This is a genomic window from Bradyrhizobium sp. HKCCYLRH2015, from assembly GCF_051168215.1.
Lineage (GTDB): Bacteria > Pseudomonadota > Alphaproteobacteria > Rhizobiales > Xanthobacteraceae > Bradyrhizobium.
Window position 1 is genome coordinate 1 of record NZ_JBNPUO010000003.1, and the last position, 114540, is coordinate 114540.

Below are 114540 nucleotides of genomic sequence, written 5' to 3' on the forward strand. Positions count from 1 at the left end.
GCGGCCTCGGCGCTCGAGGGCCTGGCCACGCTGCGCTCCGGGCACAGCTTCGACATCGTCGTCACCGACATCGAGATGCCGGAGATGAACGGCTTCGAGTTCACCGAGGCGATCCGCGCCGACCAGAACCTGAACCAGATGCCGGTCATCGCGGTGTCGTCGCTGGTGTCGCCGGCGGCGATCGAGCGCGGCCGCCAGGCCGGGCTCTACGACTACATCGCCAAGTTCGACCGGCCCGGCCTGATCGCGGCGCTGAAGGAACAGATCGAGGAACGGGCCCGCGCCGAAGCCAACCGGCGGGCCGCGTGACAGCAAGCGGACAGGAGTAGCGTGCGATGAGCAGCAAGATCGAAACCACCGAGGGCGCCGCCGTCGAATACGTCACCGCGATGATCGGCGGCCAGCTGTTCGGCCTGCCGATCTCCCGGGTCCAGGACGTGTTCATGCCGGAACGGGTGACGCGGGTGCCGCTGTCATCGGCGGAGATCGCAGGCGTCCTGAACCTGCGCGGCCGCATCGTGACCGTCGTCGACATGCGGGCGCGGCTCGGCCTTGCCCGCGCCGAGGACGGCAAGCCGCCGATGGCGGTCGGCGTCGATCTGCGCGGCGAGTCCTATGGTCTCCTGATCGACCAGATCGGCGAGGTGCTGCGGCTGCCCGAGGAGGGCCGGGAGGAGAACCCCGTCAACCTCGACCCGCGCATGGCGAAATTCGCCGGCGGCGTGCACCGCCTCGACGGCCAGCTGATGGTCATTCTCGACGTCGATCGCGTGCTCGAACTCCTGCCGAAGGCAGCAATCGCCGCCTAGCCCGTCAACCGTCCCATAGGGGAGACAACAATGAAGAGCTGTCTGGTCGTGGATGACTCCAGCGTCGTGCGCAAGATCGCACGCCGTATCCTGGAGGAGCTGGGCTTTTCCGTCGTCGAGGCGGAGGATGGCGAGCGGGCGCTCGAGATCTGCACCAAGAGCCTGCCGGACGCCATTCTGCTCGACTGGAACATGCCCGTCATGGACGGTTATGATTTCCTCGGGCGCCTGCGCCGGCTGCCGGGCGGCGAAGGCCCGAAGGTGGTGTTCTGCACCACCGAGAATGACATCGATCACATCTCGCGCGCGCTCAACGCCGGCGCCAACGAATACATCATGAAGCCGTTCGACAAGGAAATCGTCGCCGCCAAATTCCAGGAAGTCGGTCTCATCCAGGCGCTGTCAGCCGAATCCGCCTGATCCCTTCGTCTGCCCAGAAGAGGCCGCCCGTGAACCAGCCCGATTATGAGTTCCTGCGCAAACTGCTTCGAGACAAATCGGGTCTCGATCTGTCTGCCGACAAGCAATATCTGATCGAGAGCCGCCTGCTTCCGCTCGCGCGCAAGGCCGGCCTGGCCAGCATCAGCGATCTCGTCCAGAAGCTGAAGGACGGGTCGAGCGCCTTGATCAGCCAGGTCGTCGAAGCGATGACGACCAACGAGACGTTCTTCTTCCGCGACAAGGTCCCGTTCGATCATTTTCGCGACGTGATCATGCCGGAGCTCCTCAAGGCGCGCGCCAACCGCAAGTCGATCCGGATCTGGTGCGCCGCTTGCTCGACCGGCCAGGAGCCGTATTCGCTGGCGATGTCGCTCAAGGAGATGGGATCTGCGCTCAGTGGATGGCGCATCGAGATCATCGCCACCGATCTCTCCCAGGAGGTGCTCGAGAAGTCCAAGGCGGGTCTCTACAGCCAGTTCGAGGTGCAGCGCGGGCTGCCGATCCAGCTTCTGGTCAAATATTTCAAGCAGGCGGGCGAACTCTGGCAGATCAATTCCGACGTGCGCGGCATGGTCCAGCATCGCCAGCTCAATCTGCTGCACGACTTCTCCCAGCTCGGCACGTTCGACGTCGTGTTCTGCCGCAACGTGCTGATCTATTTCGACCAGGACACCAAGATCAACATTTTCGGCCGGCTCGCCAAGTTGATGGAGCCGGACGGCTTCCTCGTTCTCGGCGCCGCGGAGACCGTCGTCGGCCTCACCGACGTGTTCAAGCCCCTTACGGACCGGCGTGGCCTGTATCGCCCGAGCGGGATCGTTTCCGCGGCGAAGGCGCCGGCTCCGGGAATGCCCAGGATCGCGGCCGCGGGCAACTAGATGTTTCGGCAGCCCAATAGAGCAGGACGCGAAGATGTCTGACGACAACAAAGGTACGGAGCGCGTCACCTTCAGCCGCGGCTACGATGTCTGCATCATGGGCATCGACGGGACCTGGCGCAGGGACTGCCAGCTCAACGCCATCTCGGACAACGACGCGGTGCTGACGGTCGAAGGATCGATCCAGGGATTGAACCTGAAGGAGTTCTTTCTGCTGCTGTCCTCGACGGGGCTCGCCTACCGCCGCTGCGAGCTGGTCCGGGTCAACGGCTCCGAGATGGACATCCAGTTCATCAAGGGAAAGAACAAGAAGAAACGTGGCAACGCCTCCGCCGGCCAGGAAGCGACCGTCAACTAGTTCGCCTTCCGGCGGCACGGCGCATTGCTCGCCCGCGGCTTGGGAAGCTTCCGCGCGCGGAGCGACGAAGAGACGCGCCAGCCCGGGTCCTGCGCAAGTCCTAAGACGGGTGGCGGTTTTTCGGAGAGCCGCTTTACGTCGCCGCAGGCTCGGACGTGTAAGACAATGACGTCGGTCAAATTTCCAGGGACGGCCAATGCCGGTCATGAGTTCGGAACTTGCATCCAGCCGGTCGGAGCGCGCCGATGATGGCGAGCGGCGCGCGCTGCAGCTCTTGGTCGTCGACGACGACGCCGCGCAGCGGACGCTGATCGCGCTGGCGGCCAAGCAGGCCGGCCACGCCGTGACGGTCGCGGCCACGTGCAGCGATGCGATCCGCGAGGTGCGCAACAAGCGCTTTGACTGCGTGACGCTCGATCTCATGCTCGAGGATGGCGACGGGACCGAGGTCCTCAAGGTCATCGCAGATACCCGCTTCGCCGGTTCCGTGATCGTGATCAGCGGCATGGACGCGGCCAAGCGAATTGAGGCCCGGCTGTTCGCGCGCTCGCTCGGAATCGACCTGCAGAGCCTGCCGAAGCCAGTCGATCTGGCGGCGCTGCGCATCTGCCTGGCCAATCTCGGCAAGACTGCGCTCGGCCTGCCCGTGGTTCACACCTGGGGCGGCGTCGCAGCCGAAAGTGTTGCCGCGAAGCATCGGTCCTGAGAGAGCCGCATCGGCGCAAGCCGCCGTCCGGAGTGCACAATCCTGTGCAACGTCCAAATCCCGCCGATCTCTGATCAAAACGAGGGCAAGGCCGGCTGACGCCTGTACGTCTTGTGTCAAATGCCGTGCAGATTTTCGTGGACAGAGAGCCGTGCACGCGTCTGGCGCCGAGCATGTCTGTTCGGCGTGGTGCACGTCGGCAACGCTGATGCGATCAGAGTTTGATGTCGATCATGATGCTATCGGCGTTGATGTGTTTTGCAGGGCAGCATGCTGCTCGAGACGACTGCCTTGAGATCGTGTCCAGATCGTGGTCTCGTGAAGGCGATCACCGATCTGCAGCTACTACTTGTGGGTTAGGATCATAAACCGTACAAATACGGGTGCCCAAAGCACCCGACGAGTATGGTATCATAAGACGCGCTTTCATTGTTTCTTCTCCTTTGCAAGAGCAATCGCCCATGGCCGAACAAACAACTTCCCGCGGTGAGATTTTTGTCGTCGATGACGACCCAGCCGTGCGCGACACCCTCTCGATGGTCTTGTCGGCAGGTGGGTATGAAGTGATCTGTTTTGCGGACGGCGCCGCGCTCCTGGCGGTGGCGCGGAGCAGGACACCGGCCTGCATCCTGCTCGATGTGCACATCCCCGGAAAGTCCGGTCTCGACATTCTCAGGGAATTGCACGGCGAGGACTATCCGGCTCCGATCTTCATGATCTCAGGCCAGGGCGACATCCCGATGGCCGTGAATGCGATCAAGAACGGGGCGCTCGACTTCATCGAGAAGCCGTTCCGCGGCAGTGAGATCGTGGCCCGTCTGAACGAGGCGATTGGCGCGTTCGCGCGGCGGCAGAAGGAGAATGCCTCGCCGAAGATCGGCTCGCTGCATTTCCCCGGCCGCGAGCCGCTGACGCGGCGCGAGCGCGAGGTCCTGGAACAGTTCACGGCGGGGGCCTCGAACAAGGAGGCGGGGCGCACGCTGGGCATCAGCCCGCGCACGATCGAGGATCACCGCGCCAACATCATGAAGAAGCTCGGCGCGCGCAACGCGGCCGATCTGATCCGCATCGTGATGACGGCGTCGCGCGCCAATTGAGCCGATGGCCGGGCCGCCCGCACGTGGCCGCGCTCTGGAGCAGCGGCAATCGCAGGCGCAGGCCGCGTCGGTCAGGCCGCATTGGTCAAGCCTCGCTTTTCAAGCCTCGGTCGCGGCGAGCGCCTTGCGGATCATCCTGGCCAGCTCGGATTTGCGGTACGGTTTCGGCAACAGAAGAATTCCTTCGTCGAGCCGGCCGTGATGCACCACGGCATTCTCGGTATAGCCGGAGGTGAACAGGACCCGCTGCGTGGGACGAAGCCGCTGGATCTCGGATGCGAGCTGGCGGCCGTTCATCGTCCCCGGCATGATGATGTCGGTGAAGAGTAGATCGAACGGCTCTCCGGCATTGGTGATAGCCAGCGCTTCGGCGGCATTGGCCGCCTCCAGCGTCGCGTAGCCCAGCGCATGGAGCTGGGCGAGAACGTAGCCGCGCACCAGCCGGTCGTCCTCCACCACCAGGATTGTCTCCTGGCCGCCCTGGATCGCCGGCGCGGCGCCCGATGGCTGCGTGATCGCTTCTTCGCTGCCCGGCGGCAGGTACATCCGGATCGTGGTGCCGTGGCCCTCTTCGCTGTAGATCCTGATGTGGCCGGCCGATTGCTTCACGAAGCCGTACACCATCGACAATCCGAGCCCCGTCCCCTTGCCCGGCCCCTTCGAGGTGAAGAACGGATTGAACACCTTGTCGATGATGGCGGCGGGAATGCCGCTGCCACTGTCGCTCACCGCGATCATCGCGTAGCGACCGGGCCGCACGTCGTCGTAAAGACTTGCGTAGTTCTCGTCGAGGTCGGCCCAGCCGGTCTCCAGGATGAGCTTGCCGCCATTCAGCATCGCGTCGCGGGCATTGAGCGCGAGGTTGATGACCGCCGTGGCGAGCTGGTTCGGATCGACATGCGCCACGCAGGTCTCATCCTGGAAGACGGACTCGATCTCGATCTGCTCTCCGAGCGTCGGCCGCAGCAGCTTGGCCGTGTCGATCATCAGCGTGTTGACGTCGACCTCGCGCGGCTGCAGCGGCTGCCGGCGCGCAAAGGCGAGCAGATGCTGGGTGAGATCGGCCCCGCGCGCGGCGGCCTCGTCGATCATCCTGGTGATCGCGGCGAGCTGCGGCTCCTTGGCCACGGCCGCGGCGAGAATCTCGATCGTGCCGGTGATCACGGTGAGGATGTTGTTGAAGTCGTGTGCGATGCCGCCGGTGAGCTGGCCGATCGCCTCCATCTTCTCGGACTGCCGGATCCGTTCCTCGGTCGCGATCTTGTCGGTGAGGTCGCGGAAGAAGCCGTTCAGCACGACACCGTTGCGGGTCTTCAGCGCGGTCACGCTGAGCTCGGCCTTGAACTCGCGGCCGTCACGCCGCTTCACCATGACCTCGCGTCGGCGGCCGCCCCCGAGCGCGCTCGCTTGTCCGGTCAGCAGGATACGGCCGAGCGCGGCGCGCAGCTCCTCGCCGACATCCCCGACCGTGATCACGTCGAAGACGTCCTTGCCGATGATCTCGGCGCGCGACCAGCCGAAGATCTTCTCGGCCTGGGAGTTCCAGTTGAGAATGGCGCCGTTGTCGTCGACCTGGACGAAGGCATCGAGCGCGGTCTCGACGATGTTGCGGGCGAGCTGCTCGCTCTCCCGCAGCGTCTCCTGCGCCAGCCGGCTCTCGGTCATGTCGCGGCCAATGAAGAAGTGGCGCTGCACCGGCTCCGACCAGTTCGAGGTCCAGGACAGCGTCACCACGCGGCCGTCCTTGTGGACGTAGCGGCAGTCGGAGGTGCGCGCCCGAAGGCCGAGGCGCGAGGCGCGGAGCTCCTCGCGTGCTTTGAGCAGATCGTCCGAGTGGATGAAATCCGCACCGCTGCGGCCGATCATCTCGGCCGGCGCATAGCCGAGAATCGCCTCCACGCTCGGTGAGACCTGAACCAGGATGCCATTGCGGTCGGTGATGAGGATCAGGTCCTGCGACGTCTCGAAGATGCGCCGCCGCTCCTCGGTCTGCTGGCGCAGCGCCAGCTCGGTCCGACGGCTCTCGGTGACGTCGCGTGCGATCTTGGAGGCGCCGATGATCTGGCCCGTCGGTGATTTGATCGGCGAGACGCTGAGCGAGACCTGGACCAGCTCACCGTCCTTGCGGATCCGCACCGTCTCGAAATGCTGGATCCGCTCGCCGCGCGCCACGCGCACGAGGAAGTCCTGGGCCTCGGGCATGCGCTCGGGCGGCACGAGGAAATCGGCAAGGCGGCCCACGGCCTCCTCGGCGGAGTAGCCCAGCATGGCCTCGGCTGCCGGATTCCAGGCGGTGATGGTGCCGTCCAGCGACAGCGTCACGATCGCGTCGTTCGACGATTCCACCGCGGCACTGTAGAGCCGTTCGCGGGCGGCGAAATGGTCGCGCGCCGCTTCGGTCAGGTAATGCTCCTGGACCTCGCGCTCGAGCTCGGCGGTCTTGGTGCGAACCTCGTCCAGCACGCGGGCGAAGGCGCGCGCCAGCACGCCGGTCTCGCCGACCGCCTCGAGCGGGATATTCACCGTCTCGCCGCGCCCCACGCCCTCGACGGCCTGGGTGAGCTGGTTGATCGGCCGCGTCAGCGAGCGCGCGACCACGAAGGCGAGCGCGGCCGCGCACAGCATTGCGATCAGGCCGACCTCGATCGCCGTCTTGCGGATGGCGAGGGCGGGCGCCATGAAGGCGGTGTTCGGGATCGTCTCGATCACCGCCACCCATTCCTGTCCCGCGAGCAGCGCCGGCGCGAAGGCGACGCCGCCGGGACGATCGGCCTCGTCGTGCAGGATCTGCGCGAAACCCTCGGCGCTGCCGGTTGCGCCTGCGAGCGTCGGAAAATCGTCCTGCCATCGCGTCGATCGGCCGCGTTTCGAGGCGAATTCCCGGTCTGATTCGGGATGGAAGAGATAGTCGCCGCGGGCGTTCACGACATAGAGCTGTGCGCCCGGGCGGGCCGCCGTGCGCAGATGCGCGAACACCGGGCGCATGTCGAGATCGACCATCAGGATCGCGAACGGCTTGCCGTCCGCCCCGAACACCGGCGTGCCGACGCACAGCATCGGCACGCCTGTCTTGGGGTCCGTCGTGTTGCCGTCGAGAATGATCGGCGACAGCCGGATGCCGCCGGGCGGCAGGCTCAGCGTCTCCTTGATGTAGTTGCGCTCGCCGCGCGTGATCAGCTCGTTCTCCGGAACGATCCGCACCGTGTTGCCCGGCCCGAGCCGGTCGACCCGGATCAGCTCGCGATAATCGTTCTCGATCCCGACCAGGCGGATCATCGCGTAGGTCTGCTTGGCCTGCAGCTCGGCGAAGTAGCGCGTTGCGACCCGCTCGCGCCACGACTGCGCCGGCAGCCCTTCGCGGGGATCGGGAGCCCCCGTCTTCAGTGTGCGTATCAATGTTGCCAGATTCGGCGAGGCGCGATAGCCGTTGATGTCGTTGCGGGCGCTGCCGACATAGTTTTCGAGCTCGGTCGCCATCAGGCGCGAATGCGACTCGATTCGATCGAGCGCGCGCGGCAACAGCGCCCGCTCGAGGCTGCGATAGCCGAGCCAGCCGACGGCGAACACCGCGATCGCGACCAGCAGGATCATCGCGATCGCCAGCCGCGTCGTCAGCGTGAGGCGCCCGCCGAACCGCGAAGCCTCGCTCGCGCGCTGCGCGCTGCTGAGCAGCAGCCCTTCGGTTCGGCTGTCAGGATTTCGGAACAGCATCTTGGCCTGGCCGGGGTCGAGTAGCCCGATCGCCTGCCGATGCCAGGCATTCGGAAACCATCGTCAGGAGGGCTGCCGGTTTGAACGGCTTGGGCAACGCGGAAACCGCTCCGAGCTTGGTGGCCATGGTAAGATAGTCGGGCTCAGACATCGAGGCCGGGGTGTGGGAACGTCCCGAGGTCATGATGATCGGAACACCCGGCGTGTGCCTGAGGATCATGCGCATCGCCTCCAGCCCGTCCATGCCCGGCATGAAGATGTCCAGGATCACCAGGTCAAAGCTCTCGCTCTTGAAGCGGACGAGCGCCTTCTGGCCGTCGCCGGCGATGCCGACGACGTGACCGGCCCGTTCGAGCACGCGCTGAATTGTCAGCTGCATGAGCGGATCGTCGTCCACGACCAGAATCTTCGCCACGCTCCGCATCTCCCGATTGGCTGGCAGCAAGACCAACGGTCAGTTGTAAGGTTTTGCCCAATTCGCGGCGCGCCGCAAGCGTTTCGCCGGACAAGTCACATGCAGGATGGGACGCGGGCAGACACCGCTGTTCCGGACGCGCCAATCGGGAGACAATCCGGGCGCCTTGCGTTGCGGGAGCGAGGCGTGTGCTCGAACGGCGTTCTTGCCTGCATTTGAGGCATTCGCGCCGTGGTTGTAAGGCTGGAACGCTTCACATTCGATTAATCTGGGTGATGGACGATTTGCCAGGGCTCCTGTTTTGCTCGTATCGGCGTGCCACTAGCCGCTGAGATAGTCCGGCCAGCGGCCCCGAATGGTCGCGAGGTCGCTCAGCGTGCCGGTCAGGTGCTCGCGCAGATGCGTCTGCGCGTCGTCCGGGCGGCCCGCGGCGATCGCGTCGACGATCTGCTTGTGGTGGCGCAGGATTGTCTGCGCCTTGCCGGGGGACGGCAGATGCAGCCGGCGCAGCCGGTCGATGTGACCGCTGCGGCTCCGCACCAGGGTCCACAGCTCGTGCTTGTCCGCGGCGGTGTAGAGCCGCTCATGGAATGCGTTGTCGACCACCGTGAATGACGCGAAGTCGCCGTCCCTGGCGAAGCGCCGCTGCTGGGCGATCAGCGCGTTCAGCTCGTCGATCGGGGCCGTCGCAGGCCGCAGCGCGAGCAGGCGCACGATCTCGAGCTCCAGCGCCTGGCGCAGGAACTGCGCCTGCTGCGCCCGACCAACATCGATGCGGCTGACCAGGGTCGCGTGCTGCGGGAACACGTCGACGAGGCCTTCTTCGGCGAGGCGCATCAGCGCGTCGCGGATCGGCGTCGAGCTGAGGCCGAACTCGGCCTGCAGCGCCGGCCGCGACAATGGTGCTCCCGGTGGCAGCGCCAGGGCGATGATCTGGTCGCGCAACCGCTCGAAGACCTGCGGTGCCGCGCGCCGGCTCGGATCGAGCCGTTCGGGCGGGAGAACCGCAGCAGGCGTCACAGGCAATGCCATGGGGTCGGACGTCCGGCTCGAATGTCGCAGGGGGAGAACAGCCCTTGTCAGAGATGCACTAATGCATTAGTGCATCTCCCCGCCGGCCGTCAAGAAGGAGCCGGCACGCGAGGAGGGATGTCCCATGTTCGAGAAGTTCGCGCGCTCGGCCGCACGAGCCGCCGGCCTGCTGGCCGCGCTGCTGGTCGCGCCGGCCTGGAATGACGCCGCGCAGGCCCAGCAGAAGACCGAAATCTCGCTGTCGCGCCAGCCCGGCATCTTCTACATGCCGAGTCACATCATCGAGAAGAACAAGCTGATCGAGAAGCATGCTGCCGCGCTCGGCGTGCCCGGCGTCACCACCAAATGGCTGACCTTCTCCGGCGGCGGCGCGCAGACCGATGCGCTGCTGTCCGGCAGCGTCGACATCCTCAACACCGGCACCGGCAATCTGCTGCTGCTGTGGGATCGCACCCGCGGTGGCGTGAAGGGCATCGTCGCGACCTCGGCGCAGCCGATGACCCTGATCAGCCGCGATCCCAACATCAAGTCGATCAAGGATTTTGGCCCCAGCGACAAGATCGCGGTGCCGACCGTGAAGGTCTCGACCCAAGCCATCGTGCTGCAGATCGCGGCCGCCGAGGCGTTCGGCGCCGATCAGTGGAACAAACTCGACGCCAACACCGTGCAGCTCGGTCACCCCGACGCCTATACGGCGCTATCGAATCCGCAGCACGAGGTGCACAATCATTTCTCGATCCCGCCCTACACGTTTCTCGAATTGAAGAACGTGCCCGGCGCGCATGTCGTGCTGAATTCGCCCGACGTGATGGGCGGGCCACTCAGCCAGGCGCAGTTCTTCACCACGACGAAGTTCGCCGACGCCAATCCGAAGATCATCCAGGCGGTGCGCGAGGCCACCAAGGAAGCGCAGGACCTGATCCGCAGCGACACCCGGACCGCGGTCGAGATCTACAAGGAGATCACCGGCGACAAGACCTCGGTCGAGGACCTGCTCGCCTGGCTCAAGGAGCCCGGCATGATGGAATGGAATCTGGAGCCGCAGGGCACGATGAAGTTCGCCGCCCATCTCGCCAAGATCGGCACCATCAAGACCCAGCCAAAGGCCTGGACCGACTATTATCTGCCGGTCGCGCATGATCTGAAGGGCAACTGATGTCCGCGCTGCTCGACGTCGATGGCGTCACCCTCCGCTACAAGACCTCCAGCGCGGTGATCACCGCGACGGAGCGGGTCGGCTTCTCCGTCGACCGCTCCGACCGCTTCGTGCTGCTGGGGCCGTCGGGATGCGGCAAGTCGACCTTGCTGAAGGCGGTCGGCGGCTACATCAAGCCGAGCGAAGGCCGGATGCGCATCAACGGCCGCGAGATCACCGGGCCCGGCGCCGACCGCATGATGATCTTCCAGGAGTTCGACCAGCTGCTGCCCTGGAAGACCGTGCTCGCCAACGTCATGTTTCCACTGCTGACGGCGCGACGCATGCCGCGCAAGGAGGCCGAGAGCCGCGCCCGCGCCTACATCGAAAAGGTCGGGCTGACGCGCGTCGTCGATGCCTATCCGCACACGCTGTCGGGCGGCATGAAGCAGCGCGTCGCAATTGCCAGGGGCATGGCGATGGAGCCGGACATCCTGCTGATGGACGAGCCGTTCGCGGCGCTCGATGCGCTGACGCGGCGGACCTGCCAGGACGAGCTGCTGCAGCTCTGGAATGAGACCAAGTTCACGGTGCTGTTCGTGACGCATTCGATCGCGGAGGCGATCAAGATCGGCAACCGCATCCTGCTGCTGTCGCCGCATCCCGGCCGGGTCAAGGCCGAGGTCATCGATGTCGACAAGGTCTCGGCCGAGGACGGCAGCGCGGCGCGCCTGGAGAAGCAGATCCATGATCTCTTGTTCTCCGAACCCGCAACGACGCATTGAGGACGGTGCCCATGGCTGAAGCCAAGATCATCCTGCGTGATACGTCGGCCGCGAGCGCTGCGCCTGCAGATGTCGCGCGCAAGCTCGGCGTGCTCGAGCTGCTGTGGAACGACGGCTTCGTGCGCAAGACCCTGATCATTGTCCTGCTCGCCGCGATCTGGCAGGCCTATGGCAGCTATCTCGACAATCCCCTGCTGTTCCCGACCTTCTCCGACACCATCGCGGCGCTGTGGGAGAAGGTCCGCGACGGCACCATTCTGATGCGCGTCTGGACCTCGCTGAAGGTGCTGTTCATGGGCTATGCCGCCGGCATCGTTCTCGCGGCGATCCTGACTGTGCTCGCGATCTCGACCCGCATCGGCACCGATTTCCTCGAGACGATCACGGCGATGTTCAATCCCTTGCCGGCGATCGCGCTGTTGCCGCTGGCCCTGATCTGGTTCGGGCTCGGCAGCGGCAGTCTCGTGTTCGTGCTGATCCATTCGGTGCTGTGGCCGGTCGCGCTCAACACCCATTCGGGCTTCAAGAGCGTGTCGAACACGCTGCGCATGGTCGGCCGCAACTACGGCCTCACCGGCTTCTCCTACGTGATCCGCATCCTGATCCCGGCGGCGTTCGGCGCCATCCTCACCGGCCTGAAGATCGGCTGGGCCTTTGCCTGGCGCACCCTGATTGCCGCGGAGCTGGTCTTCGGTGTCTCCTCTGGCCAGGGCGGCCTCGGCTGGTTCATCTTCGAGAACCGCAACCTGCTCGAAATCCCGGCGGTGTTCGCCGGCCTCCTGACCGTGATCCTGATCGGTCTCGTGGTCGAGAACCTGATCTTCCGGACCATCGAGCGCAAGACCGTGCTGACCTGGGGCACCCAATCATGACCGACCGCAAGCAACCCGATCAGCTGCGCAGCGCGCGCTGGTTCGCGCCCGACGATCTCCGCTCCTTCGGCCATCGCTCGCGCGTGATGCAGATGGGCTACGCCCAGGAGGAATGGAAGGGCCGTCCGGTCATCGCCATCGTCAACACCTGGTCCGACGCGCAGCCCTGTCACATGCACTTCAAGAGCCGCGTCGACGACGTCAAGCGCGGCGTGCTGATGGCCGGCGGCTTCCCGATCGAGCTGCCGGCGCTGTCGCTGTCGGAGTCGCTGTTGAAGCCGACCACGATGCTCTATCGCAACATGCTGGCGATGGATGTCGAGGAGCTCTTGCGCAGCCATCCCGTCGATGGCGTGGTACTGATGGGCGGCTGCGACAAGACCACGCCGGCGTTGCTGCTCGGCGCCACCAGCATGAACCTGCCGGCGATCTATCTTCCCGCGGGGCCGATGCTGCGCGGCAATTGGAAAGGCAAGACGCTCGGCTCCGGCTCCGACGCCTGGAAATACTGGGACGAGCGCCGCGCCGGCAAGCTGTCGGACGCCGACTGGAATGCGATGGAGGCGGGTATCGCCCGCAGCCACGGCACCTGCATGACCATGGGCACGGCGTCGACCATGACTGCGATCGCGGAAGCGATCGGCATGACCCTCCCAGGCGCCTCGTCGATCCCCGCCGCCGATGCCGAGCACATCCGGATGAGCTCGGAATGCGGCCGCCGCATCGTCGAGATGGTGTGGGAGGACCTGACGCCGTCGAAGATCCAGACCAAGGCCGCGTTCGAGAACGCGATCGCGGTGGCGATGGCAATGGGTTGCTCGACGAACGCCATCATCCATGTGATCGCGCAGGCGCGCCGCGCGGGTGCAGGCATTGGCCTCGATGATTTCGAGGCCGCGAGCCGCAAGGTGCCGGTGCTCGCCAATGTGCGGCCGAGCGGCGACACCTATCTGATGGAGGACTTCTACTACGCCGGCGGCTTGCCGGGGCTGATGAACCGGATGACGGAGCACCTCCATCTCGAATGCCTCACCGTCAACGGCCGTACGCTCGGTGACAACATCGCGGATGCCGGCGTCTACAACGACGACGTCATCCGTCCGCAGTCCAACCCGATCTACCGCGAGGGCGCACTCGCCGTGCTCAAGGGCAATCTTGCGCCGGACGGCTGCGTCATCAAGCCTTCGGCTTGCGAGTCACGCTTCCTCAAGCATACCGGCCCGGCGCTGGTGTTCGACGACTATCCGTCGATGAAGAAGGCGATCGACGATCCCGATCTCGATGTTACCGCTGATCATGTGCTGATCCTGCGCAATGCCGGGCCGCAGGGCGGCCCGGGCATGCCGGAATGGGGCATGCTGCCGATCCCGACCAAGCTGGTGAAGCAGGGCGTCCGCGACATGGTGCGCTTGTCGGACGCTCGCATGAGCGGCACCAGCTACGGCGCCTGCATCCTGCACGTATCGCCAGAGTCCTATATCGGCGGTCCCCTGGCGCTGGTGCGCAACGGCGATCTCATCACGCTCGACGTCGCCGCCCGCACCATCAATCTCGACGTTCCCGAGGACGAGCTGGCCCGCCGCCGCGCCGAATGGCAGCCGCCCACGCCGCGCTTCGAGCGCGGCTATGGCTGGATGTTCGCCCGCCACATCAGGCAGGCCAATGATGGCTGCGACTTCGACTTCCTGGAAACCGGCTTCGGCGCGCCGGTGGGCGAGCCGGCGATTTATTAGTTAGCGATTGTCGTTCCTAGGCAGGCGAAGCCTGAGTCTGGAACTTCGAGATTGGGATTCGAGCCATCACCGCAGCAAAGGTGCGCTCCCTCCCCCCTTGTGGGGGAGGGCTGGGGAGGGGGTAGCCCCAAGCGACACCATTGATGTGGACCCCCACCCCCAACCCCTCCCCGCAAGGGGGAGGGAGCGCAGCGAGCAAGACCAAGACATGACCAGACTCAGCACCGCCACCCGCAACAAGCTCAAGACCGTCTCGACCGCGACCGTCGCCACCGCGCTGTTCAAGCGCGGCCTGCGAATCCAGTGCATCCAGAACGTCCATCCGCTCAGTCCGGAGCAGCCGACCATGGTCGGCGAGGCCTTCACGCTGCGCTACATCCCGGCGCGCGAGGATCTCAACACCATCGAGGTGTTTCGCGACCACGGCCATCCGCAGCGCAAGGCCGTCGAGGATTGTCCGCCCGGCGCCGTGCTGGTGATGGACAGCCGCAAGGACGCGCGCGCTGCTTCGGCCGGCGCGATCCTGGTCAGCCGGCTGCAGCAGCGCGGCGTCGCCGGCGTCGTCACCGACGGCGGCTTCCGTGATGCCGCCGACATCGCGAGGCTCGGCATCCCCGCCTTCCACCAGCGCCCGAGCGCGCCGACCAATCTCACCTTGCATCATGCCATCGAGATCAATGGCCCGATCGCCTGCGGCGACGCCCCTGTGTTTCCCGGCGACGTCATCCTCGGCGATTCCGACGGCGTCATCGTCATCCCAGCCCATCTCGCCGACGAGATCGCGGACGAGACGTTCGAGATGACCGCGTTCGAGGATTTCGTTGCCGAGGAAGTTGCCAAGGGCCGCTCGATCCTCGGCCTCTATCCGGCAACCGACCCGCAGACGCCCGCCGACTTCGCGGCATGGCGCGCGAAGAACAACAGGTAGCCGCTCCAAATTCCGGTGTCGTCCCTGCGAACGCAGGGACGACACCGTTGTTGTGGCGCGAGCGTACCACAAAGCGCCGAAAATGCCCGCCCATCCAGCGAGAGCTGCAAGCCTGACATGCGGCTGAATCGCCACGTGCGCTGTTGACCGGGCGCTCCGCGCTGGTCACGGTGGCCGGCCCTCATAGCCGCTCCGTGCCCCATGCTCTCCATCGCCTCCCTCTGGATTCCCTTCACCCTGGTCGCCGCCGCCGGCCAGGTCGCGCGCAACGCGATGCAGCGGTCGCTGACGGCGAAGCTCGGCACCTGGGGTGCGACCAATATCCGCTTCCTGTTCGGCTTTCCGTTCTCGCTGGTGTTCCTGACCGTGGTGCTGCTGGCCACCGGCGACCATCTGCCATGGCCGCCTGCTGTGTTCTGGCCGTGGCTGCTGCTCGGCGCGCTCAGCCAGATCATCGCCACCGGGCTGATGCTGCTGGCGATGACCGATCGCTCGTTCGTCGTCACCACCGCCTATCTGAAGACCGAGGCGATCCAGACCGCGATCTTCGGCTTCATCTTCCTCGGTGATCCGCTCTCGCTGCCGAAGCTGGTCGCCATCCTGATCGCCACCATCGGCGTCGTTATCACCGCGCTGCGTCCCGGTGGCGAGAAGGGCTTCGCAGAGTTGAAGCCGACGGTGACCGGACTCGTCGCAGCCGCCGCGTTCGCCTTGTCGGCCGTCGGCTTCCGCGGTGCCATCATCACCGTCGACGGCGTCTCCTTCGTCACGGCGGCGTCCTACACGCTGGTCTGGGGCCTGTTCGTGCAGACGGCGCTCCTCACCGTCTATCTGCTGGCGCGCGCCCCCGGCATCCTGCGCGGGATCCTGTCGCTGTGGCGGCCGTCGATGATGGCCGGCTTCGTCGGCGCCTTCGCGTCGCAATTCTGGTTCCTGGCGTTTGCGCTGACCGCGGCCGCCAATGTCCGCACGCTGGCGCTGATCGAGGTGCTGTTCGCGCAAGGCGTGTCGTACTACTCGTTCAAGCAGCCGGTTTCGCTGCGCGAGATCGGCGGCATCGCGCTGATCGTCGCCGGGGTGGCGCTGCTGATCGCGGTGTAGTCAACCCTTGAGCGCGATCAGCACGGCACCGGCCGCGATCAGCGCGATGCCGATCCAGCCCTGGGGACTCGGTCGCTCGCCGAGAAACACGGCCCCGAACAAGGCGACCAGCACGACGCTGAGCTTGTCGATCGGCGCGACCAGCGTCGCCGGCCCGAGCTTCAGGGCGCGGAAATAGCACAGCCACGAGGCGCCGGTGCCGAGCGCCGACAGCGTCAGGAAGAGCCAGCTCTTCATCGAGATCGGGCCGGGGCTCGTCAGCTGGCCGGTCGCGAACAGGATCAGCGCCAGCGTCACCAGCACGATCGCGGTGCGGATCAGCGTGGCGAGATCGGAGTTGAGACCCTCGACGCCAACCTTGGCGAAGATGGCGGTGAGGGCCGCGAACAGAGCCGAGAGGAGGGCCCAGAGCTGCCAGGAGGAGGAGAGGGGGAACATCTCATCTCTCGGAGGAAGGTCGCAGTTGAGGTCGAGACATTTCAACCGTCATTGCTTCGCGGCGCTCGCAATGCCGGAAAGATTGCCGAGATCGTGCGCGCATCACGGCCGGCTGCCGCCGAGTGACGAGCCCCGCCGGTCAATTCCGGTCGTCGGGCAGCACCGGGATCGGCGCGACCTCGATGCCTTCCTCGATCAGTTCGCGGGCCTCGTCGAGCGAAGCCTCGCCATAGATCGGCCGGTGCTCGGTCTCGCCGTAATGCATCTTGCGCGCCTCCGTCGGGAAACGCTCGCCGACATCGTCGGCGTTCTTGACGATGTGGTCGCGCAGCTCCTTGAGCTTGGCGCGCAGCTCGCGCTCCTGCGCCATCATCAGCGACGTCGATCCGGGCGGAATGACCTCCTGGGCGGGCGTCGGTACCGGAGCAGGCGCGGCAGGCACGGGCGCCGCGTCGCGGCCCTTCTTGCTGACGATGCGCGGCGCCATGATGGCCTTCTCGATCTTGGTCGAGCCGCAGGCCGGGCATTCCACCAGCTTGCGCTTCACCTGCGAATCGTAGGCCGAGGAACTCTGGAACCAGCTTTCGAACGTGTGGTCACGCTCGCAGCGCAGCGCGTAGCGAATCATGCCGAGCCCCGCACCAGGTGCAGATAGTCCGGACCCGCGTTGGGGTCGGCGATGCCGAACCGGCGGCCGTGCTGCAGCGAAGGAATGGTCTGGCGCACGCTCTCGACCCGCGCGGGATCGATCCGCGCCATGATGACGCCGGGCTCGACGCCGCCCTCCGCGAGGATCTCGCCCCAGGGATCGATGATCAGCGAATGCCCGAAGGTCTCGCGCTTGTTCTCGTGCACGCCGCACTGGGCGGCGGCGAACACGAAGCAGCCGGTCTCGATGGCCCGGGCGCGCAGCAGAGTGTGCCAGTGCGCCTCGCCGGTCTTGCGGGTGAACGCTGAGGGCACGCTGATGAACGAGGCGCCGCTCTCGGCCAGCGCGCGATACAGCGCCGGGAAGCGCACGTCGTAGCAGATCGTCAGCCCCAGACGGCCCCAGGGCAGATCCGAGATCACGGCCGTCTCGCCCGGCTGATAATTGGCGGACTCGCGATAGCTCTCGCCGCCCGGCAGGTCGATGTCGAACATGTGGATCTTGTCGTAGCTCGCCAGCACGTTGCCGTCGGGCCCGATCAGGAACGAGCGGTTCACGGCCTTGTCTGCCGAGAAGCGCAGCGCCAGCGATCCGATGTGCAGATGGATGCCCAGCTCCTTCGCGAGCGCCTGATAGGCCTTGAGAGAGGGATCGTCCGCCTCGCTCTTGAGCTGCTCGAACAGCGCCGTCCGGTTGAGCTGCATCATGTTGCTCACTTCCGGCGTCTGGACGTACTCCGCGCCCTGCGCCACCGCTTCCCGGATCAGCCTTGTGCCCTGCTCGAGGCTCGGCTCGGGCAGGAGCGAGGTGCGCATCTGCACCATGGCGGCGGTAAAGCTGCGGTCGTTGCTCATGATGTCGCCTTGTCTCCCGCCAGCATGGCGTCGAGCCTGCCCTCGCGATCGAGCGCATAGAGATCGTCGCAGCCGCCGACATGGGTCTGGCCGATGAAGATCTGCGGAAAGGTCGAGCCCGGGCCGACACGATCATACATCTTCTGCCGAATCGTCGGATCCCTGCCCGCGTCATGCTCGGTAAAGGGAACGTTCTTGCGGGTCAGGAGCGATTTGGCGGCCGTGCAGTAGCCGCACCCCGGACGGGTATAGATTTCGATCGCAGCGGTCATGTCGCGCTCAGCTGTTTCGGAACGACAGATTATATGGGGGCGCGGGGAGCATCGACAACCCGGGCGAAGACCAGCACGCTGACCTCGGCCGCCTTGGCGCGCAGCAGAGCGCGGGCGCAGGCATCCACCGTCGCGCCGGTGGTCAGCACGTCGTCGACGATCACGATGCGGCGCCCCTGCACGTCATGCAGGCGGTCTGAAGATACCTGGAATGCGCCCTGCACATTGCTGGCGCGCTGGGCGCGCGACAAGCCGACCTGCTGCTCAGTCGCCCGCACCCGGCGCAGCGCATCGCCGTGCATTCGGACGCCGCTGGACCGGGCGATCACCCGCGCCAGCGCGCCGGACTGGTTGTAGCGGCGGCTGAACCCGCGCCGCCAGTGCAGCGGCACGGGCACCACGAGGTCGGCTTCGGCCAGCAGCTCACGGCCGGCGCGGGCCATCCAGCGTCCCACGATCGGCGCCAGATCGGTGCGATCCTGATATTTCAGCTGATGCACCAGGGTGCGGGCGACCTCGTCATAGCGCACCGCCGCGCGGGCGCGGGCATAGGCCGGCGGCGCCGCGATCGCCTCCATCGACAACAGCTCCGGACCGGGATCGTAGACGAAGGGGATGCCGAGCTTGGGGCAATAAGGCCGCTCGATGAACGACAGCTTGCCCCAGCAGGCGGCACAGACGCCCTCGCCGTCGACCGGCTCGCGACAGGCGATGCACAGTGTGGGGAGCGCGACGTCGAGTGCGAGCTTCGCGACATGCGCGAGACCGCCGTGCAGCGCGCCTACGGCTGTACGAAGTCGTCCGACGCTGATTGGAGCAAACGTCACGCCCATGTGTTGAGGCTAGCGTCGCAACCCGCGCCGCTCAAGCGGCGCATTGCCCGGCCACCAGGATCGGCGTAACCAGCCCCGATGACCCAGCCCGCGACAGCTCCCATTCTGTTCGACCGTCCCCTGCTTGCGCAGCGGCAGCGGCGGGCTGCGGGCGCGCCCGAGACGTTCCTGCTGGAGCGCGTCGCCGAGGACATCGCGGACCGCCTCGCCGCGGTGAACCGGTCGTTCGATGCGGCCGCCGATATCTGGACGCCCGGCGCCGGTTTGGCGCCACATCTCACAGGCGGTGTTGCGCAACTGGCCCATCTGGCGGCGCCCGCCACGGCGGATGAGACGCTGCCGCTGGCGCCGCAATCGCTCGATCTGGCGCTGTCGGCGCTGGCGTTCCAATTCGTCAATGACCTGCCCGGCCTGCTGGTGCAGGTTCGCCGGGCCTTGCGCCCAGATGGTCTGCTGCTTGCGGCGATGATCGGCGGCGATACGCTGACCGAGCTCCGGCAATCCTTCGCGGCCGCCGAGGCCGAATGCGAGGGCGGTGTGTCGCCGCGTGTCGTCCCGTTCGCCGATCTGCGCGATGTCGGCGGTCTGTTGCAGCGTGCCGGCTTTGCTCTGCCGGTCACCGACGTCGACCGGGTCGTGGTGCGCTATGCCAGTGCGTTCGGCCTGATGCAGGATCTCCGCCGCATGGGCGCGACCAACAGCCTGGTCGAGCGCCGCCGCACGCCACTGCGTCGTGCGACCTTGCTGCGGATGGCCGAAATCTATGCCGAGCGCTTCGCCGATCCCGACGGCCGCATCCGCGCCACCTTCGATATCGTCTGGCTGTCCGGCTGGGCTCCGCACGAAAGCCAGCAGAAGCCGCTGAAGCCGGGATCGGCGACCGCCAGCCTGGAAGCGGCGGTGAAGCGGAGCCAGGGAGCCGGTGATCGCGAGTAAGCAGACTCGTCATCGCCGGGCTTGACCCGGCGATCCATCCTCTTCGAGAGTCTTCGGAAGAGGATGGATGCGCGGATCAAGTCCGCGCATGACGAGTGAGGTTGGGCGCCGTCCCAGCTACATCAATAAATCGATCAGATGCGGCAGCAGCGGAATGTCCGCGGGCGGCATCGGATAGTCGCGCAGCTTGTTCGGCCGCACCCAGGCCAGCTGCTGGCCCTCGCGCGCGGTCACCAGGCCTTCCCAGCGCCGGCAGATGTAGAGCGGCATCAACAGATGGAACGTCTCATAGGCGTGGCTGGCAAAGGTCAGCGGCGCGAGGCAGGCCTCGCGCACGGTGATGCCGAGCTCCTCGTCGAGCTCGCGGATCAGGCTCGCTTCGGGGCGCTCACCCGGCTCGAGCTTGCCGCCGGGAAACTCCCAGAGTCCCGCGAGCGTCTTGCCGGGCGGCCGCTGCGCCAGCAGCACACGATTGTCGGCGTCGACGAGCGCGCAGGCGACGACGAGCGTGAGTTTCAGGTCGGGCATGATCCGATCGGTTGCGAGAGGGATGCGCCGGTCCGAGAACCAGGCACGCTGTTGAGGGAATTTTAACCTAGGCCGTTTCGCGCCCCGTTTCCACGGTTGAAATAAGCCAACCTTAATGGCCGGCCGCGTATTTTCACGGGTGAACGCCGTGGCCTCCTCATGGTTTGTTAGGCATCATTCATGCGAATTCTATCTAGCCTGCTCGGCCGCCTGCGCCGCGACGTCAGCGGCAACGTCGCAGTGACGTTCGCGATCGTCTGCGTTCCGCTGATCACCGCGGTCGGCTGCGGCGTCGACTACAGCCGCGCCAACCAGATGCGCGCCAAGCTGCAGGCGGCGGTCGACGCTGCCTCGGTCGGCGCAGTGTCCCGCACCGCGCCGGCCTTCATCGCCGCGGGCACGATGACCTCGGACGGCGTGATTGCCGCCGGCAATGACGACGCGGCAAAGATCTTCAACGGCAACATGTCCGGCACGTCGGGCTATACGCTGACCAGTCTGACGCCGGAGGTGAAGAAGGCCGGCTCGGTGCTGACCGCCACCGTGTCGTTCTCGGCCACCGTGCCGATGATGTTCATGAACATCGTCGGGTTCAAGACCATGACCCTGCAGGGCTCGTCGACGGCCAAGGCCTCGATGCCGCGATACATCGATTTCTACCTGCTGCTCGACAATTCGCCGTCGATGGGCGTGGCGGCGACGCCGGCGGACGTGACCAAGATGGTCAATGCGACCTCCGACAAATGCGCCTTCGCCTGCCACGACTACAACGACGCCAACAACTACTACAACCTCGCCAAGACGCTCAACGTCACCACCCGGATCGACGTGCTGCGCAACGCCACCCAGCAGCTGATGGACACGGCGCAGCAGACGCAGACCTATACGAACCAGTTCCGCATGGCGATCTATGATTTCGGCGCGGCGTCGAAGACGATCGGATTGCGGGCGCTGTTTTCGCTGTCGTCGAGCCTGTCCAGCGCCAAGAGCGCCGCCGGCAACATCGACCTGATGGGCGTCTACGGCAACAATGACGCCTACACCGCCGACAAGGATACGCCGTTCACCTCGGTATTCCCGGCCATCAACAACGAGATCGCGACGCCCGGCGACGGCACCACCGGCTCGCCGCTGAAATACCTGTTCTTCGTCTCCGACGGGGTCGCGGACGAGAGCAACGCGTCCTGCCTGAAGCCCAAGGCCAGCGGCAATCGCTGCCAGTCGCCGATCAATCCGGCGCTCTGCACCACGCTCAAGAACCGCGGCATCAAGATCGCGGTGCTCTACACCACCTACCTGCAGCTGCCGACCAACAGCTGGTACATGAGCTGGATCGATCCCTTCAACAAGGGGCCGTTCGGTCCGTCGCCGAACAGCGAGATCGCGCAGAAGATGCAGGCCTGCGCCTCGGATGGATTCTACTTCGAGGTGTCGCCGACCCAGGGCATCGCCGAGGCGATGAAGGCCCTGTTCCAGAAGGCGGTCGCCGACGCACGGATCGCGAGTTGATCAATTTGGCAGGAAGCACGCCGGCATTTGCGCGCTTCCTTGCCGCGGTCGGTTGCGGAATCAGGACCGGTAGTCGCCGTTGATCGCGACATACTCCTTGGTCAGGTCGCAGGTCAGCACACGGTCGCGGCCCTTGCCGAGGCCGAGCGCGACCTTGATCTGCACCTTCTGCGCCTTCATCGCCTCGGAGACTTCCGCCTCGTCATAGGACGGATCGCGCGCGCCCTTCGAGGCGACGCGGATGCCGTTGAACGAGATCGAGAGCTTGTCGCGGTCGGCCGGCTCGCCGGCCTTGCCGACCGCCATCACCACGCGGCCCCAATTGGCGTCCTCGCCGGCGATCGCGGTCTTCACCAGCGGCGAGTTGGCGATCGACATCGCGATCTTGCGCGCCGACGGCTTGCTCTTGGCGCCCTCGACGATGATCTCGACCAGCTTGCGGGCGCCCTCGCCGTCGCGCGCGACCTGCTCGGCGAGGTCGGCCAGCACGGCGTTGAACGCCTTGACGAACGCTTTGGCGCGCGGATCGCTGGCGCGGCTGATCTTCGGCGCGCCCTTCGCCGCGGCGGCGCCGGTGGCGAAGGCGAGCAGGGTGTCGGAGGTCGAGGTATCGCCGTCGATCGTCACCGCGTTGAAGGTGTCCTCGACGCCGGCCTTGAGCAGCGCCTGCAGTGCGGGGGCCGTGATCGGCGCATCAGTGAAGATGAACGACAGCATTGTCGCCATGTCTGGCGCGATCATGCCGGCGCCCTTGGCCATGCCGTTGATCGTCACCCTGGCCTTGCCGAGCTTCACGGTGGCGGTCGCCACCTTCGGGAAGGTGTCGGTGGTCATGATGGCGCGCGCCGCGCCCATCCAGTCCTCAGGCGCCGCGGTGCCGGCCAACCCTTCGAGCACGCCGTCGAATTTGGTCGCATCCAGCGGCTCGCCGATCACGCCGGTCGAGGCCAGGAAGATCTCGTCCTGCTTGCAGCCGACCGCCTTGGCGGCGATGGCCGCCGTCAGCGCCGTCGACTGCTTGCCGGTCTTGCCGGTGAAGGCGTTGGCGTTGCCGGAGTTCACCACCAGCGCGCGCGCCTTGCCGCCCTTCAGCTTGGCCCGGCACCATTCGACCGGCGCCGACGGGCATTTCGACAGCGTGAACACGCCGGCCACCGTGGTGCCGGGATCGAGCAGCGCCAGCAGCACGTCGGTGCGGTTCTTGTAGCGGATGCCGGCCGCCGCAGTCGCGAGCTTGACGCCGGCGAGCGCCGGCATGTCGGGGACATCGGTGGGGGCGAGCGGGGAGACGGCTGAGGACATCGGAGAGGCTTCCGGCAGGGATGAGCGGGAAGCGCTCTGTATCATCTCAGTCGGCGTTGTGGGAGTAGATGCGCTCCCAATACTCCGCTGTCATCCCCGCGAACGCGGGGATCCATAACCACAGGGCGTTGTTGTAAGGCTCGGTACTGGCCACGTGCCTGTTCCACAGATCACGCGGTAGGGGTCCCGGCGTTCGCCGGGACGACACCTTTTGTGACGCGACGGTGACGGCTCTCTTTTGAGATGGCGCCGTCGCGTCTCAAGCCAAGCGACGATGCCGCTTACTTCTTCGCCGGCTCGGCCGGCTTCGCATCGGCGGGCTTGGCGTCCGCCGGCTTGGCCGCGTCGGTCGCGGCCGGCTTGTCCAGACGCTCGATCTTGGCGGCCTCACGCAGCTTGCCGACGTAGTCGGCCTGCGCCTTGCGGGTGACGTAGGTCTCGATCTGGCCCTTGACCTGGTCGAACTCCGGCGGCTTGCGGCTGCGCTTTTCCTCCACCTTGATGACGTGCCAGCCGAACTGGGTCTTCACCGGATCGGAGATCTTGCCCGGCTCCAGCGAGAAGGCGACGTTGGCGAATTCCGGCACCATCTGCTCCTTGGTGAAGAAGCCGAGGTCGCCGCCGTCCGAGGCGCCGGGATCCTTGGACTTCTTCTTGGCGAGCTCGGCGAAATCGGCACCCTTGGCGAGCTCGGCCTTGACGGCCTTGGCCTCGTCCTCGGTCTCCACCAGAATGTGGCGGGCGTGGACCTCCTGTTCGCCGCCGATCTGCTTGGCGGCTTCCTCATAGACCTTCTTCATCGCGTCCGGCGTGGTCGCGGCCTTGCCCTCGGTGGCGAGCAGGCTGTCCATCAGCAGGCGGTTGCGGGTGAAGGCGAGGCGCTTCTTGAACTCCTCGGTGTCGGCGACCTTCTTGTCCTCGGCCGCCTTGGCGACCAGCTTCATGTCGATCAGGAACGACAGCACGTTCTCGTCCTTGGTCGCCGGATCCATCTGCGCGAGGCTCTGTCCGAGCTCCTCCTCGGCGAGCGTCACGTCGCTCTTGCGGATCTCGGCGCCGTTCACCTTGGCCAGCACCGGGTTGGCATCGTCGGCGGCGCGTGCGGGCGCGGCAAGCAGGGACAACGCGAGACTTCCGGCGAGAGCGGTGGCAAGGCCGAGGCGCAGGCCGGTTTTCGTAACCGGGAACGACGTGGTCATGGAAAATCCTTGTTGAGAAGAGGGGGCTCGAGGGGGAGGCCTCAGGGCGGCCGGGACACTCGCCCAATCGCCGGGCCTTGGCAACGCGAAAAGTCTGTCAATTTCGTGAAATCGGCGACATGTTGGCGGCGACGGCCCGCCGTCGGGCGCCGTTGACAACGTTCCCCCCCAGCCATATCTCTCCCCGGTCGCTTCAAGGGCGATAGCGCTTATTTTGCTGCGTTTTTGGCCGTTGAACCCTGGTTTGCCTGTCTCCCACTCATCTGGCGGACGCCGCCCGGCGCCGAAGGTCGAGGCTGGCGCGGGTGCTGCGGTGCATCACGTCGGGAACAGCAAACCCAAACCACGAGTTACGGCTGCTAAGCAGACCCCATAGAGGCAGGATTTCAGCAATGATCGGCGCGCTCGCCCGCAAGCTATTCGGCTCCGCCAACGACCGTCGCGTCAAGGGCTACCAGTCCCGTGTCAACGCCATCAACGCGCTGGAGCCGGAGCTCGCCAAGCTGACCGACGAGCAGCTCAAGGCGCGCACCGAGGAGTTCAAGACGCAGCTCGCCGACGGCAAGACCCTCGACGATATCCTGGTCCCGGCCTTCGCCACCGTCCGCGAGGCCTCCAAGCGCACCCTCGGCCAGCGCCATTTCGACGTCCAGCTGATCGGCGGCATGGTGCTGCACGAGGGCGACATCGCCGAGATGAAGACCGGCGAAGGCAAGACGCTGGTGGCGACACTGGCCGTCTACCTCAACGCGCTGGCCGGCAAGGGCGTCCACGTCGTGACGGTGAACGACTACCTCGCCCGCCGCGACGCCGGCTGGATGAGCCAGATCTACGGCTTCCTCGGCCTGACCACCGGCGTCATCGTGCACGGCCTCGACGATGCCGAGCGCAAGGCGGCCTATGCCTGCGACATCACCTACGGCACCAACAACGAATACGGCTTCGACTACCTGCGCGACAACATGAAGTACCGGCTGGAGGACATGGTCCAGCGCGGGCACTATTTCGCGATCGTCGACGAGGTGGACTCGATCCTGATCGACGAGGCGCGCACGCCGCTGATCATCTCCGGCCCGCTCGACGATCGCTCGGAGTTCTACAACACCATCGACACCTTCGTGCCGAAGCTCGACAAGACCGACTACGAGGTCGACGAGAAGCAGCGCACGGTGACGCTCACCGAAGCCGGCATGGAGAAGATCGAGACCCTGCTGCGCGACGCCGGCCAGCTTAAGGGCGACTCGCTCTACGACGTCGAGAACGTCTCCGTCGTCCATCACATCAACCAGGCGCTGCGCGCCCACACGCTGTTCACCCGCGACAAGGACTACATCGTCCGCGACGGCGAGGTCGTGATCATCGACGAATTCACCGGCCGCATGATGCCGGGCCGGCGCTATTCCGAAGGCCTGCACCAGGCGCTGGAAGCCAAGGAGCATCAGCCGGTTCAGCCCGAGAACCAGACGCTGGCCTCGATCACCTTCCAGAACTACTTCCGCATGTACGCCAAGCTCGCCGGCATGACCGGCACGGCCGCCACCGAGGCCGACGAGCTGTTCGACATCTACAAGCTCGAGGTGCTGGAGATCCCGACCAACCTGCCGGTCGCGCGTCTCGACGAGGATGACGAGGTCTATCGCACCCAGCAGGAGAAATACGCCGCGATCCTCGCCGAGATCGAGCGCGCGAATTCGCGCCTGCAGCCGGTGCTGGTCGGCACCGCCTCGATCGAGAAGTCCGAGGTGCTGGCCGCCTATCTCAAGCAGCACGGCTACAAGCAGATCGATTTCGGCAGCGAGCGCGCGCTCGACAAGCTCTATGCTGCGGCCCGCGCCGGCAAGCCGGCCAAGCTGTTCGCGGTGCTGAACGCGCGCTTCCACGAGCAGGAAGCCTATATCGTGGCGGAAGCCGGCGTGCCCGGCGCGATCACGATCGCGACCAACATGGCCGGCCGCGGCACCGACATCAAGCTCGGTGGCTCCTTGGAGATGCGCATCCAGCAGGAGACCGGTGGCATTACTGATGAGGCCGAGAAGGCCGCCAAGATCGAGCAGATCAAGGCCGACATCGCCCGCTTCCGCGAGATCGTGTTGAAGGCCGAGGAGACGGTCGAGATCGAGCCGGCCAAGGGCTCGAAGCCTGCCAAGACCGTGACCAAGCCGGGCGGCCTCTACATCATCGGTTCCGAGCGGCACGAATCCCGCCGCATCGACAACCAGTTGCGCGGCCGCTCAGGCCGTCAGGGCGACCCCGGCCGCTCCAAGTTCTTCCTGTCGCTGGAAGACGATCTGATGCGGATCTTCGGGTCCGACCGGCTCGACAGCATGCTGACCCGGCTCGGCCTGAAGGAAGGCGAGGCCATCATCCATCCCTGGATCAACAAGGCGCTGGAGAAGGCGCAGCAGAAGGTCGAGGCGCGCAACTTCGACATCCGCAAGAACCTCCTGAAGTTCGACAACGTCCAGAACGACCAGCGCAAGGTGATCTTCGACCAGCGCGTCGAGCTGATGCAGGACGAGAGCGTCGTCGAAACGATCACCGACATGCGCCATGCCTTCATCGACGATCTCGTCAGCAAGCACGTGCCCGAGCATGCCTATGCCGAGCAGTGGGATGTGGCCGGCCTGAAGGAGGAGCTGAAGCGCGTGCTCGACCTCGACCTGCCGGTCGACGAATGGGCGAAGGAAGAGGGCATCGCCGACGAGGAGCTGCTCAAGCGCATCGAGACCCACGCCGACGAGCGCATGGCCGCCAAGGTTGCGCAATGGGGCCCCGACGTGATGCGCTACGTCGAGAAGACGATCCTGCTGCAGACGCTCGACCATCTCTGGCGCGAGCACCTGGTGATGCTCGATCATCTGCGCCAGGTCATCGGCCTGCGCGGCTACGGCCAGCGCGATCCGTTGCAGGAGTACAAGTCGGAAGCCTTCACGCTGTTCGAGGCCATGATCGCGCATCTGCGCGAGGCCGTCACCGCGCAGCTGATGCGGGTCGAGATCGTGCCGCCGGAGGAGCAGCAGCAGGTGCTGCCGCCGATGCAGGCGCACCACGCGGATCCCAACACCGGCGAGGACGAGATGGCCTTCGCCAACGTGTCGCTCGTGCCGTCGTCAGGTGCAGCCCCGGTCCCGGCCGAAGCGCGCAACCCGAACGACCCCGCCACCTGGGGCAAGATCGGCCGCAACGAGGATTGCCCGTGCGGCTCGGGCAAGAAGTACAAGCACTGCCACGGAAAGTACGCGTAGGCGCGGGTCTGCGCGCGGCAGTCTCTCCATTGTCGTTGCGAGCGAAGCGAAGCAATCCAGAGTCCCGCCCGCGACTCTGGATTGCTTCGCAGCGCTCGCAATGACGCTGTTGATCGAGCTGTGCGCCGAACCCACCGCCGTCATCCCGGCGAACGCCGGGATCCATAACCACAGGCCGGCGTGCTTGGGCACACTGCTTGCTCCAGCATGCCGCCTCACACCTGTTGGCAGCATGGGACTGAGATCAGCGCACGGCGACGCGCGCGTGATGCTGTGCTTACGAGCGGCCGTGCTGCGTCCAGCCCGACGTCCACTTTCGGATGCGCGCGGCGGAGCGTTGCAGGTTGCCGGCCTTGAGCTCGCCGGAGCAGACGGCGGCGGTCAGCGCGCGATTGATCTCGCGGCCGACGTCGGAGGTCTGATCCGCGTCGCTCAATTTGGTGAACATGATGATATCCGCGCCCGCCTTGACCGCGTCGATGGCGGCGGCGGCCGGCGGCTTGGCATCGAGGATGGCTTTCATGGCGAGATCGTCCGTCATCACCACGCCGTCGTAGCCGAGGTCGCGGCGCAGCAGGCGATCGATCGCATGTCCGTCGCTCTGGGTGGCAACGCCGCCCCATCGCCGGGAATTCGCCAGATGTCCGACCATGATCGCCCCGGCGAGCCCTCGCCTCATCAGCCGCCGGTACGGCTTCAACTCTGCCGGTGACCAGGTGGTTGTGACGTCGGCAATGCCGGCATGGCTGTCGGCGGTCGATGATCCATGCCCGGGAAAATGCTTGAGCACCGTCAGGATGCCTTTTTTTCGGTGCGCCTGGATGAACGCCGCCGCATAGCGCACGACGGCGTCGGAGTCGGCGCCATAGCTGCGTTGCCGCTGCCCGATGACCGGGTTCGACGGGTTGGTGTTGAGGTCCACCACCGGCGCGAGATTTATGTTGATGTGCAGCGTCGCGAGCTTCTCGGCGAGCGCGGTGTAAGCGCTTCGCGCCGCCGTGATGGAGCCGCGAGCGACCTCTGCGGCCGACGGTGTTTCCGCAAGGCCGACATTCGATCCGAGCCGCTCGACCGTACCTCCTTCATCGTCGATGGCGATGAACGGAGGAGACGCGCATTTGCATGATCGGATCCGGTCGATCATCGCGGTGAGATCGTCCGATGTTCCGACGTTGCGGCCGAGGATGACGACGCCGCCGATCAGCCCCTCCTCGAGATCGGACAGGACTTGCTGAAATCCCGGATCCGATGTCTTTGTCCCGAAGAAACCGGCCATGATCATCGGGCCGACCAGTTGCGCGGTTGCCGGTCTCTTGCTGCAGTCGGCAGCAAGGCCGGTCTGACCCGTCAGCGTCAGGAATGCGGCCGCCAGGGACCGTCGACCAAATCGTCGGAGCATGGCGATCCCCGCTTGGCGGCTGTTTCGGCGACTCAGGTTCACCGGTTCAGATCACGTCGCTGACCGCAGGACTCAGATCGTCGCCAGACCGCCGACCCTTGCCCCTTCCGCAATCGTCCGCGGCGCCGCGTTCAGCTGCTCGATCGCAAAGCCGGCCGCCTTCTTGTAGCCGGCCATGAACGCGTCGCGTTCGGCCGGCGGGATCACGTCATCGATATCGGTGAACGTCCCGCCACAACGCTCGTCCACCAGATTGAGCAGGCCGAACGGTCCGGCGCCGCGGTTGCGCAGGATGACCTGCGAGATCGGGCCGCACAGTTTCTCGTCATAGGCCGCGAGCGCGGCGGGCGTCACGCCATGCACCAGCAGGCAGGCGCCGAGCACGCGCGCGTCCACGATCGCCTGGCTGGCGCCGTTGGAGCCGGTCGGATACATCGCGTGCGCGGCGTCACCCATCAGCGCGACGGGGCCGTCGACCCAGGTCGAGACCGGATCGCGGTCGATCATCGGGTTCTCGTAGGCGCCGTCGGCGCGGGCGATCAGCGCGGGCACGTCAAGCCAGTCGTAGGTCCAGCCGGCGAAATGATGCGCGAACTCACTCACCGGCACCTGGCGGAACCAGCCGGTCTGCTTCCAGCCCTCGGTGTTGTCCATCGTCACTTCCGCGATCCAGTTGATCAGCGCCAGCCCCGTCTTCGGGTCAGGATGCGAGATCGGATAGACCACGACGCGATGGCGGTGGGTGCCCAGCCCGACGAAGGACGAACCGGTGCGCATCGGCTTCGCCCGGGTGACGCCGCGCCACATCACCGCGCCGCCCCAATGGATCGGTGGCTGCGTGGGGTGCATCTGCGCCCGGATTGCCGAGTGGATGCCGTCAGCGCCGATCAAGAGCCGCCCGCGCTGCTCGGAGCGCGACCCATCGGCATGCTCGATGCGTGCGGTCACGGAGCCGTCCGCGTGCTTCTCATAGCCGCTGACGCGGCTGCCGAGCCGTACGCAATCAGCGCCAGCCCGCTGCACCAGCCGGCTGTACAGCAACATGTGCAGCTTGCCGCGATGCACCGCATATTGCGGCCAGTTGTACCCGGCGAGCAGCCCGCGCGGCTCGGAATAGATGTCGTTGCCGTTCAGCCCGACCAGCGCCCATTCCTTCGCGGGCACGCCGACCTGATCGAGATCGTCAGCGCCGATGCCCAGATCATACAGCTCGCGCACCGCGTTGGGCTGCAAATTGATGCCGACGCCGAGCGGCCGCATCTCGCGCACGCTCTCATAGACGATGCAGGGCACGCCGATCTGCTGCAGGGTCAGCGCCGTCGCCAGGCCGCCGATGCCGCCGCCGGCGATGATGACAGGAAGATCGGTCATGGGCATGGTCCGTCGCGCGTGAACTCGGGAAACAAGGTTCGAAGAACGGCCAAGGGGACGCGGGCGCGGCACTGCAGCGCGCGCGGATCGCCTCCCCTCGATCCACGGCCGGCATTGTCTGCCGGTCTGAAGGGAAAAGGCCTAGTTCAGAAGGCCGGCGGAGACAAGGGGAATGGGCAATCCGCGCCGCCGTGGTAGGCTGGTGCCATGCGACACTCGTTTTTTTTCTGCCTTTGGGCGGCTCTCCTGCTGGCCGGCGTCGCGAGCCCGGCGCTGGCCTTCGATATCGAGGCTCACCGCGGCGGGCGCGGCCTTTTTCCGGAGAACACGCTGCAGGCCTTTGCAGCATCACTGCTCTGGCGTGTCGATACGCTCGAGCTCGACGTCGGCGTCACCCGCGACGGCGTCCTCGTGGTGTCGCACGAGCGGCGGCTCCATCCCGACCTTGCGCGTGACGCGGCCGGCAACTACGTCGCGCCGCCCGGACCGCTCTTGATCGAGTTGCCGTTGGCCGATGTGCAGTCCTACGATGTCAGTCAGATCCGTCCCGGCAGCGACTACGCCAAGCAGTTTCCGGAGCAGCAGGCCCCGTCCGGCACGAATCCTTCGGTACGGCGAATTCCGACGTTGAAGGAGGTCATCGACCTCGTGCGGCGCGCAGGCAACGATCATGTGCGTCTCAACATCGAGACCAAGCTCGATCCTGCTTTTCCTGCGGAGGCGCCGGACCCGCAGCGGTTCGTGACTTTGCTGCTCGATCTGATCGATGCAGAGCAGTTCTCGGGCCGGGTCATGATCCAGTCGTTCGACTGGCGCACCCTGCAGCTGGTGCAGCAGCGCGCGCCCGCCATTCCAACCGTGTATCTGACGATACAGCACGGCAAGGCGCCGAACGTGTCGCTGACCCAGGCGACGCGCTGGACCGCAGGCTTTGACCCCGCCGATCACGGCGGCTCGCTGCCGCGGACGATTCACGCGGCGGGTGGCAAGGTGTGGTCGCCCTACTTCGCCGACATCACGCCGGAGCTGATCGGCGAAGCGCATGCGCTTGGGCTGAGCGTCGTGGTGTGGACCGTTAACAAGCCCGAGGACATGGCGCGGCTCATCGATGGCGGTGTCGACGGCATCATTTCAGATCGTCCGGATCTGTTGCGTTCCGTCGCCATGCAAAAAGGTCTGGTGAAGCTGCGTGGTATGCTGCATCTGCACTCCTCCGAACCGAAGCCGCCAGCCAAGTGATCGTGGCCAACGACCTTGCAGGGGCATTCCGCGGCAAGTCCTCTTGGCAATCGCGGAGCGCTTTGCCGGGAGGACTCGAATCCGGAATCGTGAGCTGAGAACGCGAAGACCATCTCGTCATTCCGGATTCGTCGCGACTGCGGGCGGTCGGCGAGATTGAGCCGCTCAGCTCACCCCATCACCACCTCATGCCGGATCACGAACGGCGCCAGCAGCGTGTGCACCTCGGTCTCGATCGCCTCGCGGCTCTCCGCCGGCACGTTGCGCAAGGTCACCATCGCGATGCTGCCGTGGCTGCCATGCGGGCCGACCTTCACGCTGCAATCGACGCCGCGATCGGTGAGCTGCTTCAGTACGCCTGTGAACACCCGCGTCGCGGCGTCCCAGCGCAGCTGCGGCTTGAACACCTTGCCGACGCCGGTCACCGGCATCGGATCGATCGGAATGATCTGCACCGGCACCGCGGCGCGCTCCGGCGTGCGGGCGCGCACCCAGTCCTCCAGCTCGCCCGGTTGCACGCTCGCGCCAGGCTTCAGCTGGACGTAACCGATCGGCAGCTCGCCGGCGTAGGCGTCGGGCTGGCCGACGACAGCAGCGAAGCCTACCGAGGGATGCTGAAACAGGATTTCCTCGATCGGCGCCGGATCGATGTTGTGGCCGCCGCGAATGACGAGGTCCTTGGCGCGGCCGGTGATCCACAGGAAGCCATCGGCATCGAGCCTGCCGAGATCGCCGGAGTTGACCCAATGGCCGTCGACGAAGGCGCCCTTGTTGTGGACGTCGTCGAGATAGCCGGAGAACACGCCGGGCCCGGCCATGATGACGACTCCGATCTCATCCGGTGCGCAATCGCGCTCGTAACGGCCATCGGCGTCGAGCTTGACGATCCGCACCTTGGCGTAAGGCAGGGGCAGGCCGACCGAGCCGAGCCGGATCGGCTGGTCCGGATAGGCCATGGTGTGCACGCTCGCGGTCTCGGTCATGCCGTAGACCTCGATCACCGGCAGCTTGAGCTTGTCCATGATCGCCTGCCCGACCGCGACCGGAATCGCCGAGCCGCCGCCTGCGGCGTAGCGCAGGCTGGAGATGTCGGCATCGCCCTGCGGCACCGCGAGCGTCGCCGCCAGCACGGTCGGCACGCTCGACAGCGTCTCCGGCTTGAAGCGCTCGACCAGGCCCCAGATGTTGCGCACCGCGTTCGGATTGCGCCAGCCGGCGCCGGAGAGCACGACGAGGCAGCCGCCCGCCGACAGCGTCTGCAGCGCCTGGGTCAGCGATCCCCCGACGTGAAACAGCGGCATGCCGAACAGCAGGGTGCCGCCGGGCTTGGCCTTCAGGATCAGGTTGACGCCCCAGGCCTGATAGACCTGATTGCCATGGCTGTGGCGCACCAGCTTCGGCGTGCCGGTGGTGCCGCCGGTGTGGAAATAGGCGGCGGTGTCGCTCGCCTTGATCTGCCGGCCGCTGACCAGATGATCGCTCGGCTGCGGCCCGATCAAATCGTTGAAGGCATGAATGCCGTTGGCAGGATCACCGCCGCCGCCATGCACCTGCACGATCGCCTTGAGGTGCTTGAGGCCGCCGCGCACCTTCTCCACCTTCTGCCAGATGTCGGTGCCGGGCAGGGGACCGAGCGCCACCAGCACCTTGGTCTTGGCGGCATCGAGAATCTCGGCGATCTGGTGCGGCTCGAGCAGCGGATTGACCGGGTTGGCGATGCCGGCCGCCTCGGCGCCGAACAGCGTGACGAACGCGTCCGGCACCAGAGGCAGCATGAAGCTGACGACGTCGTCAGGGTCGACGCCGAGCGCATGAAACATGTTCGCGGCCTGCGTCACCCTGGCGACGAAGTCGCGATAGGAGATCACGACCGGCGTATCGGCGGGATCGGCATTCTGCAGAAACTGGATCGCCGGCGCGTCCGGATTGGCAGACGCGCCGCATTTCAGCGCCTCATAGGTGCTCCGCGCGGCGATGCGTTCATCATACGGCGTCTGCTCGAAGGCGCGGATGTCAGCGGTGCTGGCGAATGTCGGATAGTCGCTGCCGATGGCGCGATCGAGCAGATGAATGCCCATGGCCTGTCCTCCCGGTGTCGTGTCCTCGTCCGGCCGATGCGGCCGGTGATCGCGCGCGGGCTCTGCGGCCCGTTCGTCGCGATCGCGAGAGGACAGGATGAGCGAGGATTCGTCTTGCGTCTATCCCGGTATGATTGGGGACTCCGGGAGAATTGTCGCAGCAACGCTGCGCTGCAGCGTTAGTTGGGGAGAAGCGCGCTGTCGCTCACCCGGATCGAGCCCCGCCATGCGCTGTACCGCGAATCGATCGTTCAAGCAGCGCCTCCTCAGCTCGCCGCGTCGATCAAATTTTCGAGCAGCCGCTTCAGCTCGCCGGTGGCCTTGTCGCCGTAATTCTCCAGGATGTGCGCTTCCTGGCTTGCCGCCAGCGAGTTCAGCCGCTTGCACAGCGCTTTGCCATGGTCGCTGATGAACATCAGCACCTTGCGGCGGTCGTGGGCGTCCTGGCGACGGTAGACCAGCGAGTCGGACACCATGCGGTCGATCATCTTGGTCAGGGTCGGGTGGTTCAGCAGCACCGCGTCGGCGAGGTCGCCCATCGAGTGTCCCTCGCCGTCCGAGAGCACCTTGAGGATGCGCCACTGCTCGACGGGCACGCCTTCCGTGCTGAGGCGCGATTCCAGCTGCCGGTTGATCTCCCGGTTGGCCTGCGCGAGCAGATAGGCGAGATGTTCGGTGAGGGGGGTGTTGGGATGGGGCGGTTTGGCCACGATGAACTTCGCTTGCGGTCCCGGCTTGAATGAATGTCCGGCAGTTGCTGCCCGATCTATATGCATCCCAATTCTTGAACATTCAACATTTTCGAATAGGATATTTGCCGAACGCGTGCTGATTTTGACGGCGTATGACCGCCGGCCCACAATGGGCCAGACACGGTTGCGGCCAAGGAGTGGGTGTGCTCTCGACAGGATCTGTCACGGCCGGGCGTTTCGGTCTGCCGCCATCCCTGCTGTTCAGGAGCCCGCCCCGGCGGGCCGGCCTTCCTGCACTCGCCCCCTTCGATCCCGACCATCTCCAGCGGCGCGGCTCCCGGAGCAGGCTGCGCATCGGCAACTTCCTCACCTTCTCCGGCTCGCCCGGCATCTGGGGGCCGGCCGCGACCAACAGCGCGCTGCTGGCGGTGTCCGAGATCAATCGCCGCGGCGGCATCCTCGGCCGCGAGATCGAATTGTCGTTCTACGATTCCGGCGGCCCGGTGGCCGAGGTGGCCGAGCGCGCCAGGGATGCCCTCGAATTCGACGATATCGACGTCGTGACGGGCTCGCATATCAGCGCGGTCAGGCTGGCGCTGCGCCGGCTCACCCGCGGCCGCATCCCCTATGTGTATACGCCGGTCTATGAAGGCGGCGAGCGCACGCCCGGCGTGATGGCGATCGGCGAGACGCCGCACAGCCAGACGCGCCCTGCCATCCACTGGCTGGCGGAGAACAAGCGCGCCCGGCGCTGGTACCTGATCGGCAGCGACTATGTCTGGCCGTGGCAGTCGCATCTTCAGACCAAGACCTACATCACCGAGGCCGGCGGCCAGGTGGTCGGCGAGGAGTTCGTGCCGGTGGGCGAGGATGATCACCAGGCGCATCTGGCGCGCATCCGCGCCGCCCGGCCGGATGTCGTGCTGGTCTCGCTGATCGGCACCGACAGCATCACCTTCAACCGCGCCTTCGGCGAGTCGGGCCTCGCCGCGACCACGCTGCGTCTCGCCGGCGCGGTGGACGAAACGGTGCTGCTCGGCATCGGCGCCGACAACACCGAGAATCTGTATACCTCTTCCGGCTATTTCAGCTGCATCGGCTCCAAGGCCAATGACGCGTTCATGAGCCGCTACACCGCCATGTTTGGCGCCCAAGCGCCGCCGGTCGGATCGGTCGGCCAGTCGAACTACGAGGGCCTGCGCTTCCTGAAGGCCGCCGCCGAGCGCGCCGGCTCGCTGTCCCTGCGACCGCTCGCTGCCGCCGGCCGCAACATCGTCTATTCCGGCGCGCGCGGCGAGGTGACGATCCGGCAGGGCCGCGCCGGCATGGCGATGCATCTCGCCGCGGCCGACGGGCTCGATTTCAAGATCATCCGAACTTTCTGAGACGTCCGCCTGCTCAGGCAGCCGCAGCGCTCTTGGCAGGCGCGCGCGCCGGCGCTGTCGGCACGTCGCGGATCATCCGGCTGATCGCCTCCTGCGGCATCGGCTTGCCGAACAGGAAGCCCTGCACGCTGCTGCAGCCCTCCTCGCGCAGGAAGGCGAGGTGCTGCTCGGTCTCGACGCCCTCGGCCAGCACGGGGATGTTGAGGCTGCGCCCGAGCAGCAGGGTCGCCTTGACGATCGCCGCGGCGTGCACGCTGGTCTCGACCGACTGGATGAAGCTCTTGTCGACCTTGATCTTGTCGAACGGAAACACCTGCAGCGTCGACAGCGACGAGTAGCCGGTGCCGAAATCGTCCATCGCCACCGTGACGCCGATGGCCTTCAGCGCCTGCATTACCTGTAGCGCGTGCTGGCGGTCGGCGATGATGCCCGTTTCTGTCAGCTCGATCTCCAGCCGCTCCGGCGCCAATCCGGTCTCGCGCAGCACCTCGGCGACGCGCTTCGGCAGGTCGTGGTTGAGCTGCATCGGCGCGACGTTGACGGCGACCTTGAACGGCTGGCTCCAGCTCGCGGCGGTGGCGCAGGCGGTGCGCAGCACCCAGTCGCCGATGTCGACGATCAGCCCGGTTTGTTCGGCCATCGGAATGAAATCGTTCGGCGGCACGCGGCCCTTCACCGGGTGATTCCAGCGCAGCAGCGCCTCGAAGCCGATGATGCCGCCGCTCTGCGTGTCGTTCTGCACCTGGTAGTGCAGCTCGAACTCGTTGCGCACCAGCGCGCGCTTGAGGTCGATGGCGAGCTCGGCGCGGCGCCGGCTGGCCTCGTCCATCGACGGCTCATAGGTGCAGATCTTGCCCTGGCCGAGACTCTTGGCGCGGTACATCGCGAGGTCGGCGCGGGTGAGCAGCTCGTCGGCGGTGAGGCCGTGGTCGGGATGCAGCGCGATGCCGATGCTGCAGCCGACCGAGAGGCTGCGTTCCTCCCACTCGACGGGCGCCAGCACCAGCGTGCGCATCCGCTCGGCGAACTTCGCCGCCTCGGTGCGCGCGAAGATCTCGCTCTTGACCGCGACGAACTCGTCGCCGCCGATCCGCGCCAGGAACTCGCCGGGCTGCAGCGTCGATGCAATACGCTGAGCGATCATCGTCAGCACGGCATCGCCCGCGGCATGGCCGTGCGCGTCGTTGATGTCCTTGAAGCGGTCGAGGTCGATCGCGAGCACCACCAGGTGCGCCGTCTCGTCGCCGTCGGTCAGCAGCGGCGCCAGCCGATGGCCGAGGCCGTTGCGGTTGGGCAAGCCGGTCAGCGGATCCTGCAACGCGAGCTGCCGATAGCCTTCGACAGCCTCCTGCGCCGCCTGCAGATCGATCATATAGGCCGAGGCGGCCATCGCCATGATCAAGCCGATGCCGGTGACGATGCTGATCAGCATCACGCTGTCGGACAGCGATTGCACGGGGGTATCGATGCCGGCCATCGGCGCCAAGGTCAGCGCGGCCATGCCGGTGAAATGCAGGCTCAGGATCGCGAGCACCATCGCCAGCGAGCTGCCATATTTGCAGAACCGTGTGACGGGACGGGCGATGCGGTTGGCGGCGACGGTGCCGAAGCCCGTCGCCAGCACGACCGAGAGCCAGATCGCCGGCGCGTGCCAGGTTCGGATGCCGTCGAGATTGAGCGCGCCCATGCCGGTGTAATGCATCGCGGCGATGCCCAGCCCGAACACGGCGCCGCCGGCCTCGATCAGCGGGCCGCGCTGCGTCCGCGTGGTGATGAAGAAGCCCAGCCAGGAAAACACCACGGCGAGGCCGAGCGAAGCGAACGTGAGCCCCGCCTCGAACGAACGGTTGCCGGATGCGTCGTAGCCGAGAATGGCGGCAAAATGCGTCGTCCAGACCGTGCCGCCGGCGACCAGCCCGGCCAGGAACAGCAGATGGAAGCGTCGCAGGCCGATGTTGCGGCGGACGCGCGCCAGCAGCCGCATCGACAGCAGGGAGCCGAGCACGCAGACCAGCAGCGCGGCGGCGACGTAGCGCAGATCATGATCGGCGGGCAGGCAGGACAGAATCGTCAACATCGGCAATTTACCTCACGCAGCCAGCTACGCTCCGCGGCGGGACGGGTTTTGGCGCGCGCGGAATCGCGGTTAGCGAAGCGTCAACGCGGGCAGCACCTCTGCCCGCGCCGAGTCATGCACGAGGTCGGACAGCCGATGATTAAGCCGCCGGCCGCCGGCGCTGGGTTTCGCCATGGAACCTGGGACATCGTGACGAAACTGCCAACGCCATGCGCGACTCTTTGCGGAGCTGGAACACGCGGGACTATTTGCTGGCGACGTTGCCGGGCAGCGCGTAGGCCCGCACATAGTCGCCGAGCTTGGTCCCGAACGAGCCGTGCCCGCCATCGACGGTGACGACATACTGTTTGCCGCCGGCCTCGTAGGTCATCGGCGTCGACTGGCCGCCGGCCGGCAGCCGGTCCTGCCACAGCAGGCGGCCGTCCTTGACGTCGAAGGCGCGGATGTAGTCGTCCATGGTGCCGGTCAGGAAGGCGACGCCGCCCGCAGTGACCATCGGGCCGCCGAGCATCGGTACGCCCAGCTTGAACGGCAGCGGCAGCGGCGCCTGGTCGCGGATGGTGCCGACGCGGTGCTGCCAGACGATCGCGTTGGTCTTGAGGTCGATGGCGGCGAGACTGCCCCAGGGCGGCGCCATGCAGGGGATGCCGAGCGGCGACAGGAAGATGCCGAGCGAGACGCCGTAGGGCGTGCCGTACATCGGCTGCACGCCGAGCTCGGTGCCCGGCGGATGCGCGGCGTTGGGTTCGGCCGGATTGTCCTTGCCGCGCGGCACCAGCCGCGACACGAACGGGATCGACTGCGGATTGGCGATCGCGATCTTCCGAACGGGATCGATGGCGATGCCGCCCCACTCGAACATGCCGAAATCGCCGGGATAGACCAGCGTGCCCTGCTCGGAGGGGGGCGTGAACGGCCCTTCGTAGCGCAGCCGCTTGAACATGATGCGGCACGCCAACTGATCGAACATCGTCGCGCCCCACATCTGCGCGCCCGAAAGCTCCTGGCGCGGCCGGAAGCTCAGTTCGGAGAACGGCTGCGTCGGCGACAGCCGGTCGCCGGGCGCAGCACCCTGCGGCACCGGCTTCTCCGGCGCGGGGACCAGCAGATGCCCGTCGCGGCGATCGAGCACGAAGATGTTGCCGGTCTTGGCCGGCACGTAGATCGCCGGCACCACGCCGTCCTTGCCGGGCATGTCGACCAGGCTCGGCTGTGACGGCATGTCCATGTCCCACAGATCATGATGCACATTCTGGAACGACCAGCGCAATTTTCCCGTGGCGATGTCCAGCGCCACCAGCGCCGAATCATAGCGCTCGTTGTCGGCCGAGCGGTTGCCGCTCCAGATGTCCGGCGAGCTCGAGCCGAGCGGGATGTAGACCAGGCCGAGCGCCTCGTCGGCCGCGCCGACGCTCCAGCCGTTCGGCGAGCCCGGCGTGAAGTGATGCGTGGCCGACGGCATCTCGTTGGGATCGGGATTGCCGGGATCGAACGCCCACAGCAGCTTGCCCGTGTAGACGTCGAAGCCGCGGATCGCGCCCGACGGCACCTTGTTGGAGTAGTTGTCGATCACGGCGCCGGCCATGATCACGACCTTGTCGGTGACGACCGGCGGCGAGGTGCCTTCGTAGAAGCCGAGCGTGGTGATCTCGTTGCCGGCCTTGAGATCGATCTGGCCGTGCTCGCCAAAGCCCTCGCATGGCTTGCCGCTGTCGGCGTCGAGCGCAAACAGCCTTCCGTCATTGGTCGGCAGGAAGATGCGCCTGGCGCATTCGCCGGGCGCGGCGGCACCTGACACGTCGACCGCGCCCGGCTTGGTCTCGTGATAGGCCACGCCGCGGCAGGTCATGTGCTGGAAATTCTTGTGATGCTCGATCTTCGGATCGAACGTCCAGCGCTGCTTGCCGGTGGCGGCATCGAGCGCGAACACGATCTGATGCGGCGAGCAGGTGTAGAGCAGATCGCCGATCTTCAGCGGCGTGACCTCGTTGGTGAACTCGTCGGGATCGTCGGGCCCTTTGCGGTCGCCGGTGCGGAATTCCCACGCGAGCTTGAGAGTCTTCACATTGTCGGGTGTGATCTGCTTCAGGCTCGAGAAGCGCGTGCCGAAATTGGTCGCGCCATAGGCGGTCCAGTCCGCCTGCGCCTCGGCGGGCGCGGTATCGGTGCCGGCCGTCGCCGCCGCGGCCTGCGGCAGCGCGCCATCGGCGCCGAAACGATCGCCGCGCAGGGAGGCGCCGAGCACGACCACGGCCACCGCAAGCACGGCCACGAGCCCCCAGCGCGCCGCGCGCATGTCGCCCACCAGATGCGCCGTGATGAATGGCAGCAGCAGCCAGACGCCGAGCGGCACCAGCACGTCGCCGCGCGGCGCCAGCGACCAGAAATCCAGCCCGACCTCCCAGATCGCCCAGATCATCGTGCCCAGCAGCAGCACCGCGTAGATCCACAGCGCCGCCGCATGCCGCCGCCACAGCAGCACCGCGACGACCAGCAGCGCGAGGCCTGCGACCAGGTAATACGGTGAGCCGCCGATCGCGGCGAGCCACGCCCCGCCGGCGAGCAGCGCGAGGCCCATCAGGCCGACAACGATCGCGGTGAAGGTGAGCAGCGGCGCGCGCTGCAGATGGCGGGCTGCGGCCATTGCGCGGCTCCAGGCTGATGATGACAGGCCGCGGCGCGACGCCGCAGCCGCGTCATGAACGGCGAGGAAGGGCGGAAGTTCCTGGCCGTGCAGGGCACGGGATGGGGCCGCCGCGCGGTCGCCGATCTCCCTCCCGGCACACGGCCTTTTGCGCGCCTTCCGTGGCCGGACCGGGTTGCCGCTCCGTGACGGAATTAATACGATCCCATGTCAGTCACATGAAAATTGGAGTGCCCGGATGCGTGCGCAGTCGCGAGCCCTGTCGAACCCGGTCGCTCTGTGGTGGGCGATGCTGACGCTCGTCAGCCTCGCCAACATCGTGTTCTGGTTCATCCTGTACCGCCAGCTCAACGGCGGCAGCAGTTCGGCGGGGCAGGCGTCCCAGACCGGTTCGATGCTGGCGCTGTCGGCGGCCTATGTGTTCGGCTGCGCCTTCCGCTCGGTGCTGCCGCGCGCCGACGTGCAGCGCATCTGCCTGGTCGACAGTTGGCTGTCGAGCGTGTTCGTCGGCCGCACCGTGGCGACCATCGCCGAGATCGCCTTCGCGGCACAGTGGGCCATCATCCTCGCGCAGCTCGGCGCCATCGCCGATGCCGAGACCGCGGTGAATATGGCCCGTATCATCGTGCCGCTGATCGTCATCGCCGAGATCTGTTCCTGGTACGCTGTCGTCACCCGGAATTTCCTCTACAACGCGATCGAGAACTCGCTGTGGGCGGTGGCCTTCCTGCTCGTCGGCATCGGGCTCGGCCGGCTGCTGCCGGAGTTCGATGGCGTGGTGCGCGGCCTGCTGATCGCGGGCCTCGTCGGCATCGCCTGCTATCTCGCCTTCCTCGTCGTGATCGATGTCCCGATGTATGTGAAGCGCTGGCGCATCGAGCGCGCCGCCGGCACGCCGCTGCTGCATCCGCTCGCCGGCCTGCGCGACTCCGCCACGCGCTGGACCGTCACCCACGAGTTCGAGCACTGGAAGGAAGAGATCGCCTGGATGTCGCTGTATTTCAGCGCCGCGGTCTGGGGCTCGCTGGCGCTGTGCGCACTCTCGGCAATGAACGATCACCTGCCGCGTGATCGCGCGCAGGCGACCGGCGCGCCGCCGGCCATCGTCCAGCAGAGCGCCGATCGGTCCTGACGCGACATCCCGCCGTGACGGTCACGGCGGGATGTCCTGCTTGCCTCAGCCATGCATCGCGAAGTGATGCGAATCGTCCATCTGGACGATGTGGCTGTAGTCGGCGTGCGGCGCATCGTGCACGGCCACGGGCGCGTGATCGAAATTCGGCGGCACGATGCCGGTGTTGCCGGGGTGGCCATGGTCGCCGAAATTGTCGACGATGATCGGGTTGTGCGACGAGCCTTCGCCGTGCAGCGGACCGGAGCCGAACCCCGAGCCCAAGCCCGAGCCCTGGCCACCCTGGGCGTTGTCGCCCGACTGCTGGATCGCCGAGGCGATCGAGTCCCAGAACCCGCCATGGCTGCCGCCCTCGGACCCGCCATGGGCCACCGCGATGCCGTCGCCGCGCAAGCCGTCCTGCGCCAGCTTGAAGATATCGCCGATCGCAGCGCCGAGATCGCCATGGCTGAGGTCGTTGACCAGCGAGCCGAGGTCGTGGCCGATCGCGTCGAGCTGCTGACCCAGCGAGTGGCTCAAATCGCCCGCGGTCTGTGCCAGCCCGTTGAGGCCTTCGCCGACGAAGTGGCCGACGCCATCGACGATTCCGGTGCCGACCGCATCGGCGCCGTGCGCGATGCCGGAGATCGCCTCGCCGATCGGTCCGCCGATCAGGTGGCCGGCCGCCGACGCCGTGTCGGTGACCACGCCGATGGCCCCGTCAGCCACCGCCACGCCGGCGTCGAAGCCGCCCTTCACCACCGCGCCTGCGGCGTCGAGCGCGTCCATGCCGACCTCGCCGGCCGTTCCGACGATGGTGCCGGCCATGTCGAGCGCGCCGTGGCCGACTGCGCCCGCTGCCTCCAGCCCGGCCTCGCCGAGGCCGACCGCGGTGTGCGCGAGGTCGCCGGCGACGTCGAGGGCGCCATGCGCCACGTCGCCACCGACCTTGAGCCCGCCGTCGACGATGTCGCCGCCGATATGCTTGACGTCGTTGATGACGCCGTCGAGGTCGCCATGCACCAGGTGGCCGACGCCGGACGCCACGTCGCTCACGACGTTGATCCCGGTGTGGAGGACGTCGCCGCCGACATGGACCACGGTCGACGCGACGTCGCCGACGGTGTGAAGCAGGCCGCCGCCGATCGCCTCGGCGCCATGCCCGATCGCGCCGAGCACGCCGCCGACGGTATGGATGGCCTCGCCGCCGAGCGCGCCGATCCCGTGCACCACGCTGCCCACGGCATGCGCGGCATCGCCGGCGACGTGCTCGACCGTGTTGACCACGGCACCCGCCGCGCCGCCGACCGCACCCGCCACATCCTTCGCGACGTCCTTCACGTCATCGACTGCGGAACTGACGGCATCTCCGATATCATCCCAAAAGCTCATGACCTGCTCCTCTCGGTTGCGTCACCTCGCCTCGGGTGACGCGCCGTTTGTCGCAGATCGCGTCCCCGCGCTCCGTGCGCGACGTCACGCAAGCTGAGAGGTGGCAGGGCTCGGGCGCGAAGCCTGTCCGCAAGGCCAGGCCATCCACCTCTTCAGTGGCCGCAGGGAGGGAATACGTGGATGCCCGCTTAGGCCGGGCAACTCATTAGCAGGCCCTGATCGCGATCGTTCAGGGGGGCATCGGTGTGATGCTCAGCCGCGGTTCAGGCGTGGCCGATCCAGCCATGCCAGGTCAGCGCGGCAAAGAAGCGACGGGCATCGCGAAAGCCGCCGTCGCACAAGATCGCTTCATCCTCCTCGGGGCTCAGCATGTTGACGCTGGCATCGACGGTCGCGCGCATCGTCCTTGCCTGCTCGGGGTCCGTGCCCGACGCAACGGCATAGGCCGCGTAGCGATCCAGCCACAGAGCCCGCTCAGTCGGCTCCTTCGGCAGGCAGCTATGGGCGACCACGAACGGCGCGCCAGGGCGGAGCCGGTCGTGCACGGCGCGGACTGTCTGCAAACGCTCCGGCGTTGCCAGAAAATGCAGCGTCAGCAGGCATGTCGCCGCGTCAAACGGGCCGGCCGGCGCAGCGTCGATGGTGCCCTCGATCAGTTCGACCCGGCTGATCCGCGCGCCGAGCGTGCGTTCGGCGAGTCGCAGCATCTGCGGCGCCGGATCGACCCCGACGAAGGTCCACGATGGGTGCGCTTCGGCCAACGCATCGAGCTCGAGCCCGCCGCCCGCGCCCAGCACGAGCACCCGCGCATGGTCGGGCGCCCGCTCGGCCAGCAGAACCGCCGTCATGCGGTGCAGCCCGTCGAGACCGGGCACGAAGCGCCGTGGACCATCGGTGTAGCGCGCGACGAATTCGGGATCGGAAAACGCGCGGATGAACTGCTGAGCGCCGTCGGCAATGTCAGCCGGCATGACAAATGTCTCCCTTGCGAGGTCGCTTGCGTCGTTCGAGGCGGTCGTGGAAATTAGCGCTCAGCGCCGCCAGCGTGATGGCACCGAGACGGGACAGCAGCAACGTCTCGGCGGCCCGGATGGAGGTGTCGAGCGCGGCATTGACCGCCTGCTCGACGAGACAGTTGGGATTGTCGCTCCGATGGCCGATCGCGAACAGCGACGGACGTCCGAGCGAATCGTAGACGTCGCGCAGGGTGACGGCCGCCAGATCGCAGGCGAGCGTCCAGCCGCCGCCATGGCCTTTCTCGGAGCGCACATAGCCGCTGTCCCGGAGCCCCGCCATGATTCTGCGGATCACGACCGGGTTGGTCTGCATCATCGCTGCGAGCGCCTCGGAGGTGACCGGACCGTCGTGCTCCGCCATGTGGAGCAGGACATGGAGGATGCCGGACAACTGGCTGTTGGGTCTCATGTAACTTTTAATATGACATGATGCCCGGAACGTCAACCGGCCTGCCTTCGTGCGGCCTTGGGCGATGCTGTCGTGTCTGCCCGTCGGGCGACTCGGTCCTGCTGCTCGTCGCGAATGCGGGCGCGTTCATTCCCCCGATCCGCCGCAAAGTCTCTGGCGCGGAAAACCGGATTTCGCCTGCGCGTTCAGGCTGATTTGGGCTGTCCAGTCCCGTGAGCAAAAATATTCCGCTTCGCAATTTCGGAAATTCGTGATCTATTCATTCCATCCCGCCTCATCGACGAGGGGCGCTGCGCGGTCGTCACGAAGCGTGGAGTGCGGGATGTGATGGGCGGGCCGGTTTGCAGCGTGACTTGATCGCGCCGACGAACAACACCGGTCCGTACGGTCAAGTCGCGTGGTCCTGGCCTCCCGACGCTGAGGTCAAGCCGGCTGATGATGCCTCGTGCATCTCGCCGGTGATGGGGGCAAGACAGCCCGGTCCCCAAGGAGAGCGCGAAGCAGCCGTTCAAACCGTCGCGCAGGGAGGGCCGGATCGTCCGGCTGGACCTGTGGTTCCTGCCGCCTGCATTTTTTTCGCAGGCGGGCCACGGGCCTCAGTCGAGGTCCGGCCTTCCCTGCACCCTCGGTCTTGAAGAGGGTGAGATCGATGCATCACTCGGACGCCGAATGCGCCGCGAGAACAGAGACGCGCATCCCCAGATGCAGTTTGAGATCGTTGACCACGATGGCACCACGAACGCGGTGCTTCCCCTCCAGGGGAGGGTGGCGTCATGCATGCGGCCCGGTTCTCGCGAGCCGGCGGCGTCGCGCAAATGGCGGCGCCGACGTCCTACCTACTTGAATCCCGAAAACCGGCTGTCGAACGAGTTCGACTGCAGCACCGGGACGGCGCCGGAGACCAGCGCGGTCTGGGTCTGGGCCGGGGCCGAAGCGGTGGTGGCAGGCGCCTCGCTGGTCGCGGGCTTGAACGGCGGCCGCGCGGCAGCCTGCCGGGTCTCGGCGGGCTTGGCCGCGACCGGCTTCGGCGCTGGCTTGGTCTCGGCGGGCTTCGCCTCTGCGGTCTTGCTCGGCGCGGGCTTGGCTGTCGCCGTGCTCTCAGCCGCCGCATTGCCGCCGATCCCGACCTTGCGGGCGAGGCTCGACATGAAGCTCGGCTTCTCGGGCGCGCTGACGGCCGCCACGCGGGTCGACGGCGCGCTCACCGGCGCCTCCGCTGCACTGGCCGGCATCGCGACCTCGTCGGCGCCGGGCGCGCGCGGCGGGTTGACGTGACCGGGGATCGTGCCTGGCGCGGCCTGGAAGTTGGCGAGCGACAGGCCCGGCGCCTCGCCGGCGTCGGACAGGCCGGTGGAGGCTCCGGGCACGCGGCTGGCGAAGATCGGATTCATGCCGCCGTCGATGCCTGTGTTGAGCTTGGCGACCGGCGTGCCCTTGGCGACGAGCTTGGCATATTCCGCCTCGTCGGCCTGCTGCTTGTCGCGCACGGCGGCGGTGATCTCGTCGGGCACGACATAGGCCGGGCACTTGGCAGAGGCGTCGAACACCGGATCATGCGTCGCGCCCGGCGGCTTCTGGGCGTTGAAGACGTATTTCTTCTCGCAGAAGTCGACCTTCGGCTCCTGCCGCGTGACCTCGAAGGCGTCGTAGCCTTCCTTGATCATGCGCCAGAACGGCATGTTCGGATTGTTGCGGTGCCTCGCCATGTTCACCGGCGTCATCCGGAACGGATAGGCCTGGAACTGGAAGGCGCGCTGGCCGCCGAAGAACGACTCGCGCCCGAGCGCATAGATCTCGGCGATCTGCTCGTCGGTCATCGCGAAGCAGCCGCGCGAGGAGCAGTCGCCATGCACCATCAGCTGCGAGCCGGTGCGGCCGAGCGCCTTGTCGAACGCGTTCGGATAGCCGGTGTTGAACGACAGATAGTAGGCCGATTGCGGGTTCATCTGGCTCGGATTGATCGAGTAGAAGCCCTCCGGCGCCTGGCGGTCGCCCTCGCGCACTTTGGGTCCAAGATCGCCCGACCAGCGGCAGATCGGATAGGTCTTGAGCAGCGCGAACTTGCCCGAGCGGTCCTGCTTCCAGACCTCGAGCTCGGCCTCCTGCTTGAAGACGCGGACCAGGATCGGCGACTGCAGATCCATATCCTTCTCGCCCATCGTCGCGACGAGCTTCGGCGGCACCGGCTGGTTGGCCTTGGCGTTGGTGGCGAGTCCGACCTGATCGCTGTTGCAACCGGTCAGCAGCGCACCGGCGGCCAACGCCGCCGAGGTCAGGAGAACCCGGACGAAAGCGCGGTTGATCAAAGCAAAGCTCCCCGCAAACCCCGCATGCCGCAACACCCCAGTCTCATCTCACCCGATCGGCCCGAAAGCTGGATAAATCACGGGTCGACCCTGCGTCATGCCGTCAAACCATCGATTAAAATTGTAGCCTTTGACCCCAGGCCTCGCAACCCGCGCTCCGGCGATGCCACCTGGCCCCGGCCGCCTTGGTCAACAACTTCTAAACAGCAGACCCCGTCGGCGGGGCCGAAATGCGGCCAAACGGCTGGAAAGACTCACAAAACCGCGAGCGCCGAGGCCCGGGCGCAAGCCCGGTCAGCCGAGCTTGCGGCCGATCTCGATGAACTTCTGCCGGCGCTGCTTGCGGATGGCGTCGGCGTCGAGGCCCTTCAGCTCGTCGAGCGCCTGGGCGATCGCCTCGCCGGTCGCCGCGATCATTGCCGCGGGATCGCGGTGAGCGCCGCCGACCGGCTCCTTGAGAATGGTGTCGACCACGCCGAAGCGGAGCATGTCCTGGGCGGTGATCTTCATGCTGTTGGCGGCTTCCTGCGCCTTGGTGCCGTCGCGCCAGAGGATCGAGGAGGCGGCTTCCGGCGAGATCACGCTGTAGATCGCGTGCTCCAGCATCAGCACCCGGTTGGCGGTGGTCAGCGCGATCGCGCCGCCCGACATGCCTTCGCCGGTGATGATCGCGATGTTGGGGACGCCGAGCGCCAGGCAGGCGTCGGTCGAGCGCGCGATCGCTTCGGCCTGGCCGCGCTCCTCGGCGCCGATGCCGGGATAGGCGCCGGCGGAATCGACCAGCGACAGCACGGGGATGCCGAAGCGCTCGGCCATCTCCATCAGCCGGACCGCCTTGCGGTAGCCTTCGGGACGGGCCATGCCGAAATTGTGTTTGAGCCGGGACTCGGTGGTGGCGCCCTTTTCCTGGCCCATCACGCAGATCGGCTCGCCGCGAAAGCGGCCGAAGCCGCCGAGCAGAGCGGCGTCCTCGCCGAACTTGCGGTCGCCGGCGAGCGGGGTGAACTCGGTGATCAGGCCGCCCACGAAGTCGGTGAAGTGCGGCCGCTGCGGATGGCGGGCCACCATGGTCTTCTGCCACGGCGTGAGCGTGGCGTAGAGCTCGGCCAGCGCCTGGCCGGCCTTCTCCTCGATCCGGCTGACCTCCTCGCCGATATCGGTGCCGGAGGCGGCCATCGCCCGGAGTTCGTCGACCTTGGAATCGAGCTCGGCAACAGGCTTTTCGAAATCGAGGTAGCTGCGCATGGGATCCGGCATGGAAGAGCTGAAGGAAGAGCGCTGGGAGACGAAATCGGTTCGGCCTTCGGACCTGAAGCCGAACGACTTCAGGAGCTTAGGGTACGATCGGTGCCCAGCCTCCAGGCATCGCGCCGGGATCGCGGGCAGGATGGCGCTCTTTCGGGGCAGACGGGCGCGAAGTCAAGCCGGCCGGGCGTCACGCCGGCGGATTTGGTTTCGGGAAGGTGTGAAGCGAGGTCAGGTCTCGGCCAGCGGGTGCAGGTCGCGGACCAGGCTCTTGAGCCGCTCCTCGACCACGTGGGTGTAGATCTGGGTGGTCGAGATGTCGGTGTGGCCGAGCAGGGTCTGCACGATGCGCAGGTCGGCACCGTTGTGCAGCAGATGGCTGGCGAAGGCGTGGCGCAGCACGTGCGGCGACACCAGCCGGGCGGGCAGGCCGCTGGCCACCGCGAGTTCCTTGAGGTCGCGGGCGAAGTGCTGGCGGGTGAGGTGGCCGCTCTCGCCGAACGAGGGAAACAGCCATTTGCCGAATGTCGCACTGGCCTTCTTCTCAGGCTTCAGCGCATCCAGGGCGGCGAGATAGTCGGCCATCGCCTGGCGCGAGGCCTGGTTCAGCGGCACCAGCCGCTCCTTGTTGCCCTTGCCGCGCACCACGATCATGCGGGCGTCGTTGCGGGCCGCGGTGCGCGGCAGCGCCACCAGCTCGGAGACGCGCAGGCCGGTCGCGTACAGCACCTCGAGCAGGCAATACAGCCGCAGCGCGCGCAGCCGCTGCGCCGACGAGGCCTCGCCGACCTCGGAGAGCTCCTTGGCCCTGGTCAGCATCCGGTCGACATCGCCGATCGACAGCACCTTGGGCAAGGAACGGCCGCGTTTCGGGCCGGACAGGATGGCGGCGGGATCGTCGCTGCGGATGCGCTCGCTCAGCAGGAAGCGGAACAGGTGCCGCATCGCCGACAGCCGCCGCGCCACGCTGGAGGACTTGAAGCCCCTGGTATCGAGGTCGGCGAGATAGTCGCGCAACGCCTGGGTGTCGGCCGTGGCGAAGCTGTTGGCCTTGCCGCCGAGAAATTCGGAGAGATCGGTGAGGTCGCGGCGATAGGCGTCCAGCGTGTTCTGACCGGCGCCCTGCTCGGCGGCCATCATGTCGAGGAACAGGCTCATCAGCCTGGCGTCGGAGGCCTTGACCTTCATGTCGTGAAATCCGCTGCGTCCGAGGCGATCGAATCACTACGAGGTATTCGCCGGGGCACATCGAGCGGTGACTGCAAATCTGGCCGATATCGCGGCGCCCGGCCACCTCAGAGAAGCGCAAAATGCTTAATCAATGCCGTGTGGCTTTTGAGTTCGCGCTCGCGTGCCGGATCATTTCTTCTGGAACTTGTCCGGCGGGATCGTCACCGTCATCTCCCGCGATTTGGGACTGACGAAATTCGCCAGCGCGTAGATCGCGCCATAGACCACGCCGACGATGACGGCGATCACGGTCAGGAAGCGGAACAGGCTGGGCATCGGGGTCGCGCGGGCCACCAGGGAAGGAATAGTTTCATCCAACATGTTCGCACCCGGCTGGCAAGTCCGGCGCTCTCCACCGTTCGTCCGGAGGTCGGTTCTGCTTGCTCCCTCATTCCGGGGGGGGCGCGCGCAGCGCGGCGAGCCCGGAATCCATCACCGCAGGACGATGTCGTCGGCGAGATGCCAACAGCCAGCCTGCCTCTCACAGCATCCTGTGGGTATGGGTTCCGGGCTCGCGCTGCGCGCGCCCCGGAACGACGTCCGCGGGGAGAACCGGTTGCGTGTCGCGGAACAGGATGCCTTTGAAAGCAGCAGGGGCTGGGTTAGAAGCCTTCATATGACCGACACGTCCCAACCCGCTGCAAGCCCAGCCGCTCCGGAGGCCGCGATTCTCGCAGGCCTCGGCAAGCGGCTGATCGTGCTGGTCGGCATGATGGGTGTCGGCAAGTCGACCGTGGGCCGGCGGCTCGCGGCGCGGCTGCGGCTGCCCTTCGTCGATGCGGACACCGAGATCGAGACCGCGGCCGGCATGACCATACCGGAAATCTTCGAATCGCGCGGCGAGGACTATTTCCGCAACGGCGAGGCCCGGGTGATCGCCCGGCTGCTCGAAAACGGGCCTGGTGTGCTGGCGACCGGTGGCGGCGCCTTCATGCGCGAGGAGACGCGGCGGCGCATCCATGAGAAGGCGGTCTCTGTTTGGCTGAAGGCCGATGCCGACGTGATCATGCGCCGCGTCCGGCGCCGGGCCGACCGGCCGCTGCTGCAGACCGCCGATCCCAAAGGCACGGTCGCTCGCCTGCTCGTCGAGCGCGAGCCGGTCTACCAGCTTGCCGATCTCACGATCTGCTCGCGCGATGTGCCGCATGATCGCGTTGTCGAGGACTGCATTGAGGCGCTGCAGGCGTTCTTCTCGCCACCGGAGACCGAGGCGGGGCCGGCCGGACCGCAACCCGATCCAGTTCAACCCGATCCTCCGCACGCGATGGGCGCGCTCCGATGACAGCACCTCTGAAGCATTCCGATCCGATCATCGTCGACGTCGCGCTCGGCGAGCGCGCCTATGACATCGTCATCGGCCGCGGCGTGCTGGCTTCGCTCGGCCAGCGCATCGCGGCGCTGCGGCCGGGCGTGCGCACGGCCATCGTCACCGACCGTACCGTGGCCGCGCATTGGCTGAAGCCGACCGAGGCGATCCTGGCGGAGGCGGGCATCCCGGCGTCCACGATCGTGGTCGATGAGGGCGAGGGCTCCAAGACCTATGCCGGCCTGGAGAAGGTCAGCGAGGCGCTGATCGCTGCCAGGATCGAACGCAACGATCTGGTCGTCGCGCTCGGTGGCGGCGTGGTCGGCGATCTCGCCGGCTTCGCGGCCGCCATCCTGCGCCGCGGCGTCGATTTCGTGCAGGTGCCGACCTCGCTGCTGGCGCAGGTCGACAGCTCCGTCGGCGGCAAGACCGGCATCAATTCGCCGCAAGGCAAGAACCTGCTCGGCGCCTTCCATCAGCCGGTGCTGGTGATCGCCGACACCGCCGTGCTCGATACCCTGTCGCCGCGCCAGTTCCGCGCCGGCTATGCCGAGGTCGCCAAATACGGCCTGCTCGGCGATGCCAGCTTCTTCGCCTGGCTCGAGGCCAATCACGCCGACATCGTCAGAGGCGGCGCCGCGCGCGAGCACGCGGTCGCGACCTCGTGCCGCGCTAAGGCGGCGATCGTGGCCCGCGACGAGCGCGAGACTGGCGACCGCGCGCTGCTCAATCTCGGCCACACCTTCGGCCATGCGCTGGAGGCCGTCACCGGCTTCTCCGACCGCCTGTTCCACGGCGAGGGCGTTTCCGTCGGCATGGTGCTGGCGGCGCAGTTCTCGGCCGAGCTCGGCATGCTGCCGCCGGACGACGTCGTGCGCATCGAGCGTCACCTTGCTGCGGTCGGCCTGCCGACCCATCTGCAGGACATCGCCGGCTTTGCCCAGGAGGGGATCGGCGACGCCGACCGGCTCTTGGCCTTGATGGCGCAGGACAAGAAGGTCAAGCGCGGCAAGTTGACCTTCATCCTGATGGAAGCCATCGGCCGCGCCGTCATCGCGAACGACGTCGATCCGGCGCGGGTCCGCGACTTTCTCCAGGCCAAATTGCGCAGCAGAAGCTGATCCCGGGCTTTACGCCGTATTGAGCAGTGCCAACGGATCATCGGCTGCCTCCCTCCAGAGCGACATCGGCGTCATGGACTGGTTCACACTCTCCGTCGTCATTCTCCTCCTCGCCGCCTCCGCCTTCTTTGCGCTGAGCGAGACCGCGCTGACCGGCGCCTCTCGCGCCTCGATGCTGCGGCTGTCGAAGCAGGGCAATCGCGATGCCGACGTGGTGTCGAGCCTGTTCGACACGCGCGAACGGCTGATCGGCGCGCTGCTGCTCGGCAACAACATCGCCAATATCGGCGCCTCCGCGCTGGCGACCGGTATTTTCACCGCCTGGTTCGGTGAGGTCGGCGTGCTCTACGCGACCGGCGTGATGACCGCGCTGGTCGTGATCTTTGCCGAGGTGCTGCCGAAGACGATCGCGATCAACGCGCCGGATCGCGTCTCGCTCGCGGTCGCCAGGCCGATGCGGGCGGCGGTGATCGTGCTCGGTCCGGTGCTCGCCGTGATCGAAGCGATCGTGCGCGGGCTGATGCGGCTGATCGGCTTCAAGGTCGGGGCCAATCAGCCGATCCTGTCGCCGACCGAACGCCTGCGCGGCGCCGTCGATCTGTTGCATCATGAAGGCAAGGTCGAGAAGCAGGATCGCGACATGCTCGGCGGCCTGCTCGATCTGCGCGAATTGCAGGTGTCCGACGTCATGGTCCACCGCACCGAGATGGTGATGGTGAATGCGGACCTGCCGCAGGAAGAACTGGTGCGCGAGGTGCTCGCCACCGAATACACACGCATCCCGCTGTGGCGCGGCACGCCGGAGAACATCATCGGCGTGCTGCATGCGAAGGACCTGCTGCGTGCGATCCGCGCCGCCGAGGGCGACGTGTCGCACATCGACGTTGCTTCACTGGCGCTGCCGCCGTGGTTCGTACCCGAGATGCGGTCCGTGTCGGAACAGCTGAAGGCGTTCCGCCGGCGCAAGACGCATTTCGCGCTCGTGGTCGACGAGTATGGCGAGGTCGAAGGCATCGTCACGCTGGAGGATATTCTGGAGGAGATCGTCGGCGACATCTCCGACGAGCAGGATGTGCAGGTCGCGGGTGTGCGCGTGCAGCCGGACGGATCCGTCGTCGTCGATGGCTCAGTGCCGATCCGCGATCTCAATCGCGCGATGGACTGGACGCTGCCGGATGAGGAAGCAACGACAGTTGCCGGTCTCGTCATTCACGAGGCGCGTTCGATCCCCGAGCGCGGCCAGAGCTTCACGTTCCACGGCTTCCGGTTTCGCGTGCTGCGCCGGGAGCGCAATCGCATCACTGCGCTGCGCATCGTACCGGTGCCGCGCGGCGAAACCGAGGAGACGCGGCCGCGCCGTGCAGGCACGGCGTTCTAGCTAGAGCATGATCCGGAAAAGTGGAAGCCGGTTTTCCGAAGAGATCATGCTCAAACAAAGCGATGGGATCAAGCCTCGCCCGGCGCCTTCGCATGCAGCGCGAGCGCGTGCACCGAGCCGGCAAGTTCCGCTGCCAATGCGGCGTTGATCAGGCGGTGGCGATCGACACGGCTCTTGCCCGCGAAGGCCTGCGACACAATATACACGCGGAAATGGGTCTCACCGCTCGGCTGGTGGCCCATATGGCCTTCATGCAGATGTGATTCGTCCTGAACATCGAGGCTTTCGGGCGAGAAAGCTTCGCGCAACTTTTTGATGATAGCATCTCGGGTCCGCATGGTCTCTGGAAATACGCATCAAATTATTTTTCGTCAATCGGCGGTCCCCGCCCGAGGTATTCGCAATGTCAAGACTTGAAGCTTTTCGCGTTGCGTAGTCAAAGTCCGCCATGCCGATCGATTCAAACAAATTCTTCGACTCCATCCGCATCAAGCCCAAGAAGGCGGCTGCGCGGCAGCCGGTGGTGCGCGAGGAGGCCCAGCCCTGTCAGTGGCCGGACTGCAAGAACAAGGGCTCGCATCGCGCGCCCAAGGGACGCGAGAACGCGCGCGAGTATTGGCACTTCTGTCTCGATCACGTGCGCGAGTACAACCAGTCCTATAATTTCTTCTCGGGGATGAACGCCGAGGCGGTCGCGCGCTATCAGAAGGATGCGCTGACCGGACACCGCCCGACCTGGAAGATGGGGGCCAACACGTCGGCCAAGCGCGGCACCGGCAGCGCCGAGGGCGATCTTGGCGATGCCGCCGATCCGTTCAGCGTATTCGCCGAGATCAACGGCCGCGGCAGCTGGCGTCCGGATCCCCGGTCGGCCCCCAAGGCCGAGACGCGCAAGGTGTTCAACGCCGAGCGCAAGGCGCTGCAGGTGATGGGCCTCGGTCCCGACGCGACGCTGGAAGATGTCAAGGTCAAGTACAAGGCGCTGGTGAAGCAGCACCATCCCGATGCCAATGGCGGCGACCGCTCCACCGAGGATCGCCTGATCGAGATCATCAAGGCCTACAACTACCTGAAGACGGTGGTGAAGGGCTGACGCGCGGCAGCGCGTGAGGCTGCCGCGCGTTGCGTCGAAGGTCTCAGGGCTTCGGCCCGATATAGGCCGAGCTCGGCCGGATCAACCGCCCCGTCCGCTGCTGCTCCCGCGCATGGGCGGTCCAGCCGGCGGCCCGCGCCACCGCGAAGATCGGCGTGAACGCCTGGCGCGGAATCTTCAGCGCATCGAGCAGGATGGCGGTGAAGAACTCGACATTGGTGTCGAGCGCCCGCTCCGGATTCTTCCGCCGCAGCGCCTGGCGGATGTAAGCCTCCACCTCGCTCGCAAACGGCAGGTCGGCGCCGCTGCCCGCCAGCCGCTCGATCGCGGCCTTGAGCACGTCGGCCCGCGGATCGCGCACGCGATAGATCCGATGTCCGAACCCCATCAGTCGCTCGCCGCGGCCGAGCGCCGCGTCGACCCACGGCTTGATGTTCTCGCGCGTGCCGATCGCGTTGAGCATCTCCAGCACCGGCTCCGGCGCCCCGCCATGCAGCGGGCCGGTGAGCGCGCAATAGCCGGCGGTCACCGATGCGAACAGGTCGGCCTGGGTCGAGGCGACGACGCGCGCGGCGAAGGTCGAGGCGTTCATGCCGTGATCGCTGACGGTGACGAGATACGTGTCCAGCGTCGCCACCTCGCCAGCCGCAGGCGTATCGCCGCGGACCATGCGCAGGGTGTCGGCGGCGTGGCTGGCGTCAGGATCGGGCGCAATCGGCTGTGCTCCCTGTGCGCGCTGGACCAGGGCGCCGGCGATCACCGGGCAGGCGCCGACGATCGTGGCTTCGTCGTCGAGCCCGGGCTCGGACCGCAGCGCCGCGATGGCGGCGCGGAAGCCGTCGATGATCGACAGGCCGGAGGTCGCGGCGAGCAGCTCGGGCAGCCGCGTAAAGGCGCGCGCGCGGGCCTGGCCGAGGCTGGCACGGACATCCGTCTCGCCGACGCTGCGCTTCGTCGCCGCGCTCCATAGTCGGGCAGTCACGCCCTCGAAGCCGCTGGCGGCGGCGAGGTCGGCCACACGCGCTCCGGCGATGATGAGCTCCCCCTGCTGGCCGTCGACGTTGCTGAGCACGGTCTCGGCGGCGGCGATTCCGTCGAGGCCGATGGGGGTCTTGCCGAGCTGGATGGTCATGGCGGGTCTCCTTCGAGAAATGGTCACGCTGCCAAGATCCGCCCAGTCGACAACTTGATCAATCTTGATTAAGCTGATCAATATGAAAAAAGACAGCGGTCTTTACCTATCTGCGCGCGAAGCTTCGGCTGAACTGGCGATCTCGCCGGCCACCCTCTACGCCTATGTCAGCCGCGGACTGGTCCGCTCCGAGCCGTCGCCGAATTCGCGCAGCAACCGCTATCGCGCCGAGGACATCCGGGCCCTGAAGGAGCGGCGCGCACCGGCCCCCGAGCCGCGCGCCTTCCGCAGCTTCGATGCGGACCTCCCCGTGTTCGATTCCGCCGTGTCGACAATCACCGAAGCCGGTCCGATCTATCGAGGCGTCAATTGCGTCGACCTAGCCGTGCGCGGCACGCTGGAACATGCTGCGACCCTGCTGTGGGACGTGACCGCGCTCGATCCGTTTGCGCCGGGCAACCTTCCGGCCGTGTCGGAGGAGATGGGTTTCATCGCCGATGCCGCGCGGCGCGCGGCGCCGATCGACCGGGCCATCGCGGTGCTGGCGCTGGCGACACATGCCGATCCCGCGGCGTTCAACCGCGCTCCCGATGGTCGGGCGCTGGTCGGCGCGCGCATCGTCCGGCTGGTGGTCGCAACCATGTTGAACCAGCCCGCCTCAGCCGATCCGCTGCATGTTCAGGTCGCGCGGAGCTGGGCGCCCGGACATGAACATGCGCCGGACCTGATCCGCCGCACCCTGGTGCTGCTGGCCGATCATGAGCTGAACGCGTCGACCTTCACCGTCCGCTGTGCGGCGTCGACGGGCCTCAGTCTCTACGATGCCGTCATCGCGGGTCTTGCGGCGCTCAAAGGACCGCAGCACGGCGGCGCCGGCGTCCTGGCGTCGCAACTGGTGAAGACCCTCGTTGATCGCGATGCCGCGCCGCTGATCCGCGAGCGGGTGGCGCTCGGCGAGCGCTTCGCCGGCTTCGGCCACGGCGTCTACAAGCACGGCGACCCCCGCGCCATCTCGCTGCTGGAGGCGCTGACGCGCGCCGGCGCGCCGCGCAAATTCACCCGCGAGGTGCCGGAGCGGATCGCCGAGGCGACCGGCGAGTTCGTCAATATCGACTATGCGCTGGCGGTGCTGGTGCATAGCCTGCGGCTGCCTGCCGGCAGCGAGCTGGCGCTGTTCGCGATGGCACGCTGCGTCGGCTGGCTCGCCCATGCCTGCGAGCAGCTGCAGCACGGCCGCCTGATCCGCCCACGTGCTCGCTATATCGGACCCGCACCCGGCCGCGGAGCCATGTTGGATGCGCTGTAGCGTTCTAATCCGTGACGCCAGCGGCGAGCTCAGACTCGCGCCGCTTCCGCACCAATCTGAGGACCAGCCAGACCACGATCGTGCCCGCGACAGCCGCGATGATCCAGGTGGACTTGGCGATATGGCTATGATGCGGAATCCCGCCATAACGGTGCAACAGCTGCACCGCGAAGACGCCGGGCAGGACGTGGGCGCAGGCCCACAGCGCGATGGCTGGGATGTTCACGGCGTAGAAGCGCAGCGGAGGGATGTCGAGCGCGCCGGCCGTGATCGGCACGACGGCTCGGATCGGCGCGACAAAGCGGGCGAAGAAGATCGCCAGGGTGCCGAACCGGTGGAAGAAGGCCTCGCTCTGCGCCACCAGGCGCGGATAGTTCGAGAATGGCCAGTTCGCCAGGATCTCGCGCTGCCGGCGATGGCCGACCCAGAACGCCCCGCCGTCCCCGAGCACCGCGCCCAGGACGGCCGCCGCCAGCACCCATTGCAGGGTCAGCTCGCCGCCCGGAATCAGCGCGCTCAGCGCCAGGATGATGGTCGTGCCCGGAATCACCGAGCCCACGATCGGGATCGCCTCCAGCAAGGCGGCCAGAAACAGGGTGAGATAGGCCAGTCCCGCATGCGCTGAGACAAAGGCAATGAGTGGGTCGAGCAGATGGGCCACGCGGTTCCTGTTGGTGGAGAGGGTGGGGCGGGGACTTCCCGATAAGTAGGAACCCCGGCCCCGGGTGCCACGTCGAGATTCCTGGGAAGAGCCGGCGGGCGAAAAGGTGGCACGATTCGCAGGGCAGCCTTCCGAAAACGGCCACCCATGCCTATCTCGATGATATAACGACGGAACTTTGATCAAGGCTTAGGCTTCTGCCCGCGCGTGCTCTCTGCTAGGCTGGCGTCGAAGCCCTTCAACCGCAGCCAAACATGAAATCTGGTTTCGGGAATGCCCGGGACCTCGGAGGATGAATGACGACCGCCGCTACGACCAATGCGCAGGAGATGACCGGTGTGCCCGACATGAAGGTGTCGGTGCGGCAGGTGTTCGGGATCGACAGCGACCTTGAGGTGCCGGCTTTTTCAGCGACCGACCCGCACGTTCCCGAGGTCGATGCCGATTACCGCTTCGACCGCGCCACCACGCTGGCGATCCTGGCCGGCTTCGCCAAGAACCGCCGCGTGATGGTGACCGGCTACCATGGAACGGGCAAGTCGACCCATATCGAGCAGGTCGCGGCGCGGCTCAACTGGCCGTGCGTGCGGGTCAATCTCGACAGCCACATCAGCCGTATCGACCTCGTCGGCAAGGACGCGATCGTGGTCAAGGACGGCAAGCAGGTGACCGAGTTCCGTGACGGCATCCTGCCCTGGGCACTGCAGCACAACGTCGCGCTGGTGTTCGACGAATACGACGCCGGCCGTCCGGACGTGATGTTCGTGATCCAGCGCGTGTTGGAGGTGTCGGGCCGCCTGACGCTGCTCGACCAGAACAAGGTGATCAAGCCGCACCCGGCATTCCGCCTGTTCGCGACCGCCAATACGATCGGCCTTGGCGATACCTCGGGCCTCTATCACGGCACCCAGCAGATCAACCAGGGCCAGATGGACCGCTGGTCGATCGTCACCACGCTCAACTACCTCGCCCATGACGAGGAGGTCGAGATCGTGCTGGCCAAGGCCAAGCACTATCAGAACGCGCAGGGACGCGACATCGTGAACAAGATGGTGCGGCTCGCCGACCTCACGCGCAACGCCTTCGCCAATGGCGATCTGTCGACGGTGATGAGCCCGCGCACGGTGATCACCTGGGCCGAGAACGCCGAGATCTTCGGTGACATCGGCTTCGCCTTCCGTGTGACGTTCCTCAACAAGTGCGACGAGCTCGAGCGTCCGCTGGTCGCCGAATTCTATCAGCGCTGCTTCAATGCGGAGCTGCCGGAATCCTCCATCAACGTGGCGCTGAGCTGACACAACGGCGTGGTCCCGGCCTCGGGCCGGGACCCATACGCCGCGGCCTCTCTCGTGGGGTGATGCGGGAGAGCGAGTGCGAACAAACGAACGCCGGTGGTTATCGGGCCTGGCGTTCGCCGGGACGATAGCCGCAGGAACCAGATGACCACACCGAGCAACAAGCCCCGTCCTGGCGTCAAGGAAGCACCGACGGAACCTTTCAAGAGGTCGGTCACGGGGTGCCTGCGCGCGATCGCCAGGGCGCCTGAGCTCGAAGTCTCCTTCGCGGCCGAGCGTCCCGGCCTTGCGCCGGGCAAGGCCCGGCTGCCGGAGCCGGCGCGCAAGATGACCAAGCGCGACGCCGCCGTCGTGCGCGGCCATGCCGACTCGATCGCGCTGAAGCTCGCCTGCCACGATCCGAAAATCCATCGCAAGCTGATCCCGGGCAATCCGCAGGCGCGTGGCGTGTTCGAGGCGGTCGAGCAGGCGCGTGTCGAGGCGATCGGTGCAAAACGCATGGCCGGCGTCGCCAAGAATCTCACGGCGATGCTCGATGATCACTTCCATCGCGGCAAATATGACGAGATCACCGACCGTGCCGACGCACCGCTGTCGGATGCGTTGGCCATGATGGTGCGTGAGCGCCTCACTGGCATGGCGCCGCCGAACGCGGCGCGCAAGGTGGTCGATCTCTGGCGTCCGTTCCTGGAGGACAGGATCGGCCAGCGTCTCGATGAGCTCGGCCGCTTCACCGAGGATCAGGCGAAGTTCGGCGACCTCGTGCACGATCTCTTGTCGGCGCTGGATCTCGGCGACGAGCGCAACGCCGATTCCGAAGAGGACGAGGACAACGACGACAGCCGCGACGGCGACAACGACCAGTCCGGCGCCGAGGGCTCGCCCGAATCCGACGCCGCGCAGGAGATGAGCGCAGACCAGGCGCAGACGACGTCGGACGAGATGTCGGAGAGCGCGATGGAGGCCGCCCAGGCTTCGGCGTCCGACACGCTCGACGACGGCGAGCTCGGCGACGACGAGACGCCGGGCGAGGCGACGCGTCCGAACCGCGGCGGCGCCAACGAGCCGCGCGGGCCGGAATATCACGCCTTCGCGCCGAAATTCGACGAGGTCATCGCCGCGGAAGACCTGTGCGACCATGACGAGCTGGAGCGGCTGCGCTCCTATCTCGACAAGCAGCTCGCGCATCTGCAGGGCATCGTGGCGCGGCTCGCCAACCGGCTGCAGCGCCGGCTGATGGCGCAGCAGAACCGTGCCTGGGAGTTCGACCTCGAGGAGGGCATCCTCGATCCGGCGCGACTGTCGCGCGTCGTCATCGACCCTTATCAGCCGCTGTCGTTCATGCGCGAGAAGGAAGCGACCTTCCGCGACACCGTGGTGACCCTGCTGCTCGACAATTCCGGCTCGATGCGTGGCCGGCCGATCACGGTGGCCGCGACTTGCGCCGACATCCTCGCCCGCACGCTGGAGCGCTGCGGCGTCAAGGTCGAGATCCTCGGCTTCACGACGCGGGCCTGGAAGGGCGGGCAGTCGCGCGAGGCGTGGCTTGCCGCCGGCAAGCCGGCCAATCCAGGCCGCCTCAACGATCTCCGCCACATCATCTACAAATCGGCTGATGCGCCGTGGCGGCGGGCGCGCAAGAATCTCGGCCTGATGATGCGCGAGGGGCTGTTGAAAGAGAACATCGACGGCGAGGCGCTCGACTGGGCGCACAAGCGCCTGCTCGGGCGTGCCGAGCAGCGCAAGATCCTGATGATGATCTCGGACGGCGCGCCGGTCGATGACTCCACGCTGTCGGTCAATCCCGGCAACTATCTCGAGCGGCATCTGCGCCACATCATCGAGGAGATCGAGACCCGCTCGCCGGTCGAGCTGATCGCGATCGGCATCGGCCACGACGTCACCCGCTACTACCGTCGCGCGGTGACCATCGTCGATGCCGAGGAGCTCGGTGGCGCCATCACCGAGAAGCTCGCCGAATTGTTCACGGAGACCCACGCGGCACCGCAGCCTGCGCCGGGACCAAAGCGCAGGCTGCATTCGTAAGCGGCCGTCGGCCGGCTGCGTCTCCTCCGTCTTGGAGGAGGTGGGGGAGGGGGCTCCGCTGACGATGTCGCTGCAGGCGATTGCCGACCGCAGGCGCTTTCTCGCGCTGACCATCGGCGGAGTGTCGGCATTCGCATGGTCCAGGACGGCTCGCGCGCAGCTTGCGCCGGCGCCGGTCCGCGGACGCGTCACCATCGACGAGCACTCCGTCACATCGGCGGTCAAGATCGAGGTCAACGCGCGACCGCTGCCCTCGTTCGACCTCCGTGATCGGACGCATCTGCGCTTCGGGATGCTGCAATATCGCAGCGGCGTGGCGCTGACCTCGTCTTTTCCCGGCTTCGGTGGCCTGTCCGGCATCCGGCTCGATGCCAAGGGTGAACGCTTCCTCGCGGTCAGCGACAAGGGCGGCTGGTTCACCGGCCGCATTGCCTATTCCGGTCGCGAGATCGCGGGGCTCGCCGACGTCGAAGCGGCGCCGCTGCTTGGTCCGGACGGACGGCCCATCACCGATCGCGGTTGGTATGATTCCGAGTCGCTCGCGCGCGATGGAGACATCGTCTATGTCGGCCTCGAACGCGTCAACCAGCTCCTGCGCTACGACTTCGCCAAGGGTGGAACCGGCGCGCGCGGCGAGATCGTGCCGCTGCCGCCGGCCGCCAGACGGCTGCCCCACAACAAGGGACTGGAGGCGTTGGTGGTCGTGCCGAAGGGCCTGCCGCTCGCCGGCACCCTGATCGCGCTGTCCGAGCGCGGTCTGGACGCGAACGGCAATCTGCTGGCCTTCCTGATCGGCGGACCGGCCGCGGGACAGTTCAGCATCGTCCGTAGCAACGAGTTCGACGTCAGTGATGCCGTGCTGCTGCCGTCCGGTGATCTTCTGGTGCTCGAACGCAAGTTCTCGCTGTTCAACGGGGTCGGCATTCGAATCCGCCGGCTGACGCTAGCGCAGATCGCGCCGGGCGCGCTGGTCGATGGTCCGGCGATCTTCTCCGCCGATCTCGGCCAGGAGATCGACAATCTCGAGGGCATCGATGCGCATGTCACGCCGGACGGCGAGACCGTGCTGACGCTGGTGTCCGACGACAACTTCTCGATGATCCAGCGCACGCTGCTGCTGCAGTTCACGCTGATGGAGTGAGCAGCGATACCGCTGCGGCGGCTCGCGTTGACCGCGGCTCGTCCATGATCGACACTCGCGGCCATCGGATCATCGCGTCAACCGTCACAACCTGGAACTCAGCATGAGCGCCCTGTTCACTCCGATCAAGCTGCGCAGTCTCGAACTCGCCAACCGCATCATGGTGTCGCCGATGTGCCAGTACTCGGCCGAGAATGGCGCGGCCAATGACTGGCACTTCACCCACATCAACACGCTGGCGCTGTCGGGCGCGGCGATGTTCTGTATCGAGGCGACGCATGTCGAGCCGATCGGGCGCATCACGCCCGGCTGTCTCGGGCTGTGGGACGATGTGACGGAAGCTGCGTTGAAGCCGATCCTGGCCTCGGTTCGCAAACATTCGAAGACCGCGGTTGCGATGCAGCTCGCCCATGCCGGCCGCAAGGGCTCCAGCTACAAGCCGTGGGATGGCGGACAGCAGATTCCGCTCGCGGACGGCGGATGGCAGACGGTCGCGCCATCGGCCTTGCCGCACAAGGAGGGCGAGCTCGCGCCGGAGGCGCTCGATCTCGCGGGCCTGGCCCGCATTCGCGATGCGTTCGTTTCTGCAGCGCAACGGGCGTCGCGCCTCGGCATCGACGCGATCGAGCTCCACGGCGCGCATGGCTATCTGTTGCATCAGTTTCTGTCGCCGATCGCCAACCAGCGCACCGACAGCTATGGCGGGTCTCTGGAGAACCGCATGCGCTTTCCGCTCGAAGTTTACGATGCGGTGCGCGCCGTCTTGCCTGCGGACAAGCCGGTCGGCATGCGTGTCTCGGCCACCGACTGGGTCGACGGCGGCTGGGATCTCGAGCAGACCATCATATTTGCGCAAGAGCTGAAGCGCCGCGGCGCCGACTGGATCGACGTCTCCTCGGGCGGCGTGTCGCCGTTGCAGAAGATCGCCCTCGGACCCGGCTACCAGGTGCCGTTTGCCGCGGCCGTGAAACAGGCGACGGGGCTTCCGACCATGGCGGTCGGTCTCATCACCCAGGCGCAGCAGGCCGAGGAGATCGTGGCCTCGGGCAAGGCCGACATGGTCGCGCTGGCCCGCGGCATGCTCTATGACCCGCGCTGGGGCTGGCACGCGGCAGCGGAGCTCGGCGGACAGGTCGCCGCACCTCCGCAATATTGGCGCTCGCAGCCGTCGACGCAGAAGGAGTTGTTCGGCAAGACGACGTTCGGCGCACGCTGACGTGCAATTGATGACCGCAATGTTGCGCACCAGCGTTGCAAAATTCTGCGGTCATCATTCCGCCCGCGACACGGCTGACGATTGTCGCTGTCGGACGAAGTGCTAGACTTCGCAGACCACGTGCGGCGATGCCGACTCGTCTGGTCGTGTTTCGTCTCGCGTGACGATGAGCGCATCACAAAGATGCGCCGCAATACAAACGCGAGAGGAAAGCGCCATGGAAATCGGATACTTCACGATGCCCTCGCATCCGCCGGAGTGCGGATTGAAGGAGGGGCAGGAATGGGACCTGCAGGTCCTGCGGTGGCTCGACGAACTCGGCTATCAGGAAGCCTGGATCGGCGAGCATCACACCGCGCCCTGGGAGCCGCACCCGGCACCCGATCTCATTCTGGCGCAGGCCTTCCGTGAAACGAAGAACATCCGGCTTGGGCCGGGCGGCTTCCTTCTGCCCTATCATCACCCGGCCGAGCTCGCCAACCGCGTTGCGATGCTGGATCATCTGTCCGACGGCCGGCTCAATTTCGGCATTGCCGCATCCGGTCTGCCGAGCGACTGGGCGATGTTCAACGTCGACGGCATGAGCGGCCAGAACCGCGAGATGACGCGCGAGGCGCTGGAGATCATCCTGCGTCTGTGGACCGAGCCGGCGCCGTTCACGCACAAGGGCAAATACTGGACGGTGACCAAGCCCGACGTGATGTTCGACTTCCTCAAGCCGCACATCAAGCCGGTGCAGGCGCCGCATCCGCCGATCGGCGTCGCCGGCCTGTCGAAGAACTCCGACACGCTCAAGCTCGCCGGCGAGCGCGGCTTCATCCCGATGAGCCTCAACCTCAACCCGGCCTATGTGTCGTCGCACTGGGACTCGGTCGAGGCCGGCGCGGCCAAGTCCGGGCGAAAGCCCAGCCGCAATGACTGGCGGCTGGTGCGCGAGGTGTTCGTCGCCGAGACCGACGAGGAAGCCTGGCGCTTGTCCTCCGGCGACATGATGGGGCGGATGATGGGCGAATATTTCCTGCCACTGCTCGGCCATTTCGGCTTCAAGGACTATCTGAAGCACTCACCCGAGGTGCCGGATTCCGACGTGACGGTGGACTATTGCGCCAAGCGCAACTGGATCATCGGCTCGCCGGCCACGGTGACCGAGAAGATCGAGAAGATCTGGCACGAGGTCGGCGGCTTCGGGACGCTGTGCGTGTTCGGCTTCGACTACAAGCACAAGCCGGAAGCCTGGCACAACTCGCTGCGCCTGTTGAAGCAGGAGGTGATGCCGAGATTGAGCCACCTCAATGCCGGCCTGACCAAGGCCGCCTAGTAACGTCCTAGTATCTTGGCGCCAGCATTCCCCCTCCCTTTCGGGCAATGCTGGCGTCAAAAGAAATGTAGCTAAAATTTTCGCGCGAGTGCAGCTTCAGATTTGACGTTTGGGTGACGGTCTTGCCGTTAGGACGGATCCAGGCGTCGAATCCGCTGCATGCGCGTGGCGGGTCTGACATCTGGGGGCAGGTCATGCGGTTTCGCGTCAGGAAGTTTGCCCATATCCTCGAACGCTCGGGTCTGGCTCTGGCAGGCGCCGCCTGCGGCGTCTTCGTCGGGGCCCATGTCGGCTCCAGCGTTCCGTTGCTGACCACGCAGGGCTTCCTGATCGTGATGATGCTGTCTGGGGCGCTGGGCTTCTATCTCGGCATCGACACGCCGCAACTGCCTTTTCATCCTCATGACGAGAACTCGCCGACGGAGACGAAGATCGACACGGCCGAATTTCTGAGCGCCGTCGGGACCTTCCTCGCAACCCTCACGGCGTTCTTCGCCGTTGCCATCATCATCCTGCGCGAAGATCCGCACATCGTCTGGACGTCGCTGATCATGGTCGGCTGGATCATCGGCGTGATCATGCAGATCGTTGCCGGCGCGATCGCGCGTCTGCGGCGCTGATTTTCCCTGTTCAATTTTTGGGCTGACGCTGTCGCGAGTTTCATCTTGCGGCGAACAGGTGGCGCATAGGCTCCTCGTTGAGTTCTGCTCTGCGGAACTAGCTGATACTGAGCAGCGACGGCACCGTCGGCGAGCCAACTTGCCGGCCGGTGATCCGGCAAATGATCAGGCTGCATTTCGGCGCGGGGTCGCGACAAAGCCGGCGTCCATGCGCCCAGAGCAAGCGCAGCATCAAAACGCCGCATGGCGATTCCGCGCGCGTTGGCGCGCTTGATGCATTGCAGGCGGCAAGGACATTTGGGAAGTTCATCATGTTGAAACGGGTGCTGCTGGGTGTGGTCATTGGCTGCGGACTGTCCGCGGCGCAAGCGGAGGAGCCGAAGGTCGGCGGCGTGGTCAATGCCGTCATTCAGCCCGAGCCGCCGGGCCTGATGCTGGCGATGGTCCAGAACGGCCCGACGCAGATGGTCGCCGGCAACATCTTTGAGGGCCTGCTGCGCTACAGCCCCAAGCTCGAGCCGCTGCCCGGCCTCGCCGAGAGCTGGACCATCAGCCCGGATGCCAAGGTCTACACCTTCAAGCTCAAGCCTGGCGTGACCTGGCACGACGGCAAGCCGTTCACATCTGCCGACGTGCTGTTCTCGATCGAGATGCTGAAGCAGACGCATGCGCGCGCCCGCAACAACCTCGCAATCGTCGAGAAGGTCGAGGCGCCGGACGATCTCACGGTGGTGTTCACGCTGAAGGAGCCGTTCGGTCCCTTCATCGGTATTTTCGAGGTCGGCTCGATGCCGATGGTGCCGAAGCACCTGTATGAAGGCACCGACTACAAGACCAATCCGAACAACAACGCGCCGATCGGCACCGGCCCTTTCATGTTCAAGGAATGGCAGAAGGGCTCCTTCATCCGGATGGTGAAAAATCCGAACTACCATGAGAAGGGCAAGCCCTATCTCGACGAGGTCTACTGGCAGATCATTCCCGACGCCGCGGCGCGCGCGGTGGCCTTCGAGACCGGCAAGGTCGATGTGCTGCCGGGCGGCTCGATCGAGAATTTCGACGTGCCGCGCGTCTCCAAGCTGCCGGGCGCCTGCGTCACCGGTGCCGGCTGGGAGTTCTTCTCGCCGCTGGCCTGGATGTGGCTCAACAACCGGCATCCGATCCTGGCCAACAAGAAGGTGCGGCAGGCGATCATGTATGCCATCGACCGCGACTTCGCCAAGGACGTGATCTGGAACGGCCTCGGCAAGGTGGCGACCGGTCCGTCGGCCTCGACCATCAAGTTCTATTCCGATGACGTGCCGAAATATCCGTACGATCCGGCCAAGGCCAAGGCGCTCTTGAAGGAAGCCGGCTACAAGGGCGAGAAGATCCGCATGCTGCCGCTCGCCTATGGCGAGACCTGGCAGCGCTGGGGCGAGGCGGTGAAGCAGAACCTGCAGGATGTCGGCATGAACATCGAGACGATCGCGACCGACGTGCCCGGCGGCAACCAGAAGATCATGGAGTGGGACTACGACATCGCCTTCACCTATCTCTATCAGTACGGCGATCCCGCGCTCGGCGTGTCCCGCAACTACATCACCTCGGCGATCGCCAAGGGCCAGTTGTTCAACAATGTCGAAGGCTATTCCAATCCGGAAGTGGACAAGCTGTTCGCCGAGGGCGCGACGGCGCCGACCGACGCCAAGCGCAAGGAGGCCTATGACAAGGTGCAGAAGATCCTGGCCGAGGACGTGCCGGTGGCCTGGCTGCTCGAGCTCCAGTTCCCGACCATCACCAAGTGCAAGGTGAAGAACCTGATCACCACCGGCATCGGCGTCAACGACGGCTTCCGCGACGCTTGGCTCGACAAATAGCGGTGCACTCCGGGGCGCGGCCATGATCCCCGCGCTCCGGTGCTTCGCTGTCCTCCCGAGCTGACCTTCACGGACCTTTCATGCTCTCCTTCATCGCTCAGCGCGTCGTGAAAGGCATCATCGTCCTTCTCGCCATCATCGTGCTGAATTTCTTCCTGATCCGGCTGGCGCCGGGCGATCCGGCCGTGGTCATGGCCGGCGAGGCCGGCGCCTCCGACCAGATCTTCGTGGCGCAGTTGCGCGAGAAGTTCGGCCTCGACCGTCCGCTGCCGGAGCAGCTGCTGATCTACGTCAAGGGCATCGCCAGCCTCGATCTCGGCTTCTCGTTCCGCCAGCAGGCGCCGGTCGCCAGGCTGATCGCCGAGCGGCTGCCGGCGACGCTGCTGCTGACGCTGACGGCGTTCGCGATCTCGCTCGGTCTCGGCATCCTGTTCGGTGTGCTCGCCGCGCGCTTCGCCGGCACCATCCTCGACACCGCGATCACGGTGCTCGCGCTGATCTTCTACGCAACGCCGCTGTTCTGGATCGCGCTGATCGCGATCCTGTTGTTCTCGGTCTGGGTCGATTGGCTGCCGAGCTTCGGCTATGAGACGATCGGTGCCGGCTATACGGGAGTCCGCCACGCGCTCGACGTCGCCGCGCATCTCGCCATGCCGGCTGCGACGCTCGGGCTGTTCTTCATGGCGACCTACACCCGCATGACCCGCGCTTCCATGCTCGAGGTCAAGCGGCTCGATTTCGTCAAGACCGCGCGCGCCAAGGGGCTGCGCGACGGCGTCATCCTGCGCCGCCACGTGCTGCGCAACGCGCTGCTGCCGGTGGTGACCCTGGCCGGCGTTCATGCCGGCACGCTGGTCGGCGGCGCGGTCTTGACGGAGACGGTGTTCGCATGGCCGGGCATCGGCCGGCTGATGTACGACGCGCTGATCCAGCGTGACTACAATCTCCTGCTCGGCGTGTTCGTGGTGTCCTCGGCCATGGTGCTGATCTTCAACCTCGTCACCGACCTCGTCTACCGTCTGGTCGATCCGCGCATCGAGTACGCCTCATGAGGCAGTTCTGGCGCACCATGCTGCGCAGCCCGAGCGGCGTCATCGGGCTGATCATTCTCGTGCTCGCGATCGTGATCGCGGTCGCCGGACCGCTCTACTTCCCGAACTCGCCGTGGCGCATGGTACAGCGGCCGTTCGTTCCGCCGTTCACGCTGTCCAAGGTCCCGCTCGGTACCGACGCGCTCGGGCGCGACGTGCTGGCCGGCCTGATCTTCGGGGCTCGCGTCTCGCTGCTGGTCGGGCTGGTCTCGACGCTGGTGGCGCTGATCGTCGGCGTGCCGCTCGGCGCCATCGCCGGCTATTTCGGCGGCCGTGTCGACGACGCGCTGATGCGCTTCACGGAGTTCTTCCAGACCATCCCGAGCTTCGCGCTCGCGATCGTGCTGGTGGCGATCCTGCAGCCCTCGATCTATTCGATCGTCGCCGCGATCGGCCTCGTCAGCTGGCCACCGGTGGCGCGTCTCGTCCGCGGCGAGGTGCTGAGCCTGCGCACCCGCGAATATGTCCAGGCTGCGGTCGTCACCGGCCAGAGCAATGCCTGGATCATCTGGCGCGAGATCCTGCCCAACGCGCTGTCGCCTGTCATCGTGCTGGCCTCGCTGATGGTCGCGACCGCGATCCTGCTGGAATCCTCGCTGTCGTTCCTCGGGCTCGGCGATCCCAACCTGATCTCCTGGGGCTACATGGTCGGCGCCGGCCGCACCGTCATTCGCCAAGCGTGGTGGATCACGGTGTTTCCCGGCGTCGCGATCCTGCTGTCGGTGCTCGGCCTCAATTTGATCGGCGAGGGCCTGAACGATGCCCTCAACCCGCGCCTGTCGCGCGAGGGCAGGTGAGGCCATGATCGACCATGAGTCCGCAGGGTGGGCAAAGGCGCACCGCGCCGTGCCCACCGATTTTTCGACCTCATCTGCCGATGGTGGGCACGCTTCGCTTTGCCCACCCTACGACGCTGTGGCGGTGAGCCATGGCTGACTCTGTCGTTGCCATCAGGAACCTGCGCATCGCCTTGCCCAAAGGCGCCGAGCGCACCCACGCGGTCGACGGCGTCTCGTTCGATCTCACCGCCGGCAGGATCGTCTGCGTGGTCGGCGAATCCGGCTCGGGCAAGTCGATGTGCGCGCACGCGCTGCTCGGGCTGCTGCCCGATACGGTGAACGTCGAGAGCGGCGAGATCCGCTTCGAAGGGCACGACCTGCTTGCCGTCGATGAGGACGGCTGGCGCGATCTGCGCGGTCGCCGCATCGCCATGGTGTTCCAGGAGCCGATGACCGCGCTCAATCCCTTGATGCGCATCGGTGACCAACTGATGGAGGTGTTCGAGGCGCATGATCTGCCGAGCCCCCGCGAGCGCCGCGCCAAGGCGCTGGCGCTGGTGCGCGAGGTCGGGCTGCCCGATCCCGAGCGGATCATCCGCGCCTATCCGCATCAGCTCTCCGGCGGCCAACGCCAGCGCGCGATGATCGCAATGGCGCTGGCGCTCGAGCCGGCGGTGCTGGTCGCTGACGAGCCGACCACCGCGCTCGACGTGACGACCCAGGCGCAGATCCTCAAGCTGATCCGTAGCCTCCAGGCCAGCCACAACATGGCGGTGATGTTCATCACCCATGATTTCGGCGTCGTCGCCGACATCGCCGACCAGGTGGTCGTGTTGCGCCATGGCAAGGTGGTGGAGGAAGGCGCGGCCGAGTCCGTGCTGGGCAATCCGCAGCACGACTACACCAAGGCGCTGCTCGCCGCGGTGCCCTCTTTCGATCCGCCGCCGCGGCAATCCCGCGAGGACGTTCCGAAGGCGATCGACGTGATCGGCCTCGACAAGACCTATGTGACGCCGACCGGCTGGTTCCGCCCGAAGCGCGAGACGCGCGCTGCGCATGCGGTCAATTTCGCGATCCATCAGGGCGAGACGCTCGGCCTCGTCGGCGAGTCCGGCTCGGGAAAGTCGTCCGTCGCGCGTCTCGTGATGCGGCTGATCGAGGCCGATCGCGGCACGGTGCGGATCGGCGACGTCGATCTCACGGCGCTGGAGGGCGGCGCCTTGCGTGCGCAGCGTCATCGCATCCAAATGATCTTCCAGGATCCGTTCGCCTCGCTCAACCCGCGCCGCAAGGTCGGCCGCATCATCGCCGACGGCATGGTCGCGCGCGGCACGCCGCTCGATGCCGCGCTGAAGCGCGCCCAGGAGCTGCTCGGCATGGTCGGGCTCGACGCGGGCGCGATCGGCCGCTATCCGCACGAATTCTCCGGCGGCCAGCGTCAGCGCATCGGCATCGCGCGCGCGCTCGCGCTCGATCCGGAGATCATCGTCGCGGACGAAGCGGTGTCGGCGCTCGACGTGTCCGTCCAGGCGCAGGTGCTGCGGCTGCTGGAAGATTTGAAGGCGCGCCTTGGTCTGTCGATGCTGTTCATCACGCATGACCTGCGGGTGGCCGCGCAGATCTGCGACCGGATCGCCGTCATGCAGAAGGGCGAGATCGTCGAGCTGAAGCCGACCGCCGCGCTGTTCGCCAATCCCGAACACGCCTATACGCGCGAGCTGCTCGCTGCCGTTCCCGGCCGCAAGCACGGAATGGCGTGATTGTGCGTAAACCGACCGCCGGTCGGAACCATGGCGCATCGTGCCGGGCCGGGTTCAATTACTTGCAACATCTTCGGCGTATTTGGATTATAATAGCATTGGACCCCGATGAGGCCGCAGGGTGGTCGCCCTAGCTGGTCCGCGCCAAGACAGCGGGCTCGTGCTCCCTCTACCCGAGGCTGTCATTGAACCGTGCCCATGAAGCGTCAGTCTCGACAGGATGTCGCAGCGGCGTTCACCATCCCAACGAGGACTCTCATCATGTCGGAGCGCAAGCCAACGGCCGCCGTGCGCGAGGCTCAAAAAGCCTTCAAGCCGGCCGAGCCGACGAGAAGCGATTATGAAAAGGCACAGGCCGCGTTCGATCAGAACCGCGAGCGGCTGAAGGCCGAGCGCTTGGCGCGTGAAGCGGCTGACAGCGCCGGCAAGCAGCCGAAGAAGCTGGCGTGAACCGCCAGCCTCGTCCCGTCGATTTCGGCGGGCATGCCGTCGCTCGCTCAGCTGCGCGGAGGCGTAGCGGTGAGCTGGCCCTGCGGCCGTTCACGATCGGTGCGCGTCGAGGTCGTTGAGGGGAGCGCGCCCGGCCGCGCCGCAGGCACCTTCTTGACCGGCGCCGGCAGCAAGCCTTCGCGGATGGCCTGCTTGCGCGCGACTTTGCGTTGGCGCCTGATCGCATCGGATTTCTCGCGCGTCTTGCGCTCCGATGGCTTCTCGTAGGATCTACGGCGCTTCATCTCGCGGAATACGCCTTCGCGCTGCATCTTCCGCTTCAGGATGCGCAACGCCTTCTCGACGTCGTTGTCACGAACAAGAACCTGCAAAAGTGTCCTCCTTGTCTTCATCTCTATCGATGAAATTCGGTTGGCGAAGCCGATCGGCGCTGCGGCGGGGAGAGCGGCGCGCTCAGCTGAGCGGCACCAATGAAACGTGTTGCTCACAATGTGATGAGGCACGATGCGTGCGAGACACGGTGATCCCCTTCGTCGGAAGGCGGGAGCACGAGTGTCTCTCAGCCATCGATGGCCAGGCCGTTACCGATGGTGCTGTGAAGATAAGGGCAATCTGCTGATATTGCCAGCGCGAGCCGACTCAACGGTTCCGGCCCTCGGCAAACTATATTCGCCGCGCGGCCTTGTAATCCCCCAGAAAATCTCTACCTTGAGGTAGTTCGATTAGCCGCTGTGCCTTTCTGAATGTGCCTGTGGGCTATTTCCAAAAGTCATCGCTCAGTTGAATGAGATCGCGTGATGGTCGCGCGATGAATGATTTGGAGATAGACATGCAGGGTACCGTCAAGTGGTTCAATGGCCAGAAGGGCTTTGGTTTCATTCAGCCGCAGGATGGCGGGAACGACGTGTTCGTTCACATCAGCGCGGTTGAACGCGCTGGTCTCGCCGGTCTGGCTGAGGGCCAGAAAGTCAGTTTTGAGGTCAAGACGGACAAGATGCGCGGTAAAACCAGCGCAGAAAATCTCGCGCTGGTCTGACCGTACTGATCAGACGTCTCTGACGTCTTAGGCCATTTCACGGATGTACTGAAATGGCTGGTTTGCCCGCTCGATCCTGTATTGAGCGGGCTTTCTGCGTCTCGACGGTAACCCGCATCTCCGGAAGGATCAGTCGATGGCTACCAAGAAGATGTCAGAGCGCTCCCCCGAAAGCATCGCGCGGTCGGAGCGCCAGCGCGTCGCCGCCGAGGACGGGGCGAAGGCGCGCGCCGAATGGGATCAGCGCGCGATGGCGGTCCGCAAGAACATGGAGCGGCTGCGCGTGTTGCGGCTCGCCAAGGAAGCGGAAGCTGCGCAAGCGGGGTCTGATGCGGCGCCTGCGCCGAAGCGGCGCAAGAAGGTCGTTCGCTAGGGCTGCTTCATCTCGCCTTCCGGCGTCGGGTGCCCGGTGGAATTATCGGAACTTCGTTGCCGGTGCTCGAACAGACGGGCGATCCATGCCTGATTACTACGCCCCAACCGTGTCCCGCGTACAGACCCGACCTTCGTACCGAGGAGGCTGACGTGGCCAAGCCGACCGCTACAGACGTTCGCATTGCCAAGGATGAGACGCAGCGTGGAGCCCAGACGATCGCATTCGCGCTCGCAATCGGCGCAACACGGCAGGTCTGTCATCTCGAGACCTGCTTCTGCACGCGCAACCAGGCGTTCGCCTATCTGCAACGGAACCGCACGGCGTTCGAGCAGATGGCGCGCGAGCAGTTTGCCCGTGGCGAGGTGACCGACGGCGTCATCCATCTGCGCATGATCTGAGGCGATCCGCCACACGCGGGCCTCAGAAGGCCCTGCCCGACGCGCAACGCGCTGTTGCTGCTACTCCGCCTTCTGTTTGACCGGAAGCGGAATGCGCTCATAGGACGCGGGCAGGTTGACGGGGCGATAGTCCTTCGATTCCGCGATCCGCATCAGCACGCTCTCATGAACGAAGGCGCCGTCGGGGATGAAGCGCGGTTCGCCATTCGGAATGTAGAAGCCGAAATGCGCCTTGCGTTCCGGCCATTCCTTGTACGTCGCGCTCTTCGGCAGCCATTCGAGCACCCGCCAGGCCGCTGTCATCGAATCGTGCAGCGGTCCCTGGACGCTCGGCGCCACATAGGAGAACGGACTGTTCTTGCGCTGCACGCCCCAGGCGAGCTGATTCACCGTGCGCGGATTGACCGTCAGCCCGGCCTCGACCGCCTCGTCGATCATCCACAGCAGCGGATATTTCGAAGCCGCCGACCGGACCTCGGGATAGCCGCCGCCGACGTCGGAATGCACGCCGGCGAACCACACCTGTTTGGCGTCCTGCGGTCGCGCCTGCGCCTTGTTGAAGCGGTTTGGCGTGAAGGTCTGCGGCATGCCCCACGGCTTCAGCCGGAACATGCAGCGGCGCTCGTCGATCGCCGCAGCCTGGCGGAAGATCTTCACGCTCGGGTTCTCGATCGTGAAGGCGAGCTCCTCGAGGCTCGGCAGCGCGAACAGCCGGTCGGTGCGCGGCACGATCACGCTCGCCACCGTGTCCCACACGCCGACGAAATGGATTGTCGGCCAGCGCGCCGAGGTGATCCGCGCGAACTGCGCGGCGTGGTCGTCGCGGCTCTCCGGGATCGGCCCGTCCTCCTCGGTGCTCTCGAGCTCCTTGGTGATGCCGCGCCCGGCCTTCGGATTGTCCGAGGAGTACTTCTTGTAGGCGATTACGCCCGGGCCGACGAGATTGATCTGACCCGGCGAGATCAGCCCGATCTTGTGGATCAGCCCGGCCAGCACGCGCACGGTGTAGGCGCCCCGCGAGAAGCCGAACAGAAAGATGCGGTCGCCGTCCTCGTAATGCGTGGCCAGGAAGGAGTAGGCGTTGATGACGTTGTCGTCGAGGCCGTAGCCGGTCGCGAGCCCCAGCACCATGTTGAAATTGGCCTTGAAGCGGTGCCAGGTGTCGGGCTGGGTCAGCGTGCCGACGCCGGGATCGTAGAATACGGCCTGATGCGGTGTCGTCTTGTCGGTCTTGCGCAGGCAGCGATAGAGCTTGAGTACGTTCGAGATGTTCTCGCTGATCTCGTTGCCGGTGCCGTCGCAGCAGATGACAATATTCTTCATGGCAAAGGAATGTCCGCAATAATGCTACCGCAACGAGTGTAGAGCATCCGGCTGGTGTTGGGGAGGTCGGTTCCCTATGGCACTTCGTCTGGGTCGCTGTTGCGCGCGGCGCGGCCGACATGGCGGAGTGACTGCTGGACGCCGTTGTACGAACGGATGGTCACCCGACTTGTCCTGCCGCCCCGCGCCGGCTGCCTTGTCCAGAGTTGTCAGTTGGTCACGGCATCCGCAAGCAAAACGGCCGGATCTCTCGACCCGGCCGTTTCGACATCTCGTTCAGCTCGAAGCCCCGCTCGTGACGCGTCCGGCTTCTGCATCAATCTTGAATTTCGGTTGGCTCTCTCAGCTCGCCTTCGCGACCGGGGCAGCGTCCGCCGCCTTCTTCTCGATGGCGCGCTTCAGCTCCAGCGCGCGCGGCGACAGGGTCGCGGCGTTGGCCTTGAGCAGATAGGCGTCGAGGCCGCCATTGTGGTCGACGCTCTTGAGCGCGTTGGTCGAAACGCGCAGGCGCACGTTGCGGCCGAGTGCATCCGAGATGAAGGTCACGTTGCACAGGTTCGGCAGGAAGCGCCGCTTGGTCTTGATGTTGGAGTGGCTGACCTTGTGGCCAACCTGGGGACCCTTGGCCGTCAGTTCACAGCGCCGCGACATGGCAATAAATCCTCTCTCATCCCCGCACCCTTCGTCCGCCTATGTCGGCGGGCCGCGGGGGTCCAAAACTCGTCCAGCTCGTCTCTGGGAGATGCGGTCCTATAGGGGGGATGCGGCTTTTCGTCAAGGTTTTGAAGGCCGCAGCAAATACAGGGAGCCGGGCCGGCGAACCCGGAGGACGCGACCCATGCCTCCTCCTGGTCGGGCCGAAATCGCCGACCAGCAGAAAAGCAGGCGTGTAATCAATAGTATAGCCGGCAGTTTAGACCATATAAAGGGCGCATTCGGACGTGATGGATGGATATCCCGCGAACGGTCTGGAATGGCGGCATGCTGGCGCGGTCGGAGGTTCGCGGCTCGGTTCCGGCAGCGCTGCGGACGACGGTTCTGAGTGCTGTTCAGGCGCAAAGCGCTGGACAAACCGCCATTGTCGGACGGTTCGCGTTGTTTGAAGGCGTTTTTGGCTTAAGTAGCAAGGACGGCGCGTCGGATCGGTCCGGCGCTCAGGCAGGCGGATCGGCAGGATCATTCGTCACGTGACCATCATCTCGGTTCCCTCATTTCTCTCGGGCCGCCTGGCCGCGGCCGGGGCAGCGCTCTGCCTGTTGTTGCTGGCGCAAGGCGCCCAGGCGCAGGCTCGGTTGGACGCTCAATACGAGGCTTCCCTGGCCGGCATCCCCGTCGGCAAGGGCACCTGGGCGGTCGAGATCGGGGATGATCAGTATGGTGCTGCGGCTCAGGGCGGCACCGCCGGCCTGCTCAAGAGCTTCTCGCAAGGATCGGGCACGGGCTCGGTGCAGGGACGCGTCGTCAACGGCGCCCTGGTCGGCCAGAGCTACCAGGCCTCGACCTCCACGGGAAAGAAATCGGAGCAGATCCGCATCAATCTGCAGAACGGCACCGTGAAGGACTTCGCCATCGAGCCGGCGCCTCCAGTCGATCCCGACCGCATTCCGGTGACGGATGCCCACAAGCGCGGCGTGCTCGATCCGATGACGGCCTCTCTGGTGCGGGTGCCGGGCAATGGCGAACTGCTGTCGCCGGACTCCTGCCGCGGCGCTGCGCCCGTGTTCGACGGCCGCATGCGCTACGAGCTCAAGCTCGACTACAAGCGCATGGAGAACGTCAAGGCTGACAAGGGCTATCGCGGTCCGGCGCTGGTCTGCGCGATCTACTTCACGCCGGTCGCGGGCTACATCCCGGACCGGCCGGTCATCAAATATCTGGCTCAGGCCCGCAACATGGAGATCTTCTTCGTGCCGATCGCCGGCACCCGCGTGCTGGTGCCGTTCAAGATGGTGATCCCGACCCCGCTGGGGACCGCGATGCTGGAGGCGACGTCGTTCATCACCCAGGCGGCGCCGCACGTCGCCAAGACCCAGTAGCGCCTCGTATCGCTGCTCCTCCACATCCGAATCTCGTCGCTGTGGCACGGCCCCGTCAGCGGCTGAGCCGCAACAGCGGCCGTGGCGTGAAGGTCTGGCGGCATGCCGTCCGCTCTCGCTTGAATGCGATGGAGATTCCGCGTTGACCTCCGATTTGCCGGTCCCCGTATGGATGCTGTCTGCTGCGCGTGAATCCGTTTGACTCTTCCCTGATTCTGATTCGACTCGGGACGCCCTGAAATGCGCGCCAGTTCCATCGCGAAAGCGTTGCTTGTGGAGCCCGCGAAAACTTGATCTAGTGCTGGCTTGATCGCAGAGCGCGAGATGTTGCGGTGAACGAAGCCTGAAAGCCGACAGAGTCAGCGATTCCTTCGCGATTCGTTCTCAAGGCGTTCCGAAGCTTAAGCTGCGGCACTATATGCGTCACAATGTGAGACAGGGGTCAGCATCTCAGCCTCTCCAGACACACGACAATTCCGCATCCGTCGCGCGTGAACGACGCGCTTCCAACGCCGGCTTCGAGACCCACATTTAACGAATGGCTTTTTCGTCCTCTTCGGCTGCCTCGCCTTTCGAGCGCACGTCCGACCGTGCTCCCGGAAGCGGCGTCACCGCCGTGCTCGGCCCCACCAACACCGGCAAGACGCATCTGGCGATCGAGCGCATGCTCGCGCATTCCTCCGGCATCATCGGACTGCCGCTGCGGCTGCTCGCGCGCGAGGTCTACAACAAGATCGCCGATCGCGTCGGCAGCGAGGCCGTCGCGCTGATCACCGGCGAGGAGAAGATCAAGCCGAAGAACCCGCGCTATTGGGTGTCGACGGTCGAGGCGATGCCCAGGGATCTCGACGTGTCGTTCCTGGCCGTCGACGAGATCCAGATCGCGTCCGATCTCGAGCGCGGCCATGTCTTCACCGACCGCATCCTCAATCGCCGCGGGCGCGACGAGACGCTGCTGCTCGGGGCTGCGACGATGCGCCCCATCATCGAGCGGCTGTTGCCCGGTGCGTCGATGGTGACACGGCCACGATTGTCGCAGCTCGAATTCGCCGGCGACCGGAAGATCACGCGGCAGCCGCGCCGGACCGCCATCGTGGCGTTCTCGGCTGACGAGGTGTACGCCATCGCCGAGCTGATCCGCCGCCAGCATGGCGGCGCCGCCGTGGTGCTGGGATCGCTGTCGCCGCGCACGCGCAACGCGCAGGTGGCGATGTTCCAGAACGGCGACGTCGACTATCTCGTCGCCACCGATGCGATCGGCATGGGGCTCAACCTCGACGTCGATCACGTCGCCTTCGCATCCGACCGCAAATATGACGGCTATCAGTTCCGCCGGCTCACGCCGTCGGAGTTTGCCCAGATCGCCGGCCGTGCCGGACGCGCGACGCGTAACGGCACGTTCGGCACCACCGGACGTTGTGCGCCGTTCGAGCCCGAGCTGGTCAATGCGCTCCAGAACCACACCTTCGATACCGTGAAGGTGCTGCAATGGCGCAACTCCAGGCTTGATTTCGCGTCCTTGAGCGCGCTCCAGGTCTCCCTGGCGATTACGCCGGGGCATGACGCGCTGACGCGCGCGCCGACCGCGGAGGATCTGCGCGTGCTCGATCATGCCGCGCGCGATGCCGAGGTGCGCGACATGGCGCATGGCGCTGAAGCGGTCGAGCGTCTCTGGGAAACCTGCCAGATTCCCGACTATCGCAGGCTGTCGCCGGCTGCCCATGCGGAGCTGGTGACCACCGTGTTCGGCTTCCTGATGCAGAAGGGGCGTATTCCGGACGCCTGGTACGCGGCCCAGGTCGATCAGGCCGACCGCGTCGATGGCGACATCGATACGCTGTCGGGGCGGATTGCACAGATTCGCACCTGGACCTTCGTGGCCAACCGGCCCGACTGGCTGCGCGACCCTGATTATTGGCAGGGGATTACCCGCGAACTCGAAAATAAATTGTCAGACGCCCTTCATGAACGGCTCACGGAGCGTTTCGTTGATCGTCGTACCAGTGTATTGATGCGGCGCCTGCGGGAGAACAGTGTTTTGAATACGGAAATCGGCAAGACCGGCGAAGTGATCGTTGAAGGGCACGCGATCGGCCGCCTGGATGGATTCACCTTCGCGCCCGACGCCGCCGAAGCCGGCTCGGAGGCCAAGGCCTTGCAGGCTGCTGCCCAGAAGGCGCTGGCCGGCGAGATCGAGGCGCGCGCCGAGAAGCTGTCCGGCGCGCCCGACGAGCACATCGTGCTCACCGCCGACGGCACGATGCGCTGGACCGGCGACGCGGTCGCCAAGCTGGTCGCGGCCGACGACGCGCTGCATCCGCGCCTGCGCATCATCGCCGACGAGCGGCTGACGGGTGCTGCGCGCGACAAAGTCCAGGCGCGGCTCGATCTGTGGCTGAAGACGCATATCGAGAAGCTGCTCGGCCCGCTGTTCGAGCTGTCCAAGGCCGAGGACATCACCGGCATCGGCCGCGGCATCGCGTTCCAGCTCGTGGAGGCGCTCGGCGTCATCGAGCGCGCCAAGATCGCCGCCGAGATGAAGGATCTCGACCAGCCGTCGCGCGCCACCTTGCGCAAATATGGCGTGCGCTTCGGGGCCTATCACATCTACGTCCCGGCACTGCTCAAGCCGGCGGCGCGCGCGCTCGCCGCGCTGCTGTGGGCCGAGAAGCAGGGCAATGTCGACATGTCCGCGCTGACCGGCGCCCAGCATCTGGCGAGCTCGGGCCGTACCTCGTTCCCGGTCGACAAGGCGCTGCCGCGCGATGCCTATCGCGTGCTCGGCTATAAGCAGGCCGGCGAGCGCGCCGTGCGCGTCGACATCCTGGAGCGGCTGGCGGACCTGATTCGTCCCGCCCTGGCCTGGCGCGACAATGCGCCGGGCGAGAAGCCGGCCGGCGCCTTCGACGGCCGCGGCTTCGTGGTGACGCAGGCGATGACCTCGCTCACCGGCTCGGCCGGCGAGGACTTCGCCTCCATCCTGCGCGCGCTCGGCTATCGCATGGAGAAGCGTCCGCCGCTGCCGCCCAAGCCGATTGAGAAGCCCGTCGAGGCTGCTGCCATCGCGGAAGCTGCTGCTGCCGAAGCCGCTCCGGCAGATGCGCAGGCTGTGCCGGGCGAGGACCTCGCAGTTGTCGCCGGCGAGCCGGCCGACGAGCAGGTTCCCACCGTCGCGGAGGCCGCCGTCGCTCCGGTGACCGAGCAGGCCGTCGCCGTGCCCGCGATGGTCGGTGAGGAGCAGCCGGAAACCACGTCGGGATCGGCCCTGGCATCGCTGCCGACCGTCGATTTCGTCACGCCGGATGTGGCGGACGCCGCTTCCATGGCCGAGACGGCTGCCGAAAGCGTCGTCGCCGAGGCGGAAACCGCCGTCGCTGCGGATGCGCCGCAGCCAGAAGCCGCGGAGGCCGTTGCGAACGAGGCAACAAGCATCGGCGACGCTTCGGCTGAAGCTGCCGCGGCGGAAACTGCTGCTGGATCGACCGCCACCGAGGCTTCTCCCGCCGAGGCCTCGCCTGCTGCCGAGCCCGTCCTGGTCGAGGTCTGGCGGCCGGGCGGGCGGTCGGAGGAGCGCAGGCCGCGCCACGACCATCATCATCGCGGCCGGCCCAACCGTCCGCAGCATGAGCGCGGGCAGGGGGGCGGCGGCGGTCAGGCATCGGCCGGGACCGCTCCGGCCGAGGGCGGCGAGGCGCGCGAGCGCCATCACCGCGGCCATGGCCGGCGCGACCGGATGAAAGAGTTCGGCAAGGACTTCCGCAAGGGTCCGCCGGAGGCGGGTGCGGCGCCAGCCGAGGGCGCATCGGCGCCGGCGCGCGAGGATCGCGGGCCGCGCCGCGATCATGATGCCAAGGGGCGCGACCAGAACCGGGATCGCAACAAGGGCGGCAAGTTCGGGGGCGACCGCGAGGGGCGCGGTGGCCGCGACTTCGGCAAGGGCGGCCGCGACAAGCGCGACAGCGGCCCGGCGCTGCGGCCCTACGCATCGAGCAGCGGCGGCGGCCGGGATCGCGACCGTCCGGTCGATCCCAATTCGCCGTTTGCCAAGCTTGCTGCGCTCAAGGAGCAGCTCGCGGGGAACAACCGCAAGGACTGAGCGGCAAGATCGGTTGGCAAGATTGGTTGGAAGGACAACGCCGACGTCCGACACCCCGTCAGAGCGCCAGCGCATCGACAAATGGCTGTGGCATGCGCGGCTGGTGAAGGCGCGCACCAGCGCCGCGGCGCTGGTGTCGTCGGGGCATGTCCGGGTCAATGGTGTGCGCGAGACCTCGCCGGGCCATGGGGTGAAGACCGGTGATGTGCTGACCATCGCGCTCGATCGCAGCGTGCGCGTGCTCAAGGTGACCGGCTTTGCCGCGCGTCGCGGCGACGCCGCGTCCGTGCGCGGGCTCTACGACGACCTCGAAGGTCGCGGCCGAAGTTGATTGGTTGCGCCGGCGCAATTCCAATTCAGTTCTTCGCCCCGCTTCACTTGCGGCACACCACGTCCTGCGCTAGTCCAAGCCAGCCGATTTGTCGATCCGTTCCGGAGCCCTGGATGACTTACGTCGTCACCGAAAACTGTATCAAATGCAAATACACCGATTGCGTTGAGGTCTGCCCGGTAGACTGCTTCTACGAGGGCGACAACATGCTGGTGATCCATCCGGACGAATGCATCGATTGCGGCGTGTGCGAGCCGGAATGCCCGGCCGACGCGATCAAGCCGGATACCGAGCCGGGGCTGGAGAAATGGCTGGGCGTGAACGCCGAATATGCCAAGTCCTGGCCCAATATCACGCAGAAGAAGGACCCGCCGGCGGATGCCAAGGAGCACGACGGCGAGGACGGAAAATTCGAGAAGTATTTTTCATCGAAGCCGGGCGCCGGAGACTGACGGGTCACCTCTGCGCTGGCGCGAGAGCGGCGCCGGCAATTCTGCCGCTGGCCGTGGCTGATTGGAATCGCCACGCGGAAACAATGGCCTAGAACGAGATTGCGGCGAGCGGGAACCGCCGCATGAGTTGTTCTATTCCGGCACGCTTCACTTAACCCTAACTTCGTGGACCCGTCACAATACCGCCCCTGCGGCCTCTAAATCATTGATTTTTGCGGTAAATGTGCTATATATAGCACATTCTCAGAGCCGAACCCGGCCATGCGTACTTTTTTTGGCCGCCCTTTTAGGTTCCCGCAACATCAAACAGGGGCGTGGCAGTTCCGCGCGCAGGCTGTGTCACAGAAAACGCGTAAAAAGAGTGCTTCCAAGAGTACAAAAAAAGCCGCCGCGGCCAGCCGCAGCGTTTCCAAGGGCCGTGCCCGGGCTCCTGTAAAGGAGATTCGGGCTGCCGCGAAGGCCTCGGCTGCCAAGTCCACCAAGAACAAAAGAAGCGCAATGCCTGAAAAGACTGCCAAGACTGCCGCGAAAGCATCCGCCGCGAAGACCACTCTTGCAAAGGACTCTGTTGCCAAGGCTGCGCCCGCCAAGGCCGCCGCTGCGCCCAAGGCTGCCACCAAGACCGCCATTCCTGCGGCTGCTGCCCCTGTTGCCAAGCCCGCCGTCGCCGCCAAGCCGGCTGCTCCCGTCGCGGCCGCGCCGCGCGTCGAGGAGAAGAAGCTGCCGACCCAGCGCCAGGGCTTCAAGACCAACGAATTCGTCGTCTATCCGGCTCACGGCGTCGGCCAGATCCTGGCCATCGAGGAGCAGGAGATCGCGGGTGCGAAGCTCGAGCTGTTCGTCATCAACTTCATCAAGGACAAGATGACGCTGCGCGTGCCGACCGCCAAGGTCGCCAATGTCGGCATGCGCAAGCTGTCCGACCCGGCGCTGGTCAAGAAGGCGCTGGAGACCCTGAAGGGCCGCGCCCGCGTCAAGCGCACGATGTGGTCGCGCCGCGCCCAGGAGTACGAAGCGAAGATCAATTCGGGCGACATCGTCGCCATCGCCGAGGTCGTGCGCGACCTGTATCGCTCGGAGTCGCAGCCGGAGCAGTCCTACAGCGAACGCCAGCTCTATGAAGCCGCGCTCGACCGTCTGTCGCGCGAGATCGCGGTCGTGCAGCACTCGACCGAGACCGAGGCCGTCAAGGAGATCGAGACGCAGCTCGCCAAGAGCCCGCGCCGCGGCGCCAAGACCGAAGCCGATGCGGTCGCCGAGGGCGATGCGGAAGGCGAGGGTGATGACATCGACGGCGACGACACCGCCGTGGCCGACGAGGCCGCCTGATCGACCGTTCAAGCGTTTTCGAATTAGTTGCTTACGAAAGCCCGGCCGCAAGGTCGGGCTTTTTGTTTGCCTGGCTCAAAGGGGACGCTGTCGAGACCGGCAAGTCCCCGGCACGGCACCCGCACGCAGCTCACGCAACAGCTTCGACTTTGGCCTGTGCCGCCTTGATGTCTTGCACCGGCGGACGGCCGAACAGGCGACGATATTCGCGCGTGAACTGCGGCACGCTTTCGTAACCCACGGCGAACGCCGCACTGCTCGCGCTGATGCCTTCGGCCAACATCAGCCGGCGCGCCTCGATCAGCCGAAGCTGCTTGTGGAATTGCAGTGGCGACAGGGAGGTGTGTCTGCGGAAGTGCTGGTGGAAGGAGGACAGGCTCATACCCGCGACAGCCGCGAGCCGCTCGACCGGCAGGGCCTGGGTGAACTCGGCGCGCAACAGGGCTACCGCACGGGCGATGCGCTGGGCGTGGCTGTCGGGGCCACCGAGCCGGCGGATCGCCGCGCCGTGCCGGCCGGCGAGCAGCCAATAATGCATCTCGCGCAAGAGTTGAGCCTGCAGCACCTGCAATCCGGCAGGACGATCGAGCAAGCGCATCAGGCGTAGCGCCGCGTCCGTCACTTCCGCGTCGGTCGGCTCGACCCGGACGGCAAGACCGTCCGTCGCCGTCGTGCCGTCCATCTGCAGGATTAGCTCCGCGATCAGCGCCGAATCGAGCTCCAGTACCAGCGACAGATAGGGCGCCGCGCGGGTCGCGCGCGTGATCTGGCTGACGGTCGGCACGTCGGCGGTGATGATCAGCGAATCGCCTGCGGAAAACGTCAGTCCCTGCAGCCCCATCGTGACCTGCTTGCTGCCCTGCACAACCTGGCACACCAGCGGCCGCGAGATGGCGTAGACGAGCTCGCTCGGTGCGGTCGCGCGCACCGTCGTGAGTCCGGGGATCGGGGTCCTGGCAATCCCGGCTGTATCGGCGTGGACAGCCGCATAGCGGCCGACGGCATTGAGCAGGCTGGTCATGTCCGCAACTTAGCCCGCTCTCGCTCTCCACACACCCGATTTGGAGGATCAGGCAAGGAACGGCGCGGTTCCGGCAACTCCGCCGGTGGTCGGTGTCCAATATCCGACCAGTCAAACCCGACCGGAGAAAAATCATGACCAGGATCGCACTCGTGACCGGCGCCAGCCGCGGGCTCGGCCGTAGCGCCGCGCGTCATATTGCCCATCGCGGCAGTGACCTCATCCTCACCTATCAGAACCGGGCCGAGGACGCGGCGGCCGTCGTCGAAGAGATCGAGGCGATGGGCCGCAAGGCGCTGGCCTTCCAGCTCGACACCGGTGATGTCGCCGCCTTTGCGCCGTTTGCGGAGACCCTGCGCGGAGCGCTGCGCCGGACTTGGCAGCGCGACACGTTCGACCACCTCGTTAACAACGCCGGCCATGGCGACCATGCGTTGATCGCCGACACAACGGAGGCGCAGTTCAACCGACTGGTCGATGTTCACTTCAAGGGCGTCTATTTCCTGACCCAGGCGCTGCTGCCGCTACTTGCCGATGGCGGCCGCATCGTCAATCTGTCGTCCGGCCTGACGCGGGTCTCGTTTCCAGGTTATGCGGCCTATGCGGCCGCGAAAGGTGCAGTGGAGGTTCTCTCCCTCTATCTGGCGAAGGAGCTGGGCAGCCGCGGCATCGCGGTGAACACCGTGGCGCCAGGGGCGATCGAAACCGACTTCGGCGGCGGTGCGGTGCGCGACAATCCCGAGATCAACAGGGTGTTCGCCAGCATGACTGCGCTCGGCCGCGTCGGCGTGCCCGACGATATCGGCCCGATGATCGCGAGCCTGCTGTCCGAGGACAACCGCTGGATCAATGCGCAGCGAATCGAAGTCTCCGGCGGCCAGGCGATCTGATCGAGCCCGCAAGCAGGAAATTGCCGTGAGCGCCATGACTGGACAGTCGGGAACGATCAATCGTCTGTACGTGCTCGATGCCGGCAAGGCGATCGCGCCGGATCGGTCCGTCTATACGCCGGGCAAATGGCAGGGCGAGCCGGTGACGCTGAGCTGCCATGCCTATCTGCTGCAGCGACGGGGCGAATGGATCCTGTGGGACACCGGGATCGACGAGAGGCTGGCCGATGCGCCGGAAGGCCGGATCATCGCCCACGGCATCAGAGGCCTCGTCGCTAAGCCTCTCACTGCTCAGCTTGCTGAAATCGGCCTCGCGCCGGCCGATGTCGCGATGGTGCTGCTGTCCCATGCCCATTTCGATCACATCGGCAATGCCAGGCTGTTCCGCGATGCGCGCTGGTACATCCAGCGGCGGGAGCACGCGGCGATGTTCGGCAAGGACTTCAGCACCTTCGGCTACGCGCCATTGCTCTACGATTGCCTCCGGCAAGCCCGCCTCGAATTGATGGACGGGGATGTCGATCTGTTCGGTTACGGTTCGGTGCGCGTCATCTCAACGCCTGGCCATACGCCGGGCCACTGCTCGCTGCTGGTGCGGCTCGCCGGCTCCGGGGCGGTCCTGCTATCGGGCGACGCCGCGCATGACCGCTACAACATGGCGCATCGCTGCGTGCCTACGATGAATGCAAGCGCCGAGGCGACCCTGACATCAATGGAGCGGATCGCCGCCATCGTCGATGCAGAGCGCGCGCAGCTGTGGCTCAACCATGATACGGCGCAGTCGGCGGGGCTTGCGCACGCGCCGGCGTATTTCGACTAGGGGGGCGTTCACTCGTCCGTCCGCCCCTCGACCGATCAGCCGAGCTGCTCGAGCGAGCGGCAGCCCTGAGGGTTTGCTCAGGGGAAATCGCGCTCACTCCACCACGATCTTGACGCGGTCGCGGACCTTGACCTGGGCGCGGGCGTCGAGGCCGTTCAGCACGCGGAAGCGCTCGACCGGGCGGTCGACGCCGGTCATGCGGTGCGCCAGCGATTCCACCGTGTCGCCCGGCTGCACGGTGATCACCTTGATGCGCAGCGGCCGCGCCGACTGGATCTCCTCCAGGCTGAGCCGGCGGAACGAGTTCACCGTCTCCCGCGCATTGCGCTCGCTCTCGGTGGTCTTCTGCCGCGAGGCGAAGATGAAGCGGTAGACGTCGCTGCCGACGCGCAGCGCATAGACCTTGAACTGCCAGGGATCGCCGCTCGCCGTCGTGGAGGCCGCCGGGAAGCCGTTGATCGTCAGCTCCTCGGTCGCCGACTTGTCGACGTTCTCCATCCAGCCGGAGTTCAGATAGTCGCCGAGCGTCTGCTGCGCCGGCACGCGCACGACGTCGAAGCGCATCGCCTGGGCGCCGCCCTCGCGTACGCCGATCACCGCCTGCGCGGTGTTGTCGAGCGTGAAGTTCTCCGGCGCCTGGAAGGTGAAGCCGAGCTTCGGATGCAGGAAGCGCCGGCCGCGCACGAAGCCCTCGCTCGGGTCCTCGCCATAGACGATGTTGTCGACTGCAGCCAAGTAGGTCTCGCGGTCATGCTCCCTGGCCTCGGGGGAGACGTATTGCTTGGCGATGGCGGCGGCGTTCTGCACCCGCTCCGGCGTCGCCGGATGCGACGACAGGAAGTCCTGCGCGCGCGGGTCGATCGCGACCTTGCCGGCCTTCAACTCTGCGTTGCGCTCCATCGAGGTCAGGAAGCGCGCCGCGCCGTAGGGATCGAACTTGGCCTTGGCGGAGATGCCGACGCCGATGCCGTCGGCCTCGAACTCCTGGGTGCGCGAGAAGCTCGCCATCGTCAGCTTGGTCTTGGCGAGCGCCAGCGCCGTCAGGTCCGGATCGTTGCCCATGTCGGAGACGACGCGGGTCACGACCGCAGCCTGCCGCGCCTGGTCCTCGCGGATCGCAGCATGGCGCGCCAGCACATGCGCCATCTCGTGGCTGAGCACCGAGGACAATTCGGAGGTGTCGTTGGCGAGCGCAATCAGCCCGCGCGTCACGTAGAGCTGGCCGGTCGGCAGCGCGAAAGCGTTGACCGCACCGGAGTTCAGGATCGTGACCTTGTAGCCCTGGTCGGGGCGATCGGACACAGCCACCAGCCGGTCGACGATCTTGGAGATCAGGCCCTCGAGCTGAGGATCCTCATAGGCGCCGCCATAGGTTGCAAGAATGCGCTCGTGCTCGCGATCGCTTGCCGGCGTCGTCTGCACCATCGCCGGCTTCGGCCGCGGCGTCGGCAACGGCGCCGTCGCCTGCTGCAACTTGCCCATGTCGCTGCAACCGGCCAGCGCCAGCCCCAGGCACAGCAGCGCCGGTGCGATCCGCGAACCGCAGTTCATCACCGTCATGCGCTTTCGAACAGACAGGTTCACGTCGCTACTCATGTACCTCAGCGGTCAATTCCCGCTTAAAATCTCGATCTGGGCGGTCTGCGTCAGTTCCAGTCTCGGACCCGCATGCGCTTCAATCCAACCGCGCACGCGAACCTGCCGATTCGCAAGTGATTTGACGTCGATGCCGGCACCTTCCAATACCGCCATCATACGCTTTGGAATAGTCACCGCGAAGCCCCGTGTCCAGTTACGAGCGAAGTTCAGATAAGTTGTTGTCCCCGTCTGTCGTACGGACAACACCTTCCCTTCGACAACCGTAAATAGCCCTACGCGAGACAAAATATCGTCTGGACTTTCCGTGTTTTTTATGACGGTCGCAATCTTCCAGAGACCACGCCCGGCGTTGCGGGCCTCGGCTTCCGCCGCGCCCAGGCTGAGGGCGCAATCCCGGTCGGGCAGGTCGATCCCGCGCAGCACGGCGCCCTGCCGCAGCAGCTCGCTTTGCACCGGCTGGTCCGCGCCGGCCACGAAGACGAAGGCGCGCTGCCGGCCGTAGCGGTCGGGGGTGTCGTCCTCGCCGCGGAGCACGACGTCGCGGCCGCGCAGCAGCGCGCCCAGCGCATCCACCGACGTCGCGCGCTGCTCCTCCGGCGGCACCTCGATGCCGGCGAGCCTGACCTCGCGACCGTCATCGAGACGGAAGCCGCGTGCATCGATGATCTCGCTGACGTGGCCTTCGCCGAGCTCCGCGAGCATGCACGGTGTGGCGTGACTCGCCGACGTCATTGCGATGACCGCCACGCTCGCACCGAGCGCAACCAGCCTTCGTCCGCTCTGCATTCCGCGCACTCTCGCCATGCTGCATCATCGCACGAAATTTCCATTCCACTGAGCGGAAAGCGGCGACCGGCGACGCCTTTGCTGAGCGTGCTGAGCGCTTGCCGCATGCGCATGCGTGCGCCATGATGAGAACTATCAAAGAGGCCGTCGCCATGTAGCGACGTGCCCGGCAGGGAGGATATCGATGAGCAGAACCATCCGCGGCGCGGCGGCGTCGTTGTTCATGCTGGCGTCGGCGCTGACGTTGTCCGCAGGCGTGGCGCATGCGCAGAGCAAGCCGCCGCTGAAGATCGGCGGCATTCTCGACATGTCGAGCCTCTACGCCGACATCACCGGTCCGGGCAGCGAGACCGCGGCGAAGATGGCGGTGGAGGATTTCGGCGGCGAGGTGCTCGGCCGCAAGATCGAGGTGATCGCGGCCGACCATCTCAACAAGGCCGATCTCGCCGCCAACATCGCCCGCGACATGCTCGACAACCAGGGCGTCGAGATGATCTGGGATGTCGCGGCTTCCGCCACCGCGCTGGCCGCAGGCGAGATCGCCAAGGCGCGCAACAAGATCATCATCTTCAACGGTCCCGGCTCTGTCAGGCTCTCCAACGAGGCCTGCGGCCCCTACACCGTGCACTACGTGTTCGACACCTTCGCGCAGGCCAACGTCACCGGCCTGGCGGCGGTGAAGTCCGGCCTCGACAGCTGGTTCTTCCTGACCGCCGACTACGCGTTCGGCCAGGATCTGGAAAAGGACACCACCGCCGTGGTGGTGAAGTCGGGCGGCAAGGTGCTCGGCAGCGTGCGTCATCCGCTCAACACCTCGGACTTCTCCTCCTTCCTGCTGCAGGCGCAGGCCTCCAAGGCCAAGGTGATCGGGCTTGCCAATGCCGGCGGCGACACCATCAACGCGATCAAGCAGGCGGCCGAATTCGGCCTCACCAAGGGCGGACAGAAGCTGTCGCCGCTGCTCGCCTTCGTCTCCGACATCGACAGCGTCGGGCTGGAGACGGCGCAGGGGCTGCTCGTCGCGGAAGCGTTCTACTGGGATCTCAACGACGACACCCGCGCCTTCACCAAGCGCTTCATGGAGCGCACCAAGCGCGTGCCGACCTCGGCCCAGGCCGGCGTCTATTCCTCCGTCACGCACTATCTGAAGGCCGTGAAGGCCGCGGGTACGACCGACGCGGACGCCGTGATGAAGCTGATGAAAGCGACGCCGATCAACGACATGTTCGCCAAGGGCGGCCGTATCCGCGAGGATGGCCGCATGGTGCATGACATGTATCTGTTCGAGGTCAAGAAGCCGTCGGAGTCGAAGGCCAAGTCCGACGACTACAAGCTGCTCGCGACCGTGTCGGGCAACGAGGCGTTCCAGCCGCTGGAAGCGTCGCGCTGCCCGCTGGTGAAGAAGTAACGGCCGAACGGCCGTCATTCCGGGGCGCGCGTGAGCGCGAACCCGGAATCTCGATGTGAGACAATCAGCTCTGGATTCCGGGTTCGACGCTCGCGCGTCGCCCCGGAATGACGAGACCATCACGAGCAACAGCGGAGCGGCTACCATGACCACCAACACCACCGTCCTGCAGCACGTCGAGGCCGGCCTGCTCACGATCACGATGAACCGGCCGGAGCGGCGCAACGCGCTGAACAGCGACCTGACCAAGGGCCTGGTCGAGGCGGCGCATCGCGCGGCCGATGATCCGGAGGTGCGCGCCGTGCTGCTCAAGGGCGCCGGCGGCACGTTCTGCGTCGGCGGCGACGTCAAGGCGATGGCCGAAGCCAAGACCGCGCCCTCGTTCGAGACCAAGGTGACGACCCTGCGCGAGCGCATGGAGGTGTCGCGGCTGCTGCACCAGATGCAGAAGCCGGTGGTGGCGCAGATCGACGGCGCCGCCGCCGGCGCCGGCCTGTCGATCGCGCTGGCCTGCGATCTGCGGGTGGCCGGCGAGTCGGCCAAGATCACGACGGCCTTCGCCAAGGTCGGGCTGTCGGGCGATTTCGGCGGCACCTACTTCCTCACGCAACTGCTCGGCAGCGCCAAGGCGCGGGAACTGTATCTGACCTCGCCGGTCCTGACGGCGCAGGAGGCGCTCGCCTTGGGCATGGTCACCAAGGTCGTGCCCGACGCCGAGGTCGAAGCCGCCACGCGCGCGCTGGCGATGTCGCTGGCGCAGGGGCCGAGCGTGACGCTTGGCTACATCAAGCGCAACATCAACAATGCCGAGACGATGACCTTGGAGGCCTGCTTCGACGCCGAGGCGATGCATCACTCGCGCTGCAGCGACACCGAGGACCACAGGGAGGCGGCGAAAGCCTTCGTCGAGAAGCGCGCGCCGCTGTTTCAGGGACGGTAGCGTCGCTTGCAATGACGCTGCTGAGGCCGCTGGCCTGTGTGAACAGGCAAAGCCTCGAGGAGGACTGCATGCCTTACCTCCACCTGCGCCAGATCTGTCTCGTCGCCCGCAGCCTCGAGCCCGTCGTCTCGGACATCGCCGCGATCATGGGCATCGAGATCTGCTATCGCGACCCGCATGTCGGCAAATACGGGCTGGAGAACGCGCTGCTGCCGGTCGGGCCGATCCTGCTCGAGGTGATCGCGCCGACCCGCGAGGACACCGCGGCCGGACGCTTCCTCGACAAGACCGGCGGCCGCGGCGGCTACATGGCGATCTTCGCCTGCGATGATCCCGATGGCCGCGCGTCCCGAGCCAATGCGATGGGCGTGCGCACCGCCAACGTGATCGATCATCCGCCCTATCACGGCGTGCAACTACATCCCCGCGACTGCCGCGCCGCCTTCATCGAGCTCAATCACACCGCGGGCAGCGACGATGTGCTCGGCGCCTATCCGCCCGCTGGGCCGGATTGGACGCGCGCGATTCGCAGCGACGTGACGACGGCGATGACCGAGGTGGTGCTGCAGAGCCCCGAGCCGGCCGCGCTCGCCGGGCATTGGGGGCGCATTCTCGATGTGGTGCCGTCTGCCCGAGATGGTGTTCAGCAGTTGAAATTGCCGAACGCCGGTATTCGTGTCGAACCCGGCGAGCGCGAGCTCATGAGCGGCCTGACGTTCCGCGTCGCCGATGCTGCGCGTGTGGCCGACGCTGCGCGCGCCCGTGGCTATGCAGTTTCAGGCGGCTGTTTCACAATTGGCGGCGTTGCCTTCGCGTTGCAGGGGGCGGTCGCCAACTAGTCGATCGTCATGGCCGGGACGAGCCCGGCCATGACGACGATCGAAGCTCGCGGTTCGTCACCGCCCCTTGAAGTTCGCGAAGCGCCGCTCCTCGGTCGCCTTGACGCCTTCCTTGAAATCCTCGGTCGCGCGCAGCCGGGTCTGTTCGGCGAGCTCGTGCTCGGTCGCGGCCATCACACGGTCGGCGAGGTTGGCGCGCATCGTGGCGCGGGTCGACAGCAGGCCGAGCGGCGAGCATTCGGCGATCTCGGCGGCGAGCTTCATCGCGGCCGTCCGCACCTGGTCCTGCGGCACGCATTCATTGGCGAGGCCGATTCTGAGCGCTTCCTCGCCGGTGACACGGCGGCTGGTGTAGAACATCAGCTCGGCGTTGTTCTTGCCGACCAGCTCCGGCAGCGTCACCGTCAGCCCGAAGCCGGGATGGAAGCCGAGCTTGGTGAAATTGGCCGAGAACCGCGCCTCCGGACAGGTGACGCGGAAGTCGGCCGAGACGGCGAGGCCGAGCCCGCCGCCGATGGCGGCGCCGTGCACCGCGGCGACTACCGGCTTCTTGCAGCGGAAGATCCGCACCGCCTGCATGTAGAGATGGTTGATCGCCCCGAGGCTGTCGGCCGGATCGCCTTTGGCGCCGGCCGCTTCCTGCGCCTGGCGCGCCGGATCGGTGAAGTTGGCGCCGGCGCAGAACGCCTTGCCTTGCGCCGCCAGCACTGAGGCGCGGATCTCGATGTCGCGGTCGAAGCTTTCCAGCGCATCGGCGATCTGGTTGATAAGTGAAATGTCGAAGAAGTTGAGCGGCGGCCGGCGAATCTCGATCAGGCCGACATGGCCGTGGATCTCGACGCCGATGTCAGGGAAGTGGGTCATGGTGGGGTCTCCTGATTAGTTACCTAATGCAGCGGTACGGCCGGTGCACCCTCTCCCCTTGTGGGAGAGGGTGGATCGCCGACGCGAAAGCGACGGCGAGCCGGGTGAGGGGTTCTCTCGGCAGTTGGCCGTGCGGATGGAGACCCCTCACCCGCCTCCGATGCTTCGCATCTCCGGCACCCTCTCCCACAAGGGGAGAGGGTGCACCGAGCAAGCCGAATTGGCTCCTACAATCACCTCAACCCCAGCCCGCGCGCGATGATGCCGCGTAGCACCTCGGTGGTGCCGCCCTGGATGGTCAGCTTCGGCGCGGTCTGCATCGCGAAGGTCAGCTGGCTCTCCAAGGTCTCGCGATTTCCTGCGTTGTCCTCGACGAACGCGGCGAGGTCGCGGACGCGGTGCGGCAGCTGCTGCTCCCAGACCGTACCGACGTCCTTGACGATCGAGGCCTCGACCACCGGCTCCTTGCCGGCCTGCAGCATGCCGGCGACCGACACCGACATCCGCCGCATCGTGTGTAGCTGCGCCACCAGGCGACCGATGCCCTCCGCGCTGCGCGTGTCGGGGTTGGGACCGACCGCGCGCACCAGCTCGGTCAGCACATAGTAGGTTTCGAGGAAACGCTCGGGCCCCGAGCGCTCATAGGCGAGCTCGGAGGTGGCCTGCTTCCAGGCGCCGTCGATCTCGCCGAGCTGATGATCGTCCGGCACGAAGGCGTCGGTGAAGACGACCTCGTTGAACTCCTTCTGCCCGGTGATCTGCCCAATCGGGTTCACCTTGATTCCCGGTGATTTCATGTTCACCAGGAACTGCGTCAGGCCATGACGACGGTTCTCCTTGGTGGCCGGCGACGTGCGGAAGATCGCGATCATGTAGTCGGCCATGTGCGCCGACGTGGTCCAGATCTTCGAGCCGTTGATCAGCCAGCCGCCGTCCGTCCTGGTCGCGCGCGTCTTGGCGGCGAACAGGTCGGAGCCCGAGTTCGGCTCGCTCATGCCGATCGCGAAGCACAGCTCGCCGCGGCAGATGCGCGGCAGGATGTCCATCTTGATATGCTCGGGCGCGTAGCGCAGCAGGATCGGCCCGCTCTGCCGGTCGGCGACGAAGAAGCGCCTGACAGGCGCATTGGCGACCCGCATCTCCTCGGTCACGACGTAGCGTTCCAGGAACGAGCGCTCGTGGCCGCCATATTGCTTCGGCCAGGTCATGCCGATCCAGCCGCGCGCGCCGACGCGGGCCGCAAACTCACGTGCGTCGGCATCCTCGCGCTTGGGCTGGTACGGGTTGAAGGTGCCGGCCGCGATCTCATCAGCGAGGAAGGCGCGCACCTCCTTGCGCAGCTCCTCGCATTCTCTCGGCAGGCGGATCGGATCGAAACGAAGTGCGGTCATGCGGCAATCCTCTTCGTCGTCAGCGCGAGGCGACCAGCGGCCACAGCTCATCGGCGCCGTGTGCGGCGACGCGCCTGCCGAGCTCGACGGCCCAATGGCTCTCGGAGCCGAAATCGTCGCGCCAGCCCAGCGCGCGCAAGGAGAAGCGATGCAGGATGTGCTCGGTGGTGAAGCCGATGGCGCCGTGCACCTGATGCGCGATCGCCGCGCCCTTCTCGGCGGCCTCGGCGCAGCGGATCTTGGCCGCTGCGGCTTCGAGAAACACCGCGTCGTCGAATGCGGCGGCCCGCGCGATCGCATCGGCGGCCGATGTCGCGGCCGCGCTCGCAGCGGCGCTCTCACCGGCCAGCCGTGCGAGATTGTGCTGCACCGCCTGGAATTTGCCGATCGGCTTCTCGAAGGCGACGCGCTCACCCGCATAGTTGACGCTGATCGCGAGCAGCCGATCCAGCGCGCCGGCGATCTGCAGTCCGCGGGCAACGCCGCCCATCAGCATCAATGTCGTGGCGTCGAAGCCGGCCGGCGCCGGCCGGCATGCCAGCGGCGTGATCTTGTCGAACGTCACCGTGTCGCTGGGATCGTTGGCGAGGTTGAGGCCCGCGTCGATGCGCAGCCGCGCGGTCTCGACCAGCGCGATCGACACGCCGTCGCCGCCTTGCGCGAGCACGGCAATATGCTGCGCGGCTCTGGCGAACGGCACGCCGCGGGCATGGCCGGACAAGGTGCCGTCAGCGTCGAGCGTGATCCGGTCTCTCGGATGAGCCGGCGCGATCGTCATGGCGCCGTCGGGCGAGGCAATGCCGCCTTGTTGCAGCAGCCAGCCTGCGAGCAGCGTCTCGGCCAGCGGCACCGCAATCGCAAAACGGCCGGCGGCATTGATGATCTCGAAGCCGTCGGCGAGGTCAGTGCCGGCGCCGCCGAACTCCTCGCCCACCCAGGCGAGCGTCAGGCCGGCCTCGCTCAGCGCCTGCCACAGCGGCGCCGTCCAGCGGCCGTCCTTGTCGTGGTTGATCGTCTGCGGGTCGGCGAGATCGGCGAAGATCCTCTCCGCGGTCGCAACGACGATGTTCTCAGCTTCCGCCACAGCGCTCCTCGCCCTCGTTATCGTCGGTCTCGGCGCGCCATGTCCTGCGCGCGCCGGCGATGTCTTGCCGGCATGATGGGCGCAAGCGATGGCCCTGACAAGCGTAGCGCGCTGCAGGGCCCCGTCCGCTCGCCGCATGGAGGCGAGCGATTTCCGCGCTGCGGAGATTTTGCCGATTTTGCAGATGCAGCGATGTTGGCTAAGAAGAAGCAAGGTAACAGGCAAAGGCAAACAGGGAGGTGCGGAATGGCTGAAGGTCTGTGCGCGGTCGTGACGGGGTCGGCGTCCGGCCTCGGAGCCGCGACCGCGTTGCTGCTGGCGAAGGCCGGCATGCGCATCGTCGTGAACTATTCGAACAGCAAGAGTGAAGCCGAGCAGACCGCTGATCTCTGCCGCAAGGAAGGAGTCGAGGTCGTCGTCATTCAAGGCGACGTGTCGCGCGACGAGGATTGCCGCAAGATCGTCGCCGCCGCCGCGGCCTGGGGCCGGCTGGATGCCCTCGTCAACAATGCCGGCACCACCAAGCACGTCCCGCACGATCAGCTCGACGGCCTTTCGGCGGAGGATTTCCAGCGCATCTTCGCGGTCAACACCATCGGCCCCTTCCAGATGGTGCGCGCCGCACGGCCGCTGCTGGAAGCTGCGGCCAAGGCGACGGCGCGTGCGTCCGCGGTCGTCAACGTCTCGTCGGTGGCCGGCATCAGCGGCGTCGGCTCGTCGGTTGCCTATGCCGCCAGCAAGGGCGCACTGAACACGATGACGCTGTCGCTGGCGCGCGCCCTGGCGCCAGCGATCCGCATCAACACCGTCTGCCCCGGCTACATCGATACGCCGTGGTTCACCAAGGGCCGCGGCGAGGCCGGCGCCAAGCAGGTGCGCGATGCGGTGGTGGCGCGGGTGCCGCTGCGCGCGGCTTCGTCCGCCGAGGATATCGCGCAGCTCGTGGCGTTCCTGGCGAGCCCGGCGTCAGGCCACATGACCGGCGAGGTCGTGCGCATGGATGCGGGGATGCATCTGTTGGGGTGACGCCGTTTCTTGGGGCGACGCCGTCGTGGTGAACAGCCGACGCGACGGCGCAGTCCAGACCTTGTTGGTGCTGGATTGCGTCGCCGCCTGGCTGGCAATGACTTGGAGTGAGAGCGCTTGGAGCGAGCGCGCTAGCGATTGAAATCGCGGATCGTGCCGCTGGCGACCAGCCTGTTCCAGATGAACAGCACCACCACGGCGCCGATCGTCGCGGTGATGAAGCCGGCGCCCTGGTTCGGACCATAGTGCCCGATCGCCTGTCCCACCGCGGTGGCGAGGAATGCGCCGACGATGCCGAGCACGGCGGTCAGGATGAAGCCGGAGGGGTTGTTCGGTCCCGGCGACAGAAGCCGGGCGAGGAAGCCGGCGACCAGCCCGACGATCAAAATATAGAGCATGACATGATCCTTGCCTGAAGGTCGCGCTCAGATCCGGCTCGCCAACTCGTGCTCGGTCGGCAGCCGCCCGTCCGGCGTGAGCTGATCGACCACCTTCGGCAGGTACTGGCTCAGCCCGTTCAACAGCTCGTCGCGCGACAGCCCGCTCTGCGCGGTGAGCTGATCGATCTGGTCGGCGCCGAGCGCATTCGCGAGGTCGCCGGGCGAGATCGGCTTGTTCTCGCCGGGGGAGACCCAGGAGTTCGCGGTGTCGCCATGGCCCTTGTCCTGCAACTGGCGCAGCAGATCGCCGAGCCCGCCGGACAAGACGCTGCCGGCGGCGCCGCCGGCGAGCAGGCCGCCGAGTCCGCCAGCGATGATGTTGCCGAGGCCGCCGCTCAATCCGCCACCAAGCGCACCGCCGAGCGGTCCGCCTTGATTCCCGGTCGGCTGAGACGGCGGGACCGGCGCGGGCGCCGCATTCGGCTGCTGCCCATTCTGCGAGAAATGCTTCACCGCTTTCCACGCCAGCAAAGCGAGGATCGCCATCGTCATTGGCGACATGCCGCCGCTCTTCTGCGTGGCCGGATGACTTGGCCCATTCGGGCCGTTCTGCATGCCGTTGAGGATATCGAGTAGACCCATGACCTGCCTCCTGCGCCCCACGCCGACAAAGCTATTGGCTTGCACGGAGCGTTACAAGCCGCGGTCAGAAGGGTCGCACAGGGGAACGTGTCGCGCGCGGCTCAGTTCCGGGCTTCGGCCCGTTTCGGCGCCTTGGCTCCGGGCGGTGCGGCAGCGGTCTGGCTCGGGCCGGTGAACATCCGCTTCAGCTCGTCGAGCTTCTCCGACAGGACCGGAAAGTTGCACGAGAACGAATCGCGCCGCCAGCCATCCTTGGCGCATTGCGCTGCCTTGATGCGGGCGCGTGCCTCCACGTTCGACGCCGGCGGTGGCAAGCCGCCCTGCGCGGTCGCGGCCGGCGGCTTGCTCGGCCGTTGCGGCGGCGGCGCCGGCATGGCCGGCTTCGGCGGCTCGATCGCGGCCCGCGCCGTCATGTCCCGGAGCGAGGGCTGGAGGTCCTGCGTCTGCGGCCGCGACATCATTGCCGAGCTCATGTTGGCGTGGCGCTGGCGCTCGAGGTATTGCGTATACTGCTGGTCGATGAACTTCTGCTCTTCGGCCGTGGGATTGGGCCCGGCGATGTCGAAGCTGCGGTCCTGCATGAAGTCGTAGTAGACATAGCCGCCGCCCGGCTTCCGTCTCCCGGCAAATTTGGCGTTGCATTGCGCCAGCGCCGCGGTCTTCTCCTCCTTGGAGGCGGACTTCTCGGCGGCGTCGGCGCACTCCTCGAAATCCGTCGGGGAGCGGCTCCACCATTCCGCATGCGCGCGTTGAGGTTGCACCGCAGGCAGGCAGGTGATCGCTGCAAAGACCAGAATTGGCAAGTGGGGTCGGTACACGAACGGCAATCCTCAGCGGCTCCCCGCCTCAGATGACGGGAGATTGTCGCCAATTTGCGGCGATGTGTGACTCCAATGCTGCGTAATTTGCGACTTTCTTCTTTATCTGCCGTGGTTCCGTGATCTCGTTGCCACAGTCGGGTCGGCAATGACGGCGGCGCCGTTCGTGAATCGCACCTTGCTGTGGCGCCGGAACGATACGCAGCTTTTTTCCACCATTTTCATCCCGCCGTAGTTGACGAAACTAATCTTGACGATGGAAAGATTGGTGTTGACTGGACCGCACAAGCGCTCCTATGAATATCTTGACACTGGAAAGATGGATTGCGCCGCCCGGCGCGGAGGAGGCTGCGATGAAGGTGTTCCTCACGGTCAAGCTGGCGCTGCTGCCGTTCGTCGTGTTCTGGACCCTGCTGGCCTGGCATCAGCCGGCATGGGCGGTGTGGTCCGCGCTGGCCCTGGCGCTGGCCGCCAATGTCTGGCGCGCCTCCCGTAGCGAGCTCGCGCTGCTGGAACTCGGAAGCCTCGCCCTTTTCGTCGTGCTGGCGATCGCCAACGACGTCGCGCCGAATTGGACGGCCGGCAATGCCCTGTGGCTGTCCTTCGCTGGGCTCGGCCTCATCAGCTTCGCTTCGCTCGCCGTCGGCCGCCCCTGGACCGGGGATTATTCCCGGTCGGCCTATGCCGACAGCGCCTCGACGCCCCAGTTCCACCTGATCAACATGCTGATGACCGGGCTCTGGGGCGTCCTGTTCCTCGTGCTCGGCCTGTGCCGCTGGGCCAGCGTCGCCTCCTGGATCACGACGGCGATCGTCATCGGCGGCGCGCTGATCTCGATCTTCGGCCCCCGCTTCGCAATTCGCCAGGCCTTGCTGCGCATGCGGGCCGCGCGCGAGGAGTGCCATTGGCCGGCGCCGGGCTTCGCCTCCGCGGCCGAGACCGATTGCGATGTCGCGGTGATCGGCGCTGGAATCGGCGGGCTGACGGCCGCGGCCCTGCTCGCGGAGTCCGGGCTGAAGGTGAAGGTGTTCGACCACCACGTCGTGCCCGGCGGCTTCTGCCACACTTATCTTCGCAAGGCGCACCACGACAACAAGCCGGTGCTGTATCGCTTCGATGCCGGGCCGCACGATTTCTCCGGCGTCTGGCCCGGCGGGCCGGTCGACGGCGTGCTGCGCCGGCTCGGCGTCGCCGACCGTATCCAATGGCGGCGGGTCACCCACTCCTACCGTCTCGCCGGCCGGCGCATCGAGGTGCCAGAGGACTGGCGCGCCTATGTCCGACTGCTTTGCGAGATGTTTCCAGCCAGCGCGGACGGGCTGACCCGGCTGTTCGACACCATCCATGCCATCTTCGAGAGCATGTATGCGACGGGGCAGGGTCGCAGCGGCATTCCCGGCATGCCCGCCACATTGGAGGAGATGCTGGCCTTCCCGCGCAAGCATCCGCAGGCGTACCGCTGGATGAACCGCCCGTTCGACGAGCTCGTCGCCGCCCACGTCTCCGATCCCGAGCTGATCGCCACTCTCAATGCGCTGTCGGGCTATCTCGGCGACGGCAGCGAGACGCTGAGCTGCGCGCAGATGGTCCCGATCTTCGGCTACTATTTCAAGGGCGGCTTCTATCCGGTCGACGGCTCCGGCCACCTCGCGGACGTGCTCGCAGAGGCGGTCACCGCCCGGGGAGGCGAGGTGCATCTGAAATCCAGGGTCACGCGCATTCTGGTCGAGGAGGGCCGCGCCGTTGGCGTCGTGCTCGGCAACGGCCGCACGGTTCGCGCGCAGGCGGTGGTCTCGAATGCCGATCTCGGCCGCACCTTCACCGAGCTTCTGAAGGCCGACGATCTGCCGGCCGGCTTTCGCGAGCGCGCCCGTGCCCTCGTACCGGCGACGTCGTGCTTCTCGGTGCATCTCGGCCTCGACATGGTGCCGGACGTCGCGCCCGCCGCGCATCTCGACTCCCCGATGGGGATCGGGCTCGCGGTAATGTCCAAGCTCGATCCGTCGGCGGCGCCGGAAGGCCATGCGACGATGACGATCATCACCCTCGTTCCTCACGAACAGGCCAAGAGCTGGTTTCCCGACGAGGGCGGCGACGACTGGAAGGCGTGGCGGCGCTCGCCGGACTACGAGGCGCGCAAGCAGCAGCTCGGCGATGCCATGGTCGCCGCCGCCGAGACCATCATTCCCGGCCTGTCGCAGCATATCGTCTACCGCACCGACGCCAGCCCCGTGACCTATGCGCGCTACGACCTCGCCAGTGCCGGCGCGATCTATGGCGTGGCCCGGTCGGGACGGCTGAAGGGCGCCAAGGCGCCGGTGCGCAATCTCGTCATCGCCGGCGGCGGCAATGCCGGAGCCGGCGTCGAGGCCGTGGTGATCTCGGGCGCGGAGGCGGCCGAGGCGCTCGTGCCCGGCCTGCTGGCGCGCGTATCAGATGTCGCATCGGACGCAATGACAGCGCCGCCGAAGGCGGCATGAGCGCGGCGATCAGGGCGTGTAGAGGTAGCGCAGCAGGGTGCGGCCGACGGTCTCCAGGCTCTGCGCCGAGCACTGTTCGATCGTATCCTGCGTGGTGTTGAAATAGGGCTCGTAGTCGAAGTCGATGACCAGGAAGCTCGGAATTCCGGCCTGCTGCAGCGCCGTGTGGTCGTCGCTGATCGGGTACGTCGTGGGCTCCGGCGAGAACGCCTGCGGCGCGATCCGGCTGCCGATGCTCCAGAACTTCTTGACCTCCGGCAGCGCCGAGGCCAGCGACGACGGCTCCGGCTGCAGCTTGAGATCCTTGTCGCAGACCATGTCGAAATCGACCGCCTTCTCCGGCTTGTGCGTCGGATAATAGGTCTTCAGGTTGGCCGCGAAATGCGGCGAGCCGAGGGGACGCCAGGTCGGATCGCCGGCGCCGAGCGATTTCGGCCCTTCCTCGCCGTCGAAGAAGATCAGGTCGATGCCGACGTCGGGCCGCGGCGACAGCGACAGCACGCGGGCGGTCTCCAGCAGCAGCGCCACCGCCGAGGCGGAGTTGTTGGCGCCCGGCATCGGCGCATCCGGCGACTTCGGATCGCGATAGGCCTTGATGATGCTGTCGTAATGGGTCGCGACGATAACGCGCCGCGGGTTCTGCACCTGGAAGCGGGCGATGATGTTGGTGAGCGGGATCGCCTTGCCGTCGTCACCCTTGGCGGAGAAGCTCTGCGTGAGCACCGCATCCGCCGCGCTCTTGGCCATCGCGTCCTTGATGTAGTCGATCGTTTTCTGATGCCCCGGCTCACCCATCGAGCGCGGCGTGAAGCGCAAGAGATCGGCGATGACGGACATCGCGCGCTGGCCGTCCCACAATTCGATCTTTGCGTCCGCGGCGTGGGCGGCCGGCGACGTCAGCAGCAACGCGGCCGTTGTCGCGGTGGCGGCGAGGCGGGGCCAGAACTCGGTCATCCGAAAAGCTCTTCAACGATGTCAGGACGGCTTCTTGCCGAAGGGAATGAACAGGATGCCGGCGCAGCCAGCCAGCACCACGGCGAAATAATAGGTGATGGCGCGCGAGCCGATGGTCGGAATCAGCGCGAACGTCGTGACCAGCGTGCCGACGACGTTGCCGATGGTCGAGACGCCGTAGACCAGGCCGGCGACACGGCCGGCCTCGCCGGCCGAGCGCGTCAGCAGGCTGACGGCGATCGGCGAGAAGGTGCCGAGCAGGGTCAGCGGCACCAGCAGCAGCGCGGTCGAGGCCATCAGCGTCGCCATCGGCCCGTCGCCGATGCTGTCGAGGATGTCGGCCATCACGGTATCGGCGGTCGCCGGCACCAGCGCCATGTAGGCGGCGGCGATCAGGATCATGGTGCCGATGGTGCGCGTCGACGGTTGCCGGTCGACGATGGCGCTGCCGGCGAAATAGCCGATCGCGAGCGCGCACAGCACGGTCGAGATCAGGCTCGCCCAGGCGCCGATGCCGCTGCCGAAATACGGGTTGAGGTAGCGGCTGCCGAGCATCTCGAAGCCCATCAGCACGCAGCCGACCAGGAACGAGCAGACATAGATCGCCAGCATGCCGGCGCGGGACACGTGCTCGCTCATGGCAGCTTCTTGTTGTGGCGCTCGATGCTCTTCAGCGCCTCGACCGGCGCGAAGTCGTCGGTCAGCACCTTGGCCTTGGCGTCGATCACCTGGCCGTTGTCGATGTCGATGCGCTTGCGCTGCGCCAGCATGTCGGCGAGCTTGTAGCGGAAGCCGAATTCCTTGTCGCGCTCTTGCGCGATGCCGGCGAGATCTTCCGCCTTCCGCTCGTCGCCGGGATATGCGACCATGACGATGTTGCCGCCGGCCTCGTAGAAGTCGACCTGCGGGAACACGCTGTGAATGGTCTTCACCGCGGCGTCGAACAGCATCGTCGACGGCTCGACGTTCTGCGCCACCACGCCGCCCTCGGCGAGATGGTCCTTGACGAGCTGGTAGAATTCCTTGGTCAGGAGATGAAACGGCACGAACGGCCCGCGATAGGCGTCGATCAGGATGATGTCGTAGCGGTCCTTGGATTCCTGCACGAACAGCCGGCCGTCGCGGTTGGCGACGTGGAAGTTCGGCTCCTCCTTGATGCCGAAATATTTCTTGGCGAGCTCCAGCACCGTCGGATCGAGCTCGACCGACGTCACCTGCACCTTGGGCAGGAAGCGGTGCAGGTACCACGCGGTGCGGCCGCCGCCGAAGCCGATCTCGAGAATGGAGCTGACATTCTTGGCGTACATCACGCTCGCGGTCATGAAGCGGGTATAGTCGACCGGCAGGTCGAGCTCGTCGCGGGTGTTGTAGACGCTCTCGGTATAGATGCGGCGGTTGTGACCGAAGGTCATGCTGCGGTAAGGCGGCTGCTCATAGACATAGATGTTGTTGTAGAGCGACTCCTTGGACTCCAGCAGATTACGGGTGTCCTGCGCGCCTGCGGCGGCGATGGAGAGGAAGCTTGCGAGCGCGCCTGAAATGACCGACCGGATGAGCATCGACTTAATCGTTTCCCTCGGCTGAAATGGGCAGGCGCGCTTGAATCAAGTCGGATCTCGCGGCGCCGGCCGGCTGGCCCGGCCACGAGATGCGCTCAGGCACGACCAATACGGCAATCCCGAGGCCGGGTTCCGGATCGGCGCCGTTCTCTTAGACCATCGGCTGCCGTCCGGATAGTCAAACCGCCCCTCCCAAACGGGGGTGTGATCGGTCGGCGCCGCCTCAACCGGGATCGCGCGGCCGCGTTCCCACCGTCTTCCCATCGCAGGACCCGAGCGTCGTTGTGCCACGGCCGGCTGTCCGGTCCAGGCATTGACCGGAGAGGCTTCCGGTCGGTGGCCGGGTCTGCTATGGAGGCAGCGAAGCAGGTGCACTTCGGTGCAGGCTCCGGTCCCGTAGCTCAGCTGGATAGAGCGGCGGTTTCCTAAACCGTAGGTCGCATGTTCGAGTCATGCCGGGATCGCCATCTGCCGCCGCAGCCTTTGCGCGCGCAGACCTCTCCAGAACAAACCGTCGCGCGTGCGATCCGCTCGGGAAACGGGTGGAGCGCGCCGCCGCGATCGAGGAGCTTCTCCGGGTGAGACGGCGGCCTGAGCCCCGTCCGCGCGGCGCGCCATCGCCGCCGAATGTATCACCCTGGAGAGCTATCCATGCACACGACGATCGAGCCGGGCATCCTCTATTTCGGGACGCCCGTCGTCCTCATCAGCACCGTCAATGAGGATGGCGGCTTCAATCTCGCGCCGATGTCGTCGGCGTTCTGGCTCGGCTGGCGCTGCATGCTGGGCCTCGCGGCGGGATCGAAGACGCCGCAGAACATGCGGCGTACCGGCGAATGCGTGCTGAACCTGCCGTCGGTCGATCTCGTGGCCGCGGTCGATCGCCTGGCGCTGACCACGGGATCCGCCCCGGTGCCGCCGATGAAGCAGCGCAAGGGCTACCGCCATGAGCCGGACAAGTTCGCCGCGGCCGGTCTCACCGCGGTCAGGTCCGAAACGGTGGCCGCGCCGCGCGTCGCCGAATGCCCGGTCCAGCTCGAAGCGCGCGTCGAAGCGGTGCATGGCATCGCCGATGACGACGCGCTGCTGAAGGGGCACATCCTGTGCTTCGAGGTCCGCGTCCAGCGCGTTCATGTCGACGAGACCCTCCTGATGGACGGCGCGCGCGACCGAATCGACCCCGACAAATGGCGGCCGCTGATCATGAGCTTCCAGCAGTTCTATGGCCTCGGCCCGCGCCTTCACGAGTCGCGGCTCGGGACCATTCCGGAGGCGGCCTATCGCACGCCCGACGTCGAGCGCGCGCGCAACGTCCCGACGCGGATGGAGGCGGCGGCAGGCTGAGCCGGCTCGGCCTCGAGTCTCGCCTGGAATCACCCGGCCGCCCGTTCAAGCTTGCATCCGGGTGCAAGAGGTCAAGGACATCATGGGGGCTGTGGCTGTCGATCGGCTGCTGATCGAGGCGGCCGATCATTACAATGCGGGGCGCGCCGGACCGGCCAAGGCACTGTGCGGCGACATCCTCCAGGCGGTGCCGGATCATCTGCCGGCGCTGCATCTGTCCGCGATCCTCGCCTTTGCCGACGGCCGCATGGCCGAGGGCGCGGAGCTGCTCGGGCGCGTCTTCGCCCGCGATCCCCGCCATGCGGCGGCCTATGTCACGCTCGGCGATGCGCTCGCGGTGAAAGGCGAGCGCAACGGCGCCGCCGATGCGTTCGCGCGCGCAGCGGCGTTGCGGCCGCGCGATGCGGCGATTCACAGCAGGCTCGGCAGTGCGCTGCTGGAGCTGTCGCGCTTCGCCGAGGCCGAAGCGGCCTATCGCCGCGCGCTGACGCTCGATCCTGCGCTCGCGCATGCGCGCTGGAATCTCGCGCTGGCCCTGACGCGTCAGGGCCGCCTCGTGGAGGCCGAAGCCGTCTACCGTGTGCTGCTCGAACGCGACCCGGCCCACCCCGACGCGTGGCGGGCGCTGGCGCATGTGCTCGCCGACCAGGCAGATTATGCGGCGGCGGTGCCGGCTTATCAGCATGCGCTCGCCGCACGGCGGGACGATGCCGGCCTGCATCTCAGCCTTGGCGATGTGCTCTACAAGCAGCGCGCCTTTGCCGAGGCCGCGGCCCATTATCGTCAGGCCTGCGATCTCGCGCCCGGTGATGCCAACGCTGCACGGCTGCTCGGGCACGCGCTGCACGAGGCCGACCGCCCGGCCGAGGCCGTCGAGGCCTATCGGCGCGCCGCGGTGCTCGATCCCACCGATGTGGTCGTGCTCAGCAATCTCGCCGCCTGCCTGTGCGGGACCGGCCAGATCGAAGCGGCGATGGCCGCCTGCGAGCACGCGCTGGCCTTGCTGCCCGATCACGCCCCGGCGCATACCAATCTCGGCATCATCCATGAGATGCGCGGCGAGACCATCGAGGCCGTCGCGGCGCATCGCCGTGCGGTCGCCGCCGATCCGGCTTATGCCAAGGGCCACGCCAATCTCGCGGTGGCGCTGCGCAACGCCGGCGACATCGACGCGGCGCTCGCGGCCTCGCACCGCGCGGTCGCGCTCGCGCCCGACGATGCGCTGGCGCGCTACAATCACGCGCATTTCCTGCTGATGTGCGGCGACCTCGTGAACGGCTTTGCCGAGCACCGCTGGGGCCGCGACTGTCCGGATCTGTCCGCGGGCATGCCGCGCTTCGACGCGCCGGAATGGCGGGGCGCACCACTCGACGGGCGCACGCTGCTGCTGTTCGCCGAATATGGCATCGGCGACGCGCTGCAATTCGTGCGCTATGTCGATCGCGTCAGGATGATGGGCGGCCCGGTCGTGCTGCAGGTGCAGCCGGCGATCGCGCCCCTGCTGCGCTGTCTGGAGGGCGTGACCGTGGTGCCGCGCGGCGCGCCGCTGCCGCCAATCGACCTGCAGGCGCCGCTGATGGATCTGCCGCGCATCTTCGGCACCACGCTGGAGACGATCCCGGCCGAGGTGCCGTACCTCGCCGCCGATCCGATCAAGATGGCCGCGTGGCGCAACGTGCTCGGGCGCGCGCCGTCGTTGAAGGTCGGCGTCGTCTGGGCCGGCAATCCCAGGCACAAGGGCGATCGGCAGCGCTCGCTGACCGCGCAGGCGGTGCTGCCGCGGCTGGTGATGCCGGGCGTGCAGCTCTATTCCTTGCAGAAGGAGCCGCGGCCGGGCGATGCGCTAGGGCTCGCCGAGCTTGGCACCGACGTCATCGATCTCGGGCCGCTGCTCAGCGACTTCGCCGAGACCGCAGCTGCCGTCGCCGCGCTCGATCTCGTCATCTCCGTCGACACGTCGGTGGCGCATCTCGCCGGCGCGCTCGGCCGCCCGGTCTGGGTGCTGTTGCCTTACGCGCTCGACTGGCGCTGGCTGCGCGACCGCGCCGACAGCCCGTGGTATCCGACCATGCGGCTGTTCCGCCAGGACAAGCCGATGGCCTGGGATGGTGTGCTGGCGCGGACGGCCGGGGAGCTTGCGCGGCTGGTAGCAGGTGAGCGCGGGCTGCTGTCGCCCGGGCCGGGTATGAGGCCGAGAGCGGACGTCGAAGGCTTATGAGGCCCGACGCCTATCGCGTGGCCATGCGTGCGAGACCGGTCTGATCCGAGCGCGTGGACGGAAACGACAATCGCCACAAGCTGAACAGCATCGGGAGTTGGAAAACGAAGCTGATCGCCGCAGCGCCTGCCAGCACCTCGAAACGTTGCGCCTCGATCAGAGCCTTGGCGCTCGGTACCACGTGGACCAGGCCGTCGGCGACGTAGACAAGCGCAACCACCCGCCAGATGTTGGCGGAGAGCAAGCCCATCCTGAAGGCATGATCGAACAGCGCGAGCAACCCGCCGAGCGCGAGCGTCGAGCTCACCATGTGAGCCGGCGTATCGTAGAAGCCGGAGTCCAGGGCGGCCTGGACGAACCAGAGTCCGTAAACCACCGCGATGATCTTCAGCAACATCAGTTCGTTCCCAGGCCCGCGAGATCGTCGTCTGCCTCCGGGCAGCCGATCGGATTGCGCCCCCTTGATCGGAGCAGGCGTGCGCGACGTCGAGCTTATGCTGCGTGTCACGAAGGCTCTCTTAATCGGCTCGCTTGGATTGTCCTGAACGAGCCGCCCGCCTTTGATCCAGGTCCCGTGATGCAGGAGCCAGGCGCGGTTGCGGACATGGTCAAGAACCGCGGAGGCGGCCTACTGCTCCGCCAGCAACTCCCGCACCCGCGGCACCACCACCCGGCCATACAGCTCGATGCTGCGCATCAGCTTCGCATGCGGCAGCGGGCCGGCCGAATACTTCAGTTGAAAGCGCGACAGGCCGAGGGCCTTGATCGTCGCGGCGATCTTCCGCGCCACGGTCTCCGGCGAGCCGACATAGAGCGAGCCGTGGTCGGCCTCCTGCACGAATTCGTCGCGGCCCATCGGCGGCCAGCCGCGCTCGCGGCCGATGCGGTCGCGCATGGTCTTGTAGTCCGGCCACAGCTCCTCGCGTGCCACTTCGTCGGTGTCGGCAACATAGCCGGGCGAATGCACGCCGATCGGCTTCGTCTCGCGGCCGAACTGTTTGATCGCGCGATGGTACAGCTCGACATAGGCAGCGAAGCGTTTCGGATCGCCGCCGATGATCGCGAGCATCAGCGGCAGCTCGTAATGCGCCGCGCGCACCACGGACTCCGGGCTGCCGCCGACGCCGATCCAGGCCTTCAGCCGGCCGTGCTCGACCGGCGGGTAGACCAGCTGCTCGCGCAGCGGCGGGCGCAGATTGCCCTGCCAGGTCAGCGGCTGCTGCGGCAGCAGGCTGACGAACAGATCGAGCTTCTCCTCGAACAGCGCCTCGTAGTCCTTGAGATCGAAGCCGAACAGCGGGAAGGACTCGGTGAAGGAGCCGCGGCCGAGGATCACCTCGGCGCGGCCGTTCGAGACGGCGTCCAGCGTCGAAAATCGCTGGAACACGCGGATCGGATCGTCCGAGCTCAGCACCGTCACCGCCGAGCCGAGCTTGATGCGCGAGGTCCGCGCCGCGATCGCGGCCAGCGCCACTTCGGGCGCCGAGATCGCGAAATCGCCGCGATGGTGCTCGCCGAGCCCGATGAAATCGAGCCCGAGCTGGTCGGCCAGCACCGCTTCCTCGACCACGTCGCGGATCACCTGGGCATGCGAGGCCATGTCGCCATCAGCGCCGCGGGTGACGTCGCCGAACGTGTCCAGGCCGAATTCGATTGGTGTGATCATGTCTCATTCCATTGCGTCGGGCCGTCATACGGCGTCCCGCTGTCAGCTGGAAGGGGCGGAACCGGATTGCAAGCGGCTGGGACGAAACACAGGGTTTCGATGTTGCGGCAACGACAGAATCCCCTGTGGAGAGCTCGCCTGTTGGCTTGAGGCACGTCATGCCCCGGGCATCCACGCCCATCGACATCCGGCGAACGACGTGGATGGCCGGGACAAGCCCGGCCATGACGGTGGAGGGAGGGGGAGAAGGCGGCTCGGTCACCGTCCGCGTGAATGTCAAGGCGGCAAAAAAATTCTCTTTCGTTTTTCCAGAAAGTGTGCTCTATTGCATCTATCCTGCCTCATCGATGAGGGGCGTACGCGCGGTCGTCACGAGACGCGAGGCGGGGATGCGGTGGCCGCAGCGGGTCGCAGCGTGACTTTGTCGCGCCGACGAACGATCCGATGCGGACAGTCAAGTCGCGTGGTCCTGGCCTCCCGATGCTGAGGTCAAGCCGGACGGCGGTGCGGAAGCGCAGCGCGCCGACGATGGGGGCAAGACAGCCGGTCCCCAGGGAGATCGCGAAGCAGCTGTAAAACCATCGCGCAGGGAAGGCCGGGATGTTCCAGCCGAACCTGTGGTTCCTGCCGCCTGCATTTTTTTCGCAGGCGGGCCATGGGGGCGGCGAGCTCCCGGTCTTCCCTGCGCCCTCACGTTTCCGAGGGCGAACGATCCGGACAAGGCTCGGGCTAGCGCGGCCGCGAGAGCGCGAACGCATGACCTCGGCCGATGCGATGGCCGGCCGCGCCTGTTGTGCGGTCATGCCATGCCAAAAAATGGGCGTGTGGCGCGGCCGCGCATCACCTAGGCTCCGATCATCGATCACACGGGATGACGCACATGGCGACCGGCAGCGACTATCAGATCTTCGAGGCAGGCGACGTCGTGCTGCAATCGGGCGTGACGTTCCCGTCACTGCGGCTCGCCTACAAGACCTATGGCACGCTGAACGCGGCCAAGGACAACGTCATCCTCTATCCGACCTCGTTCGGCGCCCAGCACGTCGACACCGAGTGGCTGGTCGCGCCCGGCGGCGCGCTCGATCCGAGCAGCTACTTCATCATCATTCCGAACCTGTTCGGCAATGGCCTGTCGTCGTCGCCCTCGAATACGCGCGAACTGTTCGGCGACGCGCCGTTCCCGTCGATCAACTATCACGACGCGGTCGCGGTGCAGCGCCGGCTCGTGGAGGAACAGTTCGGGATTAGCCGGATCGCGCTGGTCTATGGCTGGTCGATGGGCGGCATGCAGGCCTATCACTGGGCCGCGCGCCATCCGGACATGGTGGAGCGTGCGGCGGTGGTGTGCGGCAGCGCGCGCTGCTCGCCGTATAACCATCTGTTCCTGGACGCCGTGAAGGCGGCGCTGACGGCCGATCCCGCGTTCCGCAACGGCCGCTTCGTCGAGAAGCCTGTCGCCGGCCTGCGCGCCATGGGCCGCATCTATGCCGGCTGGGCGATGTCCTATGAGTTCTACCGCGACGAGGCCTGGCGCGAGCAGGGTTTTGGCTCGCAGGAGGACTATCTCGCCGCGACCTGGGACTTAGCGTTCGCGCATCGCGATGCCGACAACCTGCTGGCGCAGATCGCGATCTGGCAGGGTGGCGACATCAGCAATTGCGCGGCGTTCGGCGGCGATCTCGATCGGGCGCTGGCGGCGATCAGCGCGCACATACTGCTGATGCCGGGGCAAACTGACCGCTATTTCGACTGGCGCGACAACGAACGCGAGCTGCCGAAACTGGTCAACGCCCGTTCCGCCGTGCTGCGGCCGATCCCCTCGATCCACGGCCACCGGGCCGGCAATCCCGTCCGCATCCCGGCCGATCACGACTTCATCAAGGCCAACGTTTCCGCGCTTCTCCAGAGCTGACACCCGAGTTCGACATGACCGACGTGCCCACCGACGAATTCGCGCCCCGCCCGAAGCTGCTGACACCGCCGGTGTTGCAGCAGCTCTGCACGCGCTCCAACCTGCAGGGCGCGCTCCGCACGCTCAGCCATTACGGCGCGATCATCGGAGTGGGTGCGCTGATCGGAGTGATCGCATCAACGCATGGTGTGCTCTGGGCGCTGCCCTTGCTGCCGGTGCAGGGCGTGCTGATCGCCTTCCTGTTCATGGCGGTGCACGAGACCGCGCACAAGACCGCGTTCGACAGCCGCAGGCTCAACCTCGCGATCGGCAATCTCTCCGGCTTCCTGATCGGACTGCCCTATGAATATTACTGCCTGTTCCACTGGGAGCATCACCGCCACACCCAGGATCCCCTCCGCGATCCGGAGCTGATCGTCGGCCCCAAGCCGCGCTCGGAGACCCAGCTCGCCATCGCCTATTCCGGGCTGCTCCAGGTCGCCGGCCGGCTTCGGCTGCTGCTGAAGCATGCGGTGACGGGCGAGGTGACGGTGCCGTGGGTGCCTGCCGGTCGCCGCGCCACCATCGTACGCGAGGCGCGCGCCTATGCCACTGGTTACGCGCTGCTCCTGCTCGGCTCGGTCGCGCTGCACAGCGCGCTGCTGCTGTGGATCTGGGTGCTGCCGCTGCTGCTGGGCCAACTGATCCTCCGGCCCTATCTCTACGCCGAGCACACCGGTTGTGATCACACCAGAAGCGCCTTCCACAACACCCGCACCACCTTCACCACGCGGATCGTGCATTGGCTGGCGTGGAACATGCCCTACCACGTCGAGCACCACGCCTATCCGGCGGTGCCGTTCCACGCGCTGCCGAAGCTGCATGCGATCGTCGACGGCGAGATCAAGTATCGCGGGCAGGGCTACGTCGCCGTGACGCGGCAGACCTGGGCCTGGTTTCGCGATCAGTTTGATGGAACGAAGTTCGGAAGCAAATGAGTTTGTGCCCGACCTATCGCCGCGCAGACGGTGCATCCTCTCCCCTTGTGGGAGAGGGTGGCATGATCGAGCAACGCTCGATCATGCCGGGTGAGGGGTCTCTCTCCGCAGAGACGGTCTTGCTATGGAGAGAGACCCCTCACCCGAGCGAGTATGATGCTGATAGTATCGATGCCCTCTCCCACAAGGGGAGAGGGCGCAGTCATGAGCACCGTGCGAGCGCTGCTGCCCCGTTAGCTCACCGCCACCGCTCGCGCATGCGAGCGCCGAGATCGATCCGCGGGCCCTGGCTCGCCACCGCCGCGCCCCTCTGCATCCGCGGCCAGCTGGTGCGCTCGAACAGCGGCACCAGGGCCTCCGGAATGAACCGCGTGCGCGAGGCATAGACATGACGATCGCCGCGCACCGGCTGGCCGTGGACGAAGAAGCGCTGCGGCACCAGGAGATGCAGATCGTCCTTGGCGCGGGTCATCGCGACATAGAGCAGCCGGCGTTCCTCCTCCAATTCGGCGCTGGAGCCGGCGCCGAGATCGGATGGCATGCAGCCGTCGACGACGTTGAGGACGTGTACGGAATTCCACTCCATCCCCTTGGCGGAATGGATGGTGGAGAGGATCAGGTAGTCCTCGTCGAGCAGGGGCACGCCGGACTGATCGGAGGTGGCGTCGGGCGGGTCGAGCGTCAGCTCGGTGAGGAAGCGCTCGCGCGAGGGATAGCCGCTCGCGATCTGCTCGAGCTGCAGCAAATCGGCGGTGCGGACCTCGGCGTCGTCGTGGACGCGCTCGAGATGCGGCTGATACCAGTGCCTGACGCGCTCGATATCTCCAGGCCATTCCGAGACGCGCAACTGCTCCAGCGTGCGCACGAACGCGGTCCAGTCCTCGCCGGCGCGCGCCGGCGTTGGCTGCTCGCACAGCCGCGCGATCGGATCGGCGCTTTCACTCACGGCATCAAGCAGGCGCTGCGCCGACGCCGGGCCGATGCCCGGGATCAGATGCAGCACGCGGAAGCCGGCGATGCGGTCGCGTGGGTTGGCAACGAAGCGCAGGCAGGCCAGCACGTCTTTCACGTGAGCGGCATCGAGGAACTTCAGCCCGCCGAACTTCACGAACGGGATGTTGCGGCGCGTGAGCTCGAACTCCAGGGGACCGCTGTGCGACGACGTGCGGAACAGCACGGCCTGCTGCTTCAGCACGATGCCTTCCTCGCGCTTCGCCAGCACCTGCTCGACGATGTAGCGCGCCTGGTCGGTCTCGTCGCCGACGGTCACGAGCTGCGGCTTGCGCGAGCTCGTGCGGTCGGTCCACAGATTCTTGGTGAAGCGCTCGCGCGCCAGCCCGATCACGCCATTGGCCGCCGTGAGGATCGGCTGGGTCGAGCGGTAGTTGCGGTCGAGCGTGACGATGTCGGCGCGCGGGCTGAACTGATCGGGAAAGTCCAGGATGTTGCGCACCGTGGCGGCGCGGAAGGCGTAGATCGACTGCGCATCGTCGCCGACCACGGTGAGGCCCGCCCCAGTCGGCTTCAAGCCGAGCAGGATCTGCGACTGCAGCCGGTTCGTGTCCTGATATTCGTCGACCAGCACGTGATCGAATCGATCGCCGATCTCCCGCGCGATCGTGTCGTCCGCCATCATCTGCGCCCAGTACAGCAGCAGATCGTCGTAGTCGAGCACGGCGTTGGCCTGCTTGGCCTCGACGTAAGCGGCGAACAGGCCCTTCAGCTCGCCGGCCCATTCCGCGCACCACGGAAAATGCCGCACCAGCGCTTCCTCCAGCGGCATGTCGGCGTTGACGCAACGCGAGTAGATCGCAAGGCAAGTGCCTTTGGTCGGGAAGCGCCGCTGCGTGTTGGACAGGCCGCGCTCATGCCGCACCAAATTCATCAGGTCGGCGGAATCCTCGCGATCATGGATCGTGAACACAGGGTCGAGGCCGACGCGCTCGGCGTAGTCGCGCAGCATCCGCGCGCCGAGGCCATGAAACGTGCCGGCCCAGGTCAGGCCCGCGGTAACGGCCTCGGCCTGGCCGCCCAGCACCTTGCGGGCGATGCGCTCGACCCTGCGGCTCATTTCGCTCGCCGCGCGGCGCGAGAACGTCATCAGCAGGATGCGGCGCGGATCGGCGCCATTGACGAGCAGATGTGCGACGCGATGCGCGAGCGTGTTGGTCTTGCCCGAGCCCGCGCCGGCAATGATCAGCAGCGGCGGGCCCGGCGCGGCGCAGGCACCGCCATGCTCGACGGCGCGGCGCTGCTCCGGATTGAGATCGTCGAGATATGTCGCAGCCGTGGCCTGCACGAATCGTCCCTCAACCTGCAAGAATCAGTGATTTGCGCCGCATGTGCAACGCGATGGCCCGGTCGCGACAGCGTTTTACATGATTCGCAACCGGTCTTTTTTGCCACGGTTGCCCACAGAGCGTCCGCCAGCCGCTTGCGCTGGCGCGCGTGCACTCCTATCCAATCAGCCCCGTCACGAATCTCGGAAGAACACCGTGTCGAATTTTGCCTCCATCATTGCCGCTGAGCTCGCCGTCAGGGATGCCCAGGTCCAGGCCGCGATCGACCTGCTCGACGGCGGCGCGACCGTGCCGTTCATCGCGCGCTACCGCAAGGAGGCGACCGGCATGCTGGACGACACGCAGCTGCGCACCTTGGAGGAGCGGCTTCGTTACTTGCGCGAGATGGATGCACGGCGCACCGCGATCATCGAGAGCATCAAGTCGCAGGGCAAGATGACGCCGGAGATCGAGCTGGCGCTCGCGACCGCCGACACCAAGGCCCGGCTCGAGGACATCTATCTGCCGTTCAAGGAGAAGCGCCGCACCAAGGCGCAGATCGCGAAGGAAGCCGGGCTCGAGCCGCTTGCCGACATGCTGATCGGCGATCCGATGAAGGCGCCGGAGGTCGAAGCCAAGGCGTTCATCAAGAAGGACGGCGACAATCCGGTCAAGGACGTCAAGGCCGCGCTCGACGGCGCGCGCGCGATCCTGGTCGAGCGTTTCGCCGAACATGCCGATCTCGTCGGCTCGCTGCGCGAGGAGATGTGGACCCGCGGCGCGGTGAAATCGTCCGTACGTCATGGCAAGAAGACCGAGGGCGCCAAGTTCGCCGACTACTTCGATTTCGCCGAGCCCTTCACCAAGCTGCCGTCGCACCGCATCCTGGCGATGCTGCGCGGCGAGAAGGAAGAGGTGCTGCAGCTCGATTTCGGCGATGGGGAGCCGGAGGATTCGAAGGATCCGTCGCTGTACGAGAACCGCATCGCGGTGACGTTCGGCATCTCGCGCCAGGGCCGCCCCGCCGATCAGTTCCTGTCGGACTCCGTGCGCTGGGCCTGGCGCACCCGCATCAAGACCTCGCTGGCGCTCGATATCCGCATGCGTCTTTGGCAGGAGGCGGAGAAGGAGGCGGTGCGCGTGTTCGCGGCGAACCTGCGCGATCTGCTGCTCGCCGCCCCCGCCGGCGGCCGCGCCACGCTCGGGCTCGATCCCGGCTTCCGCACCGGCGTCAAGGTCGCGGTCATCGACCGCACCGGCAAGTTCGTCGATCACGCCACGATCTATCCGCACGAGCCGCAGCGGCAGTGGAACGAGAGCATGCTGACACTGGCGCAACTCTGCGTGAAGCACGGCATCGATCTCGTCGCCATCGGCAACGGCACGGCGTCGCGCGAGACGGAGAAGCTGGTCAACGATTTGATGAAGCTGAAGCCGGATCTCAAGCTGACCAAGGCGATCGTGTCGGAAGCCGGCGCGTCGGTCTATTCGGCCTCGGAGTTCGCCGCCAAGGAATTCCCCAATCTCGACGTCTCGATCCGCGGCGCGGTCTCGATCGCGCGCCGCCTGCAGGATCCGCTCGGCGAACTCGTCAAGGTGCCGCCGGCCTCGATCGGCGTCGGCCAGTATCAGCACGATCTCAACCAGTATGAGCTGGCCCGCGCGCTCGATGCCACCGTCGAGGACTGCGTGAACGCCGTCGGCGTCGATCTCAACACCGCCTCGGCGCCGCTGCTGGCGCGGGTGTCGGGCATCGGCGAGAGCCTGGCGCAGAACATCGTCGCGCATCGCGATGCCAACGGTCCGTTCCCGACCCGCGACAAGCTTAAGGAGGTGCCGCGGTTGGGTCCGAAGGCGTTCGAGCAGTGCGCCGGCTTTTTGCGCATCCGCGACGGTGACAACCCGCTCGATGCCTCCGGCGTGCACCCGGAATCCTATCCGGTCGTGAAGAAGATCCTGGAGACGACAAAGAGCGACATCAAGGTGCTGATCGGCGACACCAAGACCTTGAAGACGCTCAATCCGGCGAAGTTCGCCGACGAGCGCTTCGGCGTGCCGACGGTCACCGACATCATCAAGGAGCTGGAGAAGCCGGGCCGCGATCCGCGTCCGGAATTCAAGACCGCGACCTTCCAGGAGGGCGTCGAGAAGATCACCCATCTCAAGCCGGGCATGATCCTGGAGGCGACCATCACCAACGTCGCGGCTTTCGGCGCCTTTGCCGATATCGGCGTGCACCAGGACGGCCTGATCCACATCTCGGCGATGTCCGAGAAGCGCATCAACGATCCGCGCGAGGTGGTGAAGCCGGGGCAGGTCGTGAAGGTCAAGGTG

At 66.4% G+C, this 114540-nt stretch carries 101 protein-coding genes and 1 tRNA gene (1 of these 102 only partly in view); 57 read left to right on the forward strand and 45 right to left on the reverse strand.

The window, feature by feature from the left end:
- The 7 genes from ACQR1H_RS08050 to ACQR1H_RS08080 all read left to right on the forward strand — a co-directional run.
- Window positions 1-309: response regulator (locus ACQR1H_RS08050; protein WP_434907389.1), on the forward strand; the 309-nt coding region annotated here is incomplete at its 5' end.
- Window positions 310-335: 26 nt separating this feature from the next.
- On the forward strand, window positions 336-809 hold the full coding sequence (locus ACQR1H_RS08055; RefSeq protein ID WP_315800634.1) for a chemotaxis protein CheW: 474 nt from the start codon (window positions 336-338) through the stop codon (window positions 807-809).
- 30 nt (window positions 810-839) lie between these two features.
- Window positions 840-1229 carry a response regulator gene (locus ACQR1H_RS08060; RefSeq protein WP_315716971.1) on the forward strand — a complete coding sequence of 130 codons (390 nt, stop codon included), beginning with the start codon at window positions 840-842 and terminating at the stop codon, window positions 1227-1229.
- A 29-nt stretch (window positions 1230-1258) separates the two neighbouring features.
- On the forward strand, window positions 1259-2128 hold the full coding sequence (locus tag ACQR1H_RS08065) for a CheR family methyltransferase (protein WP_315800633.1): 870 nt from the start codon (window positions 1259-1261) through the stop codon (window positions 2126-2128).
- 34 nt (window positions 2129-2162) lie between these two features.
- Window positions 2163-2486 carry a PilZ domain-containing protein gene (locus ACQR1H_RS08070; protein ID WP_315800632.1) on the forward strand — a complete coding sequence of 108 codons (324 nt, stop codon included), beginning with the start codon at window positions 2163-2165 and terminating at the stop codon, window positions 2484-2486.
- A 196-nt stretch (window positions 2487-2682) separates the two neighbouring features.
- Entirely contained in the window at window positions 2683-3192 is a 510-nt protein-coding gene (locus ACQR1H_RS08075) for a response regulator (RefSeq protein WP_315800631.1), read from the forward strand.
- Between the two features lie 461 nt (window positions 3193-3653).
- Window positions 3654-4289: a response regulator transcription factor gene (locus ACQR1H_RS08080; RefSeq protein WP_315717165.1), complete on the forward strand. Its 636-nt coding sequence runs from the start codon at window positions 3654-3656 to the stop codon at window positions 4287-4289.
- Window positions 4290-4388: 99 nt separating this feature from the next.
- Here ACQR1H_RS08080 and ACQR1H_RS08085 read toward each other — a convergent pair whose 3' ends face one another.
- The 3 genes from ACQR1H_RS08085 to ACQR1H_RS08095 form a co-directional block, all read right to left on the reverse strand.
- The gene (locus ACQR1H_RS08085; RefSeq protein ID WP_434907390.1) at window positions 4389-8000 is read right to left on the reverse strand and encodes a PAS domain S-box protein; all 3612 of its coding nucleotides are present in this window, start codon (window positions 7998-8000) and stop codon (window positions 4389-4391) included.
- Complete coding sequence (locus ACQR1H_RS08090) at window positions 7981-8415, reverse strand: response regulator (protein ID WP_315800629.1); 435 nt, start codon at window positions 8413-8415, stop codon at window positions 7981-7983. Before ACQR1H_RS08090 ends, ACQR1H_RS08085 begins: the two co-directional genes overlap by 20 nt.
- A 321-nt stretch (window positions 8416-8736) precedes the next feature.
- Complete coding sequence (locus ACQR1H_RS08095; RefSeq protein ID WP_316182882.1) at window positions 8737-9447, reverse strand: GntR family transcriptional regulator; 711 nt, start codon at window positions 9445-9447, stop codon at window positions 8737-8739.
- A gap of 124 nt (window positions 9448-9571) precedes the next feature.
- Between ACQR1H_RS08095 and ACQR1H_RS08100 the strand changes: the two genes are divergently transcribed.
- The 6 genes from ACQR1H_RS08100 (at window position 9572) to ACQR1H_RS08125 (ending at window position 16001) form a co-directional block, all read left to right on the forward strand.
- Window positions 9572-10603 carry an ABC transporter substrate-binding protein gene (locus tag ACQR1H_RS08100; RefSeq protein ID WP_434846555.1) on the forward strand — a complete coding sequence of 344 codons (1032 nt, stop codon included), beginning with the start codon at window positions 9572-9574 and terminating at the stop codon, window positions 10601-10603.
- Window positions 10603-11367, forward strand: a complete 765-nt coding sequence (locus tag ACQR1H_RS08105) for an ABC transporter ATP-binding protein (protein ID WP_315800626.1) — start codon at window positions 10603-10605, stop codon at window positions 11365-11367. The genes ACQR1H_RS08100 and ACQR1H_RS08105 overlap by 1 nt, the downstream gene beginning before the upstream one ends.
- 11 nt (window positions 11368-11378) lie before the next feature.
- The gene (locus tag ACQR1H_RS08110) at window positions 11379-12239 is read left to right on the forward strand and encodes an ABC transporter permease (RefSeq protein ID WP_434907391.1); all 861 of its coding nucleotides are present in this window, start codon (window positions 11379-11381) and stop codon (window positions 12237-12239) included.
- Window positions 12236-13972, forward strand: a complete 1737-nt coding sequence (gene araD, locus ACQR1H_RS08115; RefSeq protein ID WP_434907392.1) for an L-arabinonate dehydratase — start codon at window positions 12236-12238, stop codon at window positions 13970-13972. Before ACQR1H_RS08110 ends, araD begins: the two co-directional genes overlap by 4 nt.
- A gap of 208 nt (window positions 13973-14180) precedes the next feature.
- A complete protein-coding gene (locus tag ACQR1H_RS08120; protein ID WP_316216852.1) occupies window positions 14181-14900 on the forward strand; it encodes a ribonuclease activity regulator RraA in 720 nt (239 codons plus the stop codon).
- Between the two features lie 201 nt (window positions 14901-15101).
- Window positions 15102-16001 (forward strand): EamA family transporter, encoded by a 900-nt coding sequence (locus tag ACQR1H_RS08125; RefSeq protein ID WP_315800622.1) that lies wholly within the window; start codon window positions 15102-15104, stop codon window positions 15999-16001.
- On the opposite strand, the gene ACQR1H_RS08130 is transcribed toward ACQR1H_RS08125, so the two are convergent.
- From ACQR1H_RS08130 to ACQR1H_RS08150, 5 genes are all read right to left on the reverse strand, one after another.
- Complete coding sequence (locus tag ACQR1H_RS08130; protein ID WP_316216851.1) at window positions 16002-16439, reverse strand: EamA family transporter; 438 nt, start codon at window positions 16437-16439, stop codon at window positions 16002-16004.
- 139 nt (window positions 16440-16578) lie between these two features.
- Complete coding sequence (locus ACQR1H_RS08135) at window positions 16579-17067, reverse strand: DUF1178 family protein (protein ID WP_316182887.1); 489 nt, start codon at window positions 17065-17067, stop codon at window positions 16579-16581.
- On the reverse strand, window positions 17064-17942 hold the full coding sequence (locus ACQR1H_RS08140) for a carbon-nitrogen hydrolase family protein (RefSeq protein WP_316182888.1): 879 nt from the start codon (window positions 17940-17942) through the stop codon (window positions 17064-17066). Before ACQR1H_RS08140 ends, ACQR1H_RS08135 begins: the two co-directional genes overlap by 4 nt.
- Window positions 17939-18214 (reverse strand): glutaredoxin 3, encoded by a 276-nt coding sequence (grxC, locus tag ACQR1H_RS08145; protein WP_316216850.1) that lies wholly within the window; start codon window positions 18212-18214, stop codon window positions 17939-17941. The genes ACQR1H_RS08140 and grxC overlap by 4 nt, the downstream gene beginning before the upstream one ends.
- Before the next feature lie 29 nt (window positions 18215-18243).
- Window positions 18244-19047, reverse strand: a complete 804-nt coding sequence (locus tag ACQR1H_RS08150) for a ComF family protein (protein ID WP_434907393.1) — start codon at window positions 19045-19047, stop codon at window positions 18244-18246.
- Window positions 19048-19125: 78 nt separating this feature from the next.
- Between ACQR1H_RS08150 and ACQR1H_RS08155 the strand changes: the two genes are divergently transcribed.
- Window positions 19126-19983, forward strand: coding sequence for a methyltransferase domain-containing protein (locus ACQR1H_RS08155; protein WP_434898404.1), 858 nt, complete (start codon window positions 19126-19128; stop codon window positions 19981-19983).
- A 117-nt stretch (window positions 19984-20100) separates the two neighbouring features.
- On the opposite strand, the gene ACQR1H_RS08160 is transcribed toward ACQR1H_RS08155, so the two are convergent.
- Window positions 20101-20511, reverse strand: a complete 411-nt coding sequence (locus ACQR1H_RS08160; RefSeq protein ID WP_315800615.1) for a (deoxy)nucleoside triphosphate pyrophosphohydrolase — start codon at window positions 20509-20511, stop codon at window positions 20101-20103.
- A gap of 180 nt (window positions 20512-20691) precedes the next feature.
- Between ACQR1H_RS08160 and ACQR1H_RS08165 the strand changes: the two genes are divergently transcribed.
- A complete protein-coding gene (locus ACQR1H_RS08165; protein ID WP_434907394.1) occupies window positions 20692-22020 on the forward strand; it encodes a TadE/TadG family type IV pilus assembly protein in 1329 nt (442 codons plus the stop codon).
- A gap of 60 nt (window positions 22021-22080) precedes the next feature.
- Here the strand turns inward: ACQR1H_RS08165 and argJ are convergent, their stop codons facing one another.
- Window positions 22081-23322, reverse strand: a complete 1242-nt coding sequence (gene argJ / locus ACQR1H_RS08170) for a bifunctional glutamate N-acetyltransferase/amino-acid acetyltransferase ArgJ (RefSeq protein WP_434840282.1) — start codon at window positions 23320-23322, stop codon at window positions 22081-22083.
- A gap of 281 nt (window positions 23323-23603) precedes the next feature.
- Window positions 23604-24521 (reverse strand): peptidylprolyl isomerase, encoded by a 918-nt coding sequence (locus ACQR1H_RS08175; RefSeq protein ID WP_316216846.1) that lies wholly within the window; start codon window positions 24519-24521, stop codon window positions 23604-23606.
- A gap of 392 nt (window positions 24522-24913) precedes the next feature.
- Here ACQR1H_RS08175 and secA point away from each other — a divergent pair, with 392 nt between their 5' ends.
- The gene (secA, locus tag ACQR1H_RS08180) at window positions 24914-27766 is read left to right on the forward strand and encodes a preprotein translocase subunit SecA (protein WP_434873405.1); all 2853 of its coding nucleotides are present in this window, start codon (window positions 24914-24916) and stop codon (window positions 27764-27766) included.
- A gap of 277 nt (window positions 27767-28043) precedes the next feature.
- On the opposite strand, the gene ACQR1H_RS08185 is transcribed toward secA, so the two are convergent.
- Both ACQR1H_RS08185 and ACQR1H_RS08190 read right to left on the reverse strand, forming a co-directional pair.
- Window positions 28044-29165: a glycoside hydrolase family 3 N-terminal domain-containing protein gene (locus ACQR1H_RS08185; protein WP_316182897.1), complete on the reverse strand. Its 1122-nt coding sequence runs from the start codon at window positions 29163-29165 to the stop codon at window positions 28044-28046.
- A gap of 72 nt (window positions 29166-29237) precedes the next feature.
- Window positions 29238-30536, reverse strand: coding sequence for a flavin-dependent oxidoreductase (locus tag ACQR1H_RS08190; protein WP_434907395.1), 1299 nt, complete (start codon window positions 30534-30536; stop codon window positions 29238-29240).
- Between the two features lie 207 nt (window positions 30537-30743).
- Between ACQR1H_RS08190 and ACQR1H_RS08195 the strand changes: the two genes are divergently transcribed.
- Complete coding sequence (locus ACQR1H_RS08195; RefSeq protein WP_434907396.1) at window positions 30744-31775, forward strand: glycerophosphodiester phosphodiesterase; 1032 nt, start codon at window positions 30744-30746, stop codon at window positions 31773-31775.
- Window positions 31776-31945: 170 nt separating this feature from the next.
- On the opposite strand, the gene ACQR1H_RS08200 is transcribed toward ACQR1H_RS08195, so the two are convergent.
- Window positions 31946-33853, reverse strand: a complete 1908-nt coding sequence (locus ACQR1H_RS08200) for an acyl-CoA synthetase (protein WP_434907397.1) — start codon at window positions 33851-33853, stop codon at window positions 31946-31948.
- Window positions 33854-34119: 266 nt separating this feature from the next.
- Window positions 34120-34563, reverse strand: a complete 444-nt coding sequence (locus tag ACQR1H_RS08205) for a MarR family winged helix-turn-helix transcriptional regulator (RefSeq protein ID WP_315735215.1) — start codon at window positions 34561-34563, stop codon at window positions 34120-34122.
- A 185-nt stretch (window positions 34564-34748) separates the two neighbouring features.
- On the opposite strand from ACQR1H_RS08205, the gene ACQR1H_RS08210 reads away from it, so the two are divergent.
- Entirely contained in the window at window positions 34749-35930 is a 1182-nt protein-coding gene (locus ACQR1H_RS08210) for a substrate-binding domain-containing protein (RefSeq protein ID WP_434907398.1), read from the forward strand.
- A 13-nt stretch (window positions 35931-35943) separates the two neighbouring features.
- Here ACQR1H_RS08210 and ACQR1H_RS08215 read toward each other — a convergent pair whose 3' ends face one another.
- Window positions 35944-38007, reverse strand: a complete 2064-nt coding sequence (locus tag ACQR1H_RS08215) for a putative bifunctional diguanylate cyclase/phosphodiesterase (RefSeq protein WP_434890417.1) — start codon at window positions 38005-38007, stop codon at window positions 35944-35946.
- 244 nt (window positions 38008-38251) lie between these two features.
- Window positions 38252-40651 (reverse strand): membrane-bound PQQ-dependent dehydrogenase, glucose/quinate/shikimate family, encoded by a 2400-nt coding sequence (locus tag ACQR1H_RS08220; protein WP_434907399.1) that lies wholly within the window; start codon window positions 40649-40651, stop codon window positions 38252-38254.
- A gap of 238 nt (window positions 40652-40889) precedes the next feature.
- Here ACQR1H_RS08220 and ACQR1H_RS08225 point away from each other — a divergent pair, with 238 nt between their 5' ends.
- A complete protein-coding gene (locus tag ACQR1H_RS08225) occupies window positions 40890-41783 on the forward strand; it encodes a hypothetical protein (RefSeq protein ID WP_315800602.1) in 894 nt (297 codons plus the stop codon).
- 45 nt (window positions 41784-41828) lie between these two features.
- Here ACQR1H_RS08225 and ACQR1H_RS08230 read toward each other — a convergent pair whose 3' ends face one another.
- The 7 genes from ACQR1H_RS08230 to ACQR1H_RS08260 all read right to left on the reverse strand — a co-directional run bounded on the left by ACQR1H_RS08230 (window position 41829) and on the right by ACQR1H_RS08260 (window position 49636).
- On the reverse strand, window positions 41829-43154 hold the full coding sequence (locus ACQR1H_RS08230; protein ID WP_434846541.1) for a hypothetical protein: 1326 nt from the start codon (window positions 43152-43154) through the stop codon (window positions 41829-41831).
- Window positions 43155-43417: 263 nt separating this feature from the next.
- Window positions 43418-44125, reverse strand: a complete 708-nt coding sequence (locus ACQR1H_RS08235; protein ID WP_316182905.1) for a class I SAM-dependent methyltransferase — start codon at window positions 44123-44125, stop codon at window positions 43418-43420.
- Entirely contained in the window at window positions 44115-44579 is a 465-nt protein-coding gene (locus ACQR1H_RS08240) for an Rrf2 family transcriptional regulator (RefSeq protein ID WP_434907400.1), read from the reverse strand. The genes ACQR1H_RS08235 and ACQR1H_RS08240 overlap by 11 nt, the downstream gene beginning before the upstream one ends.
- An 836-nt stretch (window positions 44580-45415) precedes the next feature.
- On the reverse strand, window positions 45416-46885 hold the full coding sequence (locus ACQR1H_RS08245) for a L,D-transpeptidase family protein (protein WP_316182907.1): 1470 nt from the start codon (window positions 46883-46885) through the stop codon (window positions 45416-45418).
- Between the two features lie 294 nt (window positions 46886-47179).
- On the reverse strand, window positions 47180-48142 hold the full coding sequence (locus ACQR1H_RS08250) for an acetyl-CoA carboxylase carboxyltransferase subunit alpha (protein WP_315800597.1): 963 nt from the start codon (window positions 48140-48142) through the stop codon (window positions 47180-47182).
- Between the two features lie 219 nt (window positions 48143-48361).
- Complete coding sequence (xerD, locus tag ACQR1H_RS08255) at window positions 48362-49318, reverse strand: site-specific tyrosine recombinase XerD (protein ID WP_434907401.1); 957 nt, start codon at window positions 49316-49318, stop codon at window positions 48362-48364.
- A 171-nt stretch (window positions 49319-49489) separates the two neighbouring features.
- The gene (locus ACQR1H_RS08260) at window positions 49490-49636 is read right to left on the reverse strand and encodes a histidine kinase (protein ID WP_315800919.1); all 147 of its coding nucleotides are present in this window, start codon (window positions 49634-49636) and stop codon (window positions 49490-49492) included.
- A 340-nt stretch (window positions 49637-49976) separates the two neighbouring features.
- Here ACQR1H_RS08260 and ACQR1H_RS08265 point away from each other — a divergent pair, with 340 nt between their 5' ends.
- The 3 genes from ACQR1H_RS08265 (at window position 49977) to ACQR1H_RS08275 (ending at window position 53165) form a co-directional block, all read left to right on the forward strand.
- Window positions 49977-50642: a shikimate kinase gene (locus ACQR1H_RS08265; RefSeq protein WP_434907402.1), complete on the forward strand. Its 666-nt coding sequence runs from the start codon at window positions 49977-49979 to the stop codon at window positions 50640-50642.
- Window positions 50639-51787: a 3-dehydroquinate synthase gene (gene aroB / locus ACQR1H_RS08270; protein WP_316216835.1), complete on the forward strand. Its 1149-nt coding sequence runs from the start codon at window positions 50639-50641 to the stop codon at window positions 51785-51787. The genes ACQR1H_RS08265 and aroB overlap by 4 nt, the downstream gene beginning before the upstream one ends.
- Window positions 51788-51860: 73 nt before the next feature.
- Window positions 51861-53165: an HlyC/CorC family transporter gene (locus ACQR1H_RS08275; protein ID WP_315800593.1), complete on the forward strand. Its 1305-nt coding sequence runs from the start codon at window positions 51861-51863 to the stop codon at window positions 53163-53165.
- Window positions 53166-53233: 68 nt separating this feature from the next.
- Here ACQR1H_RS08275 and ACQR1H_RS08280 read toward each other — a convergent pair whose 3' ends face one another.
- Window positions 53234-53503 (reverse strand): BolA family protein, encoded by a 270-nt coding sequence (locus ACQR1H_RS08280; RefSeq protein ID WP_315752308.1) that lies wholly within the window; start codon window positions 53501-53503, stop codon window positions 53234-53236.
- A 110-nt stretch (window positions 53504-53613) separates the two neighbouring features.
- Here ACQR1H_RS08280 and ACQR1H_RS08285 point away from each other — a divergent pair, with 110 nt between their 5' ends.
- Complete coding sequence (locus tag ACQR1H_RS08285) at window positions 53614-54258, forward strand: J domain-containing protein (RefSeq protein WP_315800591.1); 645 nt, start codon at window positions 53614-53616, stop codon at window positions 54256-54258.
- Between the two features lie 43 nt (window positions 54259-54301).
- Here ACQR1H_RS08285 and ACQR1H_RS08290 read toward each other — a convergent pair whose 3' ends face one another.
- On the reverse strand, window positions 54302-55390 hold the full coding sequence (locus tag ACQR1H_RS08290; RefSeq protein ID WP_434907403.1) for a citrate synthase/methylcitrate synthase: 1089 nt from the start codon (window positions 55388-55390) through the stop codon (window positions 54302-54304).
- 82 nt (window positions 55391-55472) lie between these two features.
- Between ACQR1H_RS08290 and ACQR1H_RS08295 the strand changes: the two genes are divergently transcribed.
- A complete protein-coding gene (locus tag ACQR1H_RS08295; RefSeq protein WP_434840289.1) occupies window positions 55473-56696 on the forward strand; it encodes a citrate/2-methylcitrate synthase in 1224 nt (407 codons plus the stop codon).
- 4 nt (window positions 56697-56700) lie between these two features.
- On the opposite strand, the gene ACQR1H_RS08300 is transcribed toward ACQR1H_RS08295, so the two are convergent.
- The gene (locus ACQR1H_RS08300; protein WP_315800588.1) at window positions 56701-57357 is read right to left on the reverse strand and encodes a DedA family protein; all 657 of its coding nucleotides are present in this window, start codon (window positions 57355-57357) and stop codon (window positions 56701-56703) included.
- Between the two features lie 296 nt (window positions 57358-57653).
- Between ACQR1H_RS08300 and cobS the strand changes: the two genes are divergently transcribed.
- From cobS to ACQR1H_RS08355, 11 genes are all read left to right on the forward strand, one after another.
- Entirely contained in the window at window positions 57654-58652 is a 999-nt protein-coding gene (gene cobS / locus ACQR1H_RS08305) for a cobaltochelatase subunit CobS (protein WP_315800587.1), read from the forward strand.
- 144 nt (window positions 58653-58796) lie between these two features.
- On the forward strand, window positions 58797-60698 hold the full coding sequence (gene cobT, locus ACQR1H_RS08310) for a cobaltochelatase subunit CobT (protein WP_315800586.1): 1902 nt from the start codon (window positions 58797-58799) through the stop codon (window positions 60696-60698).
- A gap of 64 nt (window positions 60699-60762) precedes the next feature.
- A complete protein-coding gene (locus tag ACQR1H_RS08315; RefSeq protein ID WP_316182911.1) occupies window positions 60763-61839 on the forward strand; it encodes an esterase-like activity of phytase family protein in 1077 nt (358 codons plus the stop codon).
- Between the two features lie 103 nt (window positions 61840-61942).
- Window positions 61943-63055 (forward strand): NADH:flavin oxidoreductase/NADH oxidase, encoded by a 1113-nt coding sequence (locus tag ACQR1H_RS08320; RefSeq protein ID WP_315800584.1) that lies wholly within the window; start codon window positions 61943-61945, stop codon window positions 63053-63055.
- A gap of 217 nt (window positions 63056-63272) precedes the next feature.
- Window positions 63273-64373, forward strand: coding sequence for an LLM class flavin-dependent oxidoreductase (locus ACQR1H_RS08325; RefSeq protein WP_315800583.1), 1101 nt, complete (start codon window positions 63273-63275; stop codon window positions 64371-64373).
- A 194-nt stretch (window positions 64374-64567) separates the two neighbouring features.
- Entirely contained in the window at window positions 64568-64993 is a 426-nt protein-coding gene (locus ACQR1H_RS08330; protein ID WP_315800582.1) for a hypothetical protein, read from the forward strand.
- Window positions 64994-65304: 311 nt separating this feature from the next.
- Entirely contained in the window at window positions 65305-66852 is a 1548-nt protein-coding gene (locus tag ACQR1H_RS08335; RefSeq protein ID WP_315800581.1) for an ABC transporter substrate-binding protein, read from the forward strand.
- Between the two features lie 80 nt (window positions 66853-66932).
- A complete protein-coding gene (locus tag ACQR1H_RS08340; RefSeq protein WP_315800580.1) occupies window positions 66933-67904 on the forward strand; it encodes an ABC transporter permease in 972 nt (323 codons plus the stop codon).
- Window positions 67901-68740: an ABC transporter permease gene (locus ACQR1H_RS08345; protein ID WP_316182914.1), complete on the forward strand. Its 840-nt coding sequence runs from the start codon at window positions 67901-67903 to the stop codon at window positions 68738-68740. The genes ACQR1H_RS08340 and ACQR1H_RS08345 overlap by 4 nt, the downstream gene beginning before the upstream one ends.
- Before the next feature lie 131 nt (window positions 68741-68871).
- Window positions 68872-70482 carry an ABC transporter ATP-binding protein gene (locus ACQR1H_RS08350; protein WP_434907404.1) on the forward strand — a complete coding sequence of 537 codons (1611 nt, stop codon included), beginning with the start codon at window positions 68872-68874 and terminating at the stop codon, window positions 70480-70482.
- Window positions 70483-70743: 261 nt separating this feature from the next.
- Window positions 70744-70932, forward strand: coding sequence for a hypothetical protein (locus tag ACQR1H_RS08355; protein WP_315800577.1), 189 nt, complete (start codon window positions 70744-70746; stop codon window positions 70930-70932).
- A 47-nt stretch (window positions 70933-70979) separates the two neighbouring features.
- On the opposite strand, the gene rpsU is transcribed toward ACQR1H_RS08355, so the two are convergent.
- The gene (gene rpsU / locus ACQR1H_RS08360) at window positions 70980-71303 is read right to left on the reverse strand and encodes a 30S ribosomal protein S21 (RefSeq protein WP_315800918.1); all 324 of its coding nucleotides are present in this window, start codon (window positions 71301-71303) and stop codon (window positions 70980-70982) included.
- Window positions 71304-71761: 458 nt separating this feature from the next.
- Here rpsU and ACQR1H_RS08365 point away from each other — a divergent pair, with 458 nt between their 5' ends.
- From ACQR1H_RS08365 to ACQR1H_RS08375, 3 genes are all read left to right on the forward strand, one after another.
- Complete coding sequence (locus ACQR1H_RS08365; protein ID WP_315715242.1) at window positions 71762-71968, forward strand: cold-shock protein; 207 nt, start codon at window positions 71762-71764, stop codon at window positions 71966-71968.
- 136 nt (window positions 71969-72104) lie between these two features.
- A complete protein-coding gene (locus ACQR1H_RS08370) occupies window positions 72105-72341 on the forward strand; it encodes a transcriptional regulator (RefSeq protein ID WP_315800576.1) in 237 nt (78 codons plus the stop codon).
- A gap of 152 nt (window positions 72342-72493) precedes the next feature.
- Window positions 72494-72742, forward strand: coding sequence for a hypothetical protein (locus ACQR1H_RS08375; RefSeq protein WP_315800575.1), 249 nt, complete (start codon window positions 72494-72496; stop codon window positions 72740-72742).
- A gap of 60 nt (window positions 72743-72802) precedes the next feature.
- On the opposite strand, the gene ACQR1H_RS08380 is transcribed toward ACQR1H_RS08375, so the two are convergent.
- The gene (locus ACQR1H_RS08380) at window positions 72803-74065 is read right to left on the reverse strand and encodes a T6SS phospholipase effector Tle1-like catalytic domain-containing protein (RefSeq protein ID WP_315800574.1); all 1263 of its coding nucleotides are present in this window, start codon (window positions 74063-74065) and stop codon (window positions 72803-72805) included.
- A 342-nt stretch (window positions 74066-74407) separates the two neighbouring features.
- The gene (rpmB, locus tag ACQR1H_RS08385) at window positions 74408-74716 is read right to left on the reverse strand and encodes a 50S ribosomal protein L28 (RefSeq protein WP_172114511.1); all 309 of its coding nucleotides are present in this window, start codon (window positions 74714-74716) and stop codon (window positions 74408-74410) included.
- 297 nt (window positions 74717-75013) lie between these two features.
- On the opposite strand from rpmB, the gene ACQR1H_RS08390 reads away from it, so the two are divergent.
- From ACQR1H_RS08390 to ACQR1H_RS08415, 6 genes are all read left to right on the forward strand, one after another.
- Window positions 75014-75256: a hypothetical protein gene (locus tag ACQR1H_RS08390; RefSeq protein ID WP_434907405.1), complete on the forward strand. Its 243-nt coding sequence runs from the start codon at window positions 75014-75016 to the stop codon at window positions 75254-75256.
- A 68-nt stretch (window positions 75257-75324) separates the two neighbouring features.
- Complete coding sequence (locus ACQR1H_RS08395; protein WP_315800917.1) at window positions 75325-76101, forward strand: DUF3108 domain-containing protein; 777 nt, start codon at window positions 75325-75327, stop codon at window positions 76099-76101.
- Window positions 76102-76639: 538 nt separating this feature from the next.
- Entirely contained in the window at window positions 76640-80197 is a 3558-nt protein-coding gene (locus tag ACQR1H_RS08400; protein ID WP_434873422.1) for a helicase-related protein, read from the forward strand.
- Between the two features lie 73 nt (window positions 80198-80270).
- Window positions 80271-80528, forward strand: a complete 258-nt coding sequence (locus tag ACQR1H_RS08405; RefSeq protein ID WP_315800916.1) for an RNA-binding S4 domain-containing protein — start codon at window positions 80271-80273, stop codon at window positions 80526-80528.
- 113 nt (window positions 80529-80641) lie between these two features.
- On the forward strand, window positions 80642-80980 hold the full coding sequence (gene fdxA, locus ACQR1H_RS08410) for a ferredoxin FdxA (protein WP_035660174.1): 339 nt from the start codon (window positions 80642-80644) through the stop codon (window positions 80978-80980).
- Between the two features lie 498 nt (window positions 80981-81478).
- The gene (locus tag ACQR1H_RS08415; RefSeq protein WP_315800572.1) at window positions 81479-82309 is read left to right on the forward strand and encodes a CarD family transcriptional regulator; all 831 of its coding nucleotides are present in this window, start codon (window positions 81479-81481) and stop codon (window positions 82307-82309) included.
- Between the two features lie 130 nt (window positions 82310-82439).
- On the opposite strand, the gene ACQR1H_RS08420 is transcribed toward ACQR1H_RS08415, so the two are convergent.
- Window positions 82440-83330 carry an AraC family transcriptional regulator N-terminal domain-containing protein gene (locus ACQR1H_RS08420; RefSeq protein WP_434888172.1) on the reverse strand — a complete coding sequence of 297 codons (891 nt, stop codon included), beginning with the start codon at window positions 83328-83330 and terminating at the stop codon, window positions 82440-82442.
- A gap of 134 nt (window positions 83331-83464) precedes the next feature.
- Here ACQR1H_RS08420 and ACQR1H_RS08425 point away from each other — a divergent pair, with 134 nt between their 5' ends.
- Window positions 83465-84220, forward strand: a complete 756-nt coding sequence (locus ACQR1H_RS08425; protein ID WP_434888171.1) for an SDR family NAD(P)-dependent oxidoreductase — start codon at window positions 83465-83467, stop codon at window positions 84218-84220.
- Between the two features lie 34 nt (window positions 84221-84254).
- A complete protein-coding gene (locus ACQR1H_RS08430) occupies window positions 84255-85040 on the forward strand; it encodes an N-acyl homoserine lactonase family protein (protein WP_434888193.1) in 786 nt (261 codons plus the stop codon).
- A gap of 93 nt (window positions 85041-85133) precedes the next feature.
- On the opposite strand, the gene ACQR1H_RS08435 is transcribed toward ACQR1H_RS08430, so the two are convergent.
- Together ACQR1H_RS08435 and ACQR1H_RS08440 are read right to left on the reverse strand one after the other, a co-directional pair.
- The gene (locus tag ACQR1H_RS08435; protein WP_315800914.1) at window positions 85134-86600 is read right to left on the reverse strand and encodes a M48 family metalloprotease; all 1467 of its coding nucleotides are present in this window, start codon (window positions 86598-86600) and stop codon (window positions 85134-85136) included.
- 48 nt (window positions 86601-86648) lie between these two features.
- The gene (locus ACQR1H_RS08440) at window positions 86649-87425 is read right to left on the reverse strand and encodes a thermonuclease family protein (RefSeq protein ID WP_434907406.1); all 777 of its coding nucleotides are present in this window, start codon (window positions 87423-87425) and stop codon (window positions 86649-86651) included.
- A gap of 223 nt (window positions 87426-87648) precedes the next feature.
- Between ACQR1H_RS08440 and ACQR1H_RS08445 the strand changes: the two genes are divergently transcribed.
- The 3 genes from ACQR1H_RS08445 to ACQR1H_RS08455 all read left to right on the forward strand — a co-directional run bounded on the left by ACQR1H_RS08445 (window position 87649) and on the right by ACQR1H_RS08455 (window position 90612).
- A complete protein-coding gene (locus ACQR1H_RS08445) occupies window positions 87649-88833 on the forward strand; it encodes an ABC transporter substrate-binding protein (protein ID WP_315800912.1) in 1185 nt (394 codons plus the stop codon).
- Window positions 88834-88978: 145 nt separating this feature from the next.
- A complete protein-coding gene (locus tag ACQR1H_RS08450; RefSeq protein ID WP_434907407.1) occupies window positions 88979-89773 on the forward strand; it encodes an enoyl-CoA hydratase in 795 nt (264 codons plus the stop codon).
- Window positions 89774-89841: 68 nt separating this feature from the next.
- Window positions 89842-90612: a hypothetical protein gene (locus ACQR1H_RS08455; protein ID WP_434890430.1), complete on the forward strand. Its 771-nt coding sequence runs from the start codon at window positions 89842-89844 to the stop codon at window positions 90610-90612.
- 57 nt (window positions 90613-90669) lie between these two features.
- Here the strand turns inward: ACQR1H_RS08455 and ACQR1H_RS08460 are convergent, their stop codons facing one another.
- From ACQR1H_RS08460 to ACQR1H_RS08470, 3 genes are all read right to left on the reverse strand, one after another.
- Window positions 90670-91476 carry an enoyl-CoA hydratase/isomerase family protein gene (locus ACQR1H_RS08460; RefSeq protein WP_434890431.1) on the reverse strand — a complete coding sequence of 269 codons (807 nt, stop codon included), beginning with the start codon at window positions 91474-91476 and terminating at the stop codon, window positions 90670-90672.
- A 233-nt stretch (window positions 91477-91709) separates the two neighbouring features.
- Entirely contained in the window at window positions 91710-92867 is a 1158-nt protein-coding gene (locus ACQR1H_RS08465; RefSeq protein WP_316216819.1) for an acyl-CoA dehydrogenase family protein, read from the reverse strand.
- A 19-nt stretch (window positions 92868-92886) separates the two neighbouring features.
- Window positions 92887-93951 carry an acyl-CoA dehydrogenase family protein gene (locus ACQR1H_RS08470; protein ID WP_434893243.1) on the reverse strand — a complete coding sequence of 355 codons (1065 nt, stop codon included), beginning with the start codon at window positions 93949-93951 and terminating at the stop codon, window positions 92887-92889.
- 246 nt (window positions 93952-94197) lie between these two features.
- Between ACQR1H_RS08470 and ACQR1H_RS08475 the strand changes: the two genes are divergently transcribed.
- Window positions 94198-94977, forward strand: a complete 780-nt coding sequence (locus ACQR1H_RS08475; RefSeq protein ID WP_315800565.1) for an SDR family NAD(P)-dependent oxidoreductase — start codon at window positions 94198-94200, stop codon at window positions 94975-94977.
- Between the two features lie 131 nt (window positions 94978-95108).
- Here ACQR1H_RS08475 and ACQR1H_RS08480 read toward each other — a convergent pair whose 3' ends face one another.
- The 3 genes from ACQR1H_RS08480 to ACQR1H_RS08490 all read right to left on the reverse strand — a co-directional run bounded on the left by ACQR1H_RS08480 (window position 95109) and on the right by ACQR1H_RS08490 (window position 96817).
- Window positions 95109-95375: a GlsB/YeaQ/YmgE family stress response membrane protein gene (locus ACQR1H_RS08480; RefSeq protein WP_315800564.1), complete on the reverse strand. Its 267-nt coding sequence runs from the start codon at window positions 95373-95375 to the stop codon at window positions 95109-95111.
- Window positions 95376-95402: 27 nt separating this feature from the next.
- Window positions 95403-95999 carry a YidB family protein gene (locus ACQR1H_RS08485; protein ID WP_315800563.1) on the reverse strand — a complete coding sequence of 199 codons (597 nt, stop codon included), beginning with the start codon at window positions 95997-95999 and terminating at the stop codon, window positions 95403-95405.
- A 101-nt stretch (window positions 96000-96100) separates the two neighbouring features.
- A complete protein-coding gene (locus tag ACQR1H_RS08490; RefSeq protein ID WP_316216817.1) occupies window positions 96101-96817 on the reverse strand; it encodes a hypothetical protein in 717 nt (238 codons plus the stop codon).
- Between the two features lie 353 nt (window positions 96818-97170).
- On the opposite strand from ACQR1H_RS08490, the gene ACQR1H_RS08495 reads away from it, so the two are divergent.
- Window positions 97171-99297, forward strand: coding sequence for a phytoene desaturase family protein (locus tag ACQR1H_RS08495; RefSeq protein WP_316216816.1), 2127 nt, complete (start codon window positions 97171-97173; stop codon window positions 99295-99297).
- Between the two features lie 9 nt (window positions 99298-99306).
- Here ACQR1H_RS08495 and ACQR1H_RS08500 read toward each other — a convergent pair whose 3' ends face one another.
- Genes ACQR1H_RS08500 through ACQR1H_RS08510 form a run of 3 tightly spaced genes read right to left on the reverse strand, consistent with a single transcriptional unit; the run spans window position 99307 to window position 101810 of the window.
- Window positions 99307-100251, reverse strand: coding sequence for a M28 family peptidase (locus ACQR1H_RS08500; protein ID WP_315800560.1), 945 nt, complete (start codon window positions 100249-100251; stop codon window positions 99307-99309).
- A 21-nt stretch (window positions 100252-100272) separates the two neighbouring features.
- A complete protein-coding gene (locus tag ACQR1H_RS08505; protein WP_315800559.1) occupies window positions 100273-100890 on the reverse strand; it encodes a fused MFS/spermidine synthase in 618 nt (205 codons plus the stop codon).
- A complete protein-coding gene (locus tag ACQR1H_RS08510) occupies window positions 100887-101810 on the reverse strand; it encodes a spermidine synthase (RefSeq protein WP_434907408.1) in 924 nt (307 codons plus the stop codon). The genes ACQR1H_RS08505 and ACQR1H_RS08510 overlap by 4 nt, the downstream gene beginning before the upstream one ends.
- A 390-nt stretch (window positions 101811-102200) precedes the next feature.
- Here ACQR1H_RS08510 and ACQR1H_RS08515 point away from each other — a divergent pair.
- The 3 genes from ACQR1H_RS08515 to ACQR1H_RS08525 all read left to right on the forward strand — a co-directional run bounded on the left by ACQR1H_RS08515 (window position 102201) and on the right by ACQR1H_RS08525 (window position 105372).
- Window positions 102201-102277: transfer RNA gene (locus tag ACQR1H_RS08515), tRNA-Arg, on the forward strand.
- Between the two features lie 184 nt (window positions 102278-102461).
- Entirely contained in the window at window positions 102462-103154 is a 693-nt protein-coding gene (locus ACQR1H_RS08520; RefSeq protein WP_434907409.1) for a flavin reductase family protein, read from the forward strand.
- An 82-nt stretch (window positions 103155-103236) separates the two neighbouring features.
- Window positions 103237-105372 (forward strand): tetratricopeptide repeat protein, encoded by a 2136-nt coding sequence (locus tag ACQR1H_RS08525; RefSeq protein ID WP_434907410.1) that lies wholly within the window; start codon window positions 103237-103239, stop codon window positions 105370-105372.
- A gap of 10 nt (window positions 105373-105382) precedes the next feature.
- Here ACQR1H_RS08525 and ACQR1H_RS08530 read toward each other — a convergent pair whose 3' ends face one another.
- Both ACQR1H_RS08530 and ACQR1H_RS08535 read right to left on the reverse strand, forming a co-directional pair.
- The gene (locus ACQR1H_RS08530; protein ID WP_316216811.1) at window positions 105383-105766 is read right to left on the reverse strand and encodes a hypothetical protein; all 384 of its coding nucleotides are present in this window, start codon (window positions 105764-105766) and stop codon (window positions 105383-105385) included.
- 234 nt (window positions 105767-106000) lie between these two features.
- Window positions 106001-107038, reverse strand: coding sequence for an LLM class flavin-dependent oxidoreductase (locus ACQR1H_RS08535; RefSeq protein ID WP_316182938.1), 1038 nt, complete (start codon window positions 107036-107038; stop codon window positions 106001-106003).
- Between the two features lie 880 nt (window positions 107039-107918).
- On the opposite strand from ACQR1H_RS08535, the gene ACQR1H_RS08540 reads away from it, so the two are divergent.
- A complete protein-coding gene (locus ACQR1H_RS08540) occupies window positions 107919-108950 on the forward strand; it encodes an alpha/beta fold hydrolase (protein WP_316216809.1) in 1032 nt (343 codons plus the stop codon).
- Between the two features lie 14 nt (window positions 108951-108964).
- Window positions 108965-109927 (forward strand): fatty acid desaturase family protein, encoded by a 963-nt coding sequence (locus ACQR1H_RS08545; RefSeq protein ID WP_434907411.1) that lies wholly within the window; start codon window positions 108965-108967, stop codon window positions 109925-109927.
- Between the two features lie 238 nt (window positions 109928-110165).
- On the opposite strand, the gene ACQR1H_RS08550 is transcribed toward ACQR1H_RS08545, so the two are convergent.
- Window positions 110166-112226 carry an ATP-dependent helicase gene (locus ACQR1H_RS08550; protein WP_434907412.1) on the reverse strand — a complete coding sequence of 687 codons (2061 nt, stop codon included), beginning with the start codon at window positions 112224-112226 and terminating at the stop codon, window positions 110166-110168.
- A 196-nt stretch (window positions 112227-112422) separates the two neighbouring features.
- Between ACQR1H_RS08550 and ACQR1H_RS08555 the strand changes: the two genes are divergently transcribed.
- Window positions 112423-114540 carry the 5' portion of a Tex family protein gene (locus tag ACQR1H_RS08555; protein ID WP_434907413.1) on the forward strand. Its footprint extends 195 nt past the window's final position, so the window shows 2118 of its 2313 coding nt (coding positions 1-2118); it begins with the start codon at window positions 112423-112425; the stop codon falls past the right edge of the window.

Coding starts and splice junctions, on each gene's coding strand:
- ACQR1H_RS08265 (WP_434907402.1), top strand. CDS start 49,977: ATGACCGACACGTCCCAACCCGCTGCAAGCCCAGCCGCTCCGGAGGCC.
- xerD (WP_434907401.1), bottom strand. CDS start 49,318: ATGAAGGTCAAGGCCTCCGACGCCAGGCTGATGAGCCTGTTCCTCGAC.
- ACQR1H_RS08400 (WP_434873422.1), top strand. CDS start 76,640: ATGGCTTTTTCGTCCTCTTCGGCTGCCTCGCCTTTCGAGCGCACGTCC.
- fdxA (WP_035660174.1), top strand. CDS start 80,642: ATGACTTACGTCGTCACCGAAAACTGTATCAAATGCAAATACACCGAT.
- ACQR1H_RS08340 (WP_315800580.1), top strand. CDS start 66,933: ATGCTCTCCTTCATCGCTCAGCGCGTCGTGAAAGGCATCATCGTCCTT.
- ACQR1H_RS08520 (WP_434907409.1), top strand. CDS start 102,462: ATGCACACGACGATCGAGCCGGGCATCCTCTATTTCGGGACGCCCGTC.
- ACQR1H_RS08330 (WP_315800582.1), top strand. CDS start 64,568: ATGCGGTTTCGCGTCAGGAAGTTTGCCCATATCCTCGAACGCTCGGGT.
- ACQR1H_RS08415 (WP_315800572.1), top strand. CDS start 81,479: ATGCCTGAAAAGACTGCCAAGACTGCCGCGAAAGCATCCGCCGCGAAG.
- araD (WP_434907392.1), top strand. CDS start 12,236: ATGACCGACCGCAAGCAACCCGATCAGCTGCGCAGCGCGCGCTGGTTC.
- ACQR1H_RS08150 (WP_434907393.1), bottom strand. CDS start 19,047: ATGGGCGTGACGTTTGCTCCAATCAGCGTCGGACGACTTCGTACAGCC.
- ACQR1H_RS08095 (WP_316182882.1), bottom strand. CDS start 9,447: ATGGCATTGCCTGTGACGCCTGCTGCGGTTCTCCCGCCCGAACGGCTC.
- ACQR1H_RS08110 (WP_434907391.1), top strand. CDS start 11,379: ATGGCTGAAGCCAAGATCATCCTGCGTGATACGTCGGCCGCGAGCGCT.
- ACQR1H_RS08435 (WP_315800914.1), bottom strand. CDS start 86,600: ATGACGGTGATGAACTGCGGTTCGCGGATCGCACCGGCGCTGCTGTGC.
- ACQR1H_RS08130 (WP_316216851.1), bottom strand. CDS start 16,439: ATGTTCCCCCTCTCCTCCTCCTGGCAGCTCTGGGCCCTCCTCTCGGCT.
- ACQR1H_RS08125 (WP_315800622.1), top strand. CDS start 15,102: ATGCTCTCCATCGCCTCCCTCTGGATTCCCTTCACCCTGGTCGCCGCC.
- ACQR1H_RS08370 (WP_315800576.1), top strand. CDS start 72,105: ATGGCTACCAAGAAGATGTCAGAGCGCTCCCCCGAAAGCATCGCGCGG.
- ACQR1H_RS08380 (WP_315800574.1), bottom strand. CDS start 74,065: ATGAAGAATATTGTCATCTGCTGCGACGGCACCGGCAACGAGATCAGC.
- ACQR1H_RS08220 (WP_434907399.1), bottom strand. CDS start 40,651: ATGGCCGCAGCCCGCCATCTGCAGCGCGCGCCGCTGCTCACCTTCACC.
- ACQR1H_RS08475 (WP_315800565.1), top strand. CDS start 94,198: ATGGCTGAAGGTCTGTGCGCGGTCGTGACGGGGTCGGCGTCCGGCCTC.
- ACQR1H_RS08105 (WP_315800626.1), top strand. CDS start 10,603: ATGTCCGCGCTGCTCGACGTCGATGGCGTCACCCTCCGCTACAAGACC.
- ACQR1H_RS08355 (WP_315800577.1), top strand. CDS start 70,744: ATGTCGGAGCGCAAGCCAACGGCCGCCGTGCGCGAGGCTCAAAAAGCC.
- ACQR1H_RS08430 (WP_434888193.1), top strand. CDS start 84,255: ATGACTGGACAGTCGGGAACGATCAATCGTCTGTACGTGCTCGATGCC.
- ACQR1H_RS08075 (WP_315800631.1), top strand. CDS start 2,683: ATGCCGGTCATGAGTTCGGAACTTGCATCCAGCCGGTCGGAGCGCGCC.
- ACQR1H_RS08250 (WP_315800597.1), bottom strand. CDS start 48,142: ATGCCGGATCCCATGCGCAGCTACCTCGATTTCGAAAAGCCTGTTGCC.
- ACQR1H_RS08290 (WP_434907403.1), bottom strand. CDS start 55,390: ATGACCATCCAGCTCGGCAAGACCCCCATCGGCCTCGACGGAATCGCC.
- ACQR1H_RS08465 (WP_316216819.1), bottom strand. CDS start 92,867: ATGACCGCACTTCGTTTCGATCCGATCCGCCTGCCGAGAGAATGCGAG.
- ACQR1H_RS08185 (WP_316182897.1), bottom strand. CDS start 29,165: ATGCTCCGACGATTTGGTCGACGGTCCCTGGCGGCCGCATTCCTGACG.
- ACQR1H_RS08195 (WP_434907396.1), top strand. CDS start 30,744: ATGCGACACTCGTTTTTTTTCTGCCTTTGGGCGGCTCTCCTGCTGGCC.
- ACQR1H_RS08460 (WP_434890431.1), bottom strand. CDS start 91,476: ATGACCCACTTCCCTGACATCGGCGTCGAGATCCACGGCCATGTCGGC.
- ACQR1H_RS08485 (WP_315800563.1), bottom strand. CDS start 95,999: ATGGGTCTACTCGATATCCTCAACGGCATGCAGAACGGCCCGAATGGG.
- ACQR1H_RS08535 (WP_316182938.1), bottom strand. CDS start 107,038: ATGATCACACCAATCGAATTCGGCCTGGACACGTTCGGCGACGTCACC.
- rpmB (WP_172114511.1), bottom strand. CDS start 74,716: ATGTCGCGGCGCTGTGAACTGACGGCCAAGGGTCCCCAGGTTGGCCAC.
- ACQR1H_RS08085 (WP_434907390.1), bottom strand. CDS start 8,000: ATGCTGTTCCGAAATCCTGACAGCCGAACCGAAGGGCTGCTGCTCAGC.
- ACQR1H_RS08335 (WP_315800581.1), top strand. CDS start 65,305: ATGTTGAAACGGGTGCTGCTGGGTGTGGTCATTGGCTGCGGACTGTCC.
- ACQR1H_RS08315 (WP_316182911.1), top strand. CDS start 60,763: ATGTCGCTGCAGGCGATTGCCGACCGCAGGCGCTTTCTCGCGCTGACC.
- ACQR1H_RS08525 (WP_434907410.1), top strand. CDS start 103,237: ATGGGGGCTGTGGCTGTCGATCGGCTGCTGATCGAGGCGGCCGATCAT.
- aroB (WP_316216835.1), top strand. CDS start 50,639: ATGACAGCACCTCTGAAGCATTCCGATCCGATCATCGTCGACGTCGCG.
- ACQR1H_RS08100 (WP_434846555.1), top strand. CDS start 9,572: ATGTTCGAGAAGTTCGCGCGCTCGGCCGCACGAGCCGCCGGCCTGCTG.
- secA (WP_434873405.1), top strand. CDS start 24,914: ATGATCGGCGCGCTCGCCCGCAAGCTATTCGGCTCCGCCAACGACCGT.
- ACQR1H_RS08540 (WP_316216809.1), top strand. CDS start 107,919: ATGGCGACCGGCAGCGACTATCAGATCTTCGAGGCAGGCGACGTCGTG.
- ACQR1H_RS08175 (WP_316216846.1), bottom strand. CDS start 24,521: ATGACCACGTCGTTCCCGGTTACGAAAACCGGCCTGCGCCTCGGCCTT.
- cobS (WP_315800587.1), top strand. CDS start 57,654: ATGACGACCGCCGCTACGACCAATGCGCAGGAGATGACCGGTGTGCCC.
- ACQR1H_RS08055 (WP_315800634.1), top strand. CDS start 336: ATGAGCAGCAAGATCGAAACCACCGAGGGCGCCGCCGTCGAATACGTC.
- ACQR1H_RS08215 (WP_434890417.1), bottom strand. CDS start 38,007: ATGTTGACGATTCTGTCCTGCCTGCCCGCCGATCATGATCTGCGCTAC.
- ACQR1H_RS08445 (WP_315800912.1), top strand. CDS start 87,649: ATGCTGGCGTCGGCGCTGACGTTGTCCGCAGGCGTGGCGCATGCGCAG.
- ACQR1H_RS08225 (WP_315800602.1), top strand. CDS start 40,890: ATGCGTGCGCAGTCGCGAGCCCTGTCGAACCCGGTCGCTCTGTGGTGG.
- cobT (WP_315800586.1), top strand. CDS start 58,797: ATGACCACACCGAGCAACAAGCCCCGTCCTGGCGTCAAGGAAGCACCG.
- ACQR1H_RS08240 (WP_434907400.1), bottom strand. CDS start 44,579: ATGAGACCCAACAGCCAGTTGTCCGGCATCCTCCATGTCCTGCTCCAC.
- ACQR1H_RS08365 (WP_315715242.1), top strand. CDS start 71,762: ATGCAGGGTACCGTCAAGTGGTTCAATGGCCAGAAGGGCTTTGGTTTC.
- ACQR1H_RS08295 (WP_434840289.1), top strand. CDS start 55,473: ATGAAAAAAGACAGCGGTCTTTACCTATCTGCGCGCGAAGCTTCGGCT.
- ACQR1H_RS08440 (WP_434907406.1), bottom strand. CDS start 87,425: ATGCAGAGCGGACGAAGGCTGGTTGCGCTCGGTGCGAGCGTGGCGGTC.
- ACQR1H_RS08190 (WP_434907395.1), bottom strand. CDS start 30,536: ATGACCGATCTTCCTGTCATCATCGCCGGCGGCGGCATCGGCGGCCTG.
- ACQR1H_RS08480 (WP_315800564.1), bottom strand. CDS start 95,375: ATGCTCTATATTTTGATCGTCGGGCTGGTCGCCGGCTTCCTCGCCCGG.
- ACQR1H_RS08390 (WP_434907405.1), top strand. CDS start 75,014: ATGGATATCCCGCGAACGGTCTGGAATGGCGGCATGCTGGCGCGGTCG.
- ACQR1H_RS08160 (WP_315800615.1), bottom strand. CDS start 20,511: ATGCCCGACCTGAAACTCACGCTCGTCGTCGCCTGCGCGCTCGTCGAC.
- ACQR1H_RS08420 (WP_434888172.1), bottom strand. CDS start 83,330: ATGACCAGCCTGCTCAATGCCGTCGGCCGCTATGCGGCTGTCCACGCC.
- ACQR1H_RS08120 (WP_316216852.1), top strand. CDS start 14,181: ATGACCAGACTCAGCACCGCCACCCGCAACAAGCTCAAGACCGTCTCG.
- ACQR1H_RS08320 (WP_315800584.1), top strand. CDS start 61,943: ATGAGCGCCCTGTTCACTCCGATCAAGCTGCGCAGTCTCGAACTCGCC.
- ACQR1H_RS08235 (WP_316182905.1), bottom strand. CDS start 44,125: ATGCCGGCTGACATTGCCGACGGCGCTCAGCAGTTCATCCGCGCGTTT.
- ACQR1H_RS08070 (WP_315800632.1), top strand. CDS start 2,163: ATGTCTGACGACAACAAAGGTACGGAGCGCGTCACCTTCAGCCGCGGC.
- ACQR1H_RS08230 (WP_434846541.1), bottom strand. CDS start 43,154: ATGAGCTTTTGGGATGATATCGGAGATGCCGTCAGTTCCGCAGTCGAT.
- ACQR1H_RS08500 (WP_315800560.1), bottom strand. CDS start 100,251: ATGACCGAGTTCTGGCCCCGCCTCGCCGCCACCGCGACAACGGCCGCG.
- ACQR1H_RS08495 (WP_316216816.1), top strand. CDS start 97,171: ATGAAGGTGTTCCTCACGGTCAAGCTGGCGCTGCTGCCGTTCGTCGTG.
- ACQR1H_RS08155 (WP_434898404.1), top strand. CDS start 19,126: ATGACCCAGCCCGCGACAGCTCCCATTCTGTTCGACCGTCCCCTGCTT.
- ACQR1H_RS08510 (WP_434907408.1), bottom strand. CDS start 101,810: ATGCTCATCCGGTCGGTCATTTCAGGCGCGCTCGCAAGCTTCCTCTCC.
- ACQR1H_RS08060 (WP_315716971.1), top strand. CDS start 840: ATGAAGAGCTGTCTGGTCGTGGATGACTCCAGCGTCGTGCGCAAGATC.
- ACQR1H_RS08285 (WP_315800591.1), top strand. CDS start 53,614: ATGCCGATCGATTCAAACAAATTCTTCGACTCCATCCGCATCAAGCCC.
- ACQR1H_RS08545 (WP_434907411.1), top strand. CDS start 108,965: ATGACCGACGTGCCCACCGACGAATTCGCGCCCCGCCCGAAGCTGCTG.
- ACQR1H_RS08350 (WP_434907404.1), top strand. CDS start 68,872: ATGGCTGACTCTGTCGTTGCCATCAGGAACCTGCGCATCGCCTTGCCC.
- ACQR1H_RS08455 (WP_434890430.1), top strand. CDS start 89,842: ATGCCTTACCTCCACCTGCGCCAGATCTGTCTCGTCGCCCGCAGCCTC.
- ACQR1H_RS08450 (WP_434907407.1), top strand. CDS start 88,979: ATGACCACCAACACCACCGTCCTGCAGCACGTCGAGGCCGGCCTGCTC.
- ACQR1H_RS08140 (WP_316182888.1), bottom strand. CDS start 17,942: ATGAGCAACGACCGCAGCTTTACCGCCGCCATGGTGCAGATGCGCACC.
- ACQR1H_RS08165 (WP_434907394.1), top strand. CDS start 20,692: ATGCGAATTCTATCTAGCCTGCTCGGCCGCCTGCGCCGCGACGTCAGC.
- ACQR1H_RS08260 (WP_315800919.1), bottom strand. CDS start 49,636: ATGCCCAGCCTGTTCCGCTTCCTGACCGTGATCGCCGTCATCGTCGGC.
- ACQR1H_RS08135 (WP_316182887.1), bottom strand. CDS start 17,067: ATGATTCGCTACGCGCTGCGCTGCGAGCGTGACCACACGTTCGAAAGC.
- ACQR1H_RS08080 (WP_315717165.1), top strand. CDS start 3,654: ATGGCCGAACAAACAACTTCCCGCGGTGAGATTTTTGTCGTCGATGAC.
- ACQR1H_RS08425 (WP_434888171.1), top strand. CDS start 83,465: ATGACCAGGATCGCACTCGTGACCGGCGCCAGCCGCGGGCTCGGCCGT.
- ACQR1H_RS08200 (WP_434907397.1), bottom strand. CDS start 33,853: ATGGGCATTCATCTGCTCGATCGCGCCATCGGCAGCGACTATCCGACA.
- ACQR1H_RS08345 (WP_316182914.1), top strand. CDS start 67,901: ATGAGGCAGTTCTGGCGCACCATGCTGCGCAGCCCGAGCGGCGTCATC.
- argJ (WP_434840282.1), bottom strand. CDS start 23,322: ATGTCCTCAGCCGTCTCCCCGCTCGCCCCCACCGATGTCCCCGACATG.
- ACQR1H_RS08275 (WP_315800593.1), top strand. CDS start 51,861: ATGGACTGGTTCACACTCTCCGTCGTCATTCTCCTCCTCGCCGCCTCC.
- ACQR1H_RS08505 (WP_315800559.1), bottom strand. CDS start 100,890: ATGAGCGAGCACGTGTCCCGCGCCGGCATGCTGGCGATCTATGTCTGC.
- ACQR1H_RS08280 (WP_315752308.1), bottom strand. CDS start 53,503: ATGCGGACCCGAGATGCTATCATCAAAAAGTTGCGCGAAGCTTTCTCG.
- ACQR1H_RS08325 (WP_315800583.1), top strand. CDS start 63,273: ATGGAAATCGGATACTTCACGATGCCCTCGCATCCGCCGGAGTGCGGA.
- grxC (WP_316216850.1), bottom strand. CDS start 18,214: ATGACCGCTGCGATCGAAATCTATACCCGTCCGGGGTGCGGCTACTGC.